The organism is Amycolatopsis sp. NPDC050768, from assembly GCF_040654155.1.
GTDB lineage: Bacteria > Actinomycetota > Actinomycetes > Mycobacteriales > Pseudonocardiaceae > Amycolatopsis.
In genome coordinates this window covers 220,234-332,612 of the sequence record NZ_JBFAHL010000002.1, presented here as the reverse complement: position 1 = coordinate 332,612, position 112,379 = coordinate 220,234, and the positions used below count along the sequence as shown (strand labels likewise).

Sequence of the window (112,379 nt, the reverse complement as noted above, 5' to 3'; positions counted from 1 at the left end):
CCTCAAGGACATCGTCGCCACGGCCGGGATCCGGACCACCGGTGGCTCGGCCCTGTACCGGGACCACGTGCCCGAGACCGACGCGGTGCTCGCGGCCCGGCTCGCCGACGCCGGCGGGGTGCCGCTCGCCAAGCTCGCCACCTTCGAGTTCGCCTGCGGGGGCGCGGTGAACAAGACCTTCGGCCCCACCCGGAACCCGTGGGACCCGCGGCGCACCACCGGCGGATCGTCGTCCGGCTCCGGCGCGGCGGTCGCGGCGGGCCAGGTGCCGCTGGCGATCGGCACCGACACCGGCGGCTCCATCCGCATCCCGAGCGCGTTCTGCGGGATCACCGGGCTCAAGGCGACCTACGGCCGCGTGCCCCGCCACGGCGTGATGGGCCTGTCCTGGACCATGGACCACGCCGGGCCGATGACCCGCAGTGTCGCCGACGCCGCGCTGATGCTCGACGTGATCGCCGGGCCTGACCCGCTCGACCCGACGGCCCTGCCCGCCCAGGACAGTCCGTTCAGCGCGGCGGTGGGCCGGGACGTCAGCGGGCTGCGGGTCGCCCGGGATCGCGCGTTCCTCGAAGGTGACCTGCACCCCGCGGTCGCCGAGGCGTACGAGTCGGCGCTCGGCGAGCTGACCGGGCTCGGCGTGGAACTCGTCGACGTGGAGCTGCCGACGTTCGACCTCGCCGCCGTCGCGGGCTGGTGGATCATCTACGCCGAAATGCTCTCCCTGCACGAAGACCACGTGTCCGGGATCGAGGACCGCGACGAGATGGGCGCGTCGCTGCTGGGCGCGGCCCCGTTCGTCAGCGCCGCGGACTACCTGCGGGCGCTGCGGCTGCGCCCGGTGTTCCAGCGGGAGCTCGAGGCCGCGATGGCGGGCTGCGCGGCGCTCGTGACGCCCGGTCTGAGCGCGCTGCCCCCGTTCATCGCCTCCGAGATGACGTCGGACCTCGGGAACCGCGAGGTGCCGTGGCTCGATGCCGCCTGCCGGACGAGCGTGCCGTTCAACCTCACCGGTTCCCCGGCGCTGGTGGTGCCCTCGGGCGAGATCGGCGGACTGCCGGGGAGCCTGCAGTTCGTGGGTCGCCCGCGTGACGAGGCCACGTTGTTCGCCCTCGGCGGCGCCTACCAGGCCGCCACCACCCACCACCTGCGCCGCCCGGCCCTGCCCGCGGCTGCCTGAGGAGGACGCGATGTACCTGACCATCACCGAAGCCGCCGCCGCACTGCGCGCCGGAGAGACCACGTCGGTGGAGCTCACGACCGCGGCGTACGCGGCCGCCGACGCCCACGACGAGGCATTGGGCGTGTACCTGGCCCGATTCGACGAGACCGCCCTCGCGGCCGCCGCCAAGGCCGACGCGGAGCTGGCCGGCGGCGTCGACCGCGGCCCGTTGCACGGAATCCCGTTGGGGATCAAGGACATCATCGCCACCGAGGAGGGCGAGACCACCGCGCAGAGCCTCGTTCTCGACCGCGCGTGGGGCGCCGGCGGAGACGCCCCGGTCGTGGCGCGGCTGCGGGCCGCCGGGGCGATCGTCACCGGCAAGACCAGCACGATGGAGTACGCGATCGGCACCCCCGACCCCGACAAGCCGTTCCCGATCCCGCGCAACCCGTGGAACACCGAGCACTACCCCGGCGGCTCGAGCTCGGGCACCGGCAGCGGGGTGGCGGCCGGGCTGTTCCTCGGCGGCCTCGGCACCGACACCGGCGGCAGCATCCGGTACCCGGCGACCAGTTGCGGGATCACCGGGCTCAAGCAGACCTTCGGCCGGGTCCCGAAAGCCGGGTGCGTGCCCCTGGGCTACAGCTACGACCACATCGGACCGATGGCCCGCAGCGCCGAGGACTGCGCGCTCATGCTCGCCGTGCTCGCCGGTCACGACACCGGCGACGCGACGTCGGTCGACCGCCCGGTCGACGACTACACCGGCGGGCTCACCGGATCACTCGCCGGGCTGCGGATCGGCATCGACCGCCTGCTCGACCGCTCACCGCTCACCGCTCCGGAACTCGACCCGGCGCTGGACGCGGCCGTCGCCGAGCTCACCGCGGCCGGCGCCGAGGTCGTCGACGTGCGGCTGCCGCTGTACGACGAGCTCAAGACCGCCACGATGCTCGGGCTCTCGGCCGAGGCGTACGCCTACCACCAGCCGGACCTGCGCTCCCGCTGGACCGACTACGGCGCCGGCACCCGCATGGCGGTCGCCACGGGCGCCCTCATCAGCGCCGGCGACTACGTCCAGGCCCAGCGCGTCCGGCGTGTCGGCCAGCGCCAGGTCGCCGCTCTCTTCGCCGACGTGGACCTCATCCTCACGCCGACGAGCGCGTGCGGCGCCCCCGAGGTGGACAAGCTGACGCTCGACAAGATCGTCGACGCGCTCCACACGCCGTACTGGAACGCCCTCGGCAACCCCGCGATGTCCGTCCCCATGGGCTTCACCGCCGACGGGCTGCCGCTCGGCCTGCAGATCGTCGGCAAGCCGTTCGACGAGGCCACCGTGCTCGCGGCCGGATACGCCTACCAGCAGCGCACTTCCTGGCACCGCCAGGTTCCCCCGCTGTCGTGAACCCCGCACCAGGAAAGGACAATCCCGTGACACCCGATCCCGCCACCGTCGTCCCGGCCCTGCTCGCTGCCGCCGGATTGACCCCGTCGGCCGAGGAAACCGCCCTCATGATCGCCGACTTCCCCTCCCGCGCCGAAGCGATCGAGAAGCTCTACGAGGTGCCGGAGGCACGGTATGAGGAGCCGGGCCTGATCTTCCGCGCCGAGCCGTAGCCGCCCGCCACGCCCGGACCGTCGTCCGGGCGTGGCGAGTCTCCGTGCGCGTCAGTCCGAAATGGACTCACTCTCGCCGCGCGCCAGCACCGAATGCCGGCGGCTGTAACCGAAGTACACGCCCATGCCGATCACGAACCAGATCGCGAAGCGCAGCCACGTCTCCGGCTTCAGGAACGTGATCAGCCAGATCGAGAACACCACGCCGATGATCGGCACCACCGGCATGCCCGGCGTGCGGAACGTGCGCGGCAGGTCGGGGCGCTTGTACCGCAACACGATCACCGCGATACACACCACCACAAACGCCAGCAGAATGCCGATATTCGTCAACTCCGCGGCCTCGCCGATGGGCAGGAACCCGGCGATGATCGCCGACGCCACACCGAGGATCCACGTGGTGCGCGTGGGCACCTTGCGCACCGGGTGCGTCTTGCCGAACCACTTCGGCAGCAGGCCGTCGCGGCTCATGGAGTAGCCGACGCGCGTGGCGCCGAGCAGGAACGTGAACAGCACGGTGAGGATGCCGATGATGGCGCCGACCGCGATCACCGCGCCCAGCCAGCCCAGTCCCACCGATGCGAACGCGCTCGAGAACGCCGCCTCGGGGTCGATGTCCTTGAAGTTCACCATTCCGGTGAGCACGAGGCAGGCGAGCACGTACAGCACCATCGAGATCGCGAGCGAGTACAGGATCGCCTTCGGCATGTGCTTCTGCGAGTCCTTCGACTCCTCGGCCGCGGTCGACATGGCGTCGTAGCCGAAGACGGCGAAGAAGACCGTGGCCGCCCCCGTGAACGCGCCGCTGACACCGAAGGGGAAGAAGTTGCTGTAGTTGCCCGTCTTGATGTGGAAGGCGCCGACCACGATCACCAGCACCACGAGCGCGACCTTCAGGTACACCAGCAGCGTCTCGAACCGCGCCGCGTTTTTCATGCCCTGGTTGAGGATGAACGCGATGAGCAGACACAGCACCACGGCGAACAGGTTCACCACGTACGAACCGTGCGCCACGCCTTCGGGCTCGGTGCCCGGCGCGCCCGACATCCACTGCGGCAGCGAGACGTGCAGGAAGCCCAGCAGGTCGTTGAAGTAGCCGGAGATGCCGATGGCCACCACCGCCACGATCGCGGTGTACTCCAGCAGCAGGTCCCAGCCGATGAACCAGCCGACGATCTCGCCCAGTACCGCGTAGCCGTAGGTGTACGCCGAGCCGGCGCGCGGGATCAGCCCGGCGAACTCCGCGTACGAGAACGCCGCCGCCGCGCTCGCGATACCCGCGATGAGGAACGAGATCAGCACGGCGGGGCCGGCCGTCTGGTTGGCCACCGCGCCCGCCAGCGAGAAGATCCCGGCACCGATGATGCCGCCGACACCGATCGCCGTCAGCTGGCGCAGCCCCAGTGTGCGTTGCAGGCCGTCACCGCCGCTCTCGATCGTCTCGATCGGTTTGCGCCGGAAGATGCCGGACCCTGATCCCAGGCTGCGCGGAGCGGACATCGCTGTCTCCTCATACGTCGTGAACCGAGCCCGGGTCACGGGCTCTGGCAACGCACCGTACTAGGCCGTGTCCACTGTGTCACCGATGTTCCGACGCGGGCGGGATCTCAGCCCGCCGCCGTGTCCTCCGCGGCCTGCGAAGCGGCGCGGGCCGGGCGTTTCACGTCGCCGGAGCGGACGGCGCCGGCGGCGAAGAAGGTGAGGAGCTCGGCGATCTCGGGCGGGTCGTCCAGCTGGGGGCAGTGGCCCCAGTCTTCGCGGACGAGCAGGCGGCTGTGCGGCACGAGGGTGTGCAGGCGGCGTCCGGCGGCCGAGGACACGAGCTTGTCCTTGCCACAGGCCACGACCAGGAGCGGGACGTGCACGCGGTCGAGTTGGTAAGCGTCGGCGAGCTCGGTGACGAGCTGGCGCGCCTGCTCGAGGCGGGAGGTGGTGGCGCGGTAGTCGGGGAAGAGCGTGGTGAAGCGGCTTACCTGGCCGGCGTCGGCGGTGCCCGCGTCGGCATACAGCAGGCGGGGTACGACCTGCTCGGCGACCGCGCGGACCAGGAAGCCAGGCACGGGCAGGGGGAGCGCGGAGTACAGCCGCAGCGGCAACGGGTTGCGCGCGACGGTACGGACGAGCCACGAGTCGACGAAGCCGGGCGCGGCGATCGACACGACGCCGACGAGCGGCAGCCGGGGGTTCTGTGCCGCGCGCAGGCCGAGTGTGCCGCCGAGGGAGTTGCCGGCCAGCACCACGGGGCCGAGTACGGCCTGCTCGCGCACCACGGCGGCGGCGAACGCGTCGAGCTGGGGGAGCATGGGGCCCGGGCGCAGGGGCTGGGCGTCGCCGAAGCCGGGCAGGTCCACGGCGACGGCCGCGATGCCTGCGGAGGCGAGCTCGGCCAGCACGGGACGCCAGGTGTCGGCGCTGTCGCAGTAGCCGTGGAGAAGAACGAGCCGGGGTGCGCGGGGCTTCTCGGTGCCGCGCTTGCGCGACCGCTTGGGCGCCTCGGCTTCCACCACCGGCGGACCGACTTCGAGCACTCGCGTCCGCACTCCGGCGAAGCGCCGGAAGGTGACCCGGACGGGATCCGGTTCGCTGCTGGGCCGGCCGCCCCGGACAGCGGGTGCGGGCCGCTTCGATGCGGTCATGTCTACAGGTTAACCGTTCAAGGTCGAGTTCCGGTCGAACTTTGGGGGTAACAAGCCGATTGCGAACTCGGGGTGTTGACGGTTAACGGAATGCGGCGTACAAGCACCGGCCCGGGCTGATCCGTGACGGAAAAGCCCAGGCCGGAGGAGTTCTGTCGACTCAGCGGGTGAAGACGATCTTGCCCGCGGTCTCGCCGTCGAGCATCGCGCGGAAGCCTTCAGTGGCGTCTTTGAGGGGCAGTTCTGTGCCGATCCGGGGCTTGATCCCCTTGAGGTCGAGGTAGCTCAGCATGTCGGCCAGCTCGTCGCGCGTGCCCATGGTCGAGCCGGCGACGCGCAACTGCAGGAAGAACACGCGCTGCAGGTCCGCGGACGGGTCCGGGCCGCTCGTGGACCCCGACACCACCACGATGCCGCCCGGCTTGAGCGACTTCAGGGTGTGCGCCCACGTGGCCTTGCCCACGGTCTCGAACACCGCGTCGACGCGCTCGGGCAGCCGGGCGCCGGACTCGAACGTCTGGTGCGCGCCGACGCTCTCGGCCACCGCGCGCTTCTCCTCGCTGCGGCCGGTCACCCACACGCGGAAGCCCGCCGCGCGCCCGAGCGCGATGAGCGCCGTGGACACGCCGCCGGAGGCGCCCTGCACCAGCATCGTCTGGCCGGGGCGCAGGCCGGACTTCACGAACAGCATCCGATACGCGGTGAGCCAGGCCGTGCCCATCGTCGCCGCTTCGGGGAACGTGAGACCGGCCGGCTTGGGCACCGCGTTGCGCGCGGGCACCACGACCTGCTCGGCGAACGTGCCCTGGTGCTTCTCGGTCAGCAGGGTGCGTTTCGGGTCGAGCGTGTCGTCGCCTTGCCACCCCGGCGCGTTGACGACGGAGTGGAGGACGACCTCGGTGCCGTCGTCGAGCGTGCCGGCACCGTCGCAGCCCAGGATCATCGGGAACTGGTCGGGCTTGATGCCGACGCCGCGCAGCGTCCACAGGTCGTGCATGTTGAGGCTGGCGGCCTTGACGTGCACCCGGACCCAGCCTTCGGGCACCTCGGGCTCGGGCCGCTCGCCGGCGACGAGAGAGTCGAGCGGGGCCTCGGCGTTGGGTTCCTTCGCGTATACGGCGAACATGGCAGCAACCTACCGCCCCTGGGCGCGCCGACGCAGCCTGGCGCGCGTAGGCTCACACTCGTGTTCAACGGGCTGGCCGACTGGTGGGACGGGGTCGAGCTGTGGCTCGCCCAGGCTTGGTTCCCCGTCCAGTTCGTGCTGGTCATGGTCGTGCTGGTACCGCTGTGCCTGCTCTTCGCGTGGGTCATCGACAAGCTCGTGGGCCGCTTCGCCCGCTGGTTCGGCCCGGCCCGCGACGACGACAACCCGCCCTCTTAGGCTCACTCCCCATGGTCAACCGTAGGCGGATCACCGCCGCACTCGTCGGTCTCCTCGTGCTGGTGCTCGCGGGCTGGCTCGTGAAGGAGAACGTCGGGGACTCGTCCTCGTCGGCCCCCGCCACGCCGAGCACCTCCGCCCCGGCCGGCGCTTCGGGCGTCGCCGCGAAGCTGCCCGGCGGCGACTCCGGGTTGCCGGTGAAACCGTTGTCCGGCTTGCCCTCGCAGGCACGCGACACGTGGAAGCTGATCGAGGCGGGCGGGCCGTACCCCTATCCGCGCAACGACGACGTCGTGTTCGAGAATCGTGAGAAAGTGCTGCCGCGGAAGCAATCGGGTTACTACCACGAGTTCACGGTGACCACGCCGAAGAGCCCCGACCGCGGCCCGCGCCGCCTGGTCACGGGGCAGGCCAAGGAACTGTTCTACACCGACGACCATTACGCGTCCTTCGTCGTCGTGGACCCGAGCCGGTGACGCCGGCCGACGAGGCGAAGGCCGCCGCGGACGAGGCCTTCGCGCGGGGCGCGTATCCCCACCTGGTCAACGGCGGCACGGTGGACAAGGCCTCCACGCTCGACGCGATCGCGAAGGCGATGTCCTTTCCGGACTACTTCGGCCGCAACCTCGACGCGTTGTACGACATGCTCACGGACCTGTCGTGGCTGCCCGCGGGTGAGCACGTGCTGATCTGGAGCGGCTCGGAAGCCTTGCGCCAGGCCGAACCGAAGAACTACCTGGCGATCCGCAGCGTGCTGTCCGACGCTCAGCGGGCGCTCGGCCCGGCGGACGGCAAAGCGGGTTCCTGGCAGCTGACGGTCGTTCTGGCCAACTCGTAACGTCTCGATCCCCGCCGGGGGAACGGGGATCGAGACGCTCCTGCTCAGGCTGTGTGGTCTTCGGGGACCCAGTTCGGCTTGCGCTTCTGGGCGAAGGCGAGGATGCCTTCTTGGCCTTCCTCGCTGGCGAAGAACCCGGCGGACAGCTCGTTCATCGCGGCGAAGCCTTCCGACGGCGTGGCCGGACGTGGCTTGCTCAGCAGGGTTTTGGTCGCTGCCAACGCCTTCGGGCCGCCGAGCGTCAGCGACTTCAGGTACCGCTCCACGGTCTCGTCGAGCTCGGTGGAGGGCACTGCGGCGTTGAGCAAGCCGATCTCCACGGCCCGCTGCGCGTCGAACACGTCGCCGGTGAGGAACAGTTCGTGCGCGGCGCGGGGGTTCAGTCGCGGCAGCACCGTCAACGAGATCACGGCCGGGATCACGCCGATGCGGACCTCGGAGAACGCGAACGTCGCCTCGGGTACCGCGACCGCGATGTCGCACGCGGCGACCATGCCGATGCCGCCGGCGCGGGCGGGGCCGGCCAGGCGCGCGACCACGGGCTTCGGGCTGGTCCAGAGCTGCTCGAGGATCTTCGGGAACTCGTTCACGCCCTGGTCACCGGCCCCGGCGCCGCGGGCCTCCTTGAGGTCCATGCCGGCGCAAAAGACCGGGCCGGTGTGCGTCAGGAGCACCACCCGCACGGCGTCGTCGGCGACGGCCTTGTCCAGCGAACCGGAGAGCTCGCGGCGCAGCTGCGCGGACAGGGCGTTGCGGTTGTGAGGGGAGTCGAGGGTGATCGTGGCGGTGCCGCCCACCACGTCGTAGTGCACCAGTTCGTCAACCATGGCACCACAATCGCACACGGGCCGGAGAAGGGGCCTGTGACGTGCGTCGGGGCCGCCGCGATGGGGGCGGCCCCCGACAGTGTTCGACCTCCGGCGCGTCAACCTCCGGCGGGTCAGCCGATCGTGGTGGTCGTGAAGATCGGGCTAGGCGACGGGAAACACGCGGTCGGCGCCGAGATGTCGATCAGCTGGTTGACCACGGCGGTGAAGGTGAGGCCAGGGTCTCGCCGCCGGGTCGACCACGACGTCGAGTGCACCACCGGGGGCGACGGTCGCGGGCGCCGTCACGTCGGCGTCCTGGGTGAGGCTGACCTGCTGCGGGCCGACGATCGGCGCGTCGGCCTGACAGTCGAACGAGACGGTGGTGGCAGCCAAGGCGGGGACGGCGAAACCGAGCACGCCGACGGCGGCGAGCGCGGCCACGGGAACGATCTTGCGCAGGGCTGACTTCATGTGCTCCACCTTTTTCCGGTGCGAGGACGGGGGAAGTCGCGCGACGCTTAGATAGTTACCGGCGAGTCACGTAGCTCGTCAAGAATTTCCCGTTCCCATGCGCGGACGGTGAAGATCTGGCAACCAGTGCCACCCAAAACGCGTATCGGATTCATCTTTATACGCTGACCTGCGCAGGAGCGTGCTACTAAAGCGGAATCCGGGTCACGACGTCCGCGTAGCTGTGCAGCACGGCGGCGGCCACGCGCGGGTCGGTGCCCAGCGGTTCGGCGACGAACACGGCGCGGTCGGCCTCGCGGGCGTGCACCGCGATGCGGTCCGGCAGCAAGCCGGGCGCGAGGAACCACGACGCGACGGCGATCCGTCGCACGCCCCGCGCCCGCAGCCGCGCCACGGCGGCGGGCACGGCGGGCTGCGCCGCGCTCGCGAACGCCTCGGTGACCGGCAGCCCCAGTTCGCCTTCCCAGCGGGCGGCCAGATCGGCGACGGCCGCGTTGGCTCCGGCGTTCGACGAACCGACGGCGCTCACCACGACCCCGTCGCCGGGGCCCAGACCGGCTCCGGACAGCCGGTCGAGCGCGACGCGTTCCAGTACCGGGTCGACGCCCAGGACGTCGGACACGCGCACGTCGAACCCCGGGCACTCCGCGCGGACCTCGGCCACGAGCGCGGGCAGGTCCACGCGTGCGTGGAACGCGCTGCCGAGCAGGAGCGGCACCACGACGGCGGCGCGGTGCCCCTGTGTGTAGAGGCGCCGCAGGACGTCGGTGACCCGCGGTTCCGAGAGGTCCAGGAAGGACTCGTAGACCTCGATCCCCGGCGCCTGCGCGCGCACGCGCTCCACGAGCCCCCGCACGGTCGCGGCCGAGCGGGGGTCGCGGCTGCCGTGCGCGACGGGGACGAGAGGAGCTGTCACGGGAACCGTTCGCCGATCAGCCCGGCGGCGAGCGTGTCGCCGTCCTTCGGGTCGATGACGAGGAACGCGCCGGTGCGGGGGCTGTCGGTGTAGTCGTCCACGCCCAGCGGTTCGGCCAGACGCAGCTCCACTCGGCCGATGTCGTTGAGGTCCAACGAGTCCGGATCGTCCACACTGGACAATGTCTGCTCGTCGAAGCGAGCGGTGAGCTCGGTGACGATCGCCTGGACCGTGCGCGTGCCGTGCTTCACGAGCACGCGCGCGCCCGGCTTGAGCTGCTTCGACGAGAGCCAGCACAGTGTCGCAGTGAGCTCGTCGGTGACGCGGGGCTGACGGTCGGCCGTGGCGATGAGGTCGCCGCGGGAGATGTCGAGGTCGTCGGCCAGCAGCAGCGTCACAGACGTGCCGGCGCCCGCCTCGTCCAGCGGCCCGTCGGCGGTGTCGATGCGCTCGACCGTGCTGCGCAACCCGGCGGGCAGCACCACGATCTCGTCGCCCGGGCGGATGGTGCCGGCGGCGATCTGCCCGGCGTAGCCGCGGTAGTCGAGGTGCTCGGGCGTGCGCGGCCGGATCACGTACTGCACCGGGAAGCGGAACGCCGCCTCGTGCGGGTCCGGCGCGGCGGGCACTGTTTCCAAGTGCTCCAACAAGGTGGGGCCGTCGTACCACGGGGTGCGCTCGGACGTGGTGGCGACATTGTCGCCTTCCAGTGCGGAGACGGGGATCGTGACGACGGTGCCGTGGTCGTAGCCCAGAGATTCGGCGTGGGCGGCGAATTCCTTGGCGATGACGGAGAAGGTCTCCTCGTCGTAGTCGACGAGGTCGATCTTGTTCACCGCCAACACCAGCCGCGGCACTCCCAGCAACGCGAGCACCGCTGCGTGGCGGCGGGTCTGTTCCACGACGCCCTTGCGCGCGTCCACCAGCAGCACCGCCAGCTGTGCGGTCGAGGCACCGGTGACGGTGTTGCGCGTGTACTGCACATGCCCCGGGGTGTCGGCCAGCACGAACGAGCGCCGCGGGGTGGCGAAGTAGCGGTAGGCGACGTCGATGGTGATGCCCTGCTCACGCTCGGAACGCAGGCCGTCCACAAGCAGGGACAGGTCCGGAGTGGACAGTCCCTTGTCCACGGACGCGCGGGTGACGGCGTCGAGCTGGTCGGCCAGCACCGACTTCGTGTCGTACAACAGCCGCCCGACCAGGGTGGACTTGCCGTCGTCGACGCTGCCCGCCGTGGCGAGCCTCAGCAGCGAACTCATCAGAAGTAGCCTTCCCGCTTGCGGTCTTCCATGGCCGCTTCCGACATCCGGTCATCCGCCCGGGTCGCACCGCGCTCGGTCAGCCGCGACGCGGACACCTCGGCGATCACCTCGGCCACCGTGACCGCGGTCGACTCGATCGCACCCGTGCACGAGCCGTCGCCCACGGTGCGGTAGCGCACGGACAGCTCCCGAACCTGTTCGTCGGCCCGGGGTCCGCCCCAGGGGCCTTCGGCCAGCCACATGCCGTCGCGCTGGTAGACCTCGCGCTGGTGGGCGTAGTAGATCGACGGCAGTTCGACCTTCTCCCGCGCGATGTAGTTCCACACGTCGGCTTCGGTCCAGTTGGACAGCGGGAAGACGCGGACCTGTTCACCGGGGCGGTGCCGGCCGTTGTAGAGGTTCCACAGCTCCGGGCGCTGCCGGCGCGGCTCCCACTGCCCGAAGGAGTTGCGGAGACTGAAGATCCGTTCCTTCGCACGCGCCCGTTCCTCGTCACGGCGGCCGCCGCCGAACACCGCGTCGAACTTGTTCGCCGCGATCGTGTCCAGCAACGGAGTCGTCTGCAGCGGGTTGCGCAGGCCGTCGGCGCGCTCTTCGAGGCGGCCGTCGTCGATCCACTCCTGCACCTTGGCCACCACCAGGCGCAGGCCGTACTTCTCGACGACGCGGTCGCGGAACTCGATCACCTCGTCGAAGTTGTGCCCGGTGTCCACGTGCAGCAACGGAAACGGCACCGGCGCCGGCCAGAAGGCTTTGATCGCCAGGTGCAGCAGCAGCGTCGAGTCCTTGCCGCCGGAAAAGAGGATCACGGGCCGGTCGAACTCACCCGCTACTTCGCGGAAGATGTGGATGGCTTCGGATTCCAGCGCGACCAGGTTGTCGACTGCGGGTTCCAGGGTGGTCATCGGTCCTTCTGTGTTCGCCATCAGCCGTGCAGTCCGCACTCGGTCTTCGACTGGCCGGCCCAGCGGCCGCTGCGCGGGTCCTGCCCGGCCTCGACCTTCGCCGTGCACGGCGCGCAGCCGATGGACAGATAACCCACCGACACCAACGGGTTCTCGAGCACGCCGTGGTCGCGGATGTAGCCGTTGAACTCGTCGTCGGTCCACGCGGCGAGCGGGTTGACCTTCACCAGGCCGTTGCGCTCGTCCCAGGTGACGATCGGGGTGTTCGCGCGCGTCGGCGCGTCCACGCGGCGCACGCCGGTGACCCACGCCGAGTACTTCGCCAGCGTGTCGCGCAGCGGCACGACCTTGCGCAGGAAACAGCACTGGGTGGCGTCGCGCTCGAAGAGGTTCTTGCCGTACTCGGCGTCCTGCTCGGCCACGCTCTGCTCGGCCTGCGCGTTGACGATCGTCACGTCGGGGTAGACGGTCTGCACGGCGTCGCGCGTGCCGATCGTTTCCGGGAAGTGGTACCCGGTCTCGAGGAACAAAACGTCCACATCGGACTTGACCTGGGTGGCCAGGTCGATGAGCACGGCGTCCTGCATGTTCGACGCGACGATGAAGTCGTCGCCGAACTGCTCGACCGTCCAGCGCAGGGCTTCGGTCGCCGTGGCCTGGGCCAGCTCTTTCTCCGCGCGTTCGGCCAGGGTCCGGTAGTCAGCTGTGGCCGTCATCCGAGCGTCTCCTCCGGTAGGGACAGTCCGTGGAACTTCACCGAGAACCCGCGCCGGCACGCACCGCAGAGCCAGCCGCCGTCTTCGGCGGGGCGCAGGTCCTCGTCACCGCAGAACGGGCAATAGTAGGGCACCGCTCGTTCCGTCGAGGTCACTGCAGCAGGCTCTCGTCGGCACGCCCGACCCACTGCGCGAAACGCTCGCCGGGCTCACGCCCGTCGAGGTAGGCGCGGACCACGCGCTCGACGTAGTCGACCAGCTCGTCGGCGACGACCTTGTGCCCGCGCAGCTTGCGGCCGAACCCGGCGTCGAGGCCGAGACCGCCGCCGAGGTGCACCTGGAACCCCTCGACCTGGCGGCCGTCGGCGTCGGTGACGATCTGGCCCTTGAGCCCGATGTCGGCGGTCTGGATGCGGGCGCACGAGTTGGGGCAGCCGTTGAGGTGCACGCTGACGGGGTTCTCCAGATCGCCCTGGACGTCGGCGAGGCGCTTCTCGAGGTCGGTGACCAGCGCCAGTGCGCGGGCCTTCGTCTCGACGATCGCGAGCTTGCAGAACTCCAGCCCGGTGCACGCCATCACGCTGCGCCGCCACGGCGAGGGCTTGGTGTGCAGGCCCAGCTCCTTCAGCTCCGTCTCCAGGCCCGGGACCTCGGCCTCGGGGACGTCGAGGACCACGAGCTTCTGCTGCGGCGTCAGGCGCACGCGCTGGGACCCCGCGCGTTCGGCGGCCTTGGCCACGGCCAGCAGCGTCTCGCCGTTCACACGGCCCGCGACGGGCGCGGCGCCGACGTAGAACTTGCCGTCGACCTGCTTGTGCACGCCGACGTGGTCGATCGGGGCGGACGGCACCTCCGGTGCGGGGCCGTCGAGCAGCGGGCGCTTGAGGTACTTCTCCTCCAGGACCTCGCGGAACTTCGCGGCGCCCCAGTCCTTGACCAGGAACTTGATGCGGGCACGCGAGCGCAGGCGGCGGTAGCCGTAGTCGCGGAAGACGCTGATCACGCCTTCCCACACGTCCGGCACCTCGTCGCGCGGCACCCAGGCACCGAGGCGCTGGCCGATCATCGGGTTGGTGGACAGGCCGCCGCCGACCCAGACGTCGAAGCCCGGGCCGTGCTCGGGGTGGTTCACGCCGACGAACGCGACGTCGTGGATCTCGTGCGCCACGTCCTGCTGACCCGACACGGCGGTCTTGAACTTGCGCGGCAGGTTCGCGTACTGCGGGTCGCCGATGTAGCGGCGCTTGATCTCCTCGATGGCGGGGGTGCCGTCGATGATCTCGTCGGCCGCGATCCCGGCGACGGGCGAGCCCAGGATCACGCGCGGGCTGTCGCCGCACGCCTCCATGGTGGTCATGCCCGCGTTCTCGAGCTTCTGCCAGATCGTGGGGACGTCCTCGATCCGGATCCAGTGGTACTGGATGTTCTGCCGGTCGGTGATGTCGGCGGTGCCGCGCGCGTGCGTCTGCGAGATCTCCGCCAGCACGGCGAGCTGCTGCGTGGTGAGCAGGCCGCCGTCGAGGCGCACGCGCATCATGAAGTAGCGGGCGTCCAGTTCTTCGGGCTCGAGCGTGGCCGTGCGGCCGCCGTCGATGCCTTCCTTGCGCTGGGTGTAGAGGCCGAACCAGCGGAAGCGGCCGCGCAGGTCACCCGGGTCGATCGAGTCGAAGCCGCCGTGGGCGTAGATGTTCTCGATGCGCGCTCGGGCGTTGAGCGGGTTGTCGTCTTTCTTCGACCGCTCGTTGGGGTTCAGCGGCTCTCGGTAGCCGAGCGCCCACTGTCCCTCGCCGCGCTTCTGCCGCGGCCGGCTCTTCGCGGGGGTTTCGCGCGTGGGTGAGGCCATGAGGAGTCCTCCGGTTAGTGGCTCCGGACGCCGTTCCGGTTGTGCCGCTTCGTGGCGGGCAACGGGGATCGCGGCGGGTCCGGCGCCTGCGGTCCAGATGTGGTGGGCTGGGGTCGGGCGTCGGGAGTCAGCGGGCAGGCCGGCAGAGCGCGCTCGCGACCCGCAGAAGGTCGACGTGGCGGCGCGCCACGAGAAGGACACCGGCAGGACTCACCGGCCCAGATAACCACGCCTTCAGAACGTGGTTCAAACGCGTCCGGATGGTGGGAGGGCCCTGTCGGGGGGCTTGCGTGTCGGTCGCCGGTGTGGGTGAGCGGGCTCGCTGCCTGCGGTTTTGTGGCACGGCGTGGATGCTCTGGGCGGCCGCTCGGCCGGGGTTCGGGCCGGGTGAGGTGCCGGTGTGGTTCGTTCGGCCGCCGAACTTCCGCCCGGGTGGCCCAGGGCCGGGCGAACACCGGCGAAGCGCGAGGGACAATGGACGTCGTGCCTGACGTAGCCGAACTGCCTGCCGAGACCGGATTGCCCGAAAGCGCCCTGGAGGGGCTGGGGCGGCGGCCGTTCGGCGTCTACGTGCACGTGCCGTTCTGCGCGACGCGCTGCGGGTACTGCGACTTCAACACCTACACCGCCGGTGAGCTGGGGTCCGCGGCGTCGCCGAAGTCGTGGCTCGACGGGTTGCGCAGCGAGCTGGACCTGGCCGCGCGGGTGCTGGGGGAGCCGCCGGCGGCCGACACGGTGTTCGTGGGCGGGGGCACGCCGTCGTTGCTGGGGGCCGACGGGCTGTCGGAGGTGCTGGACGTCGTGCGCGGCGCGTTCGGGCTGGCGCCGGGCGCCGAGGTGACGACCGAGTCCAACCCCGAGTCGACCTCGCCGGAGTTCTTCGAGCGCATCCGGGCGGCCGGGTACACGCGGGTGTCGCTGGGGATGCAGTCGGCCGCGAAGCACGTGCTGCAGGTGCTCGATCGCGTGCACACGCCCGGCCGGCCCGTGGACGCCGCGCGCGAGGCCCGGGCCGCCGGGTTCGAGCACGTGAACCTCGACGTGATCTACGGCACGCCCGGCGAGCGTCCGGAGGACCTGCGGGCCTCGCTCGACGCCGTGCTGTCCGCGGGCGTGGACCACGTGTCGGCGTACGCGCTGATCGTGGAGGAGGGCACCGCGCTCGCCCGCCGCGTGCGCCGCGGCGAGCTGCCCGCACCCGACGACGACGTGCTCGCCACCGACTACGAGATGATCGACTCCGTGCTCTCGGCCGCCGGCCTGCGCTGGTACGAGGTGTCCAACTGGGCCACGGACGACGCGGCCCGCTGCCGGCACAACCTCGGCTACTGGCAGGGCGGCGACTGGTGGGGCGCGGGCCCCGGCGCGCACAGCCACGTGGGCGGCGTCCGCTGGTGGAACGTCAAGCACCCGGCCAAGTACGCGTCGCTGCTGGCCGAGGGAAACAGCCCGGAAGCCGGCCGTGAACTGCTCACCGAATCCGACCGCCACCTCGAACGCATCATGCTCGAACTCCGTGTCGCGGAAGGACTCGCGCTCGACGCGCTCGACGCCGCGGGCATCGCCGAAGCCCGTGCCGCGGCGGCGGAAGGACTCCTGGAACCGTCCGTTCTGGACAGTCGCGGCCGCGCCGTGCTGACGGACCGCGGGCGGCTGCTCGCCGACGGTGTGGTCCGGCGCCTGGCCGGCTGAATTTTCGCTCAGCGGGCATAAACCCGGCGGATGGTTCGTTGGTCGAAGTATCGACGAGCGAGGGAGTCGCGCATGCCGCAGGCGGTCAGGTACAGCGAACACGGCGGGATCGACGTCCTGCGGGTGGAAGAAGTCGCGCGTCCGGTGCCCGGCCCCGGCCAGGTGCTCGTGGAGGTCAGAGCCGCCGGGATCAACCCCGGTGAAGCCGCCATCCGAGAAGGCGTGTTCGCACAGCAGTTCCCCTCGACGTTCCCGTCCGGGCAGGGCAGCGACCTCGCCGGCGTGGTCGCCGAGCTGGGTGCGGACGTCGAAGAGATCCAGGTCGGCGACGAGGTCATCGGCTTCGTGCACACGCGCGCCAGCCAGGCCGAGTTCGTGCTGGTAGACGCCGAAAATCTGACGCCGAAGCCCAGCGGCGTGTCGTGGGAAGCGGCGGGCGGGCTGTTCGTCGCCGGCACCACCGCGTACGCCGCTGTGCGCGCGACCGGCCTGCACGAGGACGACACCCTCGTGGTGTCCGGTGCCGCGGGCGGCGTCGGCTCCCTGGTCGTGCAGCTGGCGAAGCTCACCGGCGCGACCGTGGTCGGGATCGCGAGCGAGGCCAACCACGCGTGGCTGAAGGAGCAGGACGTGCTCCCGGTGGCCTACGGCGAGGGCCTCGAAGAGCGGATCCGCGAGGTCGCCGAGGGCAAGGTGGACGCGTTCATCGACACCTACGGCGACGGGTACGTCGAGCTGGCGCTGCGCCTGGGTGTCTACACGGGACGGATCGACACCGTCATCGACTTCGCCGCCGCGCAGAAGTACAACGTGAAGACCGACGGCAACATGGCCGCCGCGAGCGCCGAGGTCATGCGCGACCTCGCCGCGCTGGTGGACAAGGGCCTGCTCGAGGTGCCGGTCGCGGCCACGTACCCGCTGGCGCGGGTGCAGGACGCCTACCGCGAGCTGGAGCAGCGCCACACGCGCGGCAAGATCGTGCTCAAGCCCTGACGAGGCTCTGCAGTCCGCCCACGAACATCGCGAGCGCGAATTCGAAGCGGTCCTTGCTCGTCTCGCCGGTGAAGAACTGCCCGGACTGCAACAGGTTCGGGAACGCACCGGCCGGCAGGGACCGCATGTAGTCGGCCATCTGACGGCCGCGTTCGGCGACTTCCGCCTCGTCGTAGTCGCCGAACGTCCAGCTGCTCGCCTCGTAGGCGTAGGCCTTGGCGTACAAGCTCAACGCGTCGCCCGCGTACACCGCCTGCTTCAGATCCAGGCCCCCGGCGCGCAGGATCGCGAGCATCGCCTCGCCCTGGCGCAGCGAGTTGGGCGTGACGGGCACCGGCGTGTTCCACGCGACCTTGGCGATGCCCGGGTAGGCCACCATCGCGCGGACCTGCTGCCGCACCTGCTCTTTCACCTGCTCGGTCCAGTTTTTCGGATCCGGTTCCGGCACGGGCACGTCGCCGAGGACCGCGTCGAGCATGAGCTCGTCGAGCTCCTCCTTGTTGGCCACGTGTGCGTAGAGCGACGCGGGTCCGGTCTCCAGCTGCTGCGCGATCCGTCGCATCGACACGGCTTCGAAGCCCTCGGCGGCGAGCATCTGCAGCGCCGTCTTCACCACCAGATCCCGTGACAGCACCGGCTTTTCGGCGCGCCGGCGCGGGCTCGGGCTACGGCGCCACGGCGGGGGCGGGACGGTCATGGACAGCAGCCTAGACGAATCGGGCCTTGACTCGAACGCTGTTCGTCGATAGAACGGTGTTCGTTATAACGAACGCCGTTCGACAAGGGGCTCACCATGACCGACCGAGAAGAAGTCCTCGCCGTGCTCAGCCGTCTCGCCGACGCGTGGAACAGCGGCGACGCCGCCGCGTACGCGAGCCTGTTCACCGAGGACGCCGACTACGTGACGTTCTTCGGGATGCAGCTGCCCGGCCGGGAGCTGATCGAGAGCTCGCACCGCGCGTTGTTCGAGGGGCCGCTGCGGGGTTCGACAATCGGGGGACCCGGCGACGCGTCGGTGCGCTTCCCGCGCGAGGACGTCGCGATCGTCGTGTCCGGCGGCGGTTCGGCCCTCGACGGGGGCGACGCCGTGGCCCAGGGGCGCGAGAGCACGGTGACGTTCGTGCTGGTCCGCTCGGAAGCGGGCTGGTTGATCACGGCGTTCCAGAACACCCGGGTGAGCGATCCGCGCGCGGCGGCGTGACGCGTTTCGCCGGACGGCCGCGCTACGGTCTTGCCCGTGTTGATCCGTGATGTCCGACCCTGGGGCGGCGAGCGCAGCGACGTCGAGCTGACCGGCGACCGGATCTCGGCGGTCCGCCCGCACGACCCGGCGCCGGCACCCGGTGCCGTCGAGGGCCGGGGCCGGCTGCTGTTCCCATCGTTCAGCGACGTCCACGTGCACCTGGATTCGACGCGGATCGGCCTACCGTTCCGTCCCCACACCGGCGGCCCCGGCGTGTGGGCGATGATGACGAACGACCGCGAGAACTGGCGGTCGGCGGAGGTGCCGCTGCCGGACGGGGTGGCGGGCACGCTGGAGCGGATGATCGTGCACGGCACCACGCGGGTCCGCAGCTACGCCCAGGTCGACGTCGACTGCGGGCTCGAGAAGCTCGACGCCGTGCTGGCCGCGAAGGAGAAGTTCGCGGACCAGGCCGAAGTGCACGTGATGGCGTTCGCCCAGGCGGGGATCCTCCGCGAACCGGGCACGCTGGACGTCCTGGACGCGGCCCTACGATCCGGCGCGACCGTGATCGGCGGCATCGACCCGTGCACGCTGGACCGCGACCCGAAGGGACACCTGGACGCGGTGTTCGGCCTGGCAGAGAAGCACCAGGTCGAAGTGGACATCCACCTGCACGAGCCGGGCCACCTCGGCCTGTTCTCGACGGACCTGGTGCTCGAGCGCGTCCGGGCGCTGGACCTGCGCGGCAAGGTCACGATGTCGCACGCGTACGACCTGGGCTCGATTTCCGAGTCGGTGAGCCGCCGGGTGATCGACGACTTCGCCGAGCTGGACGTCGCGATGACCACCGTGGCCCCGTCTTCCGCCGGACAGCTTTCCTTGCTGGACCTCGTTTCCGCCGGCGTGCGGATCGGTCTGGGGGAGGACGGGCAGCGTGACTACTGGAGCCCGTACGGCAACTGCGACCTGCTGGACCGGACCTGGCAGCTGGCGTTCACGCGCGGATTCCGCCGGGACGACCACGTCGAGCTGGCCTTGGCCGTGGCGACAATGGGCGGGGCGTCGATCATGAGCCACGACGTGTCCCGCCTGGCCGGGGTGTCGGACCGCCCGGGGCTCGCGGCGGGCGACAGGGCGGACCTCGTCCTGGTGGACGGGGAGACGCCGACGAGCGCGGTGATGGACCGCGGCCGGGACCGGACGGTGCTGCACGACGGCGTGGTGGTGGCCGAGGGGCTCGCCGTTCTGTGACCTGCGGCGTGACCAGTGCCGCTGGTCGGGACCGGGGACGGGCGCGTACGGTGGGAGCAAGATTAGGTAAGCCTTAGTGATTGGGTGGTGTCCGATGGCCGATGCTCCGGCGCGCAAGGGGAACCCGGGCGTGCGCTTGTCGGTTCTGCGCAAGGAGAACCTGACCCCGCACATGATCCGGATCGTGGCCGGGGGCGAAGGCCTGCGCGATTTCCAGCCCAACGCGTTCACCGACGCGTATGTGAAGGTGATCTTCAAGGTGCCGGGCGTCGAGTACCCGGAGCCGTTCGACCTGCAGCGCATCCGCGCGGAGCTGCCGCGTGAGCAGTGCCCGCGGATGCGCTCGTACACCGTGCGGTCCTACGACGCAGCGGCCGGCGAGCTCGTGCTCGACTTCGTGGTGCACGGCGACGAGGGGCTGGCCGGCCCGTGGGCGATGCGGGCACAGCCGGGCGACGAGCTGCTGCTCTCGGGCCCCGGTGGCGTGTACGCGCCGCGCGCCGACGCGGGCTGGCACCTGCTCGTGGGCGACGAGGCCGCGTTGCCGGCCATCGCCGCGTCGCTGGAGGTCATGCCGGCCGGCGCCCGGGCGCACGTCTTCCTGCTCGTGTCCGACGCTTCGGAGGAGCAGCCGCTGGTGACGAAGGCCGACGCGCAGATCACGTGGCTGCACCGGTCGTCCGGTGCGGACCTCGCGGCCGCCGTGAAGGCGCTGCCGTGGCCGGCGAAGGACGTGCACGCGTTCGTCCACGGCGAGGCCGGGTTCGTCCGCGAGTTGCGGCGCTACCTGTTCGCCGATCGCGGCGTGCCGAAGGAGTCGGTGTCGATCTCCGGGTACTGGCGCGAAGGCAAGAACGACGAGGCGTGGCGCGAGGAGAAGGCGGCCGAGCGGGCGCGCGAAAGGGCGTAATGTCGCCGGCATGAACCTGGAGACCGACCCGTCTTCGGCGGGGTTCGACGCTGACCGTCTGAAGCGGATCGACCGGCTGTTCGACGCCTATGTGGACGACGGGCGGCTGCCCGGTTACCTCGCGGTGGTGAGCAGGCACGGGCGCATCGTCCACGTCGCTTCCCACGGCAAGCGGGACGTCGAATCGGGCGCACCCGTGGAGCACGACACCCTCTGGCGCATCTTCTCGATGACCAAGCCGATCACCTCGGTGGCGGCGATGACGTTCGTCGAGGAAGGCGCCATCGACCTCAACGACCCGATTTCCCGCTGGCTGCCGGAGTTCGCGGCGCCGCAGGTGTACGTGAAGGGCTCGGCGCTGAGCCCGATGACGGTGCCGGCGACCGAGCCCATTCGCCTGTGGCACCTGCTCACCCACACCAGCGGCCTGACCTACGGCTTCCACCACACACACCCCATCGACGCGATCTACCGCGCCGCCGGCTTCGAATGGGGCACCCCGCCCGGTCTGGACCTGGCCGCCGCGACCCGCGCCCTGGCCGAGTTCCCGCTCGTCTTCCAGCCGGGCAGCGAATGGAACTACTCAGTGTCCACGGACGTCCTCGGCCGCCTCGTGGAGGTGCTCGCGGGCAAGCCCTTGGACGAGGTCTTCGCGGAGCGGATCTTCGGGCCCCTGGGCATGACGGACACGGGCTTCTCCACCAAGGACACGGACCGGCTGGCGGCTCTGTATGTCGCGCATCCGCGGACCAAGATGCCCACCCGGAACGAGGCTTTCGGCTCCATCGGCGTTGCGCGCCCGGACTCGTTCTCGGGTGGCGGCGGCCTCGTGTCGACTGCCGCCGACTACCACCGCTTCACCCAGATGCTGCTGCGCGGCGGCGCTTTGGACGGTGCGCGGATCCTGGGGCCGCGGACGGTGTCGATGATGGCGAGCAACCACCTGCCAGGCCACGTCGACCTGGAGTCCTACGGTCGGCCGCTGTTCGCGGAGATGCCGTTCGACGGCTTCGGGTTCGGCCTGGGCTTCTCGGTGCTGGAGGACCCGGTGAAGGCGAAGACCCTGTCGAGCGCCGGCGAGTACGCGTGGGGCGGGGCCGCGTCGACCGCGTTCTGGGTGGATCCGGACGAGGATCTGACGGTGGCGTTCTACACGCAGCTGCTGCCGTCGAGCACACATCCGATTCGGCAGCAGTTGCGGCAGTTGGTGTATCAAGCGCTGGTCGACTGACCGGCGTTTTTTGACCGCCGCCGGGCCTCGACCTGGTTCACGCTCCCCGCGCCGGTTCGCGACTTGCCGGCGGGCCGCTTCGGCGCCCCGCCGGCAAACCGTGCGTTGGCTGGGTCACTGGGCGAAATCCCACCGCGTTGCGCCATGAGGTTCGGCCGTGGCGACGCACACGGCGGTGCGCAGGTCCAGACGGTAGACGTACCAAGGCGGCGGACCCGCGCTCGGCGCGCTGTACGGCGCGGTGAAGGTGTCCCCGTCCGCGGTGACCGGCCAGCCGTTGGCGTGGTAGACGGCGGCGAGGTGGGCGACGGTGGTGGCGTCGGTAACGCGGCCGGCGAAGCCTTCCAACGTCAAGTCGATGCCCTGCAAGCGGACGCCCACACTGCAGGCCGCACGGGATGCCACGAGACGCGACTTCAAGGTGCCCGGACCGCTGGTGAAGTACAGGGCGTCGGAGTCCCAGATGGCGCCCACGCCGGCCGTGTGGGGGCGGCCGTCGGGGCGGACGGTGGTGAGGAAGAAGGTCAGGTCAGCGCTCGGCGAAGGGATGAGGGCGTCGCGGGCGCGGCTCCAGGGGAGTTCGGCGTGGCCGTAGATGTCCAGGTTTCGGGTGCGTTTGGGTTCAGTCATGTCAACGCGTCGAACGGCGACACCGAGAATCGACAGCCCTAAGCCGTGAGCTCGCCGACGACCTGTCCGCCGTACGCGGCGAGCGTTTTCTCGCGTTCGTCGTGCATCAGGTAAAGGGCGAACTGGTTCACGCCCAGCTCCGCGAGCTCCTGCAGGCGCGCGATGTGCGCGGGGGCGGGCCCGAGCAGGCAGAACCGGTCGACGATCTCGTCCGGCACGAAGTCGGTGGACGGGTTGCCGGCGCGGCCGTGGTGGCTGTAGTCGTAGCCGGTGCGGGCGCGGATGTAGTCGGTGAGCTCGTGTGGCACCGGGCCGGAATCGCCGTAGCGCGCGACGAGGTCCGCGACGTGGTTGCCGACCATGCCGCCGAACCAGCGCAGCTGCTCGCGCTGGTGGGCGAGGTCTTCGCCGACGTACGCGGGCGCGGCCACGCAGATCGTGATGCCACCCGGGTCGCGCCCGGCGGCGCGCGCGGCCTCACGCACCGCGCCGATCGTCCAGCGTGCGATGGCCGGGTCGGCGCACTGCAGGATGAAGCCGTCGGCGTGCTCGCCCACGGTCTTCAGCGCCTTCGGCCCGTACCCGGCCATCCACATCTCCAGCCGCCCGTTGCGGATCCACGGGATGCGCACGGCCGTGTCGTTCATGGTGACCTCGCGCCCCTCGGCGAGGTCGCGCACCACGCGCATGCAGTCGCGCACCGTGGCCAAAGTGGACGGTGGGTTGCCGACGACCCGGTGCGCCGAGTCGCCGCGGCCGATGCCGCACACCGTGCGGTTGCCGTACATGTCGTTGAGCGTGGCGAAGGTCGACGCCATCACCGACCAGTCGCGCGTGGCCGGCGAGGTGACCATCGGCCCCACCACCAGCGACGACGTCTCCGCCAGGATCCGCGAGTAGATCACGAACGGTTCCTGCCACAGCACGCACGAGTCGAACGTCCAGCCGTACCGGAACCCCTGGTCCTCCGCGGCCTTCATCAGCCGCACGACGTCCGACGCCGGCGGGTCCGTCTGCAGCACGATCCCGAAATCCAAGGCGCACTCCCTAACGAAGGTACTGATTCAGCCCACGGGACAAGAACTGACCGTGCCCGGCAGAGCCACTGAAGCCCGAAGGCGACACCACGACCCGGCCCCGCGACAGGACAGTGTGGACCTTCCCGGTCAGGCAAAACCCTTCGTACGCCGAGTAATCCACGTTCATGTGGTGCGTCGAAGCCGACAACGTCTGCGTCGCCGCGGGATCGTAGACCACGATGTCCGCATCGGACCCGGCCGCGATCACGCCCTTGCGCGGGTACAGCCCGAACATCCGCGCCGGCGTCGCCGAGCACGTCTCGACCCAGCGGCCCAGCGTGATCTCGCCCGCGACCACGCCCTGGTGCAGCAGGTCCATCCGGTGCTCGACGCCCGGCATCCCGTTGGGGATGGCGCGGAAGTCGTCGCGGCCGAGCTCCTTCTGGTCCTTGAAGCAGAACGGGCAGTGGTCCGTGGACACCACCGACAGGTCGTTGGTCCGCAGCCCGCGCCACAGGTCCGCCTGGTGCGACTTGTCCCGCAACGGCGGCGACGCCACGAACTTCGCGCCCTCGAAGCCCGGCCGCGCCAGGTCCTCGATGGACAGGTACAGGTACTGCGGGCACGTCTCGGCGAACACGTTCTGCCCGTCGCTGCGCGCCTCCGCCACGGCCGCGAGCGCTTGCGACGCCGAGAGGTGCACGATGTAGAGCGGCGCGCCCGTCACGGCCGCGAGCGTGATCGCCCGCGACGTCGCCTCGGCCTCCAGCTGCGGCGGCCGCGTGAGGCCGTGCTGCAACGGGTCGACGTTGCCCGCCGCCACCGCCTGCGCGGCCAGCTGGTCGATCGCGATGCCGTTCTCCGCGTGCATCATGATCGTCGCGCCGACCTCACGCGCTTGCTGCATCGCGAGCAGGATCTCGCCGTCGGTCGAGTAGAACACGCCGGGGTAGGCCATGAACATCTTGAACGAACCGACGCCCGCGTCCACACAGGACCGCATTTCCTTCAGCGTGGAGTCGTTCACGTCCGACATGATCATGTGGAACCCGTAGTCGATCGCGCAGTTGCCGTCGGCCTTCGAGTGCCACTTGTCCAGTGTGGACTGCAACGACGTGCCCTTGGCCTGCACGGCGAAGTCGATGATCGTGGTCGTCCCGCCCCACGCCGCGGCGGTGGTGCCGGTCTCGAACGTGTCCACCGAGTGCGTGCCGCCGAACGGCATCTCCATGTGCGTGTGCGCGTCGATCCCGCCGGGCAGCACGTACTTTCCGGTGGCGTCGATCGTCTCGTCGGCGCTGAGCACGCCGGGCGCGGCGACGGCGGCGATGCGCTCGCCGTCCACCAGCACGTCGGCGAGCACGGCGCCCGACGGTGAGACGACCTGGCCCCCCTGGATAAGCGTGGTCATCAGGCCTCCGTCAGGGGTCCGTAGCTGTCCGGGCGGCGGTCGCGGTAGAACGCCCACAGGTCGCGCACCTCGGCGAGGCGGCCCATGTCGAGGTCGCGCACCACGATCTCCTCCTCGGTGTCCGACGCGGGGTCGCCCACGAGCTGCCCGCGCGGGTCCGCGAAGTACGACTGGCCGTAGAAGTCGTTGTCGCCCAAGGGTTCCACGCCGACGCGGTTGATCGTGCCCACGAAGTACTCGTTCGCCACCGCGGCCGCCGGCTGCTCCAGGCGCCACAGGTACTCAGACAGGCCGCGGCTGGTCGCCGACGGGTTGAACACGATCTTCGCCCCCGCCAGGCCCAGCGCGCGCCAGCCCTCGGGGAAGTGGCGCTCGTAGCAGATGTAGACGCCGATGCGGCCCACTGCCGTGTCGAACACCGGGTAGCCCATGTTCCCGGGCCGGAAGTAGAACTTCTCCCAGAACCCCTTCACCTGCGGGATGTGGTTCTTGCGGTGCTTGCCCAGGTACTTGCCGTCCGCGTCGATCACCGCCGCGGTGTTGTAGTAGACGCCCGGCTGCTCCTGCTCGTACATCGGCACCACCAGCACCACACCGTGGCGCTCGGCCACTTCCTGCATGAGCTTCGTGGTCGGCCCGTCGGGGATGCCCTCGGTGTAGGAGTAGTAGTCGGCGTCCTGGATCTGGCAGAAGTACGGGCCGTAGAACAGCTCCTGCAGGCACACGACCTGGGCGCCCTGCGAGGCCGCCTTGCCGATGGCGTCGACGGCGTTCGCGATCATCGAGTCCTTGTCACCCGTCCACCGCTGCTGGATCAATCCGGCTCGAACCAGGTCGCTCACTTGTCTCCTCCTTCTTCTTCAGGGGCAGGGCGAGCAGCACGTACACGAGGAATGCGCTGGCGAAGCCGATCGCCCAGTTGTAGTCGTAGAGCGGTTTGAGGAACGGGATGAGACCGTCCGCGGGGAACGGTCCGCCGTAGGCTCCGCCGACGGCGAGCACCGCGCCCACCAGCGTCGCGACGAGGGCACGCCAGTTCCAGCCGCCGCGGAACCAGTAGATCCCGTCGCGGGTGTAGAGGTCGCGCAGCCGAAGCCGTGTCCGGTTGATCACCCAGTAGCCGGCCACGAGCACACCGGCGACGGCGCCGAGCAGGCCGCCGTAGAACCCGAGCCACGCGAAGATGTAGATGCTCGGGTCGGAGTAGAGCCGCCACGGCTGGATCGCGATGCCCAGGATGCCTGTGATCAGGCCGCCGATCGCGAAGGTGATGCGCTTCGGGAAGGCGTTGGAGAAGTCGTAGGACGGGCTCACGACGTTGGCCGCCAGGTTCGCCGAGATCGTGGCCAGCACCAGTGCCACCAGCGCCACGACCACCACGACCGGGCTCGCGAAGCGGTCGGCGAGCTGCGCGGGGTCCCAGATGTCCTCGCCGTAGAGCACGTGGCCGCCCGACGTCGTGAGAATCGCGACGATCGCGATGAACGTCATCGTGGTCGGCAGGCCCAGGATCTGCCCGCGCACCTGCTTGCGCTGGCTGCCGCCGAAGCGCGTGAAGTCCGGCATGTTGAGCGAGAGGGTGGACCAGAACGCGATCATCGCCATGAGCGACGGCGCGAACACCTTCCAGAAGTCCCTGCCCCAGCCGAGCTTGCCCCCGTCTTCGAGGATCGGGCCCAGACCACCGGCCTTGACGAGCACGTAGCCGAGCAGGATGAGGAACCCGACCGACACGAGCGGGGCCGTCCAGTTCTCGAACTTGCGCACCGCATCCATGCCGCGCCAGATGATCAGTATCTGCACGATCCAGAACACGGCGAAGCTCAGCCACAGCGTCCAGTGCTGGCCCCACACCACCGTCGCGTCGCGCCAGCCGGAGCCGGCGAGGCGCCCGATGATCACGTAGATCGCCTCGCCGCCCACCCATGTCTGGATGCCGAACCAGCCGCACGCGATGAACGCGCGCAGCAGCGCGGCCAGGTTCGCGCCGCGCAGGCCGTAGAACGCGCGGGCGAACACCGGGAACGGGATGCCGTACTTCGTGCCGGCGTGGCTGTTGAGCAGCATCGGCGCGAGCACCACGATATTGCCGATGGTGATCGTGATGAGCGCCTGGACCCAGTTCATGCCGAGCGCGATGAGCGACGCGGCCAGGGCGTAGCTGGGGATGTTGTGCGCCATCCCCATCCAGAGCGCGAAGTAGTTGTACGTGGTCCAGGTGCGTTTGGCGACGGGGACGGGGGCCAGTTCCTCGTTGAAGAACCGGCTGCCCGCGAGGGACCGCACATCGGCGAGTTCCACGCGGCCGTCGGCGTGTTCGCGTGTCGTCGGCTCCATTGCGGAATCGTGCGCGCCGGTCGAGGGCGGGTGGCAGAGGCAGACTGTTCACTCTTCGCGTGCGCTCGGCGCAGACTGTCGATTGCGTTTCGCTGCCCGGCAGTGCATGACGTGCGTCACAATCTGCTCGTATCTTCGGTGCAAAGTGACCGAAACACGACGGGAGTTCTCCACAAGATCTCCACAGCTCACCCGGATGGCCTCCACGCTGGTTCCCTAGAGTCAGCGGCATGGACAAAGGGGGACGGCGGGTGCTGGTCGTCGAGGACGACCTCACGATCGCCGCGTCGATCGCGGCCCGGCTGCGGGCCGAGGGGTTCACTGTGGACGTGGCCCACGACGGTCCGGCCGCGGTGGCGGGCGAAGCCGAGTTCGGTCCGGACCTCGTGGTGCTCGATGTGATGCTGCCGGGGTTCGACGGGCTCGAGGTGTGCCGCCGGATCCAGGCGCGGCGGCCGGTGCCGGTGCTCATGCTCACCGCGCGCGCGGACGAGACCGACCTGCTCGTGGGGCTCGGCGTGGGTGCCGACGACTACCTGACCAAGCCGTTCTCGATGCGCGTGCTCAGCGCCCGCGTGAGCGCACTGCTCCGGCGGGTCGAACGGTCGGCGCAGGTCACTGTCCCGGAGCGGATCGTGCTGGGCGACCTGGAGATCGACATCGACCAGCGACGGGTGGCCCGGGCCGGCGTGCCCGCGCAGCTCACGCCCATCGAGTTCGACCTGCTGGTGCACTTCGCGCGCCGGCCGCGTGCGGTCCAGCCACGGGAACGGCTGCTCAGCGAGGTGTGGGACTGGGACGTGCCGACGGGCGGCGCCGGCACGCGCGCGGTCGACAGCCACATCAAGGCACTGCGGCGCAAGCTCGGCGCGGACCTCATCCGCACTGTCCACGGGGTCGGGTACGCGTTGGAGGTGCCGGCGTGAAGGCGCTGCTGTCGAAGGCCGTCGACTTCCTGCCGCGGCCGCTCGATCCGATCCGGTCGATCAAGCTCAAGCTGGCGATCCTCATGCTGGCCGCGGGGGCGATCGCGTTTCTCTTCTTCTGGTCCCGCATCGGCTGGCTGCCGCCCGCGACCACGATCACGGCCATGTTGATCGCGCTGGTCACGTCGCAGATTCTGGCCCACGGCATGACGCGGCCGCTGCGCGAGATGACCGCGGCGGCCCGCGCGATGGCGAAGGGCGACTACACGCGCCGCATCCGCGCGACGGCCCGCGACGAGGTCGGGTCGCTCGCCCACGCGTTCAACCAGATGGCAGCCGACCTCGCCACTGCCGACCAGCAGCGGCGCGAGCTGATCGCGAACGTCTCGCACGAGCTGCGCACGCCCATCACCGCGTTGAGCGGCGTGCTGGAGAACTTGGTCGACGGCGTTTCGTCGCCCGACGCCGCGACGCTGCGCACGGCCCTGCACCAGAGCGAACGGCTGGGCCGGCTCGTCACCGAGCTGCTGGACCTCTCGCGCATCGACGCCGGCACGTTGTCACTGGACCGTTCGCGCGTGGACCTGGAGGAACTGCTGGCCGAGGTCGCCGCCGAGGCGGAGGCCATGGCCGCGGCGGCGGGGCGCGGCGTGCGCTTCGACGTGTCCGTGTCGCCCCTGGGCGCGTTCGTGCGGGCGGATCGCGAGCGGATGTACCAGGTCGTGGTGAACCTGCTGGAGAACGCCGCTCGGCACGGTCCCGCGGGTGGTTCGGTGGAGGTCCGCGCGGTCGTGAACGAGGGGGAGACCCGCATCGAAGTCCGCGACGAAGGCCCCGGCATCCCCGCTGCCGACCGCGACCGCGTCTTCGAACGCTTCACCCGCGGCGAACGCGCCGGTGGCGGTGGGACCGGCCTGGGCCTGGCCATCGCGCGCTGGGTCGTGGAGCTGCACGGTGGGACCATCGCCGTGGTCGAACCCCCGGCCGGCGTCGGACCCGGTGCGGCGCCGGGGTGCCGGATCCGCGTGACGTTGCCGGCCTGATCTTCCTGGCGCTTCCCTCGGGGGAGCTGTCGCGCTCGATGATTTGCCAACGCGAACACGGAGGCTGTTTCGTGACCGAGGAAAAGCCGAGACCGGCCCACGCGGTACCGCCGGAGAACGCGGTGGGTGGGGCCGTCGAGGGGGCTGCCCCACCCACCGCGCACGCGGGGGCCGGTTCAGGAGGTGGTGTCGCCGTCGCGGAGCCGTTCACGCCGATGCTGGTGAGGCCCGTGCTGAAGTCGGCGGTGGTGCCGATCGTGGCCGGGGTGCTGCCGGCCGTCGCGGTGGCCGGCGTGGTGACCGCGACGTTGGTGCCATTGGACCGGCCGGGGATCGGGTGGCTGCTGGCGGCGCTGGTGGTGACGGCGCTGATCGTGGTCGTGGATTGCCGCGCGCGGGCGGAGAAGACGACCCGGCGGGCGAGCGTCGCGTGGGCGGCGCTGGCGCTCGCGCTGGTGGCGGTGGGGGCGGTGCGGGCGTCGGAGTGGCTGTTCGGGTTGTGCGTCGTGGCCGCGTTGGTGGCCGGGTCGCTGGCGGTGGTGGGGCCGCGGTCGGTCAACTCGGCGCTCTACGACGCGCTCGCGGTGCCGCTGGAGGCGTTCCACGCGATCCCGTGGGTGGCGCGCGGGCTGCGGGGCCGGGGGACGCAGCGCGGCCGGGTGCTGGGGGCCACACTCGGCGCGGCCGCGGTGCTGGCGGTGTTCCTGCCGTTGCTGACGAGCGCGGACGCGACGTTCGCGCACTTCGTCGGGGCGCTCGTGCCCGATCTGCGCGCGGATTCGGCCGTGCAGTGGGGATTCCTGTTCTGCGCCGGCGCGTTCGGCACGGCGGGGGCGTACTACGTGCTGGCTGCGCCACCGCGCCGGGCGACCGACGGCAACCGCAAAGCCCAAGGTGACAGTCTCTTGTGGACGGTCCCGCTCGTGACGCTGGTGGTGCTGTTCGCCGCCTATGTCGTGGTCCGGGTCGTGGAGTTGTTCGGTGGCAGGGACTACGTGCTGCGCACCGGTGGCCTCACCTCGGCCGAATACGCTCGCGGCGGCTTCTGGCAGCTCTGCGCGTGCACGGTCCTGACGTTGGGCATCATCGCGCTGGCGTTGCGCTGGGCGCCCAGGGAGACGGCCGCGGAACGGTTGCGGCAGCGGGTGTTGCTCGGTGCGCTGGCGGCGCTGAGCCTCGTGCTCGTGGTGTCCGCGCTCAGTCGCATGTGGACGTACCAGGAGGCCTACGGTTTCACCGTGCTGCGGCTGCTCGTGGAGGTCTGCGAGCTCTGGCTCGGTTGCGTGTTCCTGCTCGTCGGGGCGGCGCTGGTCACCCTGCGCTCGTCGTGGCTGCCGCGCGCGGCCATCGCGACGGCCGCCGGCGCGTTGCTGGCACTCGCCGTCGCGAACCCGGAAGCGCGCATCGCGGGCGCGAACATCGACCGCGCGCAGCACGGGAAATCGCTCGACCTGGCGTACCTGCGGGGGTTCTCCACCGACATCTTCCCCGTGGTCGCCGAACGGCTGCCGGACGCCGACTGCGTGCTGGGGCCGATGCTGCTGCGGCTGGACGACGACAGCTGGCCCGGCTGGAACCTCAGCCGGGCCATGGCACTCGACGTCGAGCTACCGCCGCCGGGACACTGCTAGAAGCCGACTGTGTTTCTAGAAGCCAAAGACGCCCGCGGTCTGGGCATCGGCCGCGCACTTGTTCGAGAACGTGGCGTGGAACGTGACCGGCTTGCCGTGCCAGGTGCCGAAGGCGGCGGCGTCGACCGGCGAGTAGATCATCGTGCAGCGCTGCAGCCGCGGCTTGATGTGGGCGATGTCGCCGTCGACGCCCGTGAGGGTGGCACAGGCGGCGTCGGACTCGGGGTGGCTGCCGCCGGCCGGGTCGCAGGTGAGCGAAACCGAGCTGAGGCGGCCCGTCGTCTCGTGCAGGCTCAGCTGGAGCGTGGACGCGGGCAGTTGAGGGGCCGCGACACCACTGAGGCCGAGCACGCACGCGGCGATCGGAGCGAAGGAAGAAAACACCATACTTCGGCTATCGGCAGCCGGAAGCTGATCACTGTGCTGCACGTCCGGGTGAGTTTTCCTCCCCCGAAAGGGTGGGGTCACCGGTCAGGTCGTGGGCCAGGAGCGCGACGTAGAGCGACAACATCGACTCCGGGTCTTCCAGCCGCACGCCGAGAACCTGCTCGATCCGCGCGAGCTGCTGGTAGTACGCCGTGCGCGAGGTGTGGGCCGCGACGGCCGCCGCCGACTTGTTGCCGCCGTGGGCGCAGTAGTGCCGCAGCGCCTGCACCAGCCGGCTGCCCGAAGCGGCGTCGCGCTGCAGCAGTGGCCCCAGCTCACGCGCGGCGAACGACGTCACGCGCTCGTCGTCGGCCAACAGGTGCAGCAGGCCGCGCAGCCGCACGTCGCGCAGCCGGTGCAGCGGCCGTTCGGTTTCTTCGCTCAACGCGGCCGCGGCCACCTGCGCGGCCTCGACCAGCGTCCGCCGGGCCTCGGCGGGCCCCGTCACGGTCGTGCCGACGGCGAGCACGGCGGGCGCGCTCGCGCGGGCCTCGTGGATGTCGGCGGCCAGCCGCTGCAGCACGGCGTCGGCGTGTGCCTCGGGCGAAAGGGCGAGCAAGGCCCGCACGCCCGTCTCGTCGGTCGCGACGAGCGCCGACACCTTCGCCCGCCGCGCGGCCAGCGCCGTCGCCTCGGCCAGCTCCCGCAGCAGCGGCGGCGTCGACAGCGACTGCCACGTGGTGGCCGTGATGCGCGGGCGCACCGCGAGGCCGATCAGGCGCCGCCCGGTCAGCGGCACGGCCAGCGCCGACGCCCGCGCGAGCAGTTCCATCGACGGCGCCGGCGAAGCCAGCAGTTCCGTGACCACCGCCCGGTGCGCCAGGCGTTCCAGCGTGTCGGAGTCGCGGGCCACCAGCCGGTGCACGGCCAGCGCGGACGCCGCGCGTTCGGCCACCACGCGGTGGCGGTGCGGCGGCGGTTCCGCGCAGACGAGCACGAGCCGGCCCCAGTCGTGGCCGCGAGCGCCGACCACGGTCACGAGCCAGCCCGCGTTCGCGTGGTAGCCCGTGCGTTCGCCGAGCTGAACCACGCGCGAGCGCGCCGGCCAGCCCGTGAGCAGCTCGGCGGGATCCGTGCCGGCCGCGTCGTAGGCGAGCACCTCGTGGGCCAGCGTCTCCAGCACCACCGGCTGCTCGGTCAGCCGCGTCACCTCGCCGAGCACCACCCCGGGCTCGGCGCCCGCGACGGTGAGCGCGGTGAACGTCTCGTGCACCCGCTCGGCCGCGCGCAGCTCGGCGACCTGGGCATCGACGATCAGCCCGTTCACGGCCTCGGTCACGGCGACGTAGCGGGTCTCACGGGAGAGCGTGATCAGCGGCAGTCCGCGGTGCTCGGCCGCCTCGACCAGGGCGTTCGGCAGGCGGTCGCTCCAGTGCCGGACCAGCTCCACCACCACGCCCGAGACACCGACCTCGGCGAGGTCGGCGACGTAGCGGGCGAGCGACGGGCCGTCGTCCGGCAGCGCGACGCCGGTGGTGAGCACCAGCTCGCCGCCGCGCAGGAGGTGGGCGATGTCGGCGACCTCGGCCACGTGCGCCCAGCGCACCGGCCGGTCGAGCCCCGCGCTGCCCGCCACGACGTGCGGCCGGCCCTGGCGCAGGGCCGGCAGCGCGAGCACCTCGGACACGGTCGGGTACATCCGGTTCTCGCCCCTCTTTCTCACACCGGCAGGCACAGACTGTACGGCCGGGCGCGGGACTCCGTACACGTTGCCGATGGCGTCCGCGTGGCGCGCGAGCCGAGACTCGGGAGAGACAAGCGCCCCTGAGCGAGGAGCCGACGCTGTGACCGACCGCATCAGCCACTGGATCGACGGCAAGCCGTACACCGGCGCGGCCGGGCGCACCGGCGACGTGTACGACCCCGCGACCGGCCAGGTCCGCGCGAAGGTGGACTTCGCGGGCCAGGCCGAGGTCGACCAGGCGGTGGCGGCTGCCGCGGCCGCGTTGCCGGGGTGGCGCGGCACGTCGCTGGCCGGGCGCACGCGGGTGCTGTTCGCGTTCCGAGAGCTGCTGTCGGCGCGCAAGCACGAGCTGGCGAAGATCATCACTAGCGAGCACGGCAAGGTCGAGTCCGACGCGGCCGGCGAGATCTCGCGGGCGATCGAGAACGTCGAATACGCGTGCGGCGCCGCGCAAATGCTGAAAGGCGGCTTCAGCGAGAACGCCTCCACCGGCGTGGACGTGTACTCGATCGCGCAGCCGCTGGGCGTGGTCGGCGTGATCTCGCCGTTCAACTTCCCCGCGATGGTGCCGCTGTGGTTCGTACCCAACGCGCTGGCGTGCGGCAACACCGTGGTGCTCAAGCCGAGCGAGAAAGACCCGTCGGCGTCACTGTTCATCGCGGAGCTGCTCGCCGAGGCCGGGCTGCCCGCGGGCGCGCTCAACGTGCTGCACGGCGACAAGGCCGCGGTCGACGGACTGCTGGAACACCGCGACGTGAAGGCGATCTCGTTCGTCGGCTCCACGCCGATCGCGCGCTACGTCTACGAGACGGGCACCCGCCACGGCAAGCGCGTGCAGGCGCTCGGCGGGGCGAAGAACCACATGGTCGTGCTGCCCGACGCCGACCTCGACCTCGCGGCCGACGCCGCCGTGTCGGCCGGGTTCGGGTCCGCGGGGGAGCGGTGCATGGCGGTGTCGGTGGTGGTGGCGGTCGACCCGGTCGGCGACGAGCTCGTCGCGAAGATCACCGAGCGGATGTCCCGGCTGCGCGTCGGCGACGGCCGCGAACCCGAGTCGGAGATGGGTCCCCTGGTGACGAAGGCGCACCACGAGCGCGTGACGTCCTATGTGGACGCCGGCGTCGCCGAGGGCGCGGAACTCGTGGTGGACGGCCGGGGCATCGAGATCGCGGGGGACGGGTTCTGGCTCGGCCCGACGTTGTTCGACCGCGTCGGACCCGGGATGTCGGTCTACACCGACGAGATCTTCGGCCCCGTGCTGTCGGTGGCGCGCGCGACGAGCTTCGACGACGCGCTCGGCCTGGTCAACGCCAGCCCGTACGGCAACGGCACCGCGATCTTCACCGGCGACGGCGCGGCCGCGCGGCGCTACCAGAACGAGGTGGAGGTGGGCATGGTCGGCGTGAACGTGCCCATCCCGGTGCCGGTCGGGTACTACTCGTTCGGCGGCTGGAAGGACTCGCTTTTCGGTGACACCCACGCGTACGGGCCCGAGGGCTTCCACTTTTTCACGCGCACCAAGGTGGTCACTTCGCGCTGGCCGGACACGTCGCACGCCGGGGTGAACCTGGGCTTCCCGAAGAACACCTGATCTCCTGGCCCCGGGGCAGCTTCGCGGGGTGCTGCACCCGGGCCAGGTTGGCGTGCTCGCCGGAACGGGCGTAAAGTGAACTGTACGTTCAGTTCACTTTTGAAGGAGAACGTTCCATGTCAGCACAGCCCGCGAAGTCGTCCGGCACGTTCGCGATCGGCGGGGACCTGCCCGTCGTGCGGCTCGGGTTCGGCGCGATGCAGCTGCCCGGCCCCGGCGTGTGGGGCGAGTCGCGTGACCCGGAGGGGGCCGTGCGCGTGCTGCGCAGGGCCGTCGAGCTCGGGGTCAACCTCATCGACACCGCCGACTCCTACGGCCCGTTCGTGGCCGACCTGCTCATCCGCGAGGCCCTGCACCCGTACGCCGACGACCTGGTGATCGCCACCAAGGCCGGCTTCACGCGGCAGGGGCCGAACCAGTGGATCCCTGTCGGCAGGCCCGAGTACCTGCGCCAGCAGGTGGAGCTGAACCTGCGCCACCTCGGCCTCGAGCGCATCGACCTGCTGCAGCTGCACCGCATCGACCCGAAGGTGCCCGTGGCGGACCAGGTCGGGGAGCTCGCCACGCTGCAGTCGGAGGGGAAGATCCGGCACATCGGCCTGTCGGAGGTCTCCGTCGAGGATCTCGTCGAGGCCCAGAAGACGGCCACGATCGTCTCGGTGCAGAACCGCTTCAACCTGGCCGACCGCTACTCGGAGCCGCTGCTGGACCACGTGACTGCCGCGGGTATCGCGTTCATCCCGTGGTTCCCGCTGGCCACGGGGTCGCTGGCGGGTCCGGACAGCCCGCTTTCGCAGGTGTCGGAGGAGCACGGCGCGTCGCCTTCGCAGCTCGCGCTGGCGTGGCTGCTCAAGCGTTCGCCGGTGATGCTGCCGATCCCGGGCACCTCCAGCGTCGAGCACCTCGAGGACAACGTGGCGGCGGCCCAGATCGAGCTGACCGACGACGAGTTCGCGGCGCTGAGCGCAGCGGCTTCTCGGTGAGCGTCTGGTTCGTCACCGGTGCGTCGCGGGGTTTCGGCCTCGAGATCGCGCGGACGGCGCTGGAGCGCGGTGACCAGGTGGTGGCCACCGCTCGCCAGGCGTCGGCCGTGGAGAAGGAGTTCCGGGGCAATCCTTCGGTTCTGGCGGTGGCGCTCGATGTGACGGACGAGGCTGCTGCGTCTGCTGCGGTGGGCGCCGCGCTGGACCGGTTCGGGCGCATCGACGTGCTGGTGAACAACGCCGGCCGCGGCCTGCTGGGCGCGGTGGAGGAGGCGTCGGACTCCGCTGTGCGCGCGGTGTTCGACGCCAACGTCTTCGGCCTTTTGTCGGTGACGCGCGCGGTGCTGCCTGTGCTGCGGCGGCAACGGTCGGGGCACGTGGTGAACATCAGCTCGGTCGGCGGCTTCACGACCGGCCCGGGCTGGGGCGTGTACGGGGCGACTAAGTTCGCCGTCGAGGCGCTTTCCGAGGCGCTGCATGGGGAACTGGCGCCGCTCGGCGTGCACGTGACGGTGGTCGAGCCGGGCTTCTTCCGGACCGACTTCCTCGACTCGTCGAGCCTGCACCGCGCCGAGGGCGAGATCGCCGACTACGCGACCACCGCCGGCACGATGCGCGCGACGGCGGATTCGCGGAACCACACGCAGCCGGGTGATCCGCGGAAGGCGGCGCTGGCTATTGCTTCCGTAGTGGCTTCCGCCTCGCCGCCCCTGCGCCTCCAGCTGGGCGCCGACTCCGTTGCCCGCGTGGAAGCGAAACTCGACTTCGTCCGCGACGAACTCTCCCGCTGGCGCGAGCTTTCGGACTCCACGGACCATGGCTGAGCCCTTGCCTGAGTCGTTGTTGCCCCGCAGCGCGCGCGCCCACGCGTGCGCGCTGTCGGCGGCGCGCGACCTGCTCGCCGAGGGCGGCCTCCCGGCCGCCACGGTCGACGCGATCAGCGCCCGGTCCGGGGTGAGCAAGGCGACGCTGTACAAGCACTGGCCGAGCCGTACCGCGTTGGCCGCCGAGGCTTTCGGCCGGGAGATGGCGGATGCCATTCCTTCGCCTTGTACTGGCGATCCGCGGGCGGACCTGGTCGAGCAGGTGCGTCGGGTCTCGGCGTTCTACGCCGGGCCGACGGGGGAGGTCTTCGCCCAGCTGCTGGCCGCCTGTGTGACGGACCCTCCGGCGGCCCCGTTCTTCCGCGAGTTCTTTTTGGACGGTCGACGAGCGGCCATTTCCGTGCTGTGGCAACGTTTGGTCGATGCCGGCCAGGCTTCGCCGACGGTGGACGTCGAAACGGCGACGGACGTTCTCTTCGGCCCCCTGATCTTCCGCCGCCTGACGGGCCACGCGCCCCTGACGGTGGCGGAAGCCGACGCGATCTCGTCGGCGGCTCTGGAGGGGCTGCTCAAGCGGGAATGACGTTGATGATCTGTTTCCGGTTGGGGATCAGCACGATCGTGTGCTCCTGGTCCGGCCGGAACCGCGTGTGAAGGGGGCCGGGGGCGAGCGGGAGGCGGAGGCCGTCGAAGCGCGCCCAATAGTTCAGGCCCGCCCGGATGTGTTCGGCGTAGACCACGATGGGGTACTCCTCCGGCGAAGGCAGCGGTCGCTGCCGCGCGGCGTCGTGCGTGTAGCCGGAGAACAGCACCACCTTGCCCCGCCAGACGAGGCTCAGCCGGTAGAGGCAATAGCCGGCGCACAGCGCCATGCCGACGCCGATCGCTGCGGCGGCCACGGCGATGGCGGTGGTGCCGTAGGGCAGCGTGGCCAGCGTGAGGACGCCGATCACGAGCATGAAGACCACAAGCCAAAAGGCGACGTCGATGATCTTCCAGCGCTGTGAGGGGTGAAGCCGGCCTTGCGGTTGACGCGGTCGACTTCGGCTTGGTCGGCTTTCACGAAGGGATCACGTTGACGATCTGCTTGCGGTTGGGGATCAGGACGAGCGTGTTCTCCTGGTCGGGCCGGATCTGCGCGTAGAGGCTCGCGGGTAGCAGCGGGCGTCGGAGGCCGTCGAAGGCAGCCCAGTAGTAAGGGTTGTTGCCTCGGCTGCGTTGGGTGTAGATGAGGATGGGGTAGCGGTCCGTCGGGGGCAGTGGCCGGTGGTCCTGGGCGTCGTGGGTGTAGCCGGTGAAGGTGACTACTTTGCCGCGCCGGACGATGTTGAGCCGGTAGAGGCAGTACCACGCGCACAACGCCATCCCGACCCCGATCGCGACGGCGGCGACGATGATGTCGGTGGTGCCGTAGGGCAGGGTGGCAAGGGCGAGGATGCCGATCGCGAACGTCATCACCACGAGCCAGAAAATGATGTTGATGATCTGCCTGTTCTGGGCGGGGTGCAGCCGACCTTCGCGGTTGAAGCGGTCGACTTCGGACTGGTCGACTTTCACTCGCCTCCGCCACCCTCGGATCCGGCGCCTTCGGACTCGGACTCGCCGTGTGCCTTCTCGTATGCCTCGCTCGCTTCGTGCTGACGCGCGAGCTGTTCGTTCTCCTGCCGGCGCCCCTCCGTGGCCACCCCCACTCCGTCCGCGGGGTCGAACTTCGGGGGTGCGCCGCCGTTCTTCCGCCACTCCTTCTGGTTGAAGAAGCTGCGGCCGTCCTCGGAAGCGGCGTCACCGGCCCCTTTCAGGTGATCACGGAGCGGGACCTTGTTTTCCCAGGCTTCGCCCCAGCGGTCGGCCTTCGCGGCGGCGCTTTCGTCCACGTGGGGCCGGCCGGCGGCGCGAGCGGCGTCGGTGAGGTCGTTGCCCTTCTTCTCCATGTTCGCGGCGATGTCGACGCTCTTGTCGGTGATCTTGTCTGCGGTCTTGCCGACCTTCTTGAGCGCGTTGGTGGCCTCTTCGAGAGCGCCGCGGGACTTGCCAGCACTCTGGATCAGCTTCTCGAGCTTCTCGACGACCTGGGCGATCCGGCCGCTGATCTTCTCGGCGAGGATCCCGCCCTCGATGACGGTGTCGGCGATGAAGGCCGCGACCGTGCCTCCGAAGGTGCACCACGAGGCGGCGAGCGCGGCGATCGCCTTGACGATCAGCTCGCCGACGAACGACGAGACCATGTCGCGGATCAGGCCGCGTTCGGTGCCGACCAGCGCGGCGGCGACGTTCATCCCGATCGACGCGGCGTGTGCCTGACCGGAGGCGCCGCGCAGCGTCGCGGCATAGCCCTTGGCCATGGTCTGGTACGCGGTGCCGCCGGCGCCCTGGAACTCCGGGGCCACATTCGCAGCCGCCTGGTCGTACTGGGTGGCGCTTTGCGCGAGCTGCTTTGAGACGTTGTCCCAGGTCACGGCCTTCGCGGTGACCGCCTCGGGATTGCCGGCCAGCTTGTCGAGACCCTCTTTGAGGAAGCTGATGTGTTCGATCAGCCAGCCGACGCCGGCGCTGGCCAGCGAGCCCAGCGGGTCCATGGCTATGCCGAGCAGATCGAGGCCGACCGTCACGCCGTCGAACGCGAGGTTTGCCCAGTCCTTGCTGCGCCAATCCGTGATGCCCGACGCGATGTCGTTGAAGACGCCCGCGCCCGAAGTCTGGGAGTTGAGGTTGTCGAGTTCGTTGTCCGACGTGCCCATGTTCGTGGTGAAGCCGCTGGGCGACTCGGACTCGGCGACGAGCGGGTTCTCCTGCGTCTCGGTCATTCCGGGAGCTCCTTGCCGAGCGTGTTGATCGTGTTCTTCGAGTTCGTCTCGTGCGTGTCGTACGCGTCGTGGGCCTGCTGGAGCTTGTCGGCGATGTCCTCCGCCGAGTCGGCGACACCGTTGATGAAGATCGACGCGGTGGCGGTCCAGAGCTCCATCGCCGCGCCGAACGGGGAACCGACGATCCCGAAGGCATCGTCGCTCATCGCCTGGCCTTCGACGGTCGCCTCGGCGGCGGTCTTCACCCCCGCCCCGATGTCCTGCACCTCACCCTTGTGCGTCTGCAACGCCGTGAGATTCACCTGCTGCGTGCCTGCCATCAGTAACCCCTCCCCAGGATCGAGCCGCCGTTGTAGTAGTCGTCGTCATCGGAGTTGTCGGCCGAGGGCCGGGCCGGGCGGGAGGGGCGGGCCGGGGGCGCCGGAGGGGCCGGGGGTGCGGGTGGGCGCATGCCAGGGGCCGGAGGGGCCGGCGGAGGCGGCGGAGGTGCGCCACCATCCTCGTCGCGATTGAAGAATTGTCGCGTTTCCTGCTGTGCCGGCGGTTGTTCCTCGGGCACTTCCGGCGTGGGAATCTGCTCGTCGAGGAATTTCATCGCGTCGCTGTTTTCGCCGATGAGCGGGGCCATGATGGCGTGCAGCTGCTGGGCCGCCTGGGCCTGGGCGCGGTGCGCCGTGGCGACGACGGCGGCGGCGAGCGCGCTGCGGCTGATCTCGTCGGCGCGGGGGCCGAAGCTGAGCTGCTGCAGGGCTCCGCTGGTGTTCACGGTGACGGTGACCGCCCCGTCGTTGCTCGTCGCCGTGGCGGCGACGCGCTTGAGACGCTCCTGGGCCTCCGCGGCTCGCTGTCCGATTTCGGCGATTTCGGGTGCGCGCCCGTTATTGTCCACGACTGCCCTCGGCTCTTGGGGATTCACCACGTTCTTCTGAGGCAGCAAACCGGTTAACGGTTCCCCGAGCAAGCGAAGATTTGATTTGTCCGGTTCGCCGTTATTAATGGCTATTTGCCATTCGTTTACCTTGAAGCGGTGGTGTCTCGGAGCGCTCCGAGACACCACCGTGTCCGCGGGGTTGAGCGCCGGGCACTCAGGCTTCCGTAAACTCGTTGTGAGTAGCGGGTCGAAAGCAGGGAGGTGCCGGTGGCGAACACGGACGAGCGTCGCTTCGAGGTGCTGCGCGCGATCGTGGCCGACTACGTCTCGAACCAGGAGCCGGTGGGGTCCAAGACGATCGTCGAGCGGCACAACCTGGGCGTGTCGAGCGCGACCGTGCGCAACGACATGGCCGCGCTCGAGGAAGAGGGGTACATCACCCAGCCGCACACGAGCGCGGGGCGGATCCCCACGGACAAGGGCTACCGGCTGTTCGTGGACAAGCTCTCGGAGATCAAGCCGCTCTCGGCGGCCGAGCGGCGGGCGATCACCACGTTCCTCGACTCGGGCACCGACCTCGACGACGTGCTGCGCCGGTCGGTGCGGCTGCTCGCGCAGCTCACCCGGCAGGTCGCGGTGGTGCAGTACCCGATGCTGACCAACGCGGCGGTGCGCCACCTGGAAGTGGTCCCGCTCACGCCGGCGCGGCTCATGCTCGTGCTCATCACCGACTCGGGCCGGGTCGACCAGCGCACGGTCGACTTGGGCGACGTGCTCACCGAGGAGAGCGTGCTGCGCCTGCGGACCGTGCTCAACGGCGCGCTCGCCGGACGCCGGCTCGTGGAGGCGGCCGCGAGGGTGGCCGAGCTGCCCGAGGTGGCGCCGAACGAGCTGCGCGACAGCCTCACCCGCATCTGCACGGTGCTGGTCGAGTCGCTGGTCGAGCACCCGGAGGAACGCCTGGTGCTGGGCGGCACCGCCAACCTCACCCGCAACGTCGCGGACTTCCCCGGCTCGCTGCGTCAGGTCCTCGAAGCGCTCGAGGAGCAGGTGGTCGTGCTCAAGCTGCTGGCCGCGGCTCGCAACCCCGGTGCGGTGACGGTCCTCATCGGCGAGGAAAATGAAGACGAGCAGATGCGCAGCACCTCGGTCGTGTCGATCGGCTACGGCCGGGACGACATGCTGCTGGGAGGCATGGGCATCGTCGGACCCACCCGGATGGACTACCCGGGCACCATCGCGGCCGTCCGCGCGGTGGCCAACTACGTGGGGCAGATCCTGTCCGGCCGCTGACGGCGCGGGCAGAGCAGAAGGAGAAGGCAGAAAACGTGGCGAGGGACTACTACGGGATCCTCGGGGTGGCCAAGAACGCGTCGGATCAGGAGATCAAGCGCGCGTACCGCAAGCTGGCCCGTGAGCTGCACCCCGACGTGAACCCGTCGGAGGACGCGCAGCACAAGTTCGGCGAGGTGACCACCGCCTACGAGGTGCTCTCCGACCCGCAGAAGCGCAAGATCGTCGACCTCGGCGGCGACCCGATGGACTCGGGCGCGCGCGGCGGTGGCGGTGGCGGCGACCCGTTCGCCGGCTTCGGCGGGCTCGGCGACATCATGGACGCGTTCTTCGGCGCCGCCGGTGGTGGTGGCGGAGGCCGTGGCCGGGGACCGCGCAGCCGCGTGCAGCCGGGCTCCGACGCGCTGATCCGCCTGGCGCTCACGCTCGAGGAATGCGCCACCGGCGCCGACCGCGAGATCACCGTCGACACGGCCGTGGTCTGCGACCTGTGCCGCGGCGCGGGCACCGCGGAGGGCACCTCCACCAAGACGTGCGACACCTGCGGCGGCGCCGGCGAGGTGCAGTCGGTGCAGCGCTCGTTCCTCGGCCAGGTCGTCACGGCCCGCCCATGCCCGGTCTGCCGCGGCTTCGGCGAGGTCATCCCCGACCCGTGCCGCCAGTGCGGTGGCGACGGGCGCATCCGCGCGCGCCGCAACGTCACGGCGAAGATCCCGCCGGGCGTCGGCGACGGCATGCGCATCCGGCTCTCCGGTCAGGGCGAGGTCGGCCCCGGCGGCGGCCCCGCGGGTGACCTGTACGTGGAGATCGACGAGCTGCCCCACGAGGTGTTCGTGCGTGAGGGCAACGAGCTGCACTGCAACTTCCGCATCCCGATGACCACGGCGGCGCTCGGCGCGACCGTGCCGATCAGCACGCTCGTCGACGGCGACTACGAGCTCGACGTCGAGCCCGGCACCCAGCCCAACACCGAGCTCGTGCTCACCGGCAAGGGCATGCCGCGGCTGCGCTCCTCCGGGCGCGTCGACGGCCGCGGCGACCTCCACGTGCACATTGACGTGGTGGTGCCGACCAAGCTCGACGAGGCGCAGCGCGACCTGCTCGTGGAGCTGGCCCAGCAGCGCGGCGAAGAGGTGCCCACGCTGGCGTCCAACGGCAGCAAGCACGGCGGCCTGTTCTCCAAGCTGCGCACGAAGCACCGCTGACCCGTGCCCGACACCACGCTGCCGGTCTTCCTCGCCACCGCCGTGCCCGACCGCGGTTCGGCCGTTCTCGACGGCGAGGAAGCCCGGCACGCCGCCACCGTGCGCCGGCTGCGTGTGGGGGAGCAGCTCGTGCTCTCCGACGGCGCCGGCGCGATGGCCCGCTGCACCGTCGACGCCGTGCAGGCCGGGAGAGACGCCTCCCTCACCCTGACAGTCGTCGAGCACTGGAGGGAGGAGCCGCCGGCGCTGCGGGTCCACGTCGCGCAGGCACTGGCCAAGGGCGACCGCGGTGAACTCGCCGTGGAACTCGCCACCGAGGCCGGCGCCGACGCGATCGTGCCCTGGCGCGCCGCCCGCAGCGTCGCGCGCTGGGAAGACGGCACCCGCGGTGACAAGGCACTGGCCCGCTGGCGCGCGACCGCCCGCGCCGCCGCCAAACAAGCCCGACGCGCACACGTGCCCGACGTCATCGAACCCGTCGGCACCCGGGAGCTCGCCCAGCTGGCTGCCACGATGTCCCGCACGCTCGTGCTCGAGTCCGGCGTGACCAGCCGGCTCACGGAGATCGACCTCCCGGACACCGGTGACATCTTGCTCGTCGTCGGACCCGAAGGCGGCATCACCGACAACGAGCTCAGCACCCTCGAAGCCGCCGGCGCCACCACCGTCCGCCTCGGCCCGACCGTGCTGCGCACCTCCACCGCAGCCGCCGTCGCCCTCGGTGCCCTCGGTGCGCTGACCGGCCGCTGGAAGTAGCCCCCGGACACGGATGCGGCCACATTTTGCGGCGAGTCATGGCGCGATCACACTCCGAGCAGCTACGCTCGTCACCAACGCGCAAGACAACACTGGGCATCAAAAAAGACGTTTGGGCGCGCTACTGGGTGGGTAACCCCTGGGCGCGCGTACCCAAAAGAACCCCGCCGGGCACCTCCCCCCTCGGTCCGGCGGAGCCGCGGAGGCGCGGTGGGCCGACCCCCAGGGTCCACCGCCCCCGCGGCGCTTTCGACTTCGTAGACCCTTCGGGTCTCCTTCGCCGATCCGCGGAGGCGGATATTGCCCGGGGGCCGAGCCCCCGGAGCCCCACGGTGCGGCTGGTGCCCCTTCCTGCATGGTCGGCCATGGACGGTGAGCCGTCCCGGCGTGATGACCATGGGCGGTGACCCGGACGGCTTGATGGCGAGTGGTCGTGGGCGGGTTTGTAGGGTGTGGCCATGAGTGATGCGGAGACGTTGTTCGAGCGGATCATCGCGGGCGAGATCCCGGCGGACGTTGTCTACGAAGACGAGAACACGTTCGCGTTCAGGGACATCAATCCGCAGGCCAAGGTGCACGTGCTGGTGGTGCCGAAGAAGCGCTACCGCAACGTGGGCGAGCTGGCCGCCGGGGACCCCGAGCTGCTGAGCGCGGTGATCGGTGCGGCCAAGAAGGTGGTGGAGCTCGAGGGCATCGCGGAGTCCGGCTACCGGGTGGTGTTCAACACCGACGGCGACGCGGGGCAGACGGTGTTCCACGTGCACGCGCACGTGCTGGGCGGCGAGCAGCTCGGATTGTTCGGGCGCCACGCCTAAACCGACCTGCGGCGGCCAGGCGCGAGCAAGTAGCATCGGCAACGTCAGAAGTCCGTCAGGCGAAGCAGCAGAAAGCAGGCCAGAGGCCACGTGGCCGGAACCGCACAGGGTGGAGCCGCCCGACCCGACGCCACCGCCGGCAAGGCGGCGCAGTCGAAAAACGAGGACGCCACCTCCGTGGCCCAGTCCCGCTTCCCCGTCCCCGAAGCCGCCGTCCTGAGCCTGCTCGGCTCGCGTGACGAGAACCTGCGCGTCGCCGAGGAGCTCCTCGCCGCGGACGTGCACGTCCGCGGCAATGAAGTGACCCTCACCGGCGCGCCCGCCGACGTGGCGTTCGCCGAACGCGTCTTCGCCGACCTCGTGCAGCTCGCCACCGGCGGCCAGCAGGTCGGCCCCGACACGGTGCGCCGCACCATCGGCATGCTGTCCTCCGGCGACGCGTCCCCGGCCGAGGTCCTGAGCCTCAACATCGTCTCCCGCCGCGGCAAGACGATCCGGCCCAAGACGCTCAACCAGAAGCGCTACGTCGACGCCATCGACAAGCACACCATCGTCTTCGGCATCGGCCCCGCCGGTACCGGCAAGACGTACCTCGCCATGGCGAAGGCCGTGCAGGCGCTGCAGGCCAAGCAGGTCACGCGCATCGTGCTGACCCGTCCCGCCGTCGAGGCGGGCGAGCGGCTCGGCTACCTGCCGGGCACGCTCAACGAGAAGATCGACCCGTACCTGCGCCCGCTGTACGACGCGCTGCACGACATGGTCGAACCCGACTCGATCCCGCGCCTCATGCAGGCCGGCACGATCGAGATCGCGCCGCTGGCGTACATGCGCGGGCGCACGCTGAACGACGCCTTCATCATCCTCGACGAGGCCCAGAACACCACGCCCGAGCAGATGAAGATGTTCCTCACGCGCCTCGGCATGGGCTCGAAGATCGTCGTCACCGGTGACATCACGCAGATCGACCTGCCCAACGGCCAGAAGAGCGGCCTGCGCGTGGTCCGCGACATCCTCGACGGTGTCAACGACCTGCACTTCGCCGAGCTGACCAGCCAGGATGTGGTGCGCCACCGGCTCGTCGGCGACATCGTCGACGCGTACGAGAAGTGGCAAGCGGTGCAGGACGCCCAGGACCAGCAGCAGGGCGGCTGGAAGGGCAACCGCCGATGAGCATCGAGATCGCCAACGAGTCGGGCGTCGACGTCGACGAGGCGTCGATCGTCTCGGCCGCGCGCTACGCGCTCGACAAGATGGAGGTCAGCCCGCTCGCCGAGCTGTCCATCCTGCTCGTCACGCTCGAGGTCATGGAAGATTTGCACGAACGCTGGATGGACCTGCCCGGGCCCACCGACGTGATGGCCTTCCCCATGGACGAGCTCGACTCGTCGCGCCGCCCCGACGCGCCCGACGCGTCGCCGGCGCTGCTCGGCGACATCGTGCTGTGCCCGGCGTTCGCGAAGGACCAGGCGAAGACGGCGGGCCACGCGCTGACCGACGAGCTGCACCTGCTCACTGTCCACGGCGTGCTGCACCTGCTCGGCTATGACCACGCCGAACCGGCCGAGGAACGCGAGATGTTCGGCCTGCAGAAGCGCATCCTCACCGAGTTCCAGTCGGCCGTGGCCGAGCTGAACCGGAAGAACGCGCAGCGCAACGCCGACGACCGCGTGCTCGGCATCGCGGGCCTCGATGCGTCGGCCGCGCCCGCGGCGCCGAAACCGGTCGAGGAAACCCCCTAGGCAGCGATCATGGGCAGTCCCACGGCACAGCTCGTCGTTGCGGTGGCGCTCGTGCTGCTGGCCGGGGTGTTCGCGGCCGCCGACGCGGCCGTCAGCACCGTCTCGCAGGCCCGCACCGAAGGGCTCGTGCGCATCGGCCGGGCCGGTGCGCGCCAGCTCGCCGCCGTCGTCGCCGAACGCCGCCGCCACATCAACCTGCTCCTGCTGCTGCGCCTCGGCTGCGAGCTCACGGCCACGGTGCTCGTCACCGTGTCGTTCCTCGCCTGGTTCGGCAAGCTGTGGCTCGCCGTGCTCGTCTCCGCCGTGGTGATGGTGGTGGTGAGCTACGTGCTCATCGGCGTCGGCCCGCGCACCATCGGCCGCCAGCACCCCTACCGCGTCGGCACGATCGTCGCCGGGCCCGTGCGGGTCCTCGGCTTGATCCTCGGCCCGCTCTCGCGGCTGCTGATCGTGATCGGTAACGCGATCACCCCCGGTCAGGGCTTCCGCGAAGGCCCGTTCACCTCCGAAGTCGAGCTGCGCGAGCTGGTCGACCTCGCGCAGGAACGCGGCGTGGTCGAGGACTCCGAGCGCGAGATGATCCACTCGGTGTTCGAGCTGGGCGACACGGTCGCGCGCGAGGTGATGGTGCCGCGCACCGAGATCGTGTGGATCGAGCGCACCAAGACCGTGCGCCAGGCGCTCGCGCTCGCGTTGCGCACCGGGTTCACGCGCGTGCCGGTGATCGACGAGTCCGTGGACGACATCGTCGGCGTGGTCAACATCAAGGACCTGATGCCGGCGTACATGGACCCGGACGGCCCGAGCACGGTCGTGGACCAGGTGATGAACCCGGCGAGCTTCGTGCCCGACTCCAAGCGGCTCGACGACCTGCTCAAGGAGATGCAGCTCACCCACAACCACGTGGCGATCGCGGTCGACGAGTACGGCGGCACCGCGGGCCTGCTGACCATCGAGGACATCCTCGAGGAGATCGTCGGCGAGATCACCGACGAGTCCGACACCGACGAGCGGCCCGACGTCGAGGAGCTCGAGGGCGGCGCGGTGCGCGTGTCGTCGCGCCTGAGCGTCGACGACCTCGGTGAGCTCTTCGGCATCGACCTCGAAGACCACGACGTGGAGACCGTGGGCGGGCTGCTCGCGGAACGACTGGGTAGGGTCCCCCTTCCGGGGGCCGAAGCCGAGGTCGCCGGTCTTCGGCTGTTCGCCGAAGGGGGCAAGGACCGCCGGGGCCGCATGCGGATCACGTCGGTCGTCGTCCACCCGGCCGACGCGGACGCCGTGACCGAGTCCGGCACGCGCCGGCGCACCCGGGTGCCCCAGCCCGAAGAACGCGACAGGAGAGTCGAACATGCCTGACCTCGACGCCGAGGACCAGAAGCTCATCACGCTGGCCCGGTCGTCGCGCGCCCGCGTCGGCGCCGAGGAGGGCGCGGCCGTGCGCGACACCGACGGCCGGACGTACACCGCGGTGACCGTCGACCAGCCCTCGTTCAAGCTCACGGCCGTGCAGGCCGCCGTGGCCGCCGCGCTGTCGAGCGGCGCCGAAGGGCTCGAGGCGGCGGCCGTGGTGACGGGTGACGTGCTGGTGCAGGAGGCCTCGGTGCACGCCGTGCGTGACGTCGCGAAGACCGCGCCGATCATCCTGGCCGACCCGACGGGTGACGTCGTCGAGGTGCTGCGCTGATGGCCGACGCGCACCGCTCCGGCTTCGCGTGCTTCGTCGGGAGGCCCAACGCGGGCAAGTCGACGCTCACGAACGCGCTTGTGGGCTCGAAGGTCGCCATCACCTCCAGCAAGCCGCAGACGACCCGGCACGCGATCCGCGGCATCGTGCACCGCGAGGACGCGCAGCTGGTCATCATCGACACGCCCGGCCTGCACCGCCCGCGCACGCTGCTCGGGCAGCGGCTCAACGACGTGGTGCACGAGACGTGGTCCGAAGTGGACGTCGTCGGGTTCTGCGTGCCCGCCAACGAAAAAATCGGCCCCGGGGACAAGTTCATCGCCGCGGAGCTGACGAAGATCGCGCGGCGTACGCCAGTGATCGGCGTGGTGACCAAGACCGACCTGGTGAAGCCCGAGCAGGTGGCCGAGCAGCTGCTGGCGCTGCAGGGCGTGATGGAGTTCGCCGACCTCGTGCCGGTGTCCGCTGTGGACGGTTTCCAGGTGCAGACGGTGGCCGACCTGCTCGTGGCGCGGCTGCCGGAGGGCCCGCAGCTCTACCCGGGCGGCGAGCTCACCGACGAGCCCGAGATGACGCTCGTGGCCGAGCTGATCCGCGAGGCCGCGCTCGAAGGCGTGCGCGACGAGCTGCCGCACTCCATCGCCGTGACGGTGGAGGAGATGCTGCCGCGCGAAGGCCGCGACGACCTCGTGGACGTGCACGCGTTCCTGTACGTGGAGCGGCCCAGCCAGAAGGGCATCATCCTCGGGCACAAGGGTGAACGCCTGCGTGAGGTCGGAGCCGCGGCCCGCAAGCAGATCGAGGGGCTGCTGGGTTCGAAGGTGTACCTCGACTTGCACATCAAGGTGGCCAAGGACTGGCAGCGCGACCCGAAGCAGCTGCGCCGCCTCGGCTTTTGAGCGGCGGCCGCGGGAGGTAGCGTCAGTACCCTCAGCGCACTACGGACAGCAGGGGGACGCGATGACCGGCCCGTACCCGCCACCCGGCGGGCAGTACCCGCCGCCTCCCGGCGGCCCGTACTACTACGGCGGCCCGCAGCCGAACTTCCCGCCGCCGCCGGACAACCGGCTCGTGTGGGGGATCCTCACCACGATCTTCTGCTGCCTGCCGCTCGGGATCGTCTCCATCGTGAAGGCCAATGAGGTCAACTCCCTGTGGTACCAGGGCCGCTTCGCCGAAGCGCAGCACGCCGCGGACCAGGCGGGCAAGTGGGCCATGTGGTCGGCGTTGGCGATTCCCATCGGCATCGTGGCGTACCTGCTGGTGGTGCTGTTCGTGTTCCTGATCGCGGGCACGTCCGCCGGGTTCTGGTCGTCGTGAGCACCGTCTACACGGGAATCCCGGTGCGGGGCGCGCGAGCCACGGCGCGAGCGCTGGCAGGGCCGGCGGCCGTGGTCGCGGGGCTCGGCGTGTGCTGCGCCGCCGTGTGGCTAGGAGATCCGACGACGCCGGGCGGGCCGTTGCCGGTGTGCCCCACCAAGTTCCTCTTCGGTATCGACTGTCCGGGTTGCGGCGGTATGCGGATGGCCTACAGCCTCATGCACGGCGACCTCGCCGGCGCCGTGCACTACAACGCGGTGGCGCTCGTGTTCGTGGCGCTGTTCGCATGGAGCGGTGTCGCGTGGACCGTCGGGCGGCTGCGCGGACGGGCGGTTCGGTCGTGGCTGCACTGGCGCCGCACGCCGCTCGTGGTGGCGGTGGTGTTCGCGATCTGGTTCGTGGTGCGGAACCTGCCTTTCGCGCCGTTCACCGGTTTGTCGGTCTGAGTTTTCCTTCTGCCGGAACCGTCTTCGCTTCCCGTTCGTCGTACGGGTTTCGGGTCGCCACCCGGTGCGGACGCCTAGCTGGGCCGACCTCGTCCGGACCAGGTACGCTCCCGCGCACCGGCCCGTCCTCATCGGACTCGGCCGGTTCTCGCGTGCCACCGCGCGCGGGTCAGGACGAGCGAGGGGGAGAACACGATGACCGATCCCTACGGCCGGCCCATGGGGCAGCCGCAGGGCCAGCCGCCCTTCGGACAACCTGGTTCAGGGCAGCAGCCGTTCGGCACACCCGGCGGCTTCGGCCAGCAACCGCCCTCGGGCGGGTTCCCCCAGCAACCCGGCGGTTTCGGGCAACAGCCCGGTTTCGGGCAACCAGGTCAGGCGCAGCCGGGCTTCGGTCAACCGGACGCGCAGGGCCAGCCGGGCTTCGGACAGCCCGGTTTCGGTCAGCCGCCCGCCGGTGGTTTCGGTCAGCCGCCCGCGTTCGGGCAACCCGGTGGGTTCGGTCAGCCGAACCCGTACGGCCCGCCCGGCGGCGCCTACGCGAACTGGGGCCAGCGCGCCGGCGCCTACCTGATCGACTTCGGGCCGTTCCTCGCCGCCATCATCATCGCCTTGCTGGTCTCGATCGCCTCGGGGAGCGCCGGGGCGATCATCTACGGGCTCGCGATCTTCGGGAACATCGGCTGGCAGATCTACAACCGCTGGATCACGGCCGGAAACACGGGACAGTCGCTCGGCAAGCGCGTCGTCGGCATCAAGCTCGTCAGCGAGGCCACCGGCCAGCCCATCGGCGCCGGCATGGCGTTCCTGCGCGACCTCGCACACGTCCTCGACGGCTTCCTCTGCTCCCTCGGTTACCTGTGGCCGCTGTGGGACGACAAGTCCCAGACGTTCTCGGACAAGATCGTCGGCACGATCGTGGTGCCCGCCGACGCGGCGCCCGCGGGCCAGTTCGGGCAGCCGGGCTTCGGCCAGCAGCAGCCCTTCGGCGGCGGGTTCCCGCCCGCCGGGCAGCAGCCGGGCGGGTTCGCCCAGCAGCCCGCCGGGTTCGGGCAGCAGCCGAGCGGGTTCGGCGCGCAGCCCGGGTTCGGGCAGCCGGGTCAACCGGCCGCCGGCGGTTTCGGTCAGCCGGGTCAGGCGCCGTCGGGTGGTTTCGGCCAGCCGGGTGCCCCGGCCAGTGGCGGGTTCGCGCAGCCGGGCGCCGAGTCGCCGGGCGCGACCGCGTTCGAGCAGGCCGAGCCCACGCAGATGCTCAAGCCGGGCGGCGCTGCCCAGCCCGAGAGCGGTGCGTTCGACGGAGCCGAGCGCACGCAGATGCTGCAGCCGGGTTCGCCGGTCGCGGAAGCGCCCGCGCAGCCCGAAGAGACGCAGAAGATCCAGCCGGGCGAGTTCGGCCAGCCGCCGCAGCATTGACCCGCGAAGCCGCTGCACCGATCGACAGCGCCGGGCCACGGCTTCGATCGGGCAGGGGCGCGGACGAAGACCCGCGGCGGGGGGAGCTCGCCGGAAGCACGAGGAGTTTGGGGAACCAGTCATGACCAATCCGTACGGTCAGCCTCAGCCGCCCTACGGCCAGCAGCCGTCCGGCCCGATGCCGACGCCGTATGGCCAGCAAGGCCAGTACGGCCAGCAGGGTCAGTACGGCCAGCAGGCGCCGTTCGGGCAGCCCGGCTTCGGCCCCGGCATGGGGATGCCGCCGGGCGGCGACATCAACGCCATCAAGGAGTACAAGGGCTGGGCGATCGGCTGCATCTTCCTGATGTGGATCCTCGCGATCTTCGCGATCATGAAGTCCAACGAGGTCCGCACCTTCAAGATGCAGGGCAACTACGCGATGGCCCAGCAGGCGTCGCAGACCACGAAGACGCTGTGCCTGATCGCCACGATCGTCGGCGGCATCGGCTACGCCCTCGCGATCACGTTCCTGATCATCGGGATCGTCGCGGCGACCACGGTCACCACGTACTGCACCGGCTATTACGGCTGCTGACGCGCTGAACCAGGGTGTCTCCGCCCCGGCATCGCCCGGAAGTGGGACGATGTCGGGGTGGTGAACCTCTACCGCGACACCGGAGTGGTGCTGCGCACGCACAAGCTGGGTGAGGCCGACCGGATCATCACCCTGCTGACCCGCCGGCACGGGAAGGTCCGTGCCGTGGCCAAGGGCGTGCGCCGCACCTCGTCGCGGTTCGGGGCCCGGCTGGAGCCCTTCGGGCACGTGGACGTGCAGTTCTACACCGGCCGCACGCTCGACGTGATCACCCAGGTCGAGACCGTGGACGCGTTCGCGCTGCCGCTGGTCGCCGACTACCAGCGCTACACCGCGGCCAGCGCGATCGCCGAGACCGCCGACCGGCTCTCGGCCGAAGAGGGCGAGCCGGTCCTCAAGCTGTACCTGCTGGTCGTGGGCGCGTTGCGCGCACTCGCGGGCGGTGAACGCGACGCCTCTCTCGTCCTCGACGCGTTTTTCCTGCGGGCCATGGCCTACGCCGGCTGGGCGCCCGCCATCACCGAGTGCGCCCGCTGCGGCCTGCCCGGCCCGCACGCCGCGTTCAACGTGGCCGCCGGCGGCTCGATGTGCCCGGACTGCCGCATCGCCGGTTCCGTGCACCCCGCGCCCGAGGTGCTCACCCTGCTCGAGGCCCTGTTGCACGGCGAATGGCCGGTGGCGGAGGCCTCGCACGGCGTGACCCGGCGTGACGCGTCGGGCCTGGTGGCGGCTCACCTGCAGTGGCACCTCGAACGCCAGCTGCGTTCGCTTCCACTGGTCGAACGGCGTGCCCGGGAGACGGTGACACCGGCCAAGTAGGGTCTTGCGCGTAGGAAATTTTCACTCTTCCAGGAGGCGCGAAGTGCTGCGCAGGGGACGCGAGGTCCGGGCGTCGGGGTACGAGCTGCGGGCACCGGATCCGCACCCGTCGGGAGCCAGGCCACCGGAGATCCCGAAGGATCTCGTGCCGAAGCACGTGGCACTGGTGATGGACGGCAACGGGCGCTGGGCCAACCAGCGCGGCCTGCCCCGCATCGAGGGTCACAAGCGCGGCGAGGCCGTGATGATCGACGTCGCCAGCGGCGCCGTCGAGCTCGGCGTGAAATGGCTTTCGGTCTACGCGTTCTCCACGGAGAACTGGAAGCGCAGCCCGGAGGAGGTGCGTTTCCTCATGGGCTTCAACCGCGACACCATCCGGCGCCAGGTCGACTACCTTGGCTCGATCGGCGTGCGCATCCGCTGGGCGGGGCGCCGGCCGAAGCTGTGGGCCAGCGTGATCAAGGAGCTGCAGGTCGCGGAAGAGAAGACCAAGAACAACACGGCGCTGAACATGACGATGTGCGTCAACTACGGCGGGCGCGCGGAGCTGGGTGACGCGATGCGCCGGATCGCCCAGGACGTGGTCGAGGGCAAGCTCAAGGCCGACAAGATCGACGAGCGCACGATCGCGAAGTACCTGTACCAGCCCGAAATGCCCGACGTCGACCTGTTCCTGCGGCCCTCGGGCGAGCAGCGCACGTCGAACTTCATGCTGTGGCAGTCGGCGTACGCGGAGATGGTCTTCCAGGACACGCTCTTCCCCGACTTCGACCGCACGCACCTGTGGAACGCCTGCCTCGAGTTCGCCAAGCGCGACCGCCGGTTCGGTGCCGCGGTCGACCAGGCGGAAGCCGAGCGCGCGGCCGGGGAAGCGTCGTGAGCACCTCGGAGGCCGCCGAAACGGCGGCGCTGCTCGGGCTCGCACGCGAGGCCCTCGAGCGCTACCTCGACGTCAACGTGGACGACGACGGCGCGATCACCTTCCGCCACGCCGAGGTCCCGTGCGTCATCCAGGCCACGCGCCTGGCCGACGGGCTCACGGTGCTGAGCCTGACCTGCGTGGTGGCGTGGGATCTGCCGGACAACCCGGCGATCGCCGTCGCCGTGGCCGAACGCGCGGGGCAGGGCCTGTTCGGCACGCTCGGCGTCGGGCACACCGACAGCGGAGTCGACGTGACGCTGCGCTACGCGTTCCCGGCCGAGGGCATGGACCCGTCGGCGCTGGGCACGTTGCTGATGCTCGTGGTCTCGACCGCGTCGCAGCTGCGGACGGAACTGCCGGGTCTGGACTGAGGTTCGCGCCCGGCTTGTCCGATTGACGGGGGCGCGAACGGCGGATTCGGGCCGAAACCGGTCCGAGCGGTCCCCTCGTGCTGTGTCCCGCTGGGATCGGGCGGGCCCGGGCTGGCATCATCGGGCCTCGTGAAAACCCTTGTCGACAACGCGCCCGAGCAGAAGCGGCGCGCGCGGCGGATCCGGGTCAGCTCGATCGAGATCCTCTGCGCGGTGCTGCTCGTCGCGATCCTCGCGCAGGGCCGGTTGCAGGACCTGTTCGACGTGCCCGCGCTGCGCACCGGCTCCACGGTGTTCGTCGCCGTGTGCGTGCAGGCGCTGCCGTTCCTCGTGCTCGGCGTGCTGATCAGCGGTGCGATCGCCGCGTTCGTGCCCGCGCGGGTGCTGGAACGCGTGCTGCCCAAGCGCGCGAGCGCGGCGGTGGGGGTCGCCGGGCTCGCCGGCGTCGCGCTGCCCGGGTGCGAGTGCGCGTCCGTGCCGGTGGCGCGGCGGCTGATCGGCCAGGGGGTCGCGCCGGCCGCGGCGCTCACGTTCCTGCTGGCGGCGCCCGCGGTGAACCCGGTGGTGCTGGTGGCCACGGCGGTCGCGTTCCCCGGGCGGCCGGAGATGGTGCTGGCGCGGTTCCTGGGCTCGCTCGCGACGTCGATGGTGATGGGCTGGATCTGGGCCCGCTGGGGCAAGCTCTCGTGGATCACCGAACGCGCGCTGCGGCGGCTGCCCGACGTCGAGCCGGGGCAACGCTGGAAGGTCTTCGCGGAGACCGCGCGCACGGATCTCGTTGAGGCAGGCGGATTTCTGGTCTTGGGCGCGCTGATCTCGGCGACGCTCAACGTGCTCGTGCCCGCGAAGTGGTTCGGGGTGCTGGCGGACCAGGTCGTGGTCGGCGTGATCGTGATGGCGGTGCTGGCCGTGGTGCTCGCGCTGTGCAGTGAGGCCGACGCGTTCGTGGCCGCTTCGCTGACCGCGGTGCCGCTGCTGCCGAAGCTGGTGTTCCTCGTGGTCGGCCCGGCGATCGACGTGAAGCTGTTCGCGCTGCAGGCCGGCACGTTCGGGAAGTCGTTCGCGGTGCGGTTCGCGCCGGTGACGTTCGTGGTCGCCCTCGCGTGCGGCACGATCGTGGGCGCGCTGCTGCTGGGCGGTGCGCGATGAGGCGCGAGACGCAGAACGTGCTGCTGATCCTCCTTGGCGGGGCGCTGGTGAAGATCGCGGTGAACGGCGACTACCTGCGCTACGTCAAGCCCGCGCAGCAGCCGTGGATCATCGCGGGCGGCGTGGTGATGCTGGTGCTCGGCACGGTCGCGATCCTGCGTGACCTCGTGGCGGCGCGGGCCGCGGCGAAGGCGGCGGCGCTCGAGTCCGAGACAGCCGGCCACGAGGCCCTTGAAGGACACGACCACGTCGACGACGGCCACGGGCACGCCCATTCGGCGCGCTCGGCCTGGCTGCTGGTGGTGCCCGTGCTCGCGGTGTTCCTGGTGGCCCCGCCCGCGCTCGGCGCCGACTCGGTCACGCGCACCACGGCTCGCGTGCCGCAGAGTGCCGCGACCACGTCGGCGGCCGCGTTCCCGCCGTTGCCGGCGGGCAAGGTCGTGGAGCTGGCGATGAACGAGGTCGTCACGCGCGCGGGCTGGGATTCCAGCGGGACGATGAACGGCCGGACCATCGGCATGTCCGGGTTCGTCGTGCACGAGGGCAGCACCACGCTGCTGGCGCGTCTGGTGATCAGCTGCTGCGCCGCCGACGCGGCACCCGTCACCGTGCACCTGAAGGGCGGGGCCGCCGACCGGTTCCCGAGCGACACGTGGCTGCGGGTCACCGGACTGGTCGTGCCGGGCACGGCCAACGAGAACAACTCGTACACGCCCGATTTCGTGCCCGCGACCGTCGAGCGGATCGACGCGCCGAAGGACCCCTACGAGTACTGAGCGACCTCAGCTCGCGTGCTCGGCGCAGGTGCCCGTGATCTCCACGGTGTGGCTGATGTCGGAGAACCCGTGCTCGGAGGCGATCTTCTCGGCCCAGCGCTCCACGGCGGGGCCCTCGACCTCCACCGTGCGCCCGCACACGCGGCACACCAGGTGATGGTGGTGGTGCGTGGAGCAGCGGCGGTAAATGGCCTCGCCGGAGTCGGTGCGCAGCACGTCGATCTCGCCGGCCTCCGAAAGCGACTGCAGCGTGCGGTACACGGTGGTCAGGCCGATGCCGTCGCCCCGCTTACGCAACTCGTCGTGCAGCTCCTGCGCGGAGCGGAAGTCGTCGACCGTGTTGAGCAGGTCGACGACCGCCGTGCGCTGCTTGGTCGAGCGGCGCCCGGGCACGGGGGCGGAGTTGGGGGTGGGGGCCGGTGGAGGCGCCGAGTGGGGGGTCGAGGTCATGGTCACTTCCCTTCCTGCACGTGGGCGACCGCGTCGACGACGATGTGGGCCAGGTGGTCGTCCACCAGGCGGTACACGACTTCCCGGCCCCGGCGTTCGCCCTGCACCACACCCGCCGTCTTCAGCACCCGCAGGTGCTGGCTGATCAGCGGCTGAGCGACGTCGAGGGCGTCCACCAGCTCGTGGACGCACCGGTCGGCCTCGCGCAGCTGCAGCACGATGGCGATCCGGACGGGGGCGGCGAGCGCGCGCAGCAGGTCGCCGGCGTCGGCGAGCGCGGCGCCCGACGGACCCAGCGGACCTGCCGAGGGACCGGAAGCCTCGAGCGGGCCGGCCGGCGCCGTCGCCGGATCACCGGACGTGCCGGTGCCGGCCGAAAGAGCGCCCGTGCTGGCCGGTGCCATCGTTGCCTCCCCTTGCGCGCGAAGCCACCGGACGAGCCGGCGGGTTCCGAAGTCGGATGTCATTGTCGACAACGGTCACGGTCATCGTAGTGTTCCCCTCAGTCGCCCCTGTCGGTCACCGGTCACTCACACCAGTCTCACCCGATCGGGTGAGTTCGTCAGGAATCGGCACTTCGGCTTCGCAACCGGTGGCCGACGGTGCAAGGTTGGCGTGGGGCGTTTCGTCGCTTCTCGTACGCTGACGATCCGCCCGAATCGAGGCGGAGGCAGTGGGGAGACAATGACTCGTTTCGTTACGAAGGCAGCGATCCTGGCGGTGGCGGCGTTGCCCGCGCTCGCTCCGGTGGCAGCTGCCCAGACGACGCAGACCGTGAAGGCCGTCGACGAGAAGACCGGTCCCGTGTCGTTCGCCAACGTGGCGTCGGTGCGGCTGGGCTCCGACCCGCAGCACGGCGGCTCGCTGATCACTGAGACGCAGCGTTCACCGCTCACCCCCGGCCAGTCGAAGCTTTCGGCCGACCGCGTGGCCGTGCCGAAGAACGACGGCGAGAGCTCGACGTTCGGCGGCAACTGGGAGGTCGACCTCGGCAAGTTCGGCGCCGCGGCCACGAACCCCTACCCGGCCGGGATCGCGAGCCGCGACCACAACGTCGTCGCCGCCCTCCAGGCCACGAACGTGCCGACGGCCGTCGCCGAGACCAACTACGCCCTGCGCGACAACGCTCGCAGCAAGGCGCGCCCGGTCGACAACACGATGCTGGTGCTGGAAAGCGCGCGCAGCGCCGCCGACTGCTCGGCCCCGAACAAGGCCACCGGCACCACCACGCTCACCCGGCTCTGGGTGCGCGGCGAGGACGACACTCTCAAGCAGGTCGCGATGCCCGCGGGCGCGGCCTCGCTGAGCGTGAAGAACCTGCGCATGGGCGCCCCCAGGGTCATCGACGGGGCCGACCCCACCAAGTCGCTCTCGGACGTCGTGGTGTCCCGTGTGTCCTCGTTCGACCAGCTGATCAGGCAGGACGGCTGGCGCAACGGCGACGTCACGGCTCAGGCCGGCTGGCGCGTCGACGTGACCACACACGTCCTCGACAAGTCGGGTGAGGCGCTGCCGGACGTGAGCACCACGCTGGTGCTCGGCGGCGTGAGCTGCTCGATCCCGAAGAACTTCGTCGCCGTGTCCGGTGGCAACGGCAACGGCAACGGCGCGACCGCGACGCAGCCGCCGGTGCCCACCGAGGTCCCCGCCGGTTACCTCGGCACGACCGCGGCGGCCCCGTCGAGCGACTACCGCCTGCCGCTGGGCCTCGGCCTGCTGGTCGCCGGCCTGGTGTTCGGCGGGCTCGCGATCGGGCTGGGCCGCAGGCGCACGGCGCGCTCGCGCGGCGAGTAGGTCCGCGTGCTGCGCACCGCGCTGACCGTCGTGTCGGCAGTGGTTGCCGTGCTCGCGCTGGCCGCGGGCGTGGTCGTGCTGACCTGGGGGCCCGCGCCTGTGCCCGCCGCCGCGGCGGAACCCCCACCCGGCTCGCTGCCGGGTGAAGACGGCGCGCCCGCCGAGCTGCCCGCGGACGGCGCCGCGGTCGGCGTGCAGCGCCCCGGCAGTATCCGGCTGCCCGACGGGTCCGAGGCCCGGCTCGTGCGCACCGAGGTGACGCGCGACGGGATCCTGCCGATCCCGCGAGGCCTCGGCGACGCCGCCTGGTGGGGCGCGCGCCTCGGCGCGAAGCAGGGTGCGGCCGTGCTGTCCGGTCACGTGAACTGGGCCGGCACGAAGGGACCGTTCGACGACCTGTGGCGAGTGCGCACGGGCGACAACGTGAGCATCGTCGACTCCTCGGGCGGGCGCTGGCTCTACCGCGTGACCGGTGCGGCAACCCTGCGCAAGGAGCAGCTCCCGGAGCAGGCGCCGCAGTGGTTCGCGCAGACCGGGCCGCACCGGCTGGTGCTCGTGACGTGCGGTGGCGACTACATCGGCGGCACCGAGGGCTACGACGAGAACCGCATCGTCACGGCGAACCTGGTTTCGCGTCCGGACTGAGCACGATCGGGTGCAACCCCGGCCGCGTCCCGCGGCATGTCTTCCTGCGCACGACACACCGGAGCAGGGAGCACGATGCAAGGGACACAGGAACGGCCCGCGAGGACCAAGTGGGTACTGGCCGCCGTCGGGGCCGTGGTGGTGGCGGCGCTCGTCGCCGCCCTCCTGATTTTCACGGGAAAGAATGAACCCGGTCTCGCCAGCGGCGCGGCCTCGGTACCGGTACCGGCGGCGGGAGCGGGGGCTGCGCAGCAGTCGGCGCAGAAGCAGGCCGCCCCGGGGCAGACGCCCGGCACCGTGCTGCTGCCCGGTGGGGGAACGGCGAAGCTCGTGCAGGAACCCGTGGGTGACGACGGCGCGCTGGTGATCCCGCAGAGCCTCGCCGAGGCCGCGTGGTGGGGCTCGGGACTGGGGGCCGATCAAGGCGTCACGCTCTTCTCCGGCCACGTGAACTGGAAGGGCCGCACCGGGCCGTTCGACCAGCTGTGGCAGGTCGAGCAGGGCCAGACGGTGACGGTCACCGACACCGCGGGGGGCAAGTGGAACTACCGCGTCGACGAGGTCCGCACGATCCACAAGTCCGGGCTCGCCGCGGAGTCCGCGAAGCTGTTTTCCCCGGACGGGCCCCACAAACTGGTGCTCGTCACGTGCGGTGGCGACTACGTCGGCGGCACCGAGGGCTACGACGACAACCGGGTCGTCACGGCGTCGCTGACAGGCCGGCCCTGAGCCCTGCTCACCTCGCCGGAAGCACCGCGGGGGCGGCCGGATACGCTGAACCTCCTAGTCCAACCGTCCCCGCATGCGTCCGGAGCGTGGAGTGCCCGCCAACACCATCGAAACCGTCGTCAGTCTGTGCAAGCGCCGTGGCTTCGTCTTCCCGTCGGGAGAGATCTACGGCGGCACCAGGTCGGCGTGGGACTACGGGCCTCTCGGCGTGGAGCTGAAGGACAACATCAAGCGCCAGTGGTGGAAGACCATGGTGCAGGGCCGCGAAGACGTCGTCGGTCTCGACTCGTCCGTGATCCTTCCGCGCCAGGTCTGGGTCGCCTCGGGTCACGTGAACGTGTTCACCGACCCGCTGATCGAGTGCCTCCACTGCCACAAGCGCTTCCGCGCCGACCAGCTCGCCGAGGACTACGAAGGCCGCACCGGCAAGGCGACGTCGGAGGACGACCTGTCCGACGTGCCGTGCCCCAACTGCGGCACGCGCGGCAAGTACACCGCGCCGCGCGACTTCAACATGATGCTCAAGACCTACCTCGGCCCGGTCGAATCCGAAGAAGGCCTGCACTACCTCCGCCCGGAGACCGCGCAGGGCATCTTCGTGAACTTCCTCAACGTGCAGACGGCTTCGCGCAAGAAGCCGCCGTTCGGCATCGGCCAGGTCGGCAAGTCCTTCCGCAACGAGATCACGCCGGGCAACTTCATCTTCCGCACGCGCGAGTTCGAGCAGATGGAGATGGAGTTCTTCGTCGAGCCGGGCGAGGACGAGCGCTGGCACCAGTACTGGATCGACGAGCGCACCAAGTGGTACACGGACCTCGGCATCAAGCCGGAGAACCTGCGCCACTTCGAGCACCCCAAGGAAAAGCTCTCGCACTACGCGAAGCGCACCGTGGACATCGAGTACCGGTTCGACTTCAACGCGGGCCAGGAGTGGGGCGAGCTCGAGGGCATCGCCAACCGCACCGACTTCGACCTCACCACGCACTCGAACCACTCGGGCGTGGACCTGTCGTTCTTCGACCAGGCCTCCGGCCAGCGCTACCGCCCGTTCGTGATCGAGCCGGCGGCCGGTGTCGGCCGCTCGATGATGGCGTTCCTCGTCGACTCCTACGACGAGGAAGAGGTGCCCAACGCCAAGGGCGGCACCGACAAGCGCACCGTGCTGCACCTCGACCCGCGGCTCGCGCCGTTCAAGGCCGCGGTGCTGCCGCTCTCGCGCAACGCCGACCTCTCGCCCAAGGCGCGCGACCTCGCCGCGACCCTGCGCACGCACTGGAACGTCGACTTCGACGACGCCCAGGCCATCGGCCGCCGCTACCGCCGCCAGGACGAGATCGGCACCCCGTACTGCGTCACCGTGGACTTCGACTCGCTCGAGGACCAGGCCGTCACGGTCCGCGAACGCGACAGCATGACCCAGGAACGCATCGCGATCGACAAGGTCGTGGACTACCTGGCGCCTCGCCTGCTCGGCTGCTGAAGCTTTTCGTACGCGGCCCTTCCCCGGTTTCTCGGGGGAGGGCCGTTGTGCGTTGTGGCTGCCCCTGACACCTGTCACGGTCACGACGTGACGCTGGGCCTGAGGCCCGAAGAATCCGGTGTCAGACTTCCCGCCATGGCACGGTTTCCGGCAGCTTTCCGGTGCGCACGAATTCCTGGACGGCTGCGACCACCTGGGCGATGGGCAGTCCTGTCCCGGCGGAGAAGTCGGCGTCGCCTGGCGCGGCAGGCGACGCCGGGTCGCCGTCGGTGACGACGAATGTCGCGTCATCGGCGTATTGCAGGTAACCCCAGCCGTCGCGAATGGCGACGTCCAGCACCCACGGTTTCGTTGCGCAGGTTTTGTTCCCGCATCGCGACCGCGACCTTTATCTCGACGTGGGTGGCCAGACGACTCACTCGGCGCGACAGACCGTTGAGCCGGACGAAGTTTTCCACCTTGCCGTAGAACTCGTCGCCCTTGCCGCTGGCCATCGGCACCGCCGCGCCGTCGCTGCGCACCCACTCCCCGGAAGCTTCACTTCGGAGCCTCTCGGCCCGGCCGACCCGTTCACGAGCTTGTTCGATCCGCTCGGCGCGCGGGTACTGGTGCCGGCTGGGGTTCGGCCTGTGCCGGCGCCTCCCGTGCCGCCGGCGTCGGGGCCGGCGGATCCACTCCGAGGCTGTCCAGATACCTGGTCAGCAGTGTTTCCGCCTCTCCCGTGCCGGCGAGACACGCTCCGATACCGGTCGCCATTGTTTCGGCCAGCGCGGGCAACTGGGCGGCCTCGGCGTCGTTCGTGCTCGCCAGTGCTTGCCCCCACGATGCGGCCGCCTCGACGGCCAGGCCGTGGCTCGTCGCCAGTGCTGCGCGGGCCGACGCGATCAACGCCAAGCCGTCGCGCAGTCGTGCGGTCAGCTCGTCGACGAAGGGCACGGAGGGGAGCCTACGGGCGGCTTGGATGTCGCAGGTGCTTCGTCAGCATCGACGGAGCGCCACCCCTGACCCCTGACACCTGTCACGGCAACGACGTGACGCTCGGCCTGCTGGCCGACGCCGAAACGCCGGCAGTCTTCAGGGCATGGAAACCACACAGGCCACGCGCGGGGCGCGGGACGTCGCGGCGGGGGCCGCCGTCCGGTTGAGCGGGTTGAAGAAGCACTACGGCGAGGTGCGGGCCGTCGACGGGGTCGAGTTGACGATCGCGCCGGGTGAGGTGGTGGCGCTGCTCGGGCCCAACGGGGCCGGCAAGTCCACGACCGTCGACATGATCCTGGGGCTCAGCAAGCCCGACGCGGGCGACGTCACGGTGTTCGGCAAGACGCCGGCCGACGCGGTGCGCGCCGGGATGATCGGGGCGATGCTGCAGGGCGGGGCGCTGCTGGAGGACCTGACCGTGCGCGAGACCGTGCGCATGGTCGCGAAGCTGCACCGCACGCCGATGCCGCTCGACCAAGCGCTGCAGCGCGCCGGTATCGAGGACATCGCCGACCGGCGGGCCAACAAGCTCTCCGGTGGGCAGAAGCAGCGCGTGCGCTTCGCCGTCGCGCTGGTTTCGGACCCCGACCTGCTGGTGCTCGACGAGCCGACGGCCGCCATGGACGTGGGCACGCGGCGCGAGTTCTGGAAGTCCATGTACTCCTTCACCGACAGCGGCCGCACGGTCCTGTTCGCGACGCACTACCTGGAAGAGGCCGAGGAGTTCGCCGACCGCGTGGTGCTCATGCGGGCCGGGCGCGTGGTCGCCGACGGGTCCGTCGCGCAGGTGCGCGCGCTGGCCGGCGGGCGCACGATCCGGGCCGTGCTGCCCGGCGCCGGCGAGGAGACCGAGCGGCTCGTGGCGACGCTGCCCGCGGTGACCGACTTCGAGCTGCGCGGCGAGCGCGTCGCGATCTCCAGCAGCGAGTCGGACGCCACGCTGCGCGCGCTGATGGCCGCCGTGCCGGCCGTGCACGACATCGAGATCGGCGCCGTCGGCCTCGAAGGCGCGTTCCTTTCCCTGACCAGCGACGAAAACCAGGAAGAAGCAGCCCGATGAACCCGTCCTACCTCGCCGTCGAGATCCGGCGGCTGTTCCGCTCCATGCGGTTCCTCATCTTCGTCGTCGCCTTCCCCGTGGTGATGTTCCTGTTGCAGGCCAACGTCTTCACGAAGGCGACCGACCCGGACCACGCCGCGGTGGTGGCCGTGGTGATGGTCAACATGATGGCGTTCGGCCTCTTCGCCGCGGCGACCACCAACGGCACGCGCCTGGCCCTCGAACGCGCCAGCGGCTGGCAGCGGCAGCTGCGGCTGACCCCGCTGTCGGGTACGTCCTACCTCGGCGGCAAGGCCGTGGCGGGCATGCTCGTGGGCCTGCCCGCGCTGCTGCTGGTGCCGCTCGTGGCGATCTTCGTCGAGGGCGTGCACCTCGACGGGGCCGGCTGGCTGCGCGTGATCATGGGCCTGTGGCTCGGCACCATCCCGCTCGTGCTGCTCGGCCTGCTGATCGGCCAGATCGCGACGCCGGAGTCGATGCAGCCCATCTCCATGATCGTGATGCTCGGCATGGGCTTCCTCGGCGGCCTGTGGATCCCGCTGGAAGGCATGCCGGCGTGGATGCAGGACGTGTCGCAGCTGCTGCCCACCTACTGGCTGATCGGGCTGGTGCGCCCGGCCGTGACCAACGAGCTGCTCGTGAGCTTCCCGACCGCGCTCGCGGTGCTGGCGGGCTGGGCTGTGGTCCTCGGAGCGCTCGTGATCAGGCGATACCGTAAGGACAGCGCCCGGGTCTGACCGGGACAGGAGGGAACGACGGTGCAGCGCACGAAGGAAGAGCCCGCGTCGATCGCGGTCACCCGGTTCCGGTTCGCGCTGAACGACCGGGCCTCCTGGTGGGACGATCCGATGGTCGGCCACCGGGGCGGGCCCAACAAGATCGGCTGGCCGATCTTCGCGGTGGTCTTCCTGCTTCCGTTCCTGATTCCGGCCACGCACGGGCTGATCGAGAACTCCGACCCGATGTGGGCACGGGTGCTGATGGGTGTGCTGTTCTACGTCTACGGCGCCTGCTACGCGGTTTTCCCGGTGGTGTTCGGCAAGCCGACCAGGGTCAAGCTCGTCTTCGGTTGTGTGATGCTGGCGCTGGGCCTGTTCTCGACGCTGCTCACCGACGTCAGCCCGTACATCCTGCTCTACGCCACCGCCACACTCGCGTTCCTCTTCCCTGCCGGCTGGGCGGCGATCCTCGACACGCTGGCGCTGGGTTCCGTGGCGATCGTGCTGCTGGCCGGGGGCAAGATCGACGCCGACGGCGGCGACCTGATCTCTGTCGCCTCGATCACGCTGGCGATGTTCTTCATGGCCAACCTCATCCGCGCCATCCGCCGCCTGGAGCGGGCCAATGAGGAGATCGCGACCCTCGCCGTGGCCAACGAACGCCAGCGCGTGGCCCGCGACCTGCACGATCTGCTGGGCCACAGCCTCACCACGATCACCGTGAAGGCCGGCCTGGCGCGGCGGGTGCTGGAGAGCTCCGGCGACATCGGGCGCGCGGTCGAGGAGATCCGCGAGGTCGAGGGCCTCACCCGCAGCGCGCTGTCGGACGTGCGGCTGACCGTGTCGGAGTACCGCGAGGTGTCGCTGGCCGCGGAACTCGCCGGGGCGCGCGCGGCGCTGCGGGCGGCGGAGATCGAGGCGGACCTGCCCTACGCCGTGGACAACGTGCTGCCGCAGCTGCAGAGCACCTTCGGCTACGTGCTGCGCGAAGCGATCACCAACGTGCTGCGCCACTCCGGGGCCAACCGCGTCAGCGTGCGCTTCGGGCGCGACTGGCTCGAGGTGGAGGACGACGGGGCCGCGGCGGACGCGGCGCAGGGCAACGGGCTGCGCGGGCTGACCGAGCGCGTCGGCGGCGTCGGGGGGACGCTGCGCAGCGGGCCGCGGCCCGGGGGAGGATGGGTGGTCCGGGCGGAGGTTCCGGAACCGGAGCCGCCGGCCGTCCAGGTCGTGCGCGCCGAACCCGCGGGAGGACTTGCGTGATCCGCGTTCTGCTGGCCGACGACCAGGCGATGGTGCGGGGAGCCCTGGCCACGGTGCTCGGGTTGGAGGCCGACATCGAGGTCGTTGCGCAGGTCGGGTCGGGGGACGAGGTGCTGGCCGCGGCGAAGGAGTCGGCGCCGGACGTCGCGCTGCTCGACGTGCAGATGCCCGGGAAGGACGGCCTCGCGGCGGCCGCGGAGCTGCACACCGCGCTGCCCTCGTGCCGCGTGATCATCTGCACCACCTTCGGCCGGCCCGGGTACCTGGCGCGCGCGATGGCCGCGGGCGCCGCGGGGTTCGTGGTGAAGGACGCGCCGCCGGAGCAGCTCGTGGAGGCCGTCCGGCGGGTCCACAGTGGACTGCGCGTGGTGGATCCCGCGCTGGCGGCCGAATCGCTGGCGACCGGGGCGAGCCCGCTCACCGGGCGGGAGTGCGACGTGCTCTCGACCGCGCGCGACGGCAGCACGGTCGCGGACATCGCGAAGGCGCTGTTCCTCTCGGAAGGCACTGTGCGCAACCACCTTTCGGCCGCGATCGGCAAGACGGGCGCCCGCACGCGCGCCGAGGCCGTGCGGCTGGCGGAGGAACGCGGCTGGCTCTGACGCCCGGGGTGCCTGCGCCGGAATCGCGTGCGGCTCTGAAAAGATGGCGGGCATGAGAACACCACCCACGCCTGTGAGCTGGCTGCGCCGCATCGCGTTCGGCGGGGTGCTCGTGGTGCTCGCCGTCGTCGGCGGCACGGCGTTTCGCGTGTGGCAGGTCGCGCGCGAGAACGACCGCACACCGGCCGACGTGATCGTGGTGCTGGGGGCAGCGCAGTACAACGGCAAGCCGTCGGACATCTTCATGGCGCGGCTGGAAAAGGCGCGCCAGCTCTACGACGCGGGTGTCGCGAAGACCGTGGTGACCGCCGGCGGAAAGAAGGCGGCCGACAACTTCACCGAGGCCGCGGCCGGCGCGCGGTGGCTGAACCAGCACGGCGTGCCCGCGTCGGCGACGCTGGCGGTCGGCGAGGGCAGCGACACGCTGCGGAGCCTGCGGGCCGTGGCCGACCAGGTGCAGGCGCGCGGCTGGCACACGGCAGTGCTCGTGAGCGACCCGTGGCACTCCTACCGCGCGCGGACGATGGCGTCGGACCTCGGTCTCGACGCGTGGACCGCGCCGACGCACAGCGGCCCGATCGTGCAGGAGCGCGTGACGCAGGTCCGCTACATCTTCCGCGAGACGGGCGCGCTGCTGTTCTACGAGCTCACGAAATCGCCGGCCGACGAGCTGTTCGACACCTTCATGGGCTGAACTTCCCCGGGGAATTGTCGGTGGCCGCGCTTAAGCTGACCGGGTGAGCGACGGGTACTCCGAGTACGACCGCGCCCGGGTGCTGGCCGAGGCACCCAAGGGCGCGGCGCTGGCCGGCGCGCGGCCCGACGGGCGCAGCGGCTTCGCGCGCGACCGTGCCCGCGTGCTGCATTCGGCCGCGCTGCGGCGGCTGGCGGGCAAGACGCAGGTGGTCGGTCCCGGCGAAGGGGCCGAGGTCAGCGGGGTGCCGCGCACGCGGCTCACGCATTCGCTGGAGGTCGCGCAGATCGGGCGCGGCATCGCCGAGGAGCTGGGCGCCGACCCGGACCTCGTCGACACGGCCGGGCTCGCGCACGACATCGGGCACCCGCCGTTCGGGCACAACGGCGAGCAGGCGCTCGACGACGTCGCCCAGGCGTGCGGCGGGTTCGAGGGCAACGCGCAGACGTTGCGCATCCTCACGCGCCTGGAACCGAAGTCCCTCGACGACGCCGGCGCGGCGGCGGGCCTCAACCTCACGCGCGCGTGCCTCGACGCGACCACGAAGTACCCCTGGCGGCGCCGGCCGGGGCAGCAGAAGTACGGCGTGTATGCCGACGACGTGCCCGTGTTCGAGTGGGTGCGCTCCCGCGCGCCGGGCGAGCGGCGGTGCCTCGAGGCCCAGATCATGGACTGGTCCGACGACGTGGCCTACTCCGTCCACGACGTCGAGGACGGCGTGCTGGCGGGGCGAATCTCGCTGAGCGTGCTGGCGGATCCGGACGAACGCGCGGCCGTCGCGGAGGCCGCGGCACGGCACTTCTCCACGCTGTCGGCGTCCACTTTGGAGGGCGCGGCCAAGGAGCTGCTCGACCTGCCCGTGGTGGCCGCCCTCGTCCGCACGGCTCCGGACGGCTCGCTGCGCGCCCAGGTGGCGCTGAAGCAGCTGACGAGCGAGCTCGTGGGTCGCTTCGCCTCCGCCGCGGTCACCGGCACCCGCAGCGTCTACGGCGAGGGCCCCCTGCTGCGCTACGCCGCCCGTCTCGCCGTCCCGGACCAGGTCGCGGCGGAGGTCGCGCTGCTCAAGGCGCTGGCTCTGCGCTACGTCATGAGCGACCGCCGCCGCCTCGCCATGCAGGACGGCCAGCGCGAGCTGATCGCGCAGCTGGTCGCCGCTCTCCTGCGCCGCGCACCGGAGTCCCTGGACCCGCTTTTCGTACCCCCGTGGCACGCGGCCGCCGACGACGCCGCGCGCCTGCGGGTGGTCGTCGACCAGGTCGCCTCGCTCACCGACGCGCAAGCCCACGAATGGCACCGCTGGCACGTGGGCCGGCACGTCTGACCTGCCGCTGTCTCGACCATCCGCCTTCTTGACCACCGCCCTGCCCTCTGCGCTCCGCTTGCCGACGGCCTTCGCAGTCCTGCCAACCCCACCCCCAATGTGGCGTTGGTTGCGCTCAACGCACCGAACGCCACATTGGGGTGCTGCGGCCGGTCGGAGGGGAGAAGCGGAGCCCGAGTGGGGGAGGCGAGGCTTCGGCTGATCGGTTCCGTGCCGCCGGAACCACCCGGTCGGGTACGGTCGCCGCATGGCCGTGGACAGCCACTTGGACTTCACGCTCGCCCTGGGACGCACCGCCGCGGCGGGTGGGGGTGACGCGTGTTTTTCGCCGTACTCAGCGGCCAGCGCGCTGGGCCTGGCGGCCCGGGCGGCGCGGGGGCGGACCGCCGAGGAGCTGCGCAAGCTCCTGGCCACCAGCGACGCCGACCTGGACGCGCACGCCACGGTGCTGCGCGACGCCGCGGCGCTCGGCGACGAAGCCCAGCTGGCCGTGGCCAACACGCTGTGGGCGTCCGACACCATCACCGTCGAGAGCGCCTTCCTCGACCAGCTCGTCACCTGGCCCGGCGGCAAGGCCGAAACCGCGCCCTTCACGACCGACCCCGAAGCCGCGCGCGGGCTGATCAACACCGACGTCGACCGGATCACCCACGGCCTGATCCCGGAGCTGCTGCCCTCGGGCACGATCAGCGCCGACACCCGCGCCAGCCTCGTCAACGCGCTCTACCTCAAGACCGCCTGGCGCCACCCGTTCCCCGACGGCGCCACCGCCCGCGCCGACTTCCACAGCCCCGGGGCGACCCGCCGAGTGCCGACCATGCACCTCGAAGAGACCGTCGGCTACCACCACGCCGGCGGCTGGCAGGTCGTCAGCCTCCCCGCGCAAGGCGGCGTCGAAGCCGTCGTCCTGCTCCCGGACGGCGACCTCGCACCCGCCGAAGCCGCGCTCGACACGCGGAACCTCAAGCAGCTCCTCGACGGCCCGAAACGCCGCAAGGTGCGTCTCTCGCTGCCCAAGATCAAGCTCGACGTCCGCACCGACCTCGACGGCGCCCTGCACGCGCTCGGCGTGCACGAGGTGTTCACCACCGACGCCGATCTCACCGGGCTCACCGCCGCGCGCCCGCTGTGGGTCGACAGCGTGGTGCACCAGGCCGTGCTGCGCCTCGACGAGCAGGGCCTCGAAGGCGCGGCCGCCACGGCGATCCAGATGCGCACGTTGTCCCTGTCCACGGCCGAGCCGCTCGAAGTCGCGGTGGACCGGCCGTTCCTCCTGCTCGTCCGGCACGCCGGCACCGGCGCGGTGTACTTCTTCGCGCGGGTGGTGCGCCCGTAGTGAGTCTTTTCCAACCGGAAGCGAGGACCGAACTGATCCCCGCCGTTCCCGGGCCGTCCGCGCCCGCCGCCACGCCGAAGCTGCGCCCGTCGTGGGCCGACGCCGGCATCATGGCGGCCTTCGTCGCGTTCGCGTTCATCCTGTACGGCGGCCTCTGGGACGACCTGGGCACGGGCTACCTGTGGAACAGCGCGTCGGACCAGAATCTGTGGGAGTGGTTCTTCGACGTCACCGCGAAGTCCGTGCTGCACCTGCAGAACCCGCTCAACTCGGACCTGCAGAACTACCCGCTCGGCGTGAACATGATGGCCAACACGGCCATGCTCGGCGTCGGGATCCCGCTCACGCCGATCACGCTAGCCTTCGGCCCCACGGTCACGTGGGCCATCGCGCTCACCGGCAGCCTCGCCGGCACCGCGGCTGCCTGGTACTGGGTGTTCTCGCGCCACCTCGTGCGCCACCGCGCGGCGGCGGCGATCGGCGGCGCGGTGGCCGGGTTCGCGCCGTCGATGATCTCGCACGGCAACGCGCACCCGAACTTCGTCGCGTGGTTCGTGCTGCCGTTCCTGGCGCTCAAGGTGATCCACCTGGCGCAGGGCCGCAAGCTCGTGCGCAACGGGATCTGGCTCGGCGTGCTCACCGCGTACCAGATCTTCCTCGGCGAAGAGCCGCTGCTGATCTTCGCGCTGGGCTTCGTGATCTTCGCCGTCGCGTACCTCGCGTCGCGCCCGCGGGAGATCAAGGCGATGGTGCGGCCGCTGCTGCTCGGCGGCGGGCTGGCCGTGGTGATCACCGGTGTGCTGGTGGTTTTCCCGCTGTGGTGGCAGTTCTTCGGCCCGCAGAGCTACTTCGGCCTGGAGCACGGCCCGGTCGGCAACGACCTCGCCGCGTTCACGCGGTTCGCCACGCAGTCGATCGCCGGCCAGCCCGACGCCGCGGCCGACGTGTCGATCAACCGCACCGAGGAGAACGCGTTCTTCGGCTGGCCGCTCATCGCGCTCATGGTCGTGGTCACGATCTGGCTGTGGCGCGAGGCCGTTGCGCGCTCGCTCGCGATCGCGATGTTCCTCATGGCGTGGCTGTCGATGGGCGTCGAGCTCATGGCGGTGCACGTGGACACCGGCGTGGCCGGGCCGTGGAAGCTGCTGGCGGACCTGCCGCTGTTCGAGTCGCTGCTGGAGTCGCGCCTGGCGATGGCGTGCGTGCCCGCGATCGGCGCGCTGCTGGCGATCGCCACCGAGCGCGTCTTCGCGACGGCCGAGACCCTGCCGGATCCCGAAGAGGGCAAGCACCGGGTGCCCCTGCGCCTGCTCTGGGTGGGCGCGGTGATCGCCGTACTCCTCCCGATCGCGCCGACGCAGCTGCTGGTCAAGGACCGCCCGCCCACGCCGGCCTTCTTCGCCGACGGCACCTGGCGCACCTACGTCGCCCCCGGCGGCACCGTGGTGCCCGTCCCGCTCCCCGGCTCGGGCGAGTCGGAGCCGCTGCACTGGCAGATGGACGCCGGCCTGGGCTACGCGATGCCCGAGGGCTACTTCGTCGGGCCGAGCGGCCCCGACGACAAACGCGGCCGCTACGGCTCCTACCAGGTCCCCACGTCCACCCTCCTCGACCGCGTCCGCGACTCCGGCGAGGTCCAGCCCGTCACCGACGCCGACCGCGACCAGACGATCAAGGACCTGCGCTACTGGAACGCCAGCGTCCTTGTCCTCATCCCGCGCGAGCACGCCGATGCGTACCGCGCCACCGTCGAGCTGCTGCTGCGCAAACCCGCGCAGTTCGTCGACGGGGTGTGGATCTGGGACGTGCGTGCGGTCACGGCCCGCCGCTAGCTGATGGCCCAGTACCCGTGCCCGTGCTGTGGGGGCCTCGGGATGTCAGCGATGAGCCGTGGCCGGCCGATCGCACCTCGCTGTACTGGTGGCGGCCGGACTACTGGCGTCGACGCTGACGGTCCACTGTCACATCCGCGCGGCCCGTCTCGTTCCTCCGTCAGCACCGACGAAGAGGAGACGACCATGCCCCGCATCCCGGCGAAGCGCACCACCGAGGCCGGCCCGCTGCTGAAGCTGCTCTACCGGTTCGCCGGAAAGCGCTTCGGCGCCGTGCCCGAGCCGATGGCCGTGATGGCCCACAACCCGGGGCTGCTGCGCGCGACCGTGGTCCACGAGCTGATGGCCGAGAAGGCGTCGAAGCGGCTGCCCGCCAACGTGCGCGAGCTGGCGGTGTACCGCGTCGCCACGCGGATCGGGTGCTCGTGGTGCGTGGACTTCGGCAGGATGCTGCAGCGCCACGAAGGCCTCGACATCGAGCGGCTGCGCCACATCGACGACTACGCGACCTCGCCCGCGTTCTCGCGCGCCGAGCGGCTGGCCGTGGCCTACGCCGACGCGATGTCGGGCGCGCAGGTGAGCGTGACCGACGAGCAGGTGGCCGAGCTCGAAGCCGAGTTCGGCCGCGCCGGCGTGCTGGAGCTGACCTATCAGATCGCGCTCGAGAACTCCCGCGCGCGGATGAACAGCGCGCTCGGCATCGTCGACCAGGGCTTCACCTCAGGCGACGCGTGCCGGGTGCCGATGCCGTGACAGCGAGGTGCCCGGCCCGACAATTCGAGTGCCCGCTCCGGGCTGAAGGTGTTTCATCACCACCGTGGCCATCGAACTGAGCACACCGGACGCCGGCCGGCTCGGCGACGTCGTCCGCGCCCTTCGCGACTGGCAGAGCGACGCCGCGCCGATCCAGCTGCACCCTGGCGACCTGGGCTGGTACTGGCAGTTCGGCGCCGACGCGATGGCGGCAGCCCTGCGGACCTGGAGCCGGGACGGACAGCTTCTGGCCATCGGGTTCCTGGACAGTCCCGACGTGGTGCGGATGACTGTCGCGCCCTCGGCCTGGCGCGAGGAGGAGCTGGCTCACCAGGTCGTCGCGGACGTGTCCGAACCACGACGTGGCGTCCTGCCGGCGGGAAAGGCCTCCGTCGAGGCACCGGACGGCACCCGGGTGCAAGAGTTGCTGTCCGAGGCCGGCTGGAGCGCCGGCGAGCCGTGGACGCCGTTGCGCCGCGACCTCACGGGGCCGGTGGACCAACCGGGTTTGCGCGTCGAGGTCGTCGGCCCGGGGCAGGGGTCCGAGTTCACCGCCGTCCACCGGTCGGCGTGGGGCCGCCCGCGGTTCACCGACGAGCTGTGGCGCGCGATGACGGCCGGGTTGCCGTACACCGACGCGCGGTGCCTGCTCGCTCGCGACGGCGAAGGCGTTCGGGTGGCGGGGGTGACGGTCTGGTCGGCCGGTCCGGGGAAGCCGGGGTTGCTCGAACCGATGGGCGTCCACGCCGACCATCGCGGGCGCGGCTACGGCCGGATGATCTGCGTCGCCGCGGCGGCCGAGCTCAAGAAGCTGGGTTCGTCGAGCGCGCTGGTCTGCACCCCGAGCTCCCGTGGCGCCGCCGTCGCCACCTACGAGTCGGCCGGTTTCCGGCGCCTTCCCGAGCGGCTGGACCGGACGCGAGACGCCTGAAGCCTGATGACGCTCAGTCGCTCGAGTCCGCCGACTCGGGACGCGTGATGTGCGTGAGCTTGTCGGGGTTCACGATGTCGTAGATGGCCACGATGCGGCCGTCGCGCAGGCTCATGGACTGCACGTGCTCGTCGACGGAGAGGAACCCGTCGTGCCCGGGCATCGGCGGGAGCCAGAGGCCGAGGTCGCCGTTGACGAGGATCGGGGCGCCGCGGCTGATCACGCCGGGCTCGTACTTCTGGATCAGGCCCAGGAAGAAGCGCGACAGCTTGTCGGCGCCCACCATGATCTGGCGCGTGGTGCGGCCCTTGCCATCGGAGTCGCCGATGAGCACGACGTCCGGGTGCAGCACCTTCGCCATCGCCCGGATGTCGCCGGCCAGCAGCGCGGTCACGAACTTCTCCAGCACCTGCTGCTGCTCCGTGAGCTCGGCGCGCGGCGGCGGGTCGGCGCTCTCGAGCGCGCGCCGGGCCCGGGAGCCGTGCTGGCGGGCGGCGTCGGGCGAACAGCCGAGGATCCCGGCGACCTCCGCGAACGGCACGGAGAACGCGTCGTGCAGCACGAACGCCACGCGCTGTTCGGGCGTGAGCTTGTCGAGCACCACGAGCGCGGCCATGCGGATGCCGTCGTCGCGCACGGCGGCTTCGAGCGGATCCTCGCTCACCGGCGCGCCGAACGGCGTCACGATCGGCTCGGGCAGCCACTGGCCCACGTACTGCTCGCGCCGCGCGGGCGCCGAACGCAGCCGGTCGAGGCAGATGCGGCCCACGACGGTGGTCAGCCAGGCCCGCAGGTCGCGGATGCCGGCGCGCCCGGCGTCGTCGAGCGCGGCCAGGCGCAGCCACGCTTCCTGCACGGCGTCCTCCGCGTCCGAGCGGGTGCTCGTGAGCCGGTAGGCCACCCCGATCAGGTGGCCGCGGTGGCCGGCGAACTCCGCAGCGAGGTCGTCGAGTGCCGTCGGTGTGCGCATGAGGCCGAGTGTGCCGCAAAGCCACCGGGGAGGGAGAACTATTGTGGATACCGTGGCAGGACGGATTCGGGAGAGCGACATCGCGGAGGTGCGTGAGCGCAACCGGATTGACGAGGTCGTCGGGGAGTATGTCGCGCTTCGGCGCGCCGGGGGTGGCAGCCTGAAGGGGCTGTGCCCGTTCCACAACGAGAAGACCCCGTCGTTCAACGTGCGCCCCACTCACGGCACGTTCCACTGCTTCGGCTGTGGCGAGGGCGGCGACGTCATCAAGTTCATCCAGAAGATCGATCTCGTCTCGTTCGTCGAGGCGGTCGAGCGGCTGGCGGACCGCGTCGGCATCCGGTTGAACTACGAGGGCGGCGGCGGGAGCGTGCAGCGCGACCGCGGCACGCGTTCGCGACTCATCGAGGCGCACCGCGCGGCGAGCGAGTTCTACATCGAGCAGCTGGTGACCGACGAGGCCCGCGCCGCGCGCGACTTCCTCTCCGAGCGCGGGTTCGACGCCGCCGCGGCCAAGCAGTTCGGCTGCGGCTACGCCCCGGGCGGCTGGGACAAGCTGACGAAGAACCTGCTCAACCGCGGGTTCGAAGTCAAGGAGCTGCTTGCGGCAGGGCTGTCCAAGGAGGGCCAGCGCGGCCCGATGGACCGCTTCCACCGGCGGCTGGTGTGGCCGATCCGCGACGTCGGCAACGACGTGGTGGGCTTCGGCGCGCGGCGGCTGTTCGACGACGACCGCATCGAGGCGAAGTACCTCAACACCTCCGAGACGCAGATCTACAAGAAGTCGCAGGTCATGTTCGGCCTCGACCAGGCCAAGCGCGAGATCGCGAAGCGCCACCAGGTGGTGGTGGTCGAGGGCTACACCGACGTGATGGCGATGCACGCGGCCGGCGTGCCGACGGCCGTCGCGTCGTCGGGCACCGCGTTCGGCGAGGACCACATGAAGGTGCTGCGCCGGCTGATGATGGACGACGACGCCTTCCGCGGCGAGATCGTCTTCACCTTCGACGGCGACGCGGCGGGCCAGAAGGCCGCGCTGAAGGCGTTCGAGGGCGACCAGACCTTCGCCGGGCAGACCTACATCGCGGTGGCGCCCGACGGCATGGACCCGTGCGAGCTGCGCATCGCGAAGGGCGACGCGGCCGTGAAGGACCTCGTCGCGCGCCGGACGCCGCTGTTCGAGTTCGTGATCAAGAGCACGCTCAAGCAGTTCGACCTCGACGCGGTCGACGGCCAGGTCTCGGCGCTGCAGAAGACCGTGCCGATGGTCGCGGCCATCAAGGACCGCGCGAGCCGCGACGGTTACGCCTCCAAGCTCGCGTGGTGGGTCGGCTGGCAGGACGTGGCGCAGGTCGTGAACCGCGTGCGCGGCGCCGCCGGGACCACGGCCAAGCGTGGCGGCCAGACGCCGCAGCTGCGTCAGCCCGCCTCCCGGCAGGCTGCCGCGCCGGAGCCGGCTCCGGAGAAGCAGGACCTGCCGCGGCCCGCACCCGGCGACCCGCGGTTCATGGGCCAGCGCGAGGCGCTCAAGGCCGCGCTGCAGCAGCCCGCGATCGCCGGGCCGGAGTACGACTCGCTGCCCGAAGAGGCGTTCACGCACCCCGCGTACGTGGCCGTGCACCTGGCGTTGCTGAAGGCCGGCGGCGCGGCGTCGGGGCTCACCGGCTCGGCCCTGCTCGACGCCGCGACGCAGCACTGTCCGGAAGGGACGGTGCGGCGCGTGCTGAGCGAGCTGGCGGTGGAACCGTTGCGCGCCTTGGGAGAAGTGGACTCGCGCTACATCTCCGGTGTGCTCGCGGGAGTGCAGGAGAGCCTCGTCGGCCGCCAGATCGGCGAGATCAAGTCGAAGCTGCAACGGCTTTCGCCGGTCGAGGCGCCCGACGACTACCGCGCGCTGTTCGGCGACCTCGTCGCGCTGGAGCAGTACCGCAAGTCGCTGCGCGAGCAGGCCGCGTCCGGATGGGACTGACATGGGCTGGCTGAACCGTCTGATGGGCGGGGGACTCCCCGCGGACTTCCCGGGCGAGCTCGCTGCGGGCGAGAACGTGATCGCGGTCGCGGGCGTCGAAGGCGGCGGCGAGCTCGTGGTGACCAGCCTGGGCCTGTGGATTCCGACCGAGGGCGGCCCCCGGCGGGTCTACTGGCACCTCGTGGCCAAGGCCGCGTGGGCCGAGGGCGTCTTCGAACTCACGGAGTCCGAGGAGACCGGGGAGGCCGGCGCCGTGATGGTGGTCGTCGACCGCCCGCCCGTGCGGTTCCGGCTGCCGGCGCCGGGCAAGGTGCCGCCGCAGGTGCGCCTGCGCGTCGACGGCTCCGTGCGCTCACGCCACCGCCACGACTTCGGCACCGGCGGCGGCGCGTGGTTCGTGCAGCGCAAGGTCCCCGGCCGCGACGGCACGGTGCTCCAGGTGCGACCCGACCCGAGCACCGATCCGGCGTTGGTGGAGGCGATCGCCGGGGAAGTCGCCGAGAAGCTGGCCAACTCGGGGGAGTAAGCAGTACGCTCGTACTCAGTACGGGCGTACGGTTTATCTTTCGGGAGGTTCGCCATGTGGGATCCGGCCAAGTACCTCGACTACGCGGACCTCCGGGCCCGCCCCTTCTACGACCTGATCGAGCGAATCTCGTCCGACGCGCCCCGCCGCGTCGTCGACCTGGGCTGCGGCCCGGGCAACCTCACGCTCGACCTGGGCCGCCGCTGGCCCGGCGCTGCGCTGGAGGCCCTGGACAGCTCACCGGAGATGGTGGACGCCGCCCGCTCTCGCGGAGTGGACGCGCACGTCGCCGATGTACGCGAGTGGGCGCCGCGCTCGGACACGGACGTGGTGGTCTCCAACGCGGTGCTCCAGTGGGTGCCGGGCCACGACGACCTGCTGCGCCGCTGGGTCTCGCAGCTGCCCTCGGGTGCCGTGCTGGCCGTGCAGGTGCCGGGCAACTTCGGTGCCCCGTCGCACCGCATCACGCGCGAGCTGGCGGCCTCCCCGGCGTGGTCCTCGCGCCTGGCTTCCCTCGTTCTGCGGGAGAACGAGGCGGTGTCGTCGCCCCTGGAGTACGCCTCCCTGCTGGCCGACGCGGGCTGCCTCGTCGACGCCTGGGAGACGACGTACATGCAGCGCCTGGCCGGCGAGAACGCCGTGCTGGAGTGGATCACCGGCACCGCCCTGCGCCCCATCCGCGCCGCCCTCCCGGACGACGACTGGGCGTCCTTCCGCGCCGAGCTGGCCCCGCTCCTCGACGAGGCCTACCCGCCCCGCGCGGACGGCACGACGTGGTTCGAGTTCCGTCGCATCTTCTTCATCGCGCGGATCCCCTGACCCCGCCGTTTCCGGGCGCGCTCACAGACCCCCTCAGCGGTACGCGTGCGGCTCAGTGCCCCCGGCCGAACTTCTCGCCGACCTTGGCGCGCGCCACTCCCGCGGCGCCCTGGACCATCGGGTGGTCGATCACCTTGCGGTAGGTGCGCACGATCTGCTCGTACCGTCCCCGGCCGGCCTTGGTCCCCAGCACGTATCCCAGACCCACGCCCAGCAGGAACTTCTTCATCAGCGGCCACGCCTCTCGTTCGTCGGACTCCCGACTCTCCATTGTCCAGCAATCCGGCGCCCCCTGGGTGTGATCCGCGAAGAGGGGCCCCCTGTTCGGGTGGCGCAGGCGGTGCGCTAAAGTTCTTTCCATCGCGCCGGACATCCGGCGCACAACTGAATACGATCCCCTGTAGCTCAACTGGCAGAGCATTCGGCTGTTAACCGGAGGGTTCTTGGTTCGAGTCCAAGCGGGGGAGCATCCAAGCCTAGGTCGCTGACCTGGGCTTTTTTGTTGCCTGCGGGTAGGGGCGTTTTGGGGGCTACAAACCCCTGAGTTCGCGGCGGGCCCGGGCTGCGCTTCACGCAGTCAGGGCCGTCGGCGAACGGTTCAGGTAACTGACCAGTGACGCTTCGCTCGGCGGCGAAGACGATCTCGACCGGCTGGGTGGTTCGATCCGGCTCGCGGTGCACACGGTCGTTCGAAGTCGTGGCTGGCTTTCGCCGGACGCGGCGGGAAGCGCAGTCGAGCTGGTGCCCGGCGATGTCACGCTGGTCCGGGGTGGGCCTGATCACTACATCGGCCACGAGCCAAGCGCCGAATGCCTCGATCCGGAGCTGCTCGTGCCGGCGATCCGCAGTGACTTCCGCACCAGCCCGACCGTGGCCACGCTGGTTCACTGCCTCGGCCGATCCGCGGCTGAACGCCGCGTTGCAGGTCATGCAAGGTGAGGCGGAGAAGGCGTGGATCGTTGCCGACCTGGCCGCCGTAAGCGGTCTGTCGCGGCCGGTGTTCGCTCGGGCCGTGACGCGTTGGGGCAATCACCGATGCAATATCTGACCGACTGCCGGACGACCCAAGCCCGGGTTCACCTGCGCGCCGGCGAGCTCAGCCTGGAGCGAACCGCCACGGCTGTCGGGTATGGCTCGGCGGCGCTTCTGTAGAAACGCTGCGGCATGCCCGCCGCCTTCTGCTCTTCGCGAGCGTGGTGACCTTGGCGTTGAACGTCGCGGGACCGCTGATCGCCGGCGAATACGGCAAACCCGCTTTCGACGCCGTCGGGCCGTTCCTCTTGATCGGCTGGGCCGATAGGAACTGCGGCTCGGTTCGACGTCGGTCCCAAGGAGCCTGGGCCGTCTGAGGTCGTTCAGCAGGCATCTGGCGGTCGACCGGCCGAGGTGTTCCTGGAGCAGGTCCGCCGGGAGGACGCGGTCCATCAGCGGCACCCGCCAGATATGTCTCCACGCCGTCGACGAAAACGACGCCCGATCACTGTCTTTGCGCCCGCGCGACGAATGTCGAATGTGATCCACCAGATCAAATCGTGACTTCACGGTGACGCGGGTCAAATCTGTGTGAGGTGGCATTGTTCCGCCGTGCTCAGCGCTGGTATTCGTGCAGCCAAAAGGATCAGTTTCACCTGATCAGTCGTGAAGGTGTTGGAATCTTGCACGCACGTCCTTGCGGGTGCGGCGTCTGGTGTGTCACGGTGACGGAACTGGGTTGCTGTGCGTTCAAGGGTGTTCGCGAGCAGATCCTCGTCGCAATGCGCGAGAACGTTCACCACGCCTTTCACTGCCGGATTCGGTGCGTGCTCAACCCGCCTTGAGTGTGGTCATCAGTTCGGCACAGATTTCCGATCAATGGGGTTCATGCGGTGAGTGAGTCATTCAACGTCCCGCCAGAAAAGCAACGTGAATCTGTCTGCGGCCAGGGTGGCAACGTAGAGGTGGCAGGCAGCGCCGAGCGCGTGTTCGCCACGGTGCTGGCGGACGTCGTGCGTGTCGATCGGGTGTCGGTTGACAGTGATTTCTTCGAAGATCTCGGCGCCAATTCGCTGGTCATGGCGCATTTCTGTGCGCGGGTGCGTAAGCGCGCGGAGGTACCGTCGGTGTCGATGAAGGACGTTTACGCCAACCCGACGATCAGAAGCCTGGCGGCATCAGTCGGAGGCGCTGCACCCGCGTTGGCTGAGCCTGCGGCTGCGAAGCAGGCCAATGCACCTCCTCGTGGCGGCACGGCACAGTATGTCCTTTGTGGACTACTTCAGTTCCTGGCGTTCGTGGGTTACGCGTACTTGGCGGCGTTGCTCGTCGTACGCGGCGTGACCTGGGTATCTGCCGCCGGAACGAACCTGCTGGACATCTACCTGCGGCTGGTGCTGTTCACCTCCGCTGCGTTCGTCGGGCTGTGTGTGCTGCCGATCGTGGCGAAGTGGGTGCTGATCGGCCGGTGGAAGCCGCGGCGGATCCGAGTGTGGACCCTCGACTACTTCCGGTTCTGGCTGGTCAAGACGCTGGTGCAGCGCAACCTGGTGGCGCTGCTGGCCCTGGGCTCACCGCTGTACGTGCTGTACCTGAAAGCACTCGGGGCGAAGATCGGCCGGGGAGTCGCGATCTTCTCCCGCAACGTGCCCGTGTGCACCGACCTGCTCACGATCGGCGAGGGTTCGGTGATCCGCAAGGACTCCTTCCTCCTCGGTTACCGGGCCGAGGCCGGCGAGATCCAGACCGGTTCGGTGACCCTCGGGAAGGACGTGTTCGTGGGGGAGTTGTCGGTGATCGACATCGACACCTCGATCGGCGACGGGGCGCAGCTGGGACACGCGTCGTCACTGCATCCCCGCCAGGCGGTGCCGGCGGGTGAGCATTGGCACGGGTCACCGGCGTGGCGGACCGAGACCGACTACCGCGGTGTCGGTCCCGCGGGATGCGGCATGGTGCGCCGGTTCTGCTACGGCGTCTCGCAGCTGCTGGCCCTGCTGCTGGTGTACCTGCCGTTGGCCATCGGCGGCGTGGACCTACTGCTCGCCACCGCCCCGCAGCTCGCGACGTTCCTGAGCTCGGAGCCGCTGCAGTTCACCAGCTGGGCCTTCTACCTCGACGCGCTCGCCGTGTCGTTCGTGATCTTCTTCGGCGGATCGCTCATCACCCTGCTGCTCGTCGCGGCCGTCCCGCGTGTGCTCGGCGTCGTCCTGAAACCGGACAGGGTCTATCGCCTGTACGGTTTCCGCTACTCGCTGCACCGGGCGATCCGCGTGGTCTCCAACCTGAAGTTCTTCATCACGCTCTTCGGCGACAGCTCGGCCATCGTGCACTACCTGCGGTACCTCGGGTACCGGATGCCCGACCTCCAGCAGACGGGGTCGAACTTCGGGTCCGTGGTCAAGCACGAAACCCCGCAGCTGAGCACCGTCGGCAGCGGCACGATGATCGCGGACGGCCTGTCGATCATCAACGCAGACTTCTCCAGCACGTCGTTCCGGGTGGCCCGAACGAAGATCGGCGGGCACAACTTCCTCGGCAACAACGTCGCGTATCCCGCGCAGAGCCGGGCGGGCGAGAACTGCCTGCTGGGCACCAAGGTGCTGGTGCCGGTCGACGGCCCGGTTCGCGAGAACGTGGGGTTGCTCGGTTCGCCGAGCTTCGAGATCCCGCGCACGGTGGCGCGGGACCGGCAGTTCGACCATCTCAGGAGCGGCGACGCGCTGCGCCGGGGCCTCGCCGCGAAGAACCGGCACAACTCCGTCACTATCGTGATGTTCCTGCTGGTGCGCTGGATCTATTTCCTGGGCCTCGTTCTGCTCGGCTGGGCCACCACGGACGTCTACCCCGTGCTCGGGCTGTCGGCGATCGCGCTGGCGTCGCTCGTCGGGATGCTGTTCAGCGTCTGTTACTTCACCCTGGTCGAACGCGCCTCCCAAGTGATCCACCCCCTGCAGCCGCTGTACTGCTCGATCTACGACATCCGCTTCTGGCGGCACGAACGGTTCTGGAAGGCGGCCGCGATGGCCTACGTGCAAGCCTTCAACGGCACACCGTTCAAAGGCGTGATCTGGCGGATGCTCGGGGCCCGCATCGGCCGCCGGCTTTTCGACGACGGCTGCGGGTTACCGGAAAAGACCCTCGTGACGATCGGCGACGACGTCACGTTCAACCCCGCCAGCAAACTGCAGTGCCATTCCCAGGAGGACGGCACCTTCAAGGCCGACCGCATCGCCGTCGGGTCCGGCTGCACGATCGGGGTCGGGGCCCTGGTCCACTATGGAGCGTCGATGGGCGACGGCGCGTCGCTCACCGCCGACTCCTTCCTCATGAAGGGCGAGGAAGTACCACCCCACGCCTGGTGGGGCGGCAACCCGGCCAGCGAGATCCGAGCCCAAGACTCGCGGGTCTCCGCTTGAGCCCTCGGCGCACGAAGTAGTCGCCGATGCCCTCGACGCCGCGAGCGCGGGATGGGTACGGCGCCGAGCTCGGCAACGGTGTCCGTGGGCGGTTTGGGTCAGACGGTGACGAGGAGCCCGGTGAGGTACATCGCGAGCAGGCCGGCGGCGGCACCGCCGATGGTGGTGGGGTCGAGCATCCGGGCGTGTCGGTCTCTCAGGGATGGGGCGATCTGGATGATGACCTGTGCGATCGCGCCGACGCCGATGCCGAGCAGGAACGCGGAGAGTTCCGCGTTTCTCACGGTGGCGCCGACAAGTGTTCCGGCGATCGCTGGTGCGCCGGCGAGGATGCCGAGGCCCAGCAGGCGGAGCAGCGGGGGACGTTGCTCGGTCAGGGGTGCGACGATCGCGAGACCTTCGGTGGTGTTCTGGATGGTGAACCCGACGACCAGAGCGGTGCCGAGGGCGAGTTCGCCGACGGTGTAGGCGGCGCCGATCGCGAGGCCTTCGCCGAGATTGTGCAGGCCGACTCCGATCGCGATCATGACGGCCAGGCGGGTTCCGGTCGCCCGTGCCGGCTCCTCTTCGCGGCGGCCGGCTTTCAGTCGGTGGTCGACTGCGGTGAGGGCGAGGAACGCCAGCACGGCGCCGAGCACGACGAGGGCCGGACCGCCGAACGCGCCTCCGCCGCGCCCGGCGAGCTCGACACCTTCGAGCGTCGCGTCCACGGCGAGAAACGCAAGCAGCCCGACGGTCAGGGCCAGCAGCAAGCGCATTCCCCGGGCGCCGATCCGGCGCAGCACGGGCAGGAACAGCATGCCGAGCACGACGGGAATGATTCCGACGTAGGTACCCAGCAGGGCCATCACGGCGAAGAAGCCGCCGTTTGCGGGCGGGGTGCTCACCGCGGCCGGGATCTCGTGTTCGATCGCCAGACCGGTGGAGGTCAGCATCGCGACCGTGTACGGCTGTCCGTTCTGCCACGGGTAGGTCAGCCGTAGTGTGTCGGTGCCGAGCCGTTGGATAGGCCCCGTCCCGCCGGTGAAGTCGACGTAGGTGTCGTTGACGAACACCTGCGCGACCTGCACCGGATCCGGGCCGGTGTTGCGCAGGGTCAGTTCGATCGCGCCCGGGGTCAGCTGCGTGTGTTCGACGATGAGCTGCTCGATCGGTGGTCCGGTGCGTTCGGGCAGCGACCGGCCGCCGAGTACGGCGAGTGCTGCCAAGGCGATCCCGACGAGGACGACACCGGCGATCGCGGGCAGCCATGCCCGCAGTCCCGCCGTGCGGCCGTCGGTCATTCGGTCACCTCGAAGAAACCCATCCAGCCGAGTTCGGCGAACTCCGTTTTGTGCGCGTGGAACATGAACTTCCCGGTGTGGGGGAATCGCAGCTCACAGATTCCGCGCTGGCCCTGGGCCTGAACGACGGTGTCGGTGTACTCGGAGGGTTCGAGGCGGGTGCCGGTCGGGTAGTAGTCGAAGAAGTTGCCGTGCAGGTGGAAGCTGTTGATCGGGTCGTATTCGAGGATGTTGACCAGGTAGATCCGGACCAGCTCGCCGCGCCGGACCCGGATCGGCTCGTGCATGTAGTGGAACGGGATGCCGTTTACCGCGTAGAGCTGATTGCCCTGCCCGTCGAAGGTCGTGTTGTAGCCGTGCATCACCATGACCAGCTCATCGGCCGGCGGACGCGGCTGGGGCGGGTCGACGATGAAGGTGCCGTACATGCCGCGGGCGATGTGCTCGGCCAGCGGACCCACGTGACAGTGGTAGAGGTGCAGCCCGAACGGCTGAGCGTCGAACTCGTACACCACGCTGTGCCCGGGCTCGATGACCCCGGGCCCGATGTTGGGGACCCCGTCCATCTCGGCCGGGTGGATACCGTGGAAGTGCATCGTGTGGGGGTGGGCCGAGCCGTTGGTGAACCGCACCCGCAGCAGATCGCCCTGCTGGCAGCGCAACGTCGGACCGGGCACCCGTGCGTTGAACGTCCAGGCCGGGAACCGGACACCGGGCGCGACCTCCACGTCCTCGTCACTGGCGAAGATCTCCCACTCCCGCAGCGGGCGGCCCCGGTCGGTCCGCGAGACGCGGCCGTAGTCGAAGTCGCGCAGGACCTCGCTGGGGTAGAAGCCGTTCGCCCGATGGTCGACGGTGCTGCCCTGGCGGAACATCGGACCGTTCACGCCGCCGCCGTGCCCGCCCGCATGCCCGCCCGCATGCGGGCCGGCCGGAGTGACCGGCTCCTCGGACGATGCGGGCAGGGCGCGCGCACCAAGCGCGAGGCCGGCGGTGCCGGCCAGGGCACCTCCCAGCAGGAACCGGCGTCGCGTCGCGGCCATCACGCACCTCCTTCGGGGGCCGCCACCGTGCCGCATACGGCTCGGATGCGGCCTCCAGATCGACGCTGCGTGTCCGATCGGTCACCGTTCGCTCTTCCAGGCGACCCCAACCGGACTATTTCGGACTCCCAAACTTATATGTGTGTCCTCACGAATACAACCGTTCGGGGTGCGGCGACCTCCGCTGTGACCTGCGGTGCATCGAGTTCGACCATGTTGAGTCGTTGTGTGCTGCGCAGCCGCAGGCAGAGCAGACCGCCGGACGCGCCGTGTGCCGGTGGGCGCTGGGTGATCCGACCCGGCTGAGGATCGCGCATGCTCTGCATGTCGGCGACGAGGTCTTCGTGTTTGGCCTTTGGCCCGGATCGTCGGAGCGTCACGGGGGCCGGTGTCGCGACAACTCCCTCGGGCCCTGGCGCTCCGGGGCAGCCTCGTCCGGACGGTCGCCGAAGTCCGGCCGAGTTTGCCGGGTACGAAACCTTCTTGTATCGGGCAGAACCCCGGCAACGGTGTGTTGCCGGGGTTCTGTCGTGTTCAGGATCGCTATGAGGCCGTCGGTGTCTCTGCCTCGGTCGTGTTGCGCGGTCCCGGATCTCGACGGCCTGCCAGAGAAGGTCGCCGTCGGGCGTGGGGTCGACGTGGTGACGATCGACATCGATTTCGTCACCGAGGCGTGTGCGCATCGGTCGTGACCGCTCAGCCCTGCCGGTTCCTTCTCTTCCTGGCAAGGCTGAGCTGTCTCTGCGGTTTACAGCGACCGGAACAGGTGGCTGGCGTTGTTGTTCAGCAGCTCGGGAACGAAGTTGCCCCAAGTGCCGGGGTAGTAGGTCATTTCGGCGCCGCCGTAACCGCTGTTGTAGTACACCGTGACCTTGTATTTGGTGCGGTTCCACGCGGAGATGGCGTTGTTCTTGACGCAGGTGTTGATCCCCCGGCCGGCTCCCTTGAACTCGTAGCAGGTCGGCTGGGAGTCGCCGTAGTTTGAGATCGAGCCGGTGAAGTCCGACAACGACTCCGTCCGCTCATTCCCCCAGTAGAGGCAGAATTCCCCCGCGTCACAGTGTCCGTCACGAGCCGCTGCATGAGCCGTGCTGACTGTCGTGGCCGCGAGAACGACGCTGGCCCCGACGGCGACCGAGGTCCGAGCAAGGACCTTTCCGATGTTCCTCAACAGAATCCTCCCCTGTTCGCTGAAATGTCCCCTGGCACGTGGGGACATACCTGCATTTTTGCTTAGTAAGGGCTAATTCGGGGAGGATCCGGCTAAAGTAACCTGATTGGCCCATTCAAGTATGGGCAGCGACAAAGCGGCCACTTGGCGACCGCTGCCAAGCCGGACCTCCCGGCATTCGCGGCGTGCCCATGATCCGCCTGCGTCCCAAGGTTCCTCCGTCGCCACATATTCCGAACGTGACGATCATGGAGAGTTATGCAGTACGGAGAGCAACAACTGCCATGCAGGCCGGACAACACGTACACGCCGAGGCCAGCCGTTGGCAGTCCTCCGTGGCCCGTGGCTCAGGCGACGCGGTGAACGAGGCCGTGGCGCAGCCGGTGGTTCAGTTCCCACAGCGCGGTGCGGTTGGAATCCCACTGCACGGCCTTCGCTGCGTTGTCGAGGCTGAACCAGCCGTACTCGGTGTGCTCGTGCGACAAGATCACCTCGGTGTCCTCCACTCGGACACCGAACGCGTACTCCGGGATCACCAGCACGTCCGGTCCCCAGGTGAACTCCCCGGTCACGGAGACAACTGGGATCGTGGCGCGCGCATCCAGCCCGACGAACTCGCAGTCACCGACCAAGCCGGCTTCCTCGGCGGTTTCCCGCCGCGCCGCCTGCAGCGGGGACTCGCCCGCTTCGCCACCGCCGGCCACACCCTGCCAATAGTCGGCATCAGCCCGCCGGAACAACGCGAACTCCGTGCCCTGGCCCGTCTGCCGGTAGGGCAGCACCAAAACCTGAAACGCAGCACGGCCGTTCATGACCAAGGTCCTCCCAGCCGCAGCACCAGGATCGCCCTCCAGCTTGAGCTCGCTCTGTATGAACGCCGCGTACGTGGTTCCCTGGTCTCCCATGACTGAACGAGCTACCGAGCGTGCGTCGCGCGGCGCGGTCAGCGGCATGACAAGAAGCCAAGGCGGAAACTAGCCGAGTCGAGCGAAAAACGAGACCTCGGGTAGCAATGTGGCGCTCGAGGTCGGCAGCGCTGGCCCGACTGCGCGATGCTCCGCAGCGGTGGCGACCGCGCTAGCAGTGTGGCTACTGCTGTCCACTTCAGCCGGGGAAGTCCGCGTACTCGATGTTCGGTCCGTACAGCGCGACCTTGACCGCTTCCAGCAGTTCCTCGAGGCCGACCGGAGTGGCAACCCCGTCCGGCCCGGTGAGGGTCCAGGTGTCGGTCCAGGTGACCGTGTACACCTCGTGTCGATAGTTCTCGAACTCCACGAACAGGTCGTCCCGGCCCTCGCCCCGGGTCATCGTGCTGACCAGGGATTTGAGCCCGGCGAAACCGCGCTTTGCTTGTACGGAACCAGTGGCGCCGCGGTAGCGGTATTTCAGGTACGGGGACGGCGGGCGGTCCCAGCTGGTGCCGCGGATACCGTTGCCGCGACTGTAGCGGTATTCGGCTTCCGGGAGAGGCTCGTCGCCGGCGGCTTCGCAGCGGAAGATCGGGATGACGGCCCGGACGGCGTCGTGCATCTCGGCGTCGTCCGGGTAGAGGCGGTGCACGAGCGGGCCGGCCGCGGCGACCGCGTCGAAGCCGTAGCCCGCGGGGGCGAAGCCTTCGGCCAGGGACAGCGGGGCGTCGGTCGCCAGTTCGGCACCGTGCGAGCGGGCGAAGGACAGCAGCGCGACAGCCAGCTCTTCGTCGTACGAATCCAGTGCGAATGCTTGGAAGGCGCGCTTGCCGTCGGCGTACAGGGCGGCGCTGTAGTCGAAGCCGGGGGCGCTCGCCCAGTGCCAGGCGTCGGGCAGATCGCCGAGATCGGCGACGTTGGGCATCGCTGCGTAGGTTTCGCGTGGGTCCACTGCTCGCCTCCCGGCATCGCTCTGCTCAGTGCAAGGTACACGGATGCCGAGGTCCCGGCTCCGTGGCCGCGTAGCGCTCGGTGAGCTTCCCGCCTTCGGACGAGTTCTGCGATTTGCCCATGGCTTCCATGTCGTCGGTGTTGTTGTACCAGGCCTTGCGTTCCGCGGCGGTCATGTTGTGGCCCTCGTCGCGCCAGTGCTCCACTACCGGCGGAACGTGCTCGTAGGTCAGATTTCGCTTGCCGTTGGCGTCGTAGTAGGGGATCGGTTGACCGGCGCGGTCCACCCAATTGAGCTGGTCGTGTGGAATGCGGGCGTTGCTCGCATCCCGCGGGACGTCGCCGAGGGCACGGCCCTCCACGGTCCACTTCGTCGCCATCGCGTCGTGGGTGGACTGCAAGTAGTCGCCGGGGTATTCGGTGCCACGGTTGTGAATGTGGTCGGCGGGCGGCAGCGCGGGGTCGTGTGCCCACTGGCCGTTCGCCGGGTCCTTGTAGCCGGCCAGGCCCAGCGGGTCGGCTACCGCCAGCGGGTTCGGGACGTAGGTGTAGTGGTTCGCGGACGGGGCCAGTCCGATCGGGTCCGGCGACAGGTACCGCGCGGTGTGCGGGTCGTAGTAGCGGTGGACGTTGTAGTGCAGTCCGGTTTCGTCGTCGTAGTACTGGCCTGGGAAGCGGAGCGGGCAGCCGGTTCCGTCCGAAGTGGACATCGCGATGGTGTTGCCCCACAGGCCGCTTGTCCGGTACCAGGCGACCCGGCCGGTCGCGTCGACCAGTTCGGTCGGCGCGCCGATCAGGTCGGCGACGATGGCGTGGAAGCGGGTGTCGATGACCGCGGTGGGTGCGTCGGCCAGCCAGGAGCGGGTGGTTTGCGCGATGGGTTCGGCCGAGCCTCCGCGGTAGTCCCAGGACGTGACGGTGGTGCGGCGGTCGACGGTGTGGGCGGCTTCGGCCAGGACGGTGCCGTCCCAGGAGAACGTGGTTTCTTCGGCGATGCTGCCGTCGGGCGCGAGGCGCTGTTTGGCGATCCGGCGGCCGAACGGGTCGTAGCGGTAGCGCCAGCGGGTGCCGTCCGGGGTGGTGACGCCGATCAGCTGGTCGCGGTCGTTCCACGCGTACTCGCGGATTCGGCGTTGACCGGAGAGGCCGCGGCGGATTTCGCGGACGAGCCGGCCGGAAGCGTCGTAGGAGTAGGAAGTCCGGCCCGCGCTGCGCAGCAGCATTCCTTCGACCGCGCGGGGGCCGGCCACGTCGGAAGCATCCTCCGTGGACGGACCTGGTTGCGCGGAGACCAGGTTTCCCAGTGTGTCGTAGGCGTACTGCTCGGTCCAGGTGGCGGCCTGCACGCCGGTGACGCGCCCGCCCGGGGTGAGCTGGAAGACGCGGGCGCCGTGCACCCGGTCGTCGATCGCGAGCACCTGACCGTCGGCGCGGTAGCGGAAACTGCGTTCCTGGAGCGCGCGATTCGGTCCCCCGGCGGACACGAGCGTTTGACCGGTGAGGCGGCCCAGTTCGTCGTGCGTCTGGGCCAGGCTCGCGTTTTCGCCGAGGCGGCGGAGTACTTCCCGGCCGTCCCGGTACTCCAACGCGACCGTTCCGGCGGTCCCGGCCATCGCGGTTTCCCGGCGCATTTCGTCGTACTGCCACCGTGCTTCGACCCCGGACGGGGTGATCCGGCGGACGCGGCGGCCGGTCGAGTCGTATTCGTTGCGCAGCACGCGGCCGTTGACGGATTCGGCGACCGGGCGGCCGAGCAGGTCGCGTTCGTAGGTCACTTCGACAGCGCCGTCGGCGACCCGGCGCAGCCGGCCGCCTTCGTCGTACTCGTAGGCGATGGTCGTTTCGCCGAAGGTCTCCCGGGACACCCGGCCGCGGACGTCGCGGGTCAGTTCGGTCACCGCGCCGCCCGCTTCGGCGCGCGAGATCATCGCGCCCATCGCGTCGACCCGGTATTCGAGCGCGCGGCCGGTGAAATCCTGTTCACCGATCAGGTTTCCGGCCGGATCGTAGCGGTAGGACCAGGTTTGCCCGGCCGGGTTGCGGACGCCGGTGAGCCGCAGTTCGGTGTCGTGGGTGAAGGTGTGCCTGATGCCGTCCTGGCCGGTGCGCGCGGCGAGCAGGCCGAACGGGCCGCGTTCGAAAACCGTGGTCGCGCCGGTGGCCGAGCGAGCTCGGACCAAGCTGCCTTCGAGGTCGTAGAACCGTTCCTCGCGGTCGCCGTTGGCGGCGACGCGCCAGGCCAGCGCGCCTTCGCGGGTCCAGCCGTACCGGGTGCTGCGACCTCGCGGGTCGGTCGCTTCGATCGCCCGGCCGAAGCCGTCGAGCCGGAACGTGGTGGTTTCGCCGTCCGGCGAGGTGATCGACAGCGGGCGGCCGACGTCGTTGCTGGTGTACGTCCAGCGGGCGCCGTCCGGTTCGACGGTGGCGGCCAGGTGGCCTCGCTCGTCCAGTTCGCTGGTCGCAACCGCGCCTAGCGGATCCACTGTGGACACGATGCGGCCGGCGTCGTCGTAGGTGTGCCGCCAGACCGCGCCGTTCGGCTGAGTCACGGTGACCGGCAGCCGCCAGCGCGGGTCGTACTCGATGGCGAGCGCGGTGCCGTCGGGGTAGCCGATCCGCGTCGGGTCGCCGTTCTCGTCACGTTCGTAGCGGGTGACCGCACCGTTTTTGTCCGTGAGCGACAGCAGACGGTGGAACCGGTCGAACTCAGGGCGTTCGACCCCGCCGTTCGGGTCGACCACCGCGGTGATGTGGTTGTGCTCGTCGTAGTGGTACTCGGTGCGCCGGCCGAGGCTGTCGGTGACGACGGTGACCCGGCCGGCCAGGTCGTAGTCGAAGGTCGCGTCGAGGTAGCCGTCGAGGCCGGCGCCGCGGACGACGCGTCCGTCCGGGCCGTATTCGTACTCGTAGCGGTAGCCGGTTCGGTCGGTCCAGGCGACGATCCGGTCCGCGTCGTCGTAGTCGTACTGGTAAGGCGCGCCGGTCGAGTTCACGATGCCGGACAGCCGGCCGCGCCGGTCGTAGCGGAACGACACGATCGGCACGTCTTCGCCGTGTTCGGCGCCGCCGAGCAGGCGGTATCCGGCGATGCGGAGGCCGTCCGCGCCGTCGACGGTGTCGACGCCGACCCGGTAGCCGCCGGAATGCGTGACCGTGAGCGGACGGCCGGTTTCGTCGCGCAGGTAGTCGACGCGGTGCCCGCTGCGGTCCGACAGCGAGCTGATCTGCCACTCCCTCGGCGCCGTGGGGTGCGCGGCGAACCGGCGGGTCCAGCCGGATTCCTGGTCGACGAGCAGGTAGGTTTCCGCCGCGGCATCCCAGCTCAACGGCCAGCGGGCGCCGAAGCTCGGCAGCACCGGAGAGCCGTCGCGGGCGGGGTGGATGTAGCTGAGCACTTCCGCGTCCGTGCCGTAGTACCGGACGAAGTCGTCGGTCAGCACCAGGCGTTCGTCCAGTGTGGACGCCCAGCCGGGGCCGAAGGAACGGCCGTCGGCGTAGCCGGAGGCGTACGCGCGGTTCAGCACCAGCGGCAGCAGCCCGGGTAGCTCGACGTCGGTACCCGCGGTGATCATCTGGCCGGACACCGCGTCGACCGGGTCGCCGCCCTTGCCGTCGCAGCCGCCGGTGCCCTCGGACTTCTGCCCGCCGGCCGCCTCCGGATCGTGGCTGCCGGGCGCGTTCGGGTCGGCGCCGTGGTTTCCGGGCGGCGTGCCGTCGGGGACGCTGCCGTCCGGCTCCGGCGTGGACGAAGGCGAGGTGTCATCGTGCGGGGTGCCGTCGTGCGGGGCGCCGGGTTCGTGCGGGCCGGAATGGCCGGGTTCGGCCGACGAGACGTGCGTGCCGTCTTCGCCGGGACGTCCGTGCAGCTCGGACATCACCTTCTTGACCGCGGCGAAGATCTCTTCGAGCTTCGACATCAGCGGCCGCAGCTTCTCGACCGAGTTGATCAGCTTCTTGATCAGCGCGCCGATCTTCTCGATCCACGCCGAAACCTGCTCGACCACCTGCGCCACCACGACCGGCGTGCCGAGCCCGAGCGAGCAGACCTCCTCCAGCGCGTCCTGGATGAAATCGCCGACCGCCTGGGTGATCATGTCGCGGACCATGGCGCGCACCGCGGCGGTGATCACCCCGACGATCTGAACCACGATGCTGATCCCGCTCGCGCAGGTCGCGGCCGCGTTGAGGTGGTCGATCTTGTTCTTGACGTTCGCGCGGTAGGCGTCCGCGGCCTGGCCGATCCAGTGCGCGGTGTCCTTCTGCACGCTGTCGCCGAGGTCTTTGGCCGCTTTTTCCACGGCCTTCGCGATGTTGCCCCAGGTTTGCGAGTAGGCGGTGATCTGGTCGGCGTCGCCGGCCAGCTGGTTCAGTGCGTCCTGCAACGGCTGGACGTGCTCGATCAGCCAGTTGAGGCCGTAGGAGATGAGCGTGCCGACGGGGTTCATCGCGATGGTCAGCAGGTCCATCGCGGTGCCGAGCGCGGCGATGCCGCCCTCGATCCACGAACCGGACTTGATGCCGTCGTAGGCGCCGATCGCGTCGTCGAGGACGTTGATGCCGGTGTGCCAGGTCGTCGAGTCCTGTTTGGCGGCGACCAGCGGATTGCTCACGGCAGGTCCTTGCCGAGGCTGGTGATCCGCTGCGAGTGCGCCTGTTCGGTGTCCTGGTAGGTCTTCGCCGCCTGCTGGATCGACTGCGACAGCGTGCCCATGGCCTGCTGCGCGGCGCCGAGGGTGATCAGGCCGGGAGTGCTGACCGCGAGCACCATCGGCACGAAGAGCGGGCCGCAGATCAGGCCGTACGCCTGCACGCCCATGGTGACCTGCTCGGCCGCGGCGAGCGCCTGGCCCAACGTCTGCCCGACCTGCTCGACCGCTTTCGCGTGGGCGAGCAGTTCGTCCGGGCGGACTTGGTAGCCGCCGCCATTGGTCGCACCGTCCGGCATGGTCGCCTCTCGTCCCGGCTATTCGCGGATCATGACCGGGCCGCCCCAGCCGTCGTCGTCATCGTCGGGCGGGGCCGGCGGGTGCAGCGGCGGGGCCGGCGGGCGCAGCGGCGGTGGCGGCGGCGCGGCCTCGGGTTCGTCGGCGAGCCGCCCGATCCGGCTGGTCGGCGCCGGCGGAGTTTCGTCCCGCTCGGGTTCCGGCTCCGGGAACTTCGCCCGGTAGCTGCCGACGATGGTGTCGCGGGTCTGCGGATCGTCGCCGATGGTGTCCGCCATGACCTCGCTGAGCCGGTCCGGCAGCTTCGACTGCGCGGTGCGCAGCGCGGACAGCACCGCTTTCGCGACCTGATCGCCGGACATCTCCCGGACGCGGTCGGTGATCCGCAGGTCGGTGACGTTGCCGGCGGAGTCGACGGTGACCGTGGCGGTGCCGTCTTTGCTGGCTGCCGACACCACGACCTGCTCAACGGCCTGCTGCATCGCGCGGTAGCGCTGCGCTTTCTGCTTCGCATGCGCGACTAATTGGTCGACGCGGGCTTCCGCATTCTCCGCTTTGTCCGATATTGGGTCGCTCATCCGGTTGTTCACCCCCATCGCCGAGCCGGGTACGAGGAAACCATCGAAATCGGACCGGCGTGCGGCAGATGTTCCGGAATTACGCCGAATGGCGCACGATGGCACTGAGTCGGCGGAACCGTCCGGGAACGGGTTGATGCCGGCGCGATGGATTCTCGCGCTGAGGCCGGTTACGCGGCGCTCCTTGTTCTTCGCAGCAACGGTGAACTCGGAGAGGTGGGCGAACGCTGGGGGCTTCGGTTGGTGTTGTGCTCGACAAGTCGCACTGCATCGAAGCATCAGCTGAGGCGTCACTCCCACGTGAGGTGAGGCATCGGCTGAGCTACGCGAGCAAGCAGCCGAAATCTTCGAAGCTGAAGGAAAACGAACGCTCCCGTACGTGCTGAAGGTCGAGAGGACCGAACCCAGTGCGGACCCGAAGACGCCGTCCGCAGGCGTATCGGCAACGTGAACGAGAAGGACGGGGTGCGCGGATTTCCTCCGTGGGGTGGTGCCCGGACGGTGGTGTGCCTACGTCCTGACTGTGGCGGCCACCGGTCGCCACGGCGCCGACTCGGCGTCCGCGGGCTGGTAGCTGTCCCTGAAACCGAAGGCGCAAGGCGTGGAGCCCCGCTCGTGTAACAGTTCCAGGCGCTCGACGGCCTCCTCGACGGTGGGAATGTGCCCGGCGGGGATCCACCACATCACCTGGAACGGCGCCTTCGGAGGTTCGAACCACTCCGCACGACGGCGCAGCACGTCCAGGTGGCCGCTGCGGTAGACGTAGTCCCACAGGGCGTCCCGGCTCTCCCAGGCGGACATGTTCACCAAAACGTCGTCGCCCAGCGACGTCCGGATCGCGGTGGCGTCGGCGCCGCCGTCCGCAACCAGTCGCCAGATGAAGCCGGGCGCGTTGTCGGCGACCTCGTTCAGTGTGTCGAGCATGGACGTGAAGCTGTCCGCGCGGCCGTCGTCGAGGGGGAATTTCAACGTGCCCACGTTGAGCTGGGCGAGGTGGTGTCCCGTCATGCCCTCACCTCATCACCGCGGGCTTTCTATGTCAACTCACATTATTTTTAGAAAGCTCGACGACGACGCAGCACATCCCAGGTCGCGGGTCCATGCGGGCCCGCAGCCCTTTGGCGCCCTCCAACAACCCTTCCAATAGCGCCAGGTTCATGCCGCACACCAACACCGGATGCCGCGCGGAGAGGACGTGGAAGGGGCAGTTGGCGAGGCGCAGGGCGTCCCCGTCGTCGTCCAAGCGAGGCTCATAGCCGCGAGCGGTCAGCAGAGCCTTCGCTGCGTCGAGACCGTCGACCGGCGCGGCGGCACGAGCGGCCCGCCCCTCCCGACGAGCGGCGGCCTGCAACTCGGTGTCCAGGCGGGCGGCCTCGGCGACCTCGGCCAGCAGATCGGCGGGGGTGCGGTAATCGCGTGGGGGAACCGAGAACTGGCGCTCGGCACCGGACCTGCGGTAGAGCTTGGCCGGCCGCCCGGCGCCGGGGCCCGCGCGCCCGCTCAGTCGCCTGCTTTCGGTCTCCAGCAGCCCCGCATCCACGAGCTTGTCCAGATGGAACGCGGCAAGCGTGCGCTGGATCCCGGCGCTCTCCGCAGCCTCGTTCCGGCTCACCTCGTGGTCCTGGGCTGCCACGTAGTCATACAACCGCCGCCGGATGGGGTCCTGCAGCATGGCGATCGCTTCGATGTCCTCCACGCAGCCAGTCTAAGAACAACGGAGATGCTTGTTAGAGAGCGCCTGGGCGATCCTTGCCGAAGCCCTCGCCCCGCTGGCCGGCGCGAGTGGCGGATGGTGGTCCGCAGAAGGTCTCCCACGCCTACGACCTCGCCTATCCCGATGGTCCGGGATGACTCGCGCCGGCAGGGTGGCTGACGATGAGTTCGACGGGTCGGCAGGGTCGATCCGAAGGAGCTCCAGGCCTGTCGTAACTGACCACATGCGACAGTCCACTGTGGTGCACGGGGTCGTTTCGGCTCCGCCGTCCCGGATCGGTTCACCTGTGGGTTCACGGTCGAAGAACACTACGGTGACCGCTCAGTGGACTCACCGTCCTCGGAGTGCACCGCGTCGACCAGGATCTTCTCGGGTGCCGCGCTCTGCACTAGGTCCAGGTAACGCGGGCGGGACACTTGTGACGACCGCTTATCGGACCGGCTGGGGCGTGTCCGTGTCGAGCCGGCCGTCCGGGCGCAGCAGCCAGCCCGCACGCTTGCGCGTGCGCAGGGTCACCGAGCTGTCGATGAGAGCCCCGGGCGGCAACAGGTCCTCGAGCACGCCCTGCAGCTGCATCAGGTCGGTGAGCCCCGCCGTCCAGGCGAAGACGACGAAGTTCGCGGGTCCGGTCATCGACATGCACATCCGCACACGCGGCTCGGCTCGCATCCTGGCGACCACGGACAGCAGGAGCGGCTTCGGCACGCGGCACCACCAGATGACGCTCACCGGCCATCGGGTATGCAGTTGCGACAGTTCGCACCGCATCGCCAGCGCACCTGCGTTGAGCAGCCGCCCCAGCTGCCGCCGCACCGTCGACGCCGGTCGGCCGACCTGGTCGGCGATGTCGATCGCCGTCGCCCTGCCGTCTTTGCTCAGGACCGACATCAGCGGCGCGTAGGTGGGCGCGGCGATGTCGACCGGCGCTCCTCGCCCGCTGGGAGCGGAGGCCTTCGCGGCCTTCTCGACGGCGGCCTGTTCGCCGGCGTCGAGCGCGTCGAGCCGCCACTGCCTGCCTTCGATGTGCATCTCGGTGCCGAGGTGCGTCCTCGTCGACATCACGCCCGGGATCCGTGAGAGCTCGTCCAGGATCAACGAGGACAGTTTCTCGAAGGTCGGCGCCGCGACGATCGTCATCAGGTCGCGGCCGCGGGCCGCGTACTCGATGGCGCGCACGTGGCCCAGCCCCTCGAGTGTTCTGACCACGTCGTCGAGCCTGCCCGGCGCGCAGTCGAAGTCGACGATGGCCAGCTGCCGGTTGCGCGCGGCCACGCCGCCGAGAGGATAGGCGTAAACCCACGCGATCTCGTTCTCGCGCAGCCGGATCCATCGGTTCGCGAGTGCCGGGGCCGACGCGCCCAGGACGGTCGCGAGGGAACTCCAGCTGGCTCGTGGCCACAGCTGCAGCGCATGGATGAGTGCGAGGTCGTCCTCGGACTGCTCGATCCGATCGCGAGCCGCTCGATTGACGATCGAAATGGGTGTTTCTACGGCACAAGGCGGAACTGATGAGGACTTCGTCGACTCGGAGCCATCGGTCGGGATGCCGTGGTTACGCTCCGGACATGTCGGAACCGTTGTCACCTGCCGATCTGTCCGTGCACTTCGCAGGACTCGACCTCTCGAAGCCCGTGGCTCCCTCGACCTCGTCGACGGACCCGTTCTTCACGTATGCGAGACCGGAGACACACGGCGTTCACGTGAGCAAGGTCCAGGTGGAGATGCGAGACGGCGTGCTCCTGGCCGGCGAGCTCCATCGCCCCGCGAACCCGGACGGCACCCCTGCGTCCGGGCGGTTTCCGGGCATTGTGTACGAGTTCAACGGGTACAACGCGGTGTCGTTCATGGGGGCCGGTGCCCGCTCGTTTGTGACCCGTGGGTACGTGGCCCTGGTGTGCAGCGTGCGAGGCAGTGGCGACTCACCGGGTGAGATCGACCCGTTCGGCCCGCAAGAGCAGCGTGACAACGTCGACCTGATCGCGTGGCTCGGGACGCAGCCGTTCTCGACGGGCAAGGTCGGCCAGATGGGCGTGAGCTACGGCGGGCACACCACCATCCTGGCCGCCGTGCACCAGCCGGAACACCTCACCGCGGTGATCGCGACCCAGGCGCTGAGCGACTGGTACGAGGACACGATCTACCTCGGCGGCGGGATCTACAACAACCGGATCCGCGGCTGGCAGAAGGACACCGCCCCGGCGACCCTCGAAACTTACCCCCAGCACCCGCTCTACGACGACTTCTGGCGCGAGCGCAGCGTGCGGGCGCGCTGGGACAGGCTGGACGTTCCGGTTCTCGACGTCGGTGGCTGGCTGGACCAATACCGCAACGCCATGGTGAAGAACTTCCGAGCCCGCCCCGAGAACGTGTGGATGGTCGCGGGCCCGTGGAGTCATGGCATGCTCCCGGGCCAGTTCGAGGACATCGCCACCGCGGCGTACCTGGCGTGGTGGGACCGCTGGCTCTCCGACGACGTCCCCGGCCTCCTGCCCGAAACCAAGGTGACCTCCTACGAGATGCCCGACGCGGGATGGAAGCAGTACTCGACCTGGCCGCCGTCCGAGTCGCGGGAAGACCACTTGACCTTCGCGTCCGGCGGCAAGCTGGTGGCCGGCTCGGTCGAGAAGACCACCGACGCGTTCGACGTGGAGACCGGTGCGCTGCTCGCCGAGACGGAATTCCTTCCGGCGGATCTGGTGCTGGCCGGCACCCCGTTCGTCGATCTGCGAGTCTCCTTCACCGCGGACGAGGGATACATCGCGGTGGTGCTGGAAGACCTCGGCCCCGACGACGCGGCCTCCAGAGTCACCCACGGCTTCCTGCGCGCCAGCCACCGCGATGGCAACGAACAGCGAGTACCGGTGGAACCGGGAGCTTCCTACGACCTGCGCGTACCCCTGTGGGCGACGCACCACCGGTTCAAGGCGGGGCACCGGCTGCGGATCCGCGTCGCCAGCCGTGACGAAGGCGTGATCGACTCGGACTCGCCCGCCGGAACCGTGACCGTCCACTATGGCCCGTCCACCTTCACCTACCAGATGATCGGATGACCCGGTCCCTCCTCGCCGGAAAGACGGCCATCGTCACCGGAGCGGGCCAGGGCATCGGTGCAGGCATTGCCCGCGCCTTGGCCCACGAAGCCGCCTCCGTGGCGGTGGTCGATCTCGACGGAGCCCGAGCGGCGGCGACCGCGAAGGAGGTCGGCGGCCTGGCGATCACCTGTGACGTGAGCGACGTCGATCAGGTGGACTCGGCCGTCGCCGCGGTGGTGCGGCGATTCGGTTCCGTCGACGTGCTCGTCAACAACGCCATGGCACAAAAGCCCATCCCCCTCCACGAGCTGGATCCCGCGGATTTCGAGCTGCCCTTCCGCGTCGGTCCCTTCGGCAGCTTCCTGTTCATGCGCGCGTGTTTCCCCTATTTGCGCACCAACGTGCAGCACGATTCCGTTGTGCTTTTCGTGGTCATGACTCCGCTGTCGACCCTGGGCACGTCGCTGGCATTCGCCGCGCTCCCGGCGATGATCGCCGAGCACAGCCCTTCCGACGAGATCGCGATGGCCACCGGGATGTACAACACAACGCGGGCGATCGGCGGCAGCCTGGGCGGCGCGGTCTTCGCCTTCGTCCTGTCCAGCATGACGCTGCCCGGCACGAGAATCGCCGGCGAAGGGGCCTACGTTCTCGCCTGGACGATCTGCGCGGCCGCGGGCGTCATCACGATCGATTTCCTCGCTCTCGTCGGCCGCGGGAGCCGCCGGAAATAGCCCGGCCGCCGGCTTTGCCGAGGACGTGGCCGGATCCGGCCGGCCGGCTGTCGATGCGGGAGCGGACTGTCGTGGCCGTGGTTACCCGGTCACCGCTGACGGGTCGCAGCCGCGCGGTCCGCGATGATGTCCGCGACGCGCGCCGGCGCCGACAGGAATGCTGAATGTGCCGTGGGCAGCTCGACGACCGTCGTGGGGTTCGTGGGGAACGCCGTGTCCGCTTGAGCGACGAAGAGCCGCTGCAGCCCGGCCGGAATGGTGCGGTCCTCCGTGCACACCACGTACGTACGGGGAATCGATCCCCAGCCTTGTTCGGTCAACGTGGTGCTCTCGGCCACCATGGCCAGCGGCGCGTCGCAGCTGAGCAGCGCGGTCGCGGCCGCCGCCTGGGAAGGTTCGACGTCTCCGTAGAAGGCTGCGCGGATGGCCGCCTGAGCCTCGGGATCCGGACTGCGGTGGTCGATCCGCAGCGCGCCGATGGTGGCCGGGTCGCCGACCAGCAACTGCATGAACCGGTTGTCACGGCCCTCGGGCAGCGACGGGTAGTCGAGGCACGGCGTGTTCGAGGCCGGCATGTACGCAGCCAGATACACCATGTGCGCGACGAGCTCGGGCCGCCGTTCCGCTGCTCTGCTCAGCACCGCACCACCCATGCTGTGCGCCACCACGCAGACCGGCTTTCCCCCGCCGACGCTGTCCAGTTGCGCCACCAGAAGGTCGGCGGCAGCGTCCAGCCCGACCCCCGAGACCGGCGACGGCTCCGTGGCGTAGGCGACCGGGTCGAACGGACGCCGGGCGGCGGATGCCGGAGACGTCGCGTGGAGACCGTGCGCCGCCATGTCGACCGCGACGGCGGTGCGGCCCCGCCCTGCCAGCTCGGCGATCACCTCCGTCCAAGCCCACGCTCCGTGGTAGAAGCCGTGCAGTAGAACGACCGGCTCGTTCGACATGAATCCTCATTCTCGACGCAGGGGTCACGCGGGCATTCCGCCGGAAGGTAGCGGATTCGCGACTGTCGCGGTCACTGTCATTTGACTGGTTTTGCCTTCGTCCGTGGGCTTCGGTCCCGGCGCACTGTCCACCTGCGACCGATGCTGGGGTTCCTGCTGTCCGGGTATGTCGCGGGTGATTCGGACCGCGGCTCGTGGTGACCACGCCGGCCGCGAAGCCCGGCGGATGCGGACCGGGGCCCCGGCGCGGGAGCCGGGTAACGCGCGCCGCCACGCGCGGCCGACCTGCGTGACACCGACACCTGTCGAACGACTGTCCGAGGCGGCGCGACGGCGCCGATTCCCTGTGGCCATCCGACGGAAGCGGGCGGGCAGAGCGGGACTGGATCCTGAGAACCGCCGGGGATGCGCGCTCGGCCCGCATCGAGGCGGCTTTCGAGGAGCGCCGGTCAGGCCTGCTCCAGTGAAGACAGCGTCCTATTCAAAGGGAAGATTCGCATGAATGATTTCTCCGCCGACGAGGCCGACACCATTGTGCTCGTTCACGGCCTCTGGGTGAACCCGCGCAGCTGGGAGGGGTGGAAACACCATTACGAGGCCCGGGGATACCGGGTGTTCACCCCGGCCTGGCCGGGGCTCGACCGCGAGGTGGAGGAGCTCCGGCGCGATCCCGCGGGTATCGCGGGCGTCGGCCTTCGCGAGGTGGTCGACCACTACCAGAGCGTCATCCGCTCGCTGGATCGACCGCCGATCATCATGGGCCACTCGTTCGGCGGCACCGTCGTACAGCTCCTGCTCGACCGCGGGCTGGGCAGGGTCGGCATCGCCATCGACTCGGCAGCCGTCAAGGGCGTCCTTCCCCTACCGCTGTCGACCCTCAAGTCGACCTTCCCGGTCCTCGGGAACCCGGCGAACAAGAACAAAGCGGTCGCGCTGACGCCGGAGCAGTTCCACTACGCCGTCACCAACACTCTCACCGAGAGCGAGTCCGCTGCGCGCTACGAGCGGTACGCCGTCCCTGGCTCGGCACGCGTGCTCTTCCAGGGGGCGTTCGGCAACTTCAACCCCCGCGCCGTGACCCGCGTCGATTTCCGCAAGCGCCAGGCCCCGCTCCTGTTCATCGCGGGGGAGGCCGACCACCTCGTGCCGCCCAAGGTCAACAAGGCCAACTGGCGACTCTCCAGCAAGTCCGCGGCCGTCACCGAGTACAAGGAATTCCCCGGGCGCTCGCACTTCATCATCGGCCAGGACGGCTGGCAGGAAGTCGCCGACTACGCCCTGAACTGGGCCGAGGAACACGCCGCCGCCCGTGTCTGAGCGTCGACGCCTCCGGACCCACCACCACGAACCCCCGCAGGCGGACACGTCTGCGGACAGCAATGACAATTGTTTCGAACAAGGAGAAACCGTGCGTAAACGTCGTGTTTTCCGCTCCGCCGTCCTCGGCGCGACCGGGATCGCCCTCGTCGCCGGCGTGACCACGCTGGCATCGGCCGCACCGGCCCCCCAGACCGCGCCTGTCGCGCTCTCGCACCCGGCCGCGGCTCCCAAGCCGACGATCGTCCTCGTCGACGGAGCCTGGTCGAACTCCCAGAGCTGGGGCGATGTGACCAGGTCCCTGCAGGCGGCCGGCTACCCGGTCGTCGCCCCGCCGACGGCCCTGCGCAGCCTCTCCGGCGATTCCGCCTTGCTGGCTTCCTACCTCAACACCATCCAGGGCCCGATCGTCCTGGTCGGGCAGTCCTACGGCGGAGCCGTCATCACCAGTGCCGCCACGGGCAACGCCAACGTCAAGGCTCTGGTCTACATCTCGGCCTTCGAGCCGGACACGCATGAAAACGTCACGGCCCTCGCTGGGCAATTCCCGGGCAGCCACCTCAGCACCGATCCCACCGCGGTGCCTCCCACCGCCCTCAGCGCCGTCCCCGTCCCCTACACCAACCCCGCCGGCGATCCCGAGATCGAGCTGTACGCCAAGGCGGCCCAGTACCGGGACCTGTTCTTCAGCAACCAAGTCTCCGCGGCCACCGCCGCGGAACTCGCCGCTACGCAGAACCCCGTCGCCTCGACGGCCCTGGGCGAGAACCTCGCCGGCGAGCCGGGCTGGAAGACGATCCCCTCGTGGACCCTCGTCTCCAACGCCGACCACCTGATCCCCCCGGCCGCCGAGCGCTTCATGGCCACCCGCGCCCACTCCCACATCGTCGAGGCCAACACTCCCCACGCCGCACAGGTGACCAACCCGGGGATCGTTGTCAACCTCATCGAGCGGGCCGTCGCGGGCACCCGGTGACGTGAACCGGACGACACCGCCGGCCAACCCGGCGGTGTCGTCCGGTATCGGCCGATTTATTCCGTCGTTCCTTCGAAGGAAGCAGAACCAGTCCCGCCCCGCCACGCCCGCGGCGAACTGCCGTAGGCACGAGAAAACGCCCGGCTGAAGGCGGCTTCCGAGATGTAGCCCACGCGGGCCGCGATCCGGCCGACCGGGTCGGCCGTGCCGCGCAGCAGGTGCGCCGCGTGGCCCAGCCGGCACCGCAATACGTACGAACCGGGCGTTTCCCCGACCGACTCGGCGAACCGCGTCGCGAACGCCGAACGCGACAGCGACGTGAGCCGCGCCAGCTCGTCGACGGGCCAGTCACGGCCGGGGTCCCGGTGGATCGCGGTGAGGACCGGTGCGAGCACCGGGTCCAGCGCTGCCGTCAGCCAGCCGGCGTTGCGCACATCGCCGGCTGAGGCCCACGACCGCAGCGACCAGATGAAGAGCAGATCGAGCGCTCTCGAAACCATCACGCGGGTGCCGGGTGCCGAGTTCGTCACCTCGAACACGAGGAGCTCCCTGATGGGCAGGAGCCACGCCGCGGATCGCGCGTCGCCGCGGATCACGATCGCCGCAGGCAGAACGCCGAGCAGTGGCGCGGCGACAACCGTCTCGACCACGAACTCCCCGGTCACCCAGGTCGTGTGCGGCGTCGCTCGGACGATGTGGGCATCACCTCGCGCGAGCAGCACCAGGTCTCCTGTACCCAGCTCCACCGTGTCTTCGCCCGCCACCTCGACGCTGATCCCGCCCTCCTCGACGAGGTGCAGCACCCTGGCCCCGGCCGGATGCCGCTCACGCGGGCTCGATCGGCGGCGCACCTCGCCACCCTGCAGGTGAATCGCCTGCAACACGTCCGAGAGCGCATCGTGCTCGCCGTAAGCCGGCGGCTGTGGTGAATCGGCAAAGTCTTCCGGATCTTGAGCCATGTTTTCGCTCCGTCCTCCTTTTAGGCTGCGACGCTGAGTGCGCGAGTGGTTCCGCCCGAACGGACCCGGCGCTCCCGACGGAGGAGGCACCCCATCATGTCTGCCAAGTGGACCGTATGTCATCGGATCATCTGAGGAAAATCGATCCGAGGTCGGATGATCCAGCTGCGGATGATACGGTCGCGCAGTGTCTCCGAAGAGCGGGCGTCGCGACGAGTTGCCGCCACCCGACGCCGCCTCGGCGATCGGCGACCTGACCTGGCTGGCTCACCGCGCGGCGGCAGCGCTCGGCGACGCGTTCAACGAGGTCTCGCGGGATGCGGGGCTGGCCGATCTGCGCGACTGGCTCGTTCTCGAGCTGATCAGCAACGGTCCGGAGCGGACGCAGTTGGAGATCGCCACGGAACTCGGTGTCGACAAGACCACATTGGTGTCGATTCTCGACCGGATGGAGCGCGACGGGCTCGTCGTCCGCGAACTCTCCGCCCGTGACCGGCGTGTGCGCATTCCGAGGGCAACCGCGAAAGGCGTCGAGGTGAAAGACCAGGTCGCCATCGCCCGCGATACGGCGATCATGCGTCGCCTGTCCTCGATTCCCGCCCGTGACCACGCGAAGTTTCACGCGATGCTGTGGAGCATCGTCCAAAATTATTGACCACCCGAACGCGGAACCACTGCTTTAGCGCCACGTCTGCACAACGGCTGACGTCAGCACTCCGCGCGGTAGGAGTGAAGGATCCCGACGTTGACAGCCAGAAGTGCACACCGGCGAATCGCTTGTGGACAGTCCGGCCCGCGAGGTCGGGCCCCGGGCCGGGAAGTCTCGACGGGCCGCGCAGGCGGGGGAGCGTGATCCGGTGGGCGACAACGGCCTTTTCGACCACGGTGGTGTCGATTCCCTGGTGGGGCGCGGCGTGGCACTCGAGAGGATCCGCGGCTTCCTGGCCGCCACAGATCGCGGCGGGGCGCTCCTGTTGTCGGGCGCGGCGGGGGTGGGCAAGACCGTCCTGCTCGATGCCGTTGCCGAAACCGCGGTCGCGAGTGGCTCACGGGTCCTGCGTGCCGCCGGCGTCGAGTTCGAGGCCGACGTCAGCTATTCCGGGCTGAACCAGGTCCTCTTCCCCCTCTACGAGGCGTTCGGCGAACTCGACACGGCACACGCCGATGCGTTGCAAGTCGCCCTTGGCTTCGGGAGCGGAGTACCGCCGGAACGGCTCGTCGTGTCGAACGCGACTCTCATGCTCCTGCGTCACGTGGCCAAAGCCGGCCCGCTGCTCCTGATCGTCGACGACCTGCCGTGGCTTGATCGGGCCAGCGCCGCCGTGCTGGGCTTCGTCGCCCGCAGGCTCAACGGCACCCGCGTCACCTTCCTCGGCGCCATGCGCTCGGGTAGTGAGACCTTCTTCAACCGCGGTGGCCTGCCCGAGTACGAGGTGCCGCCGTTGGACGAAGAGTCCTCACACCTCCTGCTCAACACTCGATTCCCGACGCTGGCCGCTCGAGTGCGTCAGCGACTGCTGTCGGTGGCCGAAGGGAACCCGCTGGCTTTGCTCGAGTTGCCCACGGTGCTGAGCGGGGAGCAGCGTGTGGCCCTGGAGAGCCTTCCCGTAATACTTCCGCTCAGCCTACGGCTTCAGGCGTTGTTCGTCTCTCGGGTGTCCGTCCTCTCCCTCGCCGCACGGCGGCTGTTGCTGCTCGCGACGCTGGAAGGAACCGGCAATCTCGCGGTCCTGCAGGCGACGGCGCGCGAGGCCGGCTACGAATCCGACCTCGAGGACCTCGCTTCGGCCGAGCAGGATGGGCTGGTGGCTTTCGACGAAGGCACGCGCCGGCTCGTTTTCCGGCACCCCTTGATCCGGTCGGCGGTGGTGGATGCCTGCACGAGTGCCGAGCGCCGGGCGGCCCATCGAGCGTTGGCCCACGTGCTGGTGAGCCAGCCCGAGCGGCGGGCCTGGCACCTCGGCGAGGCTTCCGTCGAGCCGGATGAGCAGGTGGCCGGTCTGTTGGACCAGGCGGCACGCAGCATCGCGGCCCGCGGAGACGCCGTCGGAGCGGTCGCGGCGCTGGTACGGGCGGCCGATCTGAGCCCGCACAGCTCGAATCGCGCTCGCCGGCTCGCCGAGGCCGCCTACATCGGCGCCGACGCGACCGGGCAACTCCGCAACGCCTCGGAACTGCTCGAAGGTGCCCGCTTGGCCGACCCGGAGCTGATCGGCTCTCTCCACTTCGCGGCCGCCGCCGTCTTCCTGATCATCAACGGCGACGGGGACATCGACACCGCCCACCGACTGCTGACCGGCGCCATCGAGTCCGGCACGCACCGCTACGAAGCAACGGACGGCGCCCTCATCGAGGCGCTCCACCTGCTGCTGCTCCTCTGTTTCTTCAGTGGCCGCGCGGAACTGTGGGAACCTTTGTATGCGACGCTCCGGCGTCTGCGACCGGAGCCGCCCGCCCTGCTGTCGGTGGCTGCCAAGACCTTCTCCGACCCAGTCCGTTCCGGTGCCGGGGCTCTGGATCAGCTGGAATCCGTTCTCAGCGACCTGCAGAAGGAATCCGACCCCGGCCGGATCGTTCGCGCCGGCACCGGCTCGCTCTACCTCGATCGCCTGGCAGATGTCCGCGAGCCGTCGTGGCGAGTTGTCTTCCAAGGGCGGGACGGTGGTCCGCCGCGCCGGCACGTCGGCGCGCTGATGCACCTGTGCCTGGACGATTACCTCACCGGCAGGTGGGACGAATGCCTGGAACTGGCCGACGAAGGAGCCCAGGTGTGCGAGGACTCCGGGTACCACTTCTTCACTTGGTACTTCTGGTACTGCCGAGCCGTCGTCGCCGCGGCCCGCGGTGACGACGAAGCCGTCGACCGCCTGACTGACCAGATCATCCGCTGGGCCACGCCCAGGGGAGTGGGGGTGGCACTGCACTACGCCCGGCACGTCCGCACAGTCGCCGAATCCGGCCGCGGTGACTTCGAAAGCGCTTACCGGAACGCGACGGCGATCAGCCCAGCGGGTACGTTCGCGTCCCACGTGCCGCATGCATTGTGGGTGGCGTTGGACGTCGTCGAAGCCGCGGTGCGGACCGACCGGCAGACCGCCGCCGTCGCTCACGTGCGCGCCATGCGGGAGGCCGACATCGCCGCGCTGTCCCCGCGGCTCAGCCTGCTCGCCGCGGGTTCGGCGGCGTTGTGCGCCACCGACGACGACGAGGCGGTGCGCCTGTTCGAGGAGGCGCTGGAATTGCCGGGCGTCGAAAGGTGGCCTTTCGACCTGGCCCGCGTTCACCTGGCGTATGGGGAACGACTGCGACGTGCCCGCGCGAACGCCGACTCCCGAGAGCCACTGCGTCTGGCCTACGACGCCTTCACGCTGCTCGGCGCCAGTCCCTGGGCGGACCGTGCGGCCAAGGAGCTGCGTGCGACCGGATGGGGCGCACCGAGAACCACGGCGAGCGGAGAAGTACTCACACCCCAGGAGCGGGAGATCGCGGATCTCGCGGCGTCCGGCTTGAGCAACAAGCAGATCGCCGAGCGCCTGTACCTCTCGCACCGGACCATCGGCGCACACCTGTACCAGATCTTTCCCAAGCTCGGGATCACCTCCAGAGCCGCACTTCGCGACGCGCTCGAGGCCCTGGAGAAATGACACCGCCACAGTGATGCGCGACGCATCGCCGGACCTCTCGTCGGCCGGACCAGGTGGACGCCGCCTTACCACACGGCGCCCTGGTCGGATGCGGTGCCGGGCCGGCCAGGAACGATCCTCAGTGGACGGGTGCCCTTGGGGCTGCCGACGGCGGCCGCGATGGCCTGGGCCGCGAGGGCGACCTCCGCGCCGGTGAGCGCCTGCGCGGCCAGCCTCGAGTCCACCCGGTGGACCAGGCCGGGGTATCGGCCTTCGTACGCCTGAACCGTCTCGGCGTCGTCCGGGCGGACGGTGCGTACGTGCGGGCCGCTCTCGGGGACCAGGAAACCCGGGACGACGATCGTGGTCTCGACCCCGAATTCGGTCAGCTCCTGGGCGTAACTCGATGCGAGATGGTCGATCATCGTGACCGCTTCGGAGTGCAGCGCAAGGTAGGGAGCGCCCTCGGCATCGTGGTTCGCAGGCACCACCCATACCAGCAGGCCATCCTGCCGCTCGCGCATCTGCGGCAGCACGCAACGGTTGACGCGCTGGGTGGACAGCACATGCGCGTCGTAGATCTGCGCCAGCTGGTAAGGGGTGAAGGATTCGAGCGGCCCCCGGGGCACCGGGCCGACGGCGTGGACCACTGCGTCGATTCTTCCGGCTTCCGTCAAGATGTGATCGACCGCTGTTGAGACCGAGCGCTGGTCGGCTACCTCCAACGAAATGGGGCGCAGGCGGGTCCCGCGCCCGCTCGGCTCGGCAAGGCGGCCGGCTGGGTGGACGACAGCCGGGCTGATCCCCGCGTACGCGGTGTGGCCTGAACCGACCAGCGCATTGGCGGTGGCAGCTCCGAGGTCACTGGAAGCCCCGGTAACAAGGACGATCTGTGACATGGTGCTCCTCGTTACTCTTCGGCAGATCATGGAAGCGGAGCGGCGACCTAGAACGGTGGAGGCCGGCTCGCCATCACCAGCCCACACCCGGCTGTCCCATCAGTGTCGGCATGACGGAATCCATTCGCATAGGTCGAATGACTGTCAGCGAGACTGTGGCTCATTGATCCGGCCCTGAGCACGTGAAATGCGCAGCCAGTGCCGATTGCACGGTAACGGGCACGGGGATTTCCGTCGATCGCCGGCCCTGTGGGATCTCAATCGGTTCAGCGCGCGTGAAGATCATCGTGAAACCTGATTTCGTCACCTCGTCCTGGCTGCACCGACCTTCACATAAAGCGGCGGCACGGAGGAATGACTGCCTGGTGCGAAGTGACGCGCTGCCCGGCGGTGGTCTTCCGACCGAAGCGGCTCCCCGCCGATCCCGGCGAGGCTGTCGGACAGCGCCAGGAGGCGGATTCCCATCGAAGAGCGCGGACCACCGCGCAAGAAAGGCAAGACATGGCAGCGAGTTTTGTGCAAGCACCGGCCGAGACGGTGGACGTCGGCGGAACGCCGTTCGCGTACCGCGAGTTGGGCCCGGCCGCCGGCGTGCCGCTGGTGTTGCTGAACCACATCACCGCAGTGCTGGACGACTGGGACCCCGCCGTGGTCGACGGCTTCGCGGCCGAGCGACGCGTCATCGTGGTGGATCTCCGGGGCGTCGGAGCCTCCGGCGGCACCACCCCCGACAGCATCGAGGCGATGGCCGCCGACACGGTGGCCTTCCTGGAGGCTCTCGGGCTGGACACGGCCGATCTGCTGGGCTTTTCCCTGGGCGGCATGGTGGCCCAGGCGGTCGCCCAGCAGCGACCCGATCTGGTCCGGCGGATCGTCCTGGCCGGCACCTCGCCCGCCGGTGACGAAGGGCCTGCCGGCTGGGGCGCCGTGCTGCAAAGCGCTTTCGGGAAGTCGGCCACTGAAGGCAAGCACCCCAAGCACTTTCTCTTCTTCTCGCCGACGCCCCGCAGCCAGGCAGCTGCGGATGCCTTCATCGCTCGCCTGGACGAGCGTACCGAGGACCGCGACACGCCCGTGACGGACGAGACGATCGGTGCCCAGCTGACCGCGGCCACGAAATGGGAGCAGGGCACCTCACCCGCCGGTCTGGCCGACGTGGACAAGCCCGTCCTGGTCGTCAACGGCGACAACGACATCCTGGTGCCGACGATCAGCTCGTTCAACCTCGCGCGGCTGCTTCCCAACGCCACATTGAGCATCTACCCGGACGCGGGCCATGGCGGGATCTTCCAGTACCACGAGCTGTTCGTACAGCAGGTGCTGGACTTCCTCCGCGACTGACAGGCCGCCACGGTGCCGTCGGCGATCGGCACCGTGGCCGCCATCCTCGCTTGTCTCACCGGTTCCCCCGACCCCCGTCGAGCAACAGCCATGACCATCGAAGGACGGCAACGCCATGCCCGCCAGTGATTCCCCTTCCATCCAGACTTTCGCACACGAGGTGCTCCGCCTGACCATCCCCGTCACGACAACCTTTTCGGAATTCCGAGAAGATTACGAACGCGCGGTGCCGGTGCTCGACGCCGCTCGAATCGAGCAGTTCAAGAGGGAACAGGCCAGCTGGGACGTCGTCCGGGAGGCCACTGAGGAAAACGCCCCGCACAGCTTCATTCGGTACTGGGGCACCGACGTCGGCTCTCTGATGGAACTGGCCGCCGAATCGCGTCCGTGCGCGGAATACCTGATGGGCAACCACGTCTACGCCCAGCGCATGTTCCGGCACGACCCCTCGGTGATGCTCTATGCGCCATTGCGCACCGCGATCTTCGTGGACCACGACGACCGCACCTGGTTCACGATCGATCAGCCCAGCACCCGATTCGACAGCTTTCACGATCCGCGCATCGCCCAGGTCGGGCGAGAACTCGACGCCGAGCTGGCCGCCCTCCTCGAGCACCTCGGCCTCCCGGTGCCGGCCGAATTGATCGCTGACGCCGACAACAACTGACGATCGGCCAGCCATCCGGAACGACCCTGTGCGGGAGCTACCCGCGGTCGCCCTGAGCCCGGTATCGCAGGAATCAGGGCGACCGCCACGGGTGTACCGCTTCTGCCGGCCGGCTAGAGGACTCGCCGCGCAGCGCCGGTGTCGGCCGAGGTCGCCATGGCGGCGTAGGCGCGCAGAGCCTTCGAGACCGGACGATCGCGATCCGTCGGAGTCCACGGTCGCTCTGATGCGTCCATCTTCGCGCGGCGTTCGGCCAGGACTTCGGCGGGGACGTCGAGCTGGAGTACCCGCTCGCGGACGTCGATGATGATCCGGTCGCCGTTCTCGACGAGTCCGATTGCTCCGCCCGCCGAGGCTTCAGGCGCGACGTGCCCGACGGAGATGCCGCTCGATGCGCCGGAGAACCGCCCGTCGGTGACGAGGGCGCACTTGGCGCCAAGGCCGGTGCCTTTGAGGAAGGCCGTGGGGTGGAGCATCTCCTGCATCCCGGGGCCGCCGGCGGGGCCTTCGTAGCGCACGATCAGCACGTCGCCAGGTTTGATTCGCAGCTCGTTGGTCCGGCTGAGCGGTACGCAGGCCCAGCCCATCCACGACCTCACCTTCCGCGGCCTGAGCTTCGAGCACACCACCTGGCTGCAGCCCGGCACCGCGGTGGGTTACGCCGACCAGCAGAGCGGCACGTTCATCACCGGCACCTACCCGCAGCCGGCGGACGTCCTCACGTCCTGTCAGCTCGGGTGTCCCCAGTTCGAGGCCACGCGCAACGGCTGGAACCAGGTGCCCGCCGCCGTCCAGGTCTCGGCCGCTCGCAACATCTCGTTCGTGGGCAACACGTTCGCCCACCTCGGCCAGGTGGCGCTCGGCATCGGCAACGACGCGAACGCCCACGCCTCCGGTATCGGCCTCGGCGCGTCGGGGATCACCGTGCAGCACAACACCTTCACCGACGACTCCGGCTCCGGCATCGTCGTCGGCGGGGTGCAACCCGACGCGCATCACCCGCGTAACCCGGCGATGACGAACAAGGACATCACCATCACCGACAACCTCGTGACCGACGTCGCGCGGGACTACAAGGACATGGCCGGCATCCTGAGCACCTACGTCACCCACGCCGTGATCGAGCACAACGAGGTGTCCGACCTCGCCTACGACGGCATCGACGTCGGCTGGGGCTGGGGCGCCAACGATCCCGGTGGCAGCCAGGACTATCGCAACCGCGGTCTGTACGACTACCAGCCGGTGTACACCACACCCACCACGCTGAAGGACACCGTGGTGCGCGGCAACCTCGTCCACGGCACCAAGAAGGTCTTCCACGACGGCGGGAGCATCTACAACCTCTCCGCCGACCCGGGCGCCATGATCGACGACAACTACATCTACGACAACCACAGCACGGTCGGGCTGTACCTCGATGAGGGCTCGCGCTACGTGAGCCTGTCGCACAACGTGATCCAGGACGCCGGCGTCTGGGCGTTCACCAACGCGAGCTCCACCAACAACACCAACGACAACACCTTCACCGGCAACTGGTACAACACCGGCGCCACCCAGGTCGCGACCGGCTCCCCGCACAACAAGGTGCTCGACGGCAACGTCCACCTCACCGACGGGACCTGGCCCCCGGCGGCGCAAGCGGTGATGGAAAACGCCGGCATCCGCCCGAACTCCGGCGCCTCGTCCTGACACCGAACGGCATTTCCGTCACACGCCGACCGTAACCGGCACACCTCGACGCCCGGGAGAGACTCCGCTCTGGGGATCTCTCCCGGGCGTTACGGCGTTCTCCGCCGCGCCGGACAGTTCGGTGGCATCAAGCACCTGCTGATCGACCTGGACTTCCGCGTCGACGACCACGGCATGGACGGCCCGTTCCGATTCTCGCTGGTGACGGCGGACTGGGAAGTCTCTTACTCGGCAGACTTCGGGCCTGGAGGTGCGTGGTACCGGGCCGAAAGCGAGGATGCGCACGTCTGCCCGCGCTCGGCCCGCGATACAGGCGCACCACGCGCAGATTGGCTGAACGACAACAAACCGACACTCTTCCTGTCCGGCGACCGGATGCTGAGTCTCAGGGATGTCGGATCCGAGGGCGATGCGCCCGCATGACCGGAACTGACGACATACGCTTGAGCTGTGATCAACTGGCGCAACACCACCCACGAATGGGTCAGCACAGTGGACACCGCACACCTCAAGGCCCGTCCGCTCCGCGCCAGCGGAGTCACAGCCGTCGCTGGGGACCGCAGGGGCGTCGGTCCATCCTGTTGCGCAGATCCTGCTTCGGTTCGCCCGCTGTATCGCAGTGTTCGCCTGACGGTGGCAGGCGAAGAAGTGCTTCAAATGCGCGAAGTCCGAGCCTGGCGCGGCGACGTGCTTTACCGGACTACGGGATGTCGCGAAGTACGTAGCCGCGTGCCGGTCGAGATTCGATCGTCGCGTTTGGTTGAGATCTCGGAGTGATCAGTCCGGATCTGGCGCGGCGGCGAGATGGTCGACGCCGAGGACGCGGCTTAGGGAGCGGCGGAGTGCGCGGAGAGCGTCGTCGGCGTTCATCCGGTTGGCTCTGACTTCGTCGCCTGCAGCGTGGGCGAGGGCGAGGAAGGTCGCTACCAGCCAGGTGGCTGGTAGCCGGGGGTCGAACGCGCCCTCGTCTTGGCCCCGGGTGATCAACTGCTGCAGGCGGTCGAGGATCGGTTGGTGCTGCTCGCGGGTGGCCTCGCCAGTGGCTTGCGTGGACGGGATCTCGGGCAGGTGATGGCGATTCCCGGTCTGCCACGCGACGGTGAGCAGGCGGTCGAGCGCCGCCGCGGGGGAACCGTGGTCGATGTCGGCGGCGTCGATGGCTGCGACGACATCGGTCAGGGCGCGCTGCTCGACAGCGTGGATGAGGGCCGCTCGGGACGGGTAGTGCGTGTAGACGGTCTGGCGGGCGACGCCGGCGGCGGTCGCGATCTCGGTCATGCTGGCGCGGGGGCGGTCGCGCAGGATGATCACCGCCGCGTCGAGGATCGTCGCGATGCTGCGCTCGGCGTCTGCCCGGCGATGCTGCCGCGGTGAATGATGAACTGCGTTTGTGGACATCACTGTCAATGTTAGCAGCCCGCCGCGTGTTTCTGAGGGGTCGGTGGCGCACGACAGAATCAGGCGGAGGATCCCACAAACCACGTAATCGTCCGGACTGGAACGCGCCGAAGAGCGAGGATGGAGAATTCGGGGGTGGCAGTAACTTTGACAGCTCTGTAACATGTCGAGATGAAGCCCGACAGCATGGGGTTCGCCGACTGGGTGCGTTGGCACGCCCTGTCACTGGACACCCTCGATCCCCACGCCGGCCTGGACGACCTCGAACCTGTGCGCGAGTTCATCGGCAACGCCCGCGTCGTCGCCATCGGTGAGGCCGCGCACCATGTTCGGGAGTTCTCCCTGGTGCGGCACCGGTTGCTGCGCTTCCTGGCGGAACGCTGTGGTTTCACCGTGCTCGCGGTCGAGGCCCCTACCGTCGGGGCAGACGCAATCGACGCCTGGCTGCACGGCGGAGCCGGAACCGTGGCCGAGATCGCCTCCCGCGCCAGCATGGTGGGTCTGCTGGAGTCCCGCGAGGTGCACGACCTGCTGGCCTGGATCCGCGCACACAACCGCACCGCGTCCCGTCCACTGCGGTGGATCGGTACCGTGCCTGGCGGAGGATCGCCGCTGCCCGAGCTCGAGGCGGCCGCGGGTCATCTGCGGACAGCCGACCCCGATGCGCTGCCGCTACTGGAGCAGGCAGCCGAGCGCGCGCGAAAGTATCACGACAGCGAGATCTTCACGACGCTGAGCCGCTACGCGGCCCTGGAACCGGCCGACCAGGACGCCCTGACCGCCACGCTGAGCCGCCTGCGGTTCCGGCTTGAGACGATGGCCGCCAGCCAGCGCGGCACGCATCGCGAGCAGGAGCACGCCGCGGCGCTGCGGCATCTCGGCTTCGCGTGGCGTCTGGACCACTTCCACCGCGACGTCGCTGGACGTGGCCTCCCCGTGGGCTCGGCTGCCCTCGACGAATGCATGGCCGAGGAGGTCCTGCAGCTCCTCGACGACGAGCCGGAGACCCGAGTCGTGCTTGCCCTGCACAACGTGCACATCCGCAAGGTGCCTCATGCAGGTCCCGCCGGGCTGTTCCCCGCCGGCTATCACCTCGCCCAAGCTCTCGGCGACGACTACCGGGCCATCGCCGTCACCGGCGGTCACGGCCGAACCGCCCGCGTCCGCCCCGCCCCCGAACGCTTCCCCGGGTTCGAGGTCTCCGATGTTCCGCTGCCGTCGCTCACCGAGCACGCCATCGAGAACGCGTTCGAGAGCCAAACCGCACTCACCATCGCCATCCTCAGCGCCGCCCGCCGCGACATCAACGACGCCGAATCCTTCCAACAGACACGAATGGAGGACTACTTCATGGACGTCCCCGTCTTCGATGCCTTCGACGCGATCGCCCACATCCCTCGCACCAGCTGCACCGACTACGTCGCCACCCACTCATCACGCCGGGCCGGCGCCGAGCCACCACCCCGGAATCAGCCCACCCTCGAGGAGTTCCGATGAGTACTGCGTCTACCCACCCGACGTCCGCGTCGTCGCGGCTGAAGGATGTGTTCTACAAAGCGGCGACGAAGATGCATGCGGCCGTGTTCATGAGGTCCAGAGGACGGGTGTTCGGCCACGCCATGGGCATGCCGGTGGTCGGATTGGTGAC

At 69.9% G+C, this 112,379-nt stretch carries 114 protein-coding genes, 1 tRNA gene and 2 pseudogenes (2 of these 117 only partly in view); 69 read left to right on the top strand and 48 right to left on the bottom strand.

The features are described 5' to 3' along the window. The 3 genes in view from AB0H62_RS08820 to AB0H62_RS08810 are tightly spaced (at most 26 nt apart) and all read left to right on the top strand, a layout consistent with a single transcriptional unit that may run on beyond the window. Positions 1–1,180, top strand: the 3' portion of a protein-coding gene (locus AB0H62_RS08820) for an amidase (protein WP_360585047.1). Its footprint begins 230 nt before the window's first position; the window shows 1,180 of its 1,410 coding nt (coding positions 231–1,410); its start codon lies beyond the left edge, outside the window; it ends in the stop codon at positions 1,178–1,180. Between the two features lie 10 nt (positions 1,181–1,190). Continuing rightward, positions 1,191–2,570 (top strand): amidase, encoded by a 1,380-nt coding sequence (locus AB0H62_RS08815; protein WP_360585045.1) that lies wholly within the window; start codon positions 1,191–1,193, stop codon positions 2,568–2,570. Between the two features lie 26 nt (positions 2,571–2,596). Further along, the gene (locus tag AB0H62_RS08810) at positions 2,597–2,782 is read left to right on the top strand and encodes a hypothetical protein (RefSeq protein ID WP_220242830.1); all 186 of its coding nucleotides are present in this window, start codon (positions 2,597–2,599) and stop codon (positions 2,780–2,782) included. A 51-nt stretch (positions 2,783–2,833) separates the two neighbouring features. Here AB0H62_RS08810 and AB0H62_RS08805 read toward each other — a convergent pair whose 3' ends face one another. From AB0H62_RS08805 to AB0H62_RS08795, 3 genes are all read right to left on the bottom strand, one after another. Continuing rightward, positions 2,834–4,282 carry an amino acid permease gene (locus AB0H62_RS08805; RefSeq protein WP_220242829.1) on the bottom strand — a complete coding sequence of 483 codons (1,449 nt, stop codon included), beginning with the start codon at positions 4,280–4,282 and terminating at the stop codon, positions 2,834–2,836. 107 nt (positions 4,283–4,389) lie between these two features. Further along, complete coding sequence (locus tag AB0H62_RS08800) at positions 4,390–5,418, bottom strand: alpha/beta hydrolase (RefSeq protein WP_360585042.1); 1,029 nt, start codon at positions 5,416–5,418, stop codon at positions 4,390–4,392. Positions 5,419–5,578: 160 nt separating this feature from the next. After that, positions 5,579–6,544: a zinc-binding dehydrogenase gene (locus AB0H62_RS08795; RefSeq protein WP_360585040.1), complete on the bottom strand. Its 966-nt coding sequence runs from the start codon at positions 6,542–6,544 to the stop codon at positions 5,579–5,581. Between the two features lie 60 nt (positions 6,545–6,604). Here AB0H62_RS08795 and AB0H62_RS08790 point away from each other — a divergent pair, with 60 nt between their 5' ends. Genes AB0H62_RS08790 through AB0H62_RS08780 form a run of 3 tightly spaced genes read left to right on the top strand, consistent with a single transcriptional unit; the run spans position 6,605 to position 7,640 of the window. After that, on the top strand, positions 6,605–6,802 hold the full coding sequence (locus AB0H62_RS08790; protein ID WP_220242826.1) for a hypothetical protein: 198 nt from the start codon (positions 6,605–6,607) through the stop codon (positions 6,800–6,802). Positions 6,803–6,813: 11 nt separating this feature from the next. Continuing rightward, positions 6,814–7,278 (top strand): ribonuclease domain-containing protein, encoded by a 465-nt coding sequence (locus AB0H62_RS08785; protein ID WP_220242825.1) that lies wholly within the window; start codon positions 6,814–6,816, stop codon positions 7,276–7,278. Next, on the top strand, positions 7,275–7,640 hold the full coding sequence (locus tag AB0H62_RS08780) for a barstar family protein (RefSeq protein WP_220242824.1): 366 nt from the start codon (positions 7,275–7,277) through the stop codon (positions 7,638–7,640). The genes AB0H62_RS08785 and AB0H62_RS08780 overlap by 4 nt, the downstream gene beginning before the upstream one ends. Before the next feature lie 44 nt (positions 7,641–7,684). On the opposite strand, the gene AB0H62_RS08775 is transcribed toward AB0H62_RS08780, so the two are convergent. The 9 genes and pseudogenes from AB0H62_RS08775 to AB0H62_RS08735 all read right to left on the bottom strand — a co-directional run bounded on the left by AB0H62_RS08775 (position 7,685) and on the right by AB0H62_RS08735 (position 14,776). Beyond that, positions 7,685–8,467 carry an enoyl-CoA hydratase-related protein gene (locus AB0H62_RS08775; RefSeq protein ID WP_220242823.1) on the bottom strand — a complete coding sequence of 261 codons (783 nt, stop codon included), beginning with the start codon at positions 8,465–8,467 and terminating at the stop codon, positions 7,685–7,687. A gap of 113 nt (positions 8,468–8,580) precedes the next feature. Next, positions 8,581–8,920: pseudogene (locus tag AB0H62_RS08770) on the bottom strand (hypothetical protein). Positions 8,921–9,107: 187 nt separating this feature from the next. After that, positions 9,108–9,836 carry a sirohydrochlorin chelatase gene (locus AB0H62_RS08765; protein WP_360585037.1) on the bottom strand — a complete coding sequence of 243 codons (729 nt, stop codon included), beginning with the start codon at positions 9,834–9,836 and terminating at the stop codon, positions 9,108–9,110. After that, the gene (locus AB0H62_RS08760) at positions 9,833–11,095 is read right to left on the bottom strand and encodes a GTP-binding protein (RefSeq protein ID WP_360585035.1); all 1,263 of its coding nucleotides are present in this window, start codon (positions 11,093–11,095) and stop codon (positions 9,833–9,835) included. The genes AB0H62_RS08765 and AB0H62_RS08760 overlap by 4 nt, the downstream gene beginning before the upstream one ends. Further along, complete coding sequence (gene cysD, locus AB0H62_RS08755) at positions 11,095–12,003, bottom strand: sulfate adenylyltransferase subunit CysD (protein WP_360585033.1); 909 nt, start codon at positions 12,001–12,003, stop codon at positions 11,095–11,097. Before cysD ends, AB0H62_RS08760 begins: the two co-directional genes overlap by 1 nt. Positions 12,004–12,023: 20 nt before the next feature. Further along, a complete protein-coding gene (locus tag AB0H62_RS08750; protein WP_360585031.1) occupies positions 12,024–12,719 on the bottom strand; it encodes a phosphoadenylyl-sulfate reductase in 696 nt (231 codons plus the stop codon). Then, entirely contained in the window at positions 12,716–12,874 is a 159-nt protein-coding gene (locus AB0H62_RS08745; RefSeq protein ID WP_354874043.1) for an Insertion element protein, read from the bottom strand. Before AB0H62_RS08745 ends, AB0H62_RS08750 begins: the two co-directional genes overlap by 4 nt. Beyond that, the gene (locus AB0H62_RS08740; protein WP_220242817.1) at positions 12,871–14,562 is read right to left on the bottom strand and encodes a nitrite/sulfite reductase; all 1,692 of its coding nucleotides are present in this window, start codon (positions 14,560–14,562) and stop codon (positions 12,871–12,873) included. Before AB0H62_RS08740 ends, AB0H62_RS08745 begins: the two co-directional genes overlap by 4 nt. Positions 14,563–14,689: 127 nt before the next feature. Further along, positions 14,690–14,776 (bottom strand): putative leader peptide, encoded by an 87-nt coding sequence (locus AB0H62_RS08735; RefSeq protein WP_354874210.1) that lies wholly within the window; start codon positions 14,774–14,776, stop codon positions 14,690–14,692. Between the two features lie 269 nt (positions 14,777–15,045). Here AB0H62_RS08735 and hemW point away from each other — a divergent pair, with 269 nt between their 5' ends. Together hemW and AB0H62_RS08725 are read left to right on the top strand one after the other, a co-directional pair. After that, complete coding sequence (gene hemW / locus AB0H62_RS08730) at positions 15,046–16,254, top strand: radical SAM family heme chaperone HemW (protein WP_360585028.1); 1,209 nt, start codon at positions 15,046–15,048, stop codon at positions 16,252–16,254. Positions 16,255–16,326: 72 nt separating this feature from the next. Then, a complete protein-coding gene (locus AB0H62_RS08725; protein WP_360585026.1) occupies positions 16,327–17,247 on the top strand; it encodes an NADP-dependent oxidoreductase in 921 nt (306 codons plus the stop codon). On the opposite strand, the gene AB0H62_RS08720 is transcribed toward AB0H62_RS08725, so the two are convergent. Beyond that, entirely contained in the window at positions 17,237–17,944 is a 708-nt protein-coding gene (locus AB0H62_RS08720) for a TetR/AcrR family transcriptional regulator (RefSeq protein ID WP_360585024.1), read from the bottom strand. The two genes, AB0H62_RS08725 and AB0H62_RS08720, sit on opposite strands and share 11 nt — an antisense overlap. Before the next feature lie 96 nt (positions 17,945–18,040). Here AB0H62_RS08720 and AB0H62_RS08715 point away from each other — a divergent pair, with 96 nt between their 5' ends. The 4 genes from AB0H62_RS08715 (at position 18,041) to AB0H62_RS08700 (ending at position 21,825) form a co-directional block, all read left to right on the top strand. Continuing rightward, a complete protein-coding gene (locus AB0H62_RS08715; RefSeq protein WP_360585022.1) occupies positions 18,041–18,448 on the top strand; it encodes an SgcJ/EcaC family oxidoreductase in 408 nt (135 codons plus the stop codon). Positions 18,449–18,484: 36 nt separating this feature from the next. Then, entirely contained in the window at positions 18,485–19,684 is a 1,200-nt protein-coding gene (locus AB0H62_RS08710) for an amidohydrolase family protein (protein ID WP_360585020.1), read from the top strand. Between the two features lie 94 nt (positions 19,685–19,778). Then, a complete protein-coding gene (locus AB0H62_RS08705; RefSeq protein WP_220242811.1) occupies positions 19,779–20,594 on the top strand; it encodes a siderophore-interacting protein in 816 nt (271 codons plus the stop codon). A gap of 10 nt (positions 20,595–20,604) precedes the next feature. Further along, positions 20,605–21,825, top strand: a complete 1,221-nt coding sequence (locus tag AB0H62_RS08700) for a serine hydrolase domain-containing protein (RefSeq protein WP_360585018.1) — start codon at positions 20,605–20,607, stop codon at positions 21,823–21,825. A 114-nt stretch (positions 21,826–21,939) separates the two neighbouring features. Here the strand turns inward: AB0H62_RS08700 and AB0H62_RS08695 are convergent, their stop codons facing one another. From AB0H62_RS08695 to AB0H62_RS08675, 5 genes are read right to left on the bottom strand one after another with little or no spacing between them, the layout of a single operon-like run. Then, a complete protein-coding gene (locus tag AB0H62_RS08695) occupies positions 21,940–22,455 on the bottom strand; it encodes a pyridoxamine 5'-phosphate oxidase family protein (RefSeq protein WP_360585016.1) in 516 nt (171 codons plus the stop codon). A gap of 38 nt (positions 22,456–22,493) precedes the next feature. Next, positions 22,494–23,492 carry a TIGR03842 family LLM class F420-dependent oxidoreductase gene (locus AB0H62_RS08690; protein WP_220242808.1) on the bottom strand — a complete coding sequence of 333 codons (999 nt, stop codon included), beginning with the start codon at positions 23,490–23,492 and terminating at the stop codon, positions 22,494–22,496. 10 nt (positions 23,493–23,502) lie between these two features. Further along, entirely contained in the window at positions 23,503–24,885 is a 1,383-nt protein-coding gene (gene hydA, locus AB0H62_RS08685; RefSeq protein WP_360585014.1) for a dihydropyrimidinase, read from the bottom strand. Further along, positions 24,885–25,727 carry a nitrilase-related carbon-nitrogen hydrolase gene (locus tag AB0H62_RS08680; protein WP_354874065.1) on the bottom strand — a complete coding sequence of 281 codons (843 nt, stop codon included), beginning with the start codon at positions 25,725–25,727 and terminating at the stop codon, positions 24,885–24,887. Before AB0H62_RS08680 ends, hydA begins: the two co-directional genes overlap by 1 nt. Continuing rightward, positions 25,678–27,222, bottom strand: a complete 1,545-nt coding sequence (locus AB0H62_RS08675) for an NCS1 family nucleobase:cation symporter-1 (RefSeq protein WP_360585012.1) — start codon at positions 27,220–27,222, stop codon at positions 25,678–25,680. Before AB0H62_RS08675 ends, AB0H62_RS08680 begins: the two co-directional genes overlap by 50 nt. Before the next feature lie 230 nt (positions 27,223–27,452). On the opposite strand from AB0H62_RS08675, the gene AB0H62_RS08670 reads away from it, so the two are divergent. The 3 genes from AB0H62_RS08670 (at position 27,453) to AB0H62_RS08660 (ending at position 30,822) form a co-directional block, all read left to right on the top strand. Beyond that, positions 27,453–28,148, top strand: coding sequence for a response regulator transcription factor (locus AB0H62_RS08670; RefSeq protein WP_360585010.1), 696 nt, complete (start codon positions 27,453–27,455; stop codon positions 28,146–28,148). Continuing rightward, positions 28,145–29,191 carry a HAMP domain-containing sensor histidine kinase gene (locus AB0H62_RS08665; RefSeq protein ID WP_360585008.1) on the top strand — a complete coding sequence of 349 codons (1,047 nt, stop codon included), beginning with the start codon at positions 28,145–28,147 and terminating at the stop codon, positions 29,189–29,191. The genes AB0H62_RS08670 and AB0H62_RS08665 overlap by 4 nt, the downstream gene beginning before the upstream one ends. 71 nt (positions 29,192–29,262) lie before the next feature. Then, positions 29,263–30,822 carry a DUF4173 domain-containing protein gene (locus AB0H62_RS08660; protein ID WP_360585006.1) on the top strand — a complete coding sequence of 520 codons (1,560 nt, stop codon included), beginning with the start codon at positions 29,263–29,265 and terminating at the stop codon, positions 30,820–30,822. Between the two features lie 15 nt (positions 30,823–30,837). Here the strand turns inward: AB0H62_RS08660 and AB0H62_RS08655 are convergent, their stop codons facing one another. Both AB0H62_RS08655 and AB0H62_RS08650 read right to left on the bottom strand, forming a co-directional pair. After that, positions 30,838–31,209, bottom strand: a complete 372-nt coding sequence (locus tag AB0H62_RS08655; RefSeq protein WP_220242802.1) for an SSI family serine proteinase inhibitor — start codon at positions 31,207–31,209, stop codon at positions 30,838–30,840. Positions 31,210–31,237: 28 nt separating this feature from the next. Then, complete coding sequence (locus AB0H62_RS08650) at positions 31,238–32,887, bottom strand: PucR family transcriptional regulator ligand-binding domain-containing protein (protein WP_360585003.1); 1,650 nt, start codon at positions 32,885–32,887, stop codon at positions 31,238–31,240. 145 nt (positions 32,888–33,032) lie between these two features. On the opposite strand from AB0H62_RS08650, the gene AB0H62_RS08645 reads away from it, so the two are divergent. From AB0H62_RS08645 to AB0H62_RS08630, 4 genes are all read left to right on the top strand, one after another. Further along, positions 33,033–34,523, top strand: coding sequence for a CoA-acylating methylmalonate-semialdehyde dehydrogenase (locus AB0H62_RS08645; protein ID WP_220242800.1), 1,491 nt, complete (start codon positions 33,033–33,035; stop codon positions 34,521–34,523). Positions 34,524–34,639: 116 nt separating this feature from the next. Further along, a complete protein-coding gene (locus tag AB0H62_RS08640) occupies positions 34,640–35,506 on the top strand; it encodes an aldo/keto reductase (protein WP_220242799.1) in 867 nt (288 codons plus the stop codon). Beyond that, on the top strand, positions 35,503–36,330 hold the full coding sequence (locus tag AB0H62_RS08635) for an oxidoreductase (protein ID WP_360585001.1): 828 nt from the start codon (positions 35,503–35,505) through the stop codon (positions 36,328–36,330). Before AB0H62_RS08640 ends, AB0H62_RS08635 begins: the two co-directional genes overlap by 4 nt. Beyond that, positions 36,323–36,913: a TetR/AcrR family transcriptional regulator gene (locus tag AB0H62_RS08630; RefSeq protein WP_360584999.1), complete on the top strand. Its 591-nt coding sequence runs from the start codon at positions 36,323–36,325 to the stop codon at positions 36,911–36,913. Before AB0H62_RS08635 ends, AB0H62_RS08630 begins: the two co-directional genes overlap by 8 nt. On the opposite strand, the gene AB0H62_RS08625 is transcribed toward AB0H62_RS08630, so the two are convergent. From AB0H62_RS08625 to AB0H62_RS08605, 5 genes are all read right to left on the bottom strand, one after another. Continuing rightward, entirely contained in the window at positions 36,900–37,289 is a 390-nt protein-coding gene (locus AB0H62_RS08625) for a hypothetical protein (RefSeq protein WP_360584997.1), read from the bottom strand. The genes AB0H62_RS08630 and AB0H62_RS08625 overlap by 14 nt on opposite strands. A 100-nt stretch (positions 37,290–37,389) precedes the next feature. Then, a complete protein-coding gene (locus AB0H62_RS08620; protein WP_220242795.1) occupies positions 37,390–37,887 on the bottom strand; it encodes a hypothetical protein in 498 nt (165 codons plus the stop codon). Then, positions 37,884–39,134 (bottom strand): hypothetical protein, encoded by a 1,251-nt coding sequence (locus AB0H62_RS08615; protein ID WP_220242794.1) that lies wholly within the window; start codon positions 39,132–39,134, stop codon positions 37,884–37,886. The genes AB0H62_RS08620 and AB0H62_RS08615 overlap by 4 nt, the downstream gene beginning before the upstream one ends. Continuing rightward, positions 39,131–39,454, bottom strand: coding sequence for a type VII secretion target (locus AB0H62_RS08610; protein ID WP_220242793.1), 324 nt, complete (start codon positions 39,452–39,454; stop codon positions 39,131–39,133). The genes AB0H62_RS08615 and AB0H62_RS08610 overlap by 4 nt, the downstream gene beginning before the upstream one ends. Further along, complete coding sequence (locus tag AB0H62_RS08605) at positions 39,454–40,095, bottom strand: YbaB/EbfC family nucleoid-associated protein (protein WP_360584994.1); 642 nt, start codon at positions 40,093–40,095, stop codon at positions 39,454–39,456. Before AB0H62_RS08605 ends, AB0H62_RS08610 begins: the two co-directional genes overlap by 1 nt. Positions 40,096–40,272: 177 nt before the next feature. On the opposite strand from AB0H62_RS08605, the gene hrcA reads away from it, so the two are divergent. The 18 genes from hrcA to AB0H62_RS08515 all read left to right on the top strand — a co-directional run bounded on the left by hrcA (position 40,273) and on the right by AB0H62_RS08515 (position 55,293). Continuing rightward, positions 40,273–41,298 carry a heat-inducible transcriptional repressor HrcA gene (gene hrcA, locus AB0H62_RS08600; RefSeq protein ID WP_220242792.1) on the top strand — a complete coding sequence of 342 codons (1,026 nt, stop codon included), beginning with the start codon at positions 40,273–40,275 and terminating at the stop codon, positions 41,296–41,298. Positions 41,299–41,333: 35 nt separating this feature from the next. After that, entirely contained in the window at positions 41,334–42,503 is a 1,170-nt protein-coding gene (dnaJ, locus tag AB0H62_RS08595; protein WP_220242791.1) for a molecular chaperone DnaJ, read from the top strand. 3 nt (positions 42,504–42,506) lie between these two features. After that, on the top strand, positions 42,507–43,259 hold the full coding sequence (locus AB0H62_RS08590) for a 16S rRNA (uracil(1498)-N(3))-methyltransferase (protein WP_360584992.1): 753 nt from the start codon (positions 42,507–42,509) through the stop codon (positions 43,257–43,259). Between the two features lie 458 nt (positions 43,260–43,717). Further along, positions 43,718–44,074: a histidine triad nucleotide-binding protein gene (locus tag AB0H62_RS08585; RefSeq protein WP_360584990.1), complete on the top strand. Its 357-nt coding sequence runs from the start codon at positions 43,718–43,720 to the stop codon at positions 44,072–44,074. Between the two features lie 90 nt (positions 44,075–44,164). Next, the gene (locus tag AB0H62_RS08580) at positions 44,165–45,244 is read left to right on the top strand and encodes a PhoH family protein (protein WP_220242788.1); all 1,080 of its coding nucleotides are present in this window, start codon (positions 44,165–44,167) and stop codon (positions 45,242–45,244) included. Continuing rightward, positions 45,241–45,813, top strand: coding sequence for an rRNA maturation RNase YbeY (gene ybeY, locus AB0H62_RS08575; RefSeq protein ID WP_220242787.1), 573 nt, complete (start codon positions 45,241–45,243; stop codon positions 45,811–45,813). Before AB0H62_RS08580 ends, ybeY begins: the two co-directional genes overlap by 4 nt. Positions 45,814–45,822: 9 nt before the next feature. Next, on the top strand, positions 45,823–47,172 hold the full coding sequence (locus AB0H62_RS08570) for a CNNM domain-containing protein (RefSeq protein ID WP_220242786.1): 1,350 nt from the start codon (positions 45,823–45,825) through the stop codon (positions 47,170–47,172). Beyond that, on the top strand, positions 47,165–47,500 hold the full coding sequence (locus AB0H62_RS08565) for a cytidine deaminase (RefSeq protein ID WP_220242785.1): 336 nt from the start codon (positions 47,165–47,167) through the stop codon (positions 47,498–47,500). Before AB0H62_RS08570 ends, AB0H62_RS08565 begins: the two co-directional genes overlap by 8 nt. After that, complete coding sequence (era, locus tag AB0H62_RS08560; protein WP_220242784.1) at positions 47,500–48,399, top strand: GTPase Era; 900 nt, start codon at positions 47,500–47,502, stop codon at positions 48,397–48,399. The genes AB0H62_RS08565 and era overlap by 1 nt, the downstream gene beginning before the upstream one ends. A 61-nt stretch (positions 48,400–48,460) precedes the next feature. Next, positions 48,461–48,820 (top strand): CD225/dispanin family protein, encoded by a 360-nt coding sequence (locus AB0H62_RS08555; RefSeq protein ID WP_220242783.1) that lies wholly within the window; start codon positions 48,461–48,463, stop codon positions 48,818–48,820. Continuing rightward, positions 48,817–49,266: a DUF2752 domain-containing protein gene (locus AB0H62_RS08550; RefSeq protein WP_220242782.1), complete on the top strand. Its 450-nt coding sequence runs from the start codon at positions 48,817–48,819 to the stop codon at positions 49,264–49,266. Before AB0H62_RS08555 ends, AB0H62_RS08550 begins: the two co-directional genes overlap by 4 nt. A 195-nt stretch (positions 49,267–49,461) precedes the next feature. Then, positions 49,462–50,679 (top strand): RDD family protein, encoded by a 1,218-nt coding sequence (locus tag AB0H62_RS08545; protein WP_360584985.1) that lies wholly within the window; start codon positions 49,462–49,464, stop codon positions 50,677–50,679. A gap of 121 nt (positions 50,680–50,800) precedes the next feature. Continuing rightward, a complete protein-coding gene (locus tag AB0H62_RS08540; RefSeq protein ID WP_360584983.1) occupies positions 50,801–51,256 on the top strand; it encodes a CD225/dispanin family protein in 456 nt (151 codons plus the stop codon). 57 nt (positions 51,257–51,313) lie between these two features. Then, entirely contained in the window at positions 51,314–52,075 is a 762-nt protein-coding gene (gene recO / locus AB0H62_RS08535) for a DNA repair protein RecO (RefSeq protein ID WP_220242780.1), read from the top strand. Between the two features lie 43 nt (positions 52,076–52,118). Next, the gene (locus AB0H62_RS08530) at positions 52,119–52,955 is read left to right on the top strand and encodes an isoprenyl transferase (protein ID WP_220242779.1); all 837 of its coding nucleotides are present in this window, start codon (positions 52,119–52,121) and stop codon (positions 52,953–52,955) included. Next, positions 52,952–53,368 carry a YbjN domain-containing protein gene (locus AB0H62_RS08525; protein WP_220242778.1) on the top strand — a complete coding sequence of 139 codons (417 nt, stop codon included), beginning with the start codon at positions 52,952–52,954 and terminating at the stop codon, positions 53,366–53,368. The genes AB0H62_RS08530 and AB0H62_RS08525 overlap by 4 nt, the downstream gene beginning before the upstream one ends. A gap of 129 nt (positions 53,369–53,497) precedes the next feature. Beyond that, positions 53,498–54,517: a permease gene (locus AB0H62_RS08520; protein ID WP_360584980.1), complete on the top strand. Its 1,020-nt coding sequence runs from the start codon at positions 53,498–53,500 to the stop codon at positions 54,515–54,517. Further along, on the top strand, positions 54,514–55,293 hold the full coding sequence (locus AB0H62_RS08515) for a TIGR03943 family protein (protein ID WP_360584978.1): 780 nt from the start codon (positions 54,514–54,516) through the stop codon (positions 55,291–55,293). Before AB0H62_RS08520 ends, AB0H62_RS08515 begins: the two co-directional genes overlap by 4 nt. A 6-nt stretch (positions 55,294–55,299) precedes the next feature. Here the strand turns inward: AB0H62_RS08515 and AB0H62_RS08510 are convergent, their stop codons facing one another. After that, a complete protein-coding gene (locus AB0H62_RS08510; protein WP_255638274.1) occupies positions 55,300–55,743 on the bottom strand; it encodes a Fur family transcriptional regulator in 444 nt (147 codons plus the stop codon). Between the two features lie 2 nt (positions 55,744–55,745). After that, positions 55,746–56,147, bottom strand: coding sequence for a metalloregulator ArsR/SmtB family transcription factor (locus AB0H62_RS08505; protein ID WP_220242775.1), 402 nt, complete (start codon positions 56,145–56,147; stop codon positions 55,746–55,748). 280 nt (positions 56,148–56,427) lie between these two features. On the opposite strand from AB0H62_RS08505, the gene AB0H62_RS08500 reads away from it, so the two are divergent. From AB0H62_RS08500 to AB0H62_RS08485, 4 genes are all read left to right on the top strand, one after another. Further along, complete coding sequence (locus AB0H62_RS08500; RefSeq protein ID WP_360584975.1) at positions 56,428–57,537, top strand: hypothetical protein; 1,110 nt, start codon at positions 56,428–56,430, stop codon at positions 57,535–57,537. Positions 57,538–57,543: 6 nt separating this feature from the next. Then, on the top strand, positions 57,544–58,182 hold the full coding sequence (locus tag AB0H62_RS08495; RefSeq protein ID WP_220242773.1) for a class F sortase: 639 nt from the start codon (positions 57,544–57,546) through the stop codon (positions 58,180–58,182). A 75-nt stretch (positions 58,183–58,257) separates the two neighbouring features. Then, positions 58,258–58,911 (top strand): class F sortase, encoded by a 654-nt coding sequence (locus tag AB0H62_RS08490; RefSeq protein WP_360584973.1) that lies wholly within the window; start codon positions 58,258–58,260, stop codon positions 58,909–58,911. 91 nt (positions 58,912–59,002) lie between these two features. Continuing rightward, on the top strand, positions 59,003–60,391 hold the full coding sequence (locus tag AB0H62_RS08485; RefSeq protein ID WP_360585396.1) for a glycine--tRNA ligase: 1,389 nt from the start codon (positions 59,003–59,005) through the stop codon (positions 60,389–60,391). A gap of 121 nt (positions 60,392–60,512) precedes the next feature. Here AB0H62_RS08485 and AB0H62_RS08480 read toward each other — a convergent pair whose 3' ends face one another. The 3 genes from AB0H62_RS08480 to AB0H62_RS08470 are packed head-to-tail and all read right to left on the bottom strand — an operon-like array spanning position 60,513 to position 61,327. Then, positions 60,513–60,731, bottom strand: a complete 219-nt coding sequence (locus tag AB0H62_RS08480; protein WP_360584971.1) for an Imm1 family immunity protein — start codon at positions 60,729–60,731, stop codon at positions 60,513–60,515. Then, complete coding sequence (locus AB0H62_RS08475) at positions 60,679–60,978, bottom strand: DddA-like double-stranded DNA deaminase toxin (protein WP_360585394.1); 300 nt, start codon at positions 60,976–60,978, stop codon at positions 60,679–60,681. The genes AB0H62_RS08480 and AB0H62_RS08475 overlap by 53 nt, the downstream gene beginning before the upstream one ends. Continuing rightward, positions 60,962–61,327 (bottom strand): hypothetical protein, encoded by a 366-nt coding sequence (locus AB0H62_RS08470; RefSeq protein WP_220242770.1) that lies wholly within the window; start codon positions 61,325–61,327, stop codon positions 60,962–60,964. Before AB0H62_RS08470 ends, AB0H62_RS08475 begins: the two co-directional genes overlap by 17 nt. A 145-nt stretch (positions 61,328–61,472) precedes the next feature. Here AB0H62_RS08470 and AB0H62_RS08465 point away from each other — a divergent pair, with 145 nt between their 5' ends. The 10 genes from AB0H62_RS08465 to AB0H62_RS08420 all read left to right on the top strand — a co-directional run bounded on the left by AB0H62_RS08465 (position 61,473) and on the right by AB0H62_RS08420 (position 71,880). Further along, positions 61,473–62,429, top strand: a complete 957-nt coding sequence (locus AB0H62_RS08465; protein WP_220242769.1) for an ABC transporter ATP-binding protein — start codon at positions 61,473–61,475, stop codon at positions 62,427–62,429. Beyond that, positions 62,426–63,166 (top strand): ABC transporter permease, encoded by a 741-nt coding sequence (locus AB0H62_RS08460; protein ID WP_354874136.1) that lies wholly within the window; start codon positions 62,426–62,428, stop codon positions 63,164–63,166. The genes AB0H62_RS08465 and AB0H62_RS08460 overlap by 4 nt, the downstream gene beginning before the upstream one ends. Before the next feature lie 21 nt (positions 63,167–63,187). Next, positions 63,188–64,411: a histidine kinase gene (locus AB0H62_RS08455; protein ID WP_360584968.1), complete on the top strand. Its 1,224-nt coding sequence runs from the start codon at positions 63,188–63,190 to the stop codon at positions 64,409–64,411. Further along, positions 64,408–65,013, top strand: coding sequence for a response regulator transcription factor (locus tag AB0H62_RS08450; RefSeq protein WP_360584966.1), 606 nt, complete (start codon positions 64,408–64,410; stop codon positions 65,011–65,013). Before AB0H62_RS08455 ends, AB0H62_RS08450 begins: the two co-directional genes overlap by 4 nt. Before the next feature lie 52 nt (positions 65,014–65,065). Beyond that, positions 65,066–65,707, top strand: coding sequence for a YdcF family protein (locus AB0H62_RS08445; protein WP_255638273.1), 642 nt, complete (start codon positions 65,066–65,068; stop codon positions 65,705–65,707). A 43-nt stretch (positions 65,708–65,750) separates the two neighbouring features. After that, positions 65,751–67,028 (top strand): deoxyguanosinetriphosphate triphosphohydrolase, encoded by a 1,278-nt coding sequence (locus AB0H62_RS08440; protein WP_220242765.1) that lies wholly within the window; start codon positions 65,751–65,753, stop codon positions 67,026–67,028. 247 nt (positions 67,029–67,275) lie between these two features. Beyond that, on the top strand, positions 67,276–68,364 hold the full coding sequence (locus AB0H62_RS08435; protein WP_360584963.1) for a serpin family protein: 1,089 nt from the start codon (positions 67,276–67,278) through the stop codon (positions 68,362–68,364). 110 nt (positions 68,365–68,474) lie between these two features. Further along, positions 68,475–70,196, top strand: coding sequence for a glycosyl transferase (locus tag AB0H62_RS08430; RefSeq protein WP_360585393.1), 1,722 nt, complete (start codon positions 68,475–68,477; stop codon positions 70,194–70,196). 186 nt (positions 70,197–70,382) lie between these two features. Next, positions 70,383–70,949, top strand: a complete 567-nt coding sequence (locus tag AB0H62_RS08425; protein ID WP_360584962.1) for a carboxymuconolactone decarboxylase family protein — start codon at positions 70,383–70,385, stop codon at positions 70,947–70,949. Positions 70,950–71,013: 64 nt separating this feature from the next. After that, on the top strand, positions 71,014–71,880 hold the full coding sequence (locus AB0H62_RS08420) for a GNAT family N-acetyltransferase (RefSeq protein ID WP_255638272.1): 867 nt from the start codon (positions 71,014–71,016) through the stop codon (positions 71,878–71,880). A gap of 13 nt (positions 71,881–71,893) precedes the next feature. On the opposite strand, the gene AB0H62_RS08415 is transcribed toward AB0H62_RS08420, so the two are convergent. Beyond that, on the bottom strand, positions 71,894–72,850 hold the full coding sequence (locus AB0H62_RS08415) for a sigma-70 family RNA polymerase sigma factor (RefSeq protein WP_220242761.1): 957 nt from the start codon (positions 72,848–72,850) through the stop codon (positions 71,894–71,896). Between the two features lie 52 nt (positions 72,851–72,902). Between AB0H62_RS08415 and dnaG the strand changes: the two genes are divergently transcribed. Genes dnaG through AB0H62_RS08400 form a run of 3 tightly spaced genes read left to right on the top strand, consistent with a single transcriptional unit; the run spans position 72,903 to position 76,164 of the window. Continuing rightward, positions 72,903–74,819: a DNA primase gene (gene dnaG / locus AB0H62_RS08410; protein WP_360584959.1), complete on the top strand. Its 1,917-nt coding sequence runs from the start codon at positions 72,903–72,905 to the stop codon at positions 74,817–74,819. 1 nt (position 74,820) lies between these two features. After that, positions 74,821–75,345, top strand: coding sequence for a hypothetical protein (locus AB0H62_RS08405; protein WP_360584957.1), 525 nt, complete (start codon positions 74,821–74,823; stop codon positions 75,343–75,345). 54 nt (positions 75,346–75,399) lie between these two features. Continuing rightward, a complete protein-coding gene (locus tag AB0H62_RS08400; RefSeq protein WP_360584955.1) occupies positions 75,400–76,164 on the top strand; it encodes a trans-aconitate 2-methyltransferase in 765 nt (254 codons plus the stop codon). A gap of 52 nt (positions 76,165–76,216) precedes the next feature. On the opposite strand, the gene AB0H62_RS08395 is transcribed toward AB0H62_RS08400, so the two are convergent. Continuing rightward, positions 76,217–76,435, bottom strand: a complete 219-nt coding sequence (locus AB0H62_RS08395; RefSeq protein ID WP_220242757.1) for a hypothetical protein — start codon at positions 76,433–76,435, stop codon at positions 76,217–76,219. A gap of 123 nt (positions 76,436–76,558) precedes the next feature. On the opposite strand from AB0H62_RS08395, the gene AB0H62_RS08390 reads away from it, so the two are divergent. The 3 genes from AB0H62_RS08390 (at position 76,559) to AB0H62_RS08380 (ending at position 80,555) form a co-directional block, all read left to right on the top strand. Further along, positions 76,559–76,631 (top strand) — tRNA-Asn (locus AB0H62_RS08390). Positions 76,632–76,770: 139 nt separating this feature from the next. Further along, positions 76,771–77,103 (top strand): cupin domain-containing protein, encoded by a 333-nt coding sequence (locus tag AB0H62_RS08385; RefSeq protein ID WP_360585391.1) that lies wholly within the window; start codon positions 76,771–76,773, stop codon positions 77,101–77,103. A gap of 998 nt (positions 77,104–78,101) precedes the next feature. After that, positions 78,102–80,555: a Pls/PosA family non-ribosomal peptide synthetase gene (locus AB0H62_RS08380; protein ID WP_360584952.1), complete on the top strand. Its 2,454-nt coding sequence runs from the start codon at positions 78,102–78,104 to the stop codon at positions 80,553–80,555. Positions 80,556–80,653: 98 nt separating this feature from the next. Here AB0H62_RS08380 and AB0H62_RS08375 read toward each other — a convergent pair whose 3' ends face one another. From AB0H62_RS08375 to AB0H62_RS08325, 11 genes are all read right to left on the bottom strand, one after another. Then, positions 80,654–81,838: a hypothetical protein gene (locus AB0H62_RS08375; protein WP_220242754.1), complete on the bottom strand. Its 1,185-nt coding sequence runs from the start codon at positions 81,836–81,838 to the stop codon at positions 80,654–80,656. Continuing rightward, positions 81,835–82,881 carry a multicopper oxidase domain-containing protein gene (locus AB0H62_RS08370; RefSeq protein WP_360584950.1) on the bottom strand — a complete coding sequence of 349 codons (1,047 nt, stop codon included), beginning with the start codon at positions 82,879–82,881 and terminating at the stop codon, positions 81,835–81,837. Before AB0H62_RS08370 ends, AB0H62_RS08375 begins: the two co-directional genes overlap by 4 nt. 748 nt (positions 82,882–83,629) lie before the next feature. Further along, the gene (locus tag AB0H62_RS08365; protein ID WP_220242752.1) at positions 83,630–84,100 is read right to left on the bottom strand and encodes a peptidase inhibitor family I36 protein; all 471 of its coding nucleotides are present in this window, start codon (positions 84,098–84,100) and stop codon (positions 83,630–83,632) included. A gap of 299 nt (positions 84,101–84,399) precedes the next feature. Next, the gene (locus tag AB0H62_RS08360; RefSeq protein WP_360584948.1) at positions 84,400–84,864 is read right to left on the bottom strand and encodes an NUDIX pyrophosphatase; all 465 of its coding nucleotides are present in this window, start codon (positions 84,862–84,864) and stop codon (positions 84,400–84,402) included. 292 nt (positions 84,865–85,156) lie between these two features. Further along, on the bottom strand, positions 85,157–85,912 hold the full coding sequence (locus tag AB0H62_RS08355) for a hypothetical protein (RefSeq protein WP_220242750.1): 756 nt from the start codon (positions 85,910–85,912) through the stop codon (positions 85,157–85,159). A gap of 25 nt (positions 85,913–85,937) precedes the next feature. Then, entirely contained in the window at positions 85,938–90,521 is a 4,584-nt protein-coding gene (locus AB0H62_RS08350) for an RHS repeat-associated core domain-containing protein (protein ID WP_220242749.1), read from the bottom strand. Beyond that, complete coding sequence (locus tag AB0H62_RS08345; RefSeq protein WP_220242748.1) at positions 90,518–90,856, bottom strand: type VII secretion target; 339 nt, start codon at positions 90,854–90,856, stop codon at positions 90,518–90,520. Before AB0H62_RS08345 ends, AB0H62_RS08350 begins: the two co-directional genes overlap by 4 nt. A gap of 18 nt (positions 90,857–90,874) precedes the next feature. Continuing rightward, on the bottom strand, positions 90,875–91,726 hold the full coding sequence (locus AB0H62_RS08340) for a YbaB/EbfC family nucleoid-associated protein (RefSeq protein WP_360584945.1): 852 nt from the start codon (positions 91,724–91,726) through the stop codon (positions 90,875–90,877). A 216-nt stretch (positions 91,727–91,942) separates the two neighbouring features. Next, a complete protein-coding gene (locus tag AB0H62_RS08335; RefSeq protein ID WP_360584943.1) occupies positions 91,943–92,440 on the bottom strand; it encodes a DUF3291 domain-containing protein in 498 nt (165 codons plus the stop codon). Between the two features lie 31 nt (positions 92,441–92,471). Beyond that, positions 92,472–93,128: a helix-turn-helix domain-containing protein gene (locus AB0H62_RS08330; protein ID WP_360584941.1), complete on the bottom strand. Its 657-nt coding sequence runs from the start codon at positions 93,126–93,128 to the stop codon at positions 92,472–92,474. Between the two features lie 447 nt (positions 93,129–93,575). Next, the gene (locus AB0H62_RS08325; RefSeq protein ID WP_360584939.1) at positions 93,576–94,418 is read right to left on the bottom strand and encodes an Lrp/AsnC ligand binding domain-containing protein; all 843 of its coding nucleotides are present in this window, start codon (positions 94,416–94,418) and stop codon (positions 93,576–93,578) included. Between the two features lie 293 nt (positions 94,419–94,711). Between AB0H62_RS08325 and AB0H62_RS08320 the strand changes: the two genes are divergently transcribed. Further along, positions 94,712–96,196, top strand: coding sequence for a CocE/NonD family hydrolase (locus AB0H62_RS08320; RefSeq protein ID WP_220242745.1), 1,485 nt, complete (start codon positions 94,712–94,714; stop codon positions 96,194–96,196). Next, complete coding sequence (locus tag AB0H62_RS08315; protein WP_220242744.1) at positions 96,193–96,912, top strand: SDR family NAD(P)-dependent oxidoreductase; 720 nt, start codon at positions 96,193–96,195, stop codon at positions 96,910–96,912. The genes AB0H62_RS08320 and AB0H62_RS08315 overlap by 4 nt, the downstream gene beginning before the upstream one ends. 89 nt (positions 96,913–97,001) lie before the next feature. Here AB0H62_RS08315 and AB0H62_RS08310 read toward each other — a convergent pair whose 3' ends face one another. After that, positions 97,002–97,862 (bottom strand): alpha/beta fold hydrolase, encoded by an 861-nt coding sequence (locus AB0H62_RS08310; RefSeq protein WP_360584937.1) that lies wholly within the window; start codon positions 97,860–97,862, stop codon positions 97,002–97,004. 498 nt (positions 97,863–98,360) lie between these two features. Between AB0H62_RS08310 and AB0H62_RS08305 the strand changes: the two genes are divergently transcribed. Then, on the top strand, positions 98,361–99,179 hold the full coding sequence (locus AB0H62_RS08305) for an alpha/beta hydrolase (protein ID WP_360584935.1): 819 nt from the start codon (positions 98,361–98,363) through the stop codon (positions 99,177–99,179). Positions 99,180–99,270: 91 nt separating this feature from the next. Beyond that, a complete protein-coding gene (locus AB0H62_RS08300; RefSeq protein ID WP_220242741.1) occupies positions 99,271–100,155 on the top strand; it encodes an alpha/beta hydrolase in 885 nt (294 codons plus the stop codon). 56 nt (positions 100,156–100,211) lie between these two features. Here the strand turns inward: AB0H62_RS08300 and AB0H62_RS08295 are convergent, their stop codons facing one another. Then, positions 100,212–101,114: an AraC family transcriptional regulator gene (locus tag AB0H62_RS08295; protein ID WP_220242740.1), complete on the bottom strand. Its 903-nt coding sequence runs from the start codon at positions 101,112–101,114 to the stop codon at positions 100,212–100,214. A 187-nt stretch (positions 101,115–101,301) separates the two neighbouring features. Here AB0H62_RS08295 and AB0H62_RS08290 point away from each other — a divergent pair, with 187 nt between their 5' ends. Beyond that, positions 101,302–101,769 carry a MarR family transcriptional regulator gene (locus tag AB0H62_RS08290; protein ID WP_220242739.1) on the top strand — a complete coding sequence of 156 codons (468 nt, stop codon included), beginning with the start codon at positions 101,302–101,304 and terminating at the stop codon, positions 101,767–101,769. A 103-nt stretch (positions 101,770–101,872) separates the two neighbouring features. Next, complete coding sequence (locus tag AB0H62_RS08285) at positions 101,873–104,758, top strand: AAA family ATPase (protein ID WP_360584932.1); 2,886 nt, start codon at positions 101,873–101,875, stop codon at positions 104,756–104,758. 65 nt (positions 104,759–104,823) lie between these two features. Here the strand turns inward: AB0H62_RS08285 and AB0H62_RS08280 are convergent, their stop codons facing one another. Next, a complete protein-coding gene (locus AB0H62_RS08280; RefSeq protein ID WP_360584930.1) occupies positions 104,824–105,636 on the bottom strand; it encodes an SDR family NAD(P)-dependent oxidoreductase in 813 nt (270 codons plus the stop codon). A gap of 372 nt (positions 105,637–106,008) precedes the next feature. Between AB0H62_RS08280 and AB0H62_RS08275 the strand changes: the two genes are divergently transcribed. Next, positions 106,009–106,977, top strand: coding sequence for an alpha/beta hydrolase (locus tag AB0H62_RS08275; protein ID WP_360584928.1), 969 nt, complete (start codon positions 106,009–106,011; stop codon positions 106,975–106,977). A 115-nt stretch (positions 106,978–107,092) separates the two neighbouring features. Next, positions 107,093–107,644 (top strand): DUF302 domain-containing protein, encoded by a 552-nt coding sequence (locus AB0H62_RS08270; RefSeq protein ID WP_360584926.1) that lies wholly within the window; start codon positions 107,093–107,095, stop codon positions 107,642–107,644. Positions 107,645–107,757: 113 nt separating this feature from the next. Here the strand turns inward: AB0H62_RS08270 and AB0H62_RS08265 are convergent. Further along, a pseudogene (locus AB0H62_RS08265) lies at positions 107,758–108,186 on the bottom strand (dihydroxy-acid dehydratase); the annotation flags it as partial. Positions 108,187–108,196: 10 nt separating this feature from the next. Between AB0H62_RS08265 and AB0H62_RS08260 the strand changes: the two are divergent. Together AB0H62_RS08260 and AB0H62_RS08255 are read left to right on the top strand one after the other, a co-directional pair. After that, positions 108,197–109,333, top strand: coding sequence for a right-handed parallel beta-helix repeat-containing protein (locus tag AB0H62_RS08260; RefSeq protein ID WP_360584925.1), 1,137 nt, complete (start codon positions 108,197–108,199; stop codon positions 109,331–109,333). Between the two features lie 174 nt (positions 109,334–109,507). Continuing rightward, the gene (locus tag AB0H62_RS08255) at positions 109,508–109,756 is read left to right on the top strand and encodes a hypothetical protein (RefSeq protein ID WP_220242715.1); all 249 of its coding nucleotides are present in this window, start codon (positions 109,508–109,510) and stop codon (positions 109,754–109,756) included. 354 nt (positions 109,757–110,110) lie between these two features. Here the strand turns inward: AB0H62_RS08255 and AB0H62_RS08250 are convergent, their stop codons facing one another. Continuing rightward, a complete protein-coding gene (locus tag AB0H62_RS08250; RefSeq protein WP_360584923.1) occupies positions 110,111–110,731 on the bottom strand; it encodes a helix-turn-helix domain-containing protein in 621 nt (206 codons plus the stop codon). Between the two features lie 270 nt (positions 110,732–111,001). Between AB0H62_RS08250 and AB0H62_RS08245 the strand changes: the two genes are divergently transcribed. Further along, positions 111,002–112,228, top strand: a complete 1,227-nt coding sequence (locus AB0H62_RS08245) for an erythromycin esterase family protein (RefSeq protein WP_360584921.1) — start codon at positions 111,002–111,004, stop codon at positions 112,226–112,228. Then, positions 112,225–112,379: the 5' end (the start) of a nitroreductase family deazaflavin-dependent oxidoreductase gene (locus AB0H62_RS08240; protein ID WP_360584919.1), read on the top strand. 343 nt of this gene lie beyond the right edge of the window; 155 of the gene's 498 nt are visible here — the first part of the coding sequence; the start codon lies at positions 112,225–112,227; its stop codon lies beyond the right edge, outside the window. The genes AB0H62_RS08245 and AB0H62_RS08240 overlap by 4 nt, the downstream gene beginning before the upstream one ends.

Excerpts from the sequence above, each read along its gene's own strand:
- AB0H62_RS08615 (WP_220242794.1), bottom strand. The coding sequence starts at position 39,134 with ATGACCGAGACGCAGGAGAACCCGCTCGTCGCCGAGTCCGAGTCGCCC.
- AB0H62_RS08510 (WP_255638274.1), bottom strand. The coding sequence starts at position 55,743 with ATGACCTCGACCCCCCACTCGGCGCCTCCACCGGCCCCCACCCCCAAC.
- AB0H62_RS08750 (WP_360585031.1), bottom strand. The coding sequence starts at position 12,719 with ATGACGGCCACAGCTGACTACCGGACCCTGGCCGAACGCGCGGAGAAA.
- AB0H62_RS08335 (WP_360584943.1), bottom strand. The coding sequence starts at position 92,440 with ATGACGGGACACCACCTCGCCCAGCTCAACGTGGGCACGTTGAAATTC.
- AB0H62_RS08640 (WP_220242799.1), top strand. The coding sequence starts at position 34,640 with ATGTCAGCACAGCCCGCGAAGTCGTCCGGCACGTTCGCGATCGGCGGG.
- AB0H62_RS08695 (WP_360585016.1), bottom strand. The coding sequence starts at position 22,455 with ATGACTGAACCCAAACGCACCCGAAACCTGGACATCTACGGCCACGCC.
- AB0H62_RS08785 (WP_220242825.1), top strand. The coding sequence starts at position 6,814 with ATGGTCAACCGTAGGCGGATCACCGCCGCACTCGTCGGTCTCCTCGTG.
- AB0H62_RS08800 (WP_360585042.1), bottom strand. The coding sequence starts at position 5,418 with ATGACCGCATCGAAGCGGCCCGCACCCGCTGTCCGGGGCGGCCGGCCC.
- AB0H62_RS08740 (WP_220242817.1), bottom strand. The coding sequence starts at position 14,562 with ATGGCCTCACCCACGCGCGAAACCCCCGCGAAGAGCCGGCCGCGGCAG.
- AB0H62_RS08760 (WP_360585035.1), bottom strand. The coding sequence starts at position 11,095 with ATGAGTTCGCTGCTGAGGCTCGCCACGGCGGGCAGCGTCGACGACGGC.
- AB0H62_RS08650 (WP_360585003.1), bottom strand. The coding sequence starts at position 32,887 with ATGTACCCGACCGTGTCCGAGGTGCTCGCGCTGCCGGCCCTGCGCCAG.
- AB0H62_RS08715 (WP_360585022.1), top strand. The coding sequence starts at position 18,041 with ATGACCGACCGAGAAGAAGTCCTCGCCGTGCTCAGCCGTCTCGCCGAC.
- AB0H62_RS08795 (WP_360585040.1), bottom strand. The coding sequence starts at position 6,544 with ATGTTCGCCGTATACGCGAAGGAACCCAACGCCGAGGCCCCGCTCGAC.
- AB0H62_RS08370 (WP_360584950.1), bottom strand. The coding sequence starts at position 82,881 with ATGGCCGCGACGCGACGCCGGTTCCTGCTGGGAGGTGCCCTGGCCGGC.
- AB0H62_RS08515 (WP_360584978.1), top strand. The coding sequence starts at position 54,514 with ATGAGGCGCGAGACGCAGAACGTGCTGCTGATCCTCCTTGGCGGGGCG.
- era (WP_220242784.1), top strand. The coding sequence starts at position 47,500 with ATGGCCGACGCGCACCGCTCCGGCTTCGCGTGCTTCGTCGGGAGGCCC.
- AB0H62_RS08405 (WP_360584957.1), top strand. The coding sequence starts at position 74,821 with ATGGGCTGGCTGAACCGTCTGATGGGCGGGGGACTCCCCGCGGACTTC.
- AB0H62_RS08670 (WP_360585010.1), top strand. The coding sequence starts at position 27,453 with ATGGACAAAGGGGGACGGCGGGTGCTGGTCGTCGAGGACGACCTCACG.
- AB0H62_RS08675 (WP_360585012.1), bottom strand. The coding sequence starts at position 27,222 with ATGGAGCCGACGACACGCGAACACGCCGACGGCCGCGTGGAACTCGCC.
- AB0H62_RS08400 (WP_360584955.1), top strand. The coding sequence starts at position 75,400 with ATGTGGGATCCGGCCAAGTACCTCGACTACGCGGACCTCCGGGCCCGC.
- hydA (WP_360585014.1), bottom strand. The coding sequence starts at position 24,885 with ATGACCACGCTTATCCAGGGGGGCCAGGTCGTCTCACCGTCGGGCGCC.
- AB0H62_RS08315 (WP_220242744.1), top strand. The coding sequence starts at position 96,193 with ATGACCCGGTCCCTCCTCGCCGGAAAGACGGCCATCGTCACCGGAGCG.
- AB0H62_RS08655 (WP_220242802.1), bottom strand. The coding sequence starts at position 31,209 with ATGGTGTTTTCTTCCTTCGCTCCGATCGCCGCGTGCGTGCTCGGCCTC.
- AB0H62_RS08465 (WP_220242769.1), top strand. The coding sequence starts at position 61,473 with ATGGAAACCACACAGGCCACGCGCGGGGCGCGGGACGTCGCGGCGGGG.
- cysD (WP_360585033.1), bottom strand. The coding sequence starts at position 12,003 with ATGACCACCCTGGAACCCGCAGTCGACAACCTGGTCGCGCTGGAATCC.
- AB0H62_RS08720 (WP_360585024.1), bottom strand. The coding sequence starts at position 17,944 with ATGACCGTCCCGCCCCCGCCGTGGCGCCGTAGCCCGAGCCCGCGCCGG.
- AB0H62_RS08500 (WP_360584975.1), top strand. The coding sequence starts at position 56,428 with ATGACTCGTTTCGTTACGAAGGCAGCGATCCTGGCGGTGGCGGCGTTG.
- AB0H62_RS08585 (WP_360584990.1), top strand. The coding sequence starts at position 43,718 with ATGAGTGATGCGGAGACGTTGTTCGAGCGGATCATCGCGGGCGAGATC.
- AB0H62_RS08815 (WP_360585045.1), top strand. The coding sequence starts at position 1,191 with ATGTACCTGACCATCACCGAAGCCGCCGCCGCACTGCGCGCCGGAGAG.
- AB0H62_RS08555 (WP_220242783.1), top strand. The coding sequence starts at position 48,461 with ATGACCGGCCCGTACCCGCCACCCGGCGGGCAGTACCCGCCGCCTCCC.
- AB0H62_RS08280 (WP_360584930.1), bottom strand. The coding sequence starts at position 105,636 with ATGTCACAGATCGTCCTTGTTACCGGGGCTTCCAGTGACCTCGGAGCT.
- AB0H62_RS08445 (WP_255638273.1), top strand. The coding sequence starts at position 65,066 with ATGAGAACACCACCCACGCCTGTGAGCTGGCTGCGCCGCATCGCGTTC.
- AB0H62_RS08540 (WP_360584983.1), top strand. The coding sequence starts at position 50,801 with ATGACCAATCCGTACGGTCAGCCTCAGCCGCCCTACGGCCAGCAGCCG.
- AB0H62_RS08270 (WP_360584926.1), top strand. The coding sequence starts at position 107,093 with ATGCCCGCCAGTGATTCCCCTTCCATCCAGACTTTCGCACACGAGGTG.
- AB0H62_RS08365 (WP_220242752.1), bottom strand. The coding sequence starts at position 84,100 with ATGTCCCCACGTGCCAGGGGACATTTCAGCGAACAGGGGAGGATTCTG.
- AB0H62_RS08435 (WP_360584963.1), top strand. The coding sequence starts at position 67,276 with ATGGCCGTGGACAGCCACTTGGACTTCACGCTCGCCCTGGGACGCACC.
- AB0H62_RS08460 (WP_354874136.1), top strand. The coding sequence starts at position 62,426 with ATGAACCCGTCCTACCTCGCCGTCGAGATCCGGCGGCTGTTCCGCTCC.
- AB0H62_RS08295 (WP_220242740.1), bottom strand. The coding sequence starts at position 101,114 with ATGGCTCAAGATCCGGAAGACTTTGCCGATTCACCACAGCCGCCGGCT.
- AB0H62_RS08630 (WP_360584999.1), top strand. The coding sequence starts at position 36,323 with ATGGCTGAGCCCTTGCCTGAGTCGTTGTTGCCCCGCAGCGCGCGCGCC.
- AB0H62_RS08625 (WP_360584997.1), bottom strand. The coding sequence starts at position 37,289 with ATGCTCGTGATCGGCGTCCTCACGCTGGCCACGCTGCCCTACGGCACC.
- AB0H62_RS08700 (WP_360585018.1), top strand. The coding sequence starts at position 20,605 with ATGAACCTGGAGACCGACCCGTCTTCGGCGGGGTTCGACGCTGACCGT.
- AB0H62_RS08345 (WP_220242748.1), bottom strand. The coding sequence starts at position 90,856 with ATGCCGGACGGTGCGACCAATGGCGGCGGCTACCAAGTCCGCCCGGAC.
- AB0H62_RS08250 (WP_360584923.1), bottom strand. The coding sequence starts at position 110,731 with ATGTCCACAAACGCAGTTCATCATTCACCGCGGCAGCATCGCCGGGCA.
- AB0H62_RS08425 (WP_360584962.1), top strand. The coding sequence starts at position 70,383 with ATGCCCCGCATCCCGGCGAAGCGCACCACCGAGGCCGGCCCGCTGCTG.
- AB0H62_RS08610 (WP_220242793.1), bottom strand. The coding sequence starts at position 39,454 with ATGGCAGGCACGCAGCAGGTGAATCTCACGGCGTTGCAGACGCACAAG.
- AB0H62_RS08360 (WP_360584948.1), bottom strand. The coding sequence starts at position 84,864 with ATGAACGGCCGTGCTGCGTTTCAGGTTTTGGTGCTGCCCTACCGGCAG.
- AB0H62_RS08490 (WP_360584973.1), top strand. The coding sequence starts at position 58,258 with ATGCAAGGGACACAGGAACGGCCCGCGAGGACCAAGTGGGTACTGGCC.
- AB0H62_RS08705 (WP_220242811.1), top strand. The coding sequence starts at position 19,779 with ATGGCCGATGCTCCGGCGCGCAAGGGGAACCCGGGCGTGCGCTTGTCG.
- ybeY (WP_220242787.1), top strand. The coding sequence starts at position 45,241 with ATGAGCATCGAGATCGCCAACGAGTCGGGCGTCGACGTCGACGAGGCG.
- AB0H62_RS08375 (WP_220242754.1), bottom strand. The coding sequence starts at position 81,838 with ATGACCGACGGCCGCACGGCGGGACTGCGGGCATGGCTGCCCGCGATC.
- AB0H62_RS08320 (WP_220242745.1), top strand. The coding sequence starts at position 94,712 with ATGTCGGAACCGTTGTCACCTGCCGATCTGTCCGTGCACTTCGCAGGA.
- AB0H62_RS08505 (WP_220242775.1), bottom strand. The coding sequence starts at position 56,147 with ATGGCACCGGCCAGCACGGGCGCTCTTTCGGCCGGCACCGGCACGTCC.
- AB0H62_RS08805 (WP_220242829.1), bottom strand. The coding sequence starts at position 4,282 with ATGTCCGCTCCGCGCAGCCTGGGATCAGGGTCCGGCATCTTCCGGCGC.
- AB0H62_RS08310 (WP_360584937.1), bottom strand. The coding sequence starts at position 97,862 with ATGTCGAACGAGCCGGTCGTTCTACTGCACGGCTTCTACCACGGAGCG.
- AB0H62_RS08545 (WP_360584985.1), top strand. The coding sequence starts at position 49,462 with ATGACCGATCCCTACGGCCGGCCCATGGGGCAGCCGCAGGGCCAGCCG.
- AB0H62_RS08570 (WP_220242786.1), top strand. The coding sequence starts at position 45,823 with ATGGGCAGTCCCACGGCACAGCTCGTCGTTGCGGTGGCGCTCGTGCTG.
- AB0H62_RS08415 (WP_220242761.1), bottom strand. The coding sequence starts at position 72,850 with ATGCGCACACCGACGGCACTCGACGACCTCGCTGCGGAGTTCGCCGGC.
- AB0H62_RS08395 (WP_220242757.1), bottom strand. The coding sequence starts at position 76,435 with ATGGAGAGTCGGGAGTCCGACGAACGAGAGGCGTGGCCGCTGATGAAG.
- AB0H62_RS08775 (WP_220242823.1), bottom strand. The coding sequence starts at position 8,467 with ATGGTTGACGAACTGGTGCACTACGACGTGGTGGGCGGCACCGCCACG.
- AB0H62_RS08565 (WP_220242785.1), top strand. The coding sequence starts at position 47,165 with ATGCCTGACCTCGACGCCGAGGACCAGAAGCTCATCACGCTGGCCCGG.
- AB0H62_RS08430 (WP_360585393.1), top strand. The coding sequence starts at position 68,475 with ATGGCGGCCTTCGTCGCGTTCGCGTTCATCCTGTACGGCGGCCTCTGG.
- AB0H62_RS08305 (WP_360584935.1), top strand. The coding sequence starts at position 98,361 with ATGAATGATTTCTCCGCCGACGAGGCCGACACCATTGTGCTCGTTCAC.
- AB0H62_RS08725 (WP_360585026.1), top strand. The coding sequence starts at position 16,327 with ATGCCGCAGGCGGTCAGGTACAGCGAACACGGCGGGATCGACGTCCTG.
- AB0H62_RS08255 (WP_220242715.1), top strand. The coding sequence starts at position 109,508 with ATGGACGGCCCGTTCCGATTCTCGCTGGTGACGGCGGACTGGGAAGTC.